Raw genomic sequence first — 115,343 nt, 5'->3', positions numbered from 1 at the left:
TGCTGAGGGCCAATATAGTTCAGCACGTGATATGGCTCTTATTGGGCAAGCGCTAGTACGTGATGTGCCTGAAGAATACGCAATTTATAAAGAGAAAGAGTTTACCTTTAACAACATCCGTCAAACAAACCGCAATGGGCTGTTGTGGGATAAGAGCTTAGCTGTTGATGGCATCAAAACAGGCCATACTAATGCCGCGGGCTATAACCTTGTCGCATCAGCAACTGAAGGTGACATGCGCCTGATCTCCGTTGTTATGGGGGGGAAAAGTAGCAAAGGCCGTGATGCCGAAAGTAAAAAATTACTCACTTACGGTTTCCGCTTTTATGAAACCGTTAAACCATTACAAGCCAATGTGGATTTTGCCAGTGTGCCAGTCTGGTTTGGTGATGAAAATGAAGTAAAATTAGGTGTGACCGAAGATTTATACCTCACTATCCCACGAGGCCGCTTAAAAGATTTAAAAGCCAGCTATGAATTAACGACAACTGAACTAGAAGCACCATTAACCAAAGGCCAACAAGTAGGGACAATTAGCTTCCAACTTGATGGTAAAATCATCGAACAGCACCCTTTAGCAGTGTTAAAAGATGTTGAAGAAGGTGGTTTTTTCAGTCGGTTAATTGACTACATAAAATTACTCTTTCATCGCTGGTTTGGTTAAGACTTGAAACTAAAATAAGTCGTCCCCATATAGTAAATATCGAAATAGATAAGTACCGAAATGTTTGTTGGATGAATACATCTCATTGGCTGGTTTAATACCAGCCAATCTTTTTCAGCCAGCAGCCCAATTTAAAAATTAGGAGTGCCCATGAAAACGAAATTAGGTGAACTGCTTGAGTTCCCATGCCCATTAACCTACAAAGTGATGGGCTTGGCACAGCCTGAACTGGTTGATCAAGTGATTGAAGTGGTACAGCGTCATGCGCCAGGTGACTATAGCCCAGACGTAAAACCAAGTAGCAAAGGCAATTATCACTCAGTTTCTATTACTATCAATGCAACTCATATTGAACAAGTTGAAACCTTGTATACTGAGTTAGGTGCATTAGAGTTAGTGAAAGTTGTACTTTAAACAACAAGTTATCAAAGGCCGAATAGTCTACTGCTATTCGGCCTTTTTCATTTTTATGCCCTACGTTAAAATGCAATATATTCACTCCTAAATAACATTTGTTTCCAATCTAAATCACATTTTATGCAAGCATCCAGTCGTATGTTAACTTGAAGTATGGCAAACATAGGCGTTATACTGCCCGCAACGATAAAGACAACGTGGACACCTAAATTTTGTCAGATAGATGTATAACCATACGCCAACTTGGCCTTGCTCCTTATCAAACTGTTTCTGATGCGATGCACCAATTCACAGAACACCGTACGCCAGAAACCCATGATGAAATTTGGCTAGTTGAACATCCTCGCGTATTTACCCAAGGCCAAGCCGGAAAAGCGGAGCACGTTCTTGCCCCTGGTGATATCCCTGTTATCCAAAGTGATAGAGGCGGCCAAGTTACCTATCATGGGCCAGGGCAACAAGTGATGTATGTTATGCTCGATCTAAAACGCAATAAAATTGGTGTTCGTGAGCTAGTTACCGCATTAGAAAATACCGTCGTAAATACCCTTGCCCATTTTAATATTGCAGCGTATCCTCGCCCTGATGCTCCCGGTGTCTATGTTAATGGCGACAAAATTTGCTCCCTCGGATTACGCATAAGGAAAGGCTGTTCTTTTCATGGCCTCGCATTGAATATTGATATGGATCTTGAACCCTTTAATCGTATTAATCCTTGTGGTTACAGTGAATTAAAGATGACTCAAATGAGTAATCTTGCTCCCAAAGTATCAGTTTCCGATGTTCAGCCTGTGCTAATTCGCCAATTCTGTGACACACTAGGATTTCATATTGTTCAATAATAATGCTATAATTTTTTAACATTTTTAAAAAATATTTTAATGAATGGATAACAGTCTCCATTCGGTTTTATTTAGAATTATCACTTATCCATCAGCATAAAAGATAACTGGAACCGTCATATTATGAGTAAACCAATTCAGATAGAACGCGGAATTAAATATCGTGACGCCGACAAAATGGCGCTGATCCCTGTCAAAAACGTTGTGACTGAACGAGAAGAAATTCTACGTAAACCTGACTGGATGAAAATTAGGCTTCCTGCTGATTCCACTCGTATTCAAGGCATTAAAGCAGCCATGCGCAAAAATGGCTTACACTCTGTATGTGAAGAGGCATCATGTCCTAACCTTTCTGAGTGTTTTAACCATGGTACCGCGACCTTTATGATTTTGGGCGCTATTTGTACCCGCCGCTGCCCATTCTGTGATGTTGCCCATGGTCGCCCAAATGCACCAGATGCCAACGAGCCCGAAAAATTAGCGCAAACTATTAAAGATATGGCGCTACGCTATGTCGTCATTACGTCTGTTGACCGTGATGACCTACGTGATGGTGGAGCACAGCATTTTGCTGATTGCATTAGTGCTATTCGTGAAAAAAGCCCATCAATTAAAATAGAAACGCTGGTTCCTGACTTCCGCGGCCGTATGGATCGCGCATTAGAGATTTTAACTGCAACACCACCTGATGTGTTTAACCATAATCTTGAAAATGTGCCACGTGTTTACCGCCAAGTTCGCCCTGGCGCTAACTATGAATGGTCTTTAAAATTACTCGAAAAATTTAAAGAAGCACATCCAAATATCCCAACTAAATCGGGGTTAATGGTCGGTCTTGGTGAAACCAATGAAGAAATTATTGAGGTTATGCGCGACTTACGTCGTCATGGTGTAACGATGCTTACACTAGGCCAATACTTACAACCAAGTCGCCATCACTTACCCGTCAAACGCTACGTCAGCCCTGCTGAGTTCGATGAAATGAAAGAAGAAGCCATGGCAATGGGCTTCACTCACGCAGCCTGTGGCCCATTCGTTCGCTCTTCTTATCATGCCGATTTACAAGCTAAAGGCGAAGAAGTTAAATAATCTCAACTGTTTAATTTATAGATAATTTATAGATGAAAAGGTCTGGTTTATATCAGGCCTTTTTTATTTTTATAGATAAAAAAACTCGCCCTAGATAGCTAGGGCGAGTTTTCAGCTGTTCGTTTTAATCTTAATTATAAAAATTACAGAGGAATAACGTTAGCAGCAGATGGGCCTTTAGCACCTTCAGTAATTTCAAATTCCACTTTTTGGCCTTCAGCTAAGGTTTTAAAACCATCGCCCATAATCGCAGAAAAGTGAACAAATACATCTTTGCTACCATCTTCTGGAGTGATAAAACCAAAACCTTTAGATTCGTTGAACCACTTAACGTTACCTTTAACTTTAGACATCAAATATTACCTTTAAAATAAAATAGACACACCATCTGTATCAAGCTCAGTACATCAGATTTCTCAGTTACTTGTCTACAACCTAGATCACGAAAATGGACTAAAAAGATAAAAAAATATTATTTATCGATAGAATAGGTTCTGATTTCGACAATAATTCTTATCAATAGTAATTATTACAACTAATAGTATTGCCTATAACTAATTATTCAGTGTTTACTTCTCATGCAAAAGTAACCAATCTTTAATATCTAAGCCTCCTGTATACCCCACTAATTTTCCATCATGCCCAAGTACGCGATGACAAGGAACAATTAATGAGATTGGATTACGTGAGTTTGCCATACCGACCGCACGACAATAATTTACGGAGCCTAACTTTAACGCCAAATCTTTATAGCTCCATCGCTCCCCGTAAGGGATCCCACAAAGATGTTTCCACACTTTTTTCTGAAATTCTGTTCCTTGTGGATTTAATGCAACCGTAAAAACGGTTCTTTTATGATTAAAATATTCCTTTAATTCTTTCACACAAAGCTTGGAGTGCTCATTCTTCGTTTCTTTTTCTGTTTTTTCATCCACAAAATAGAGGCTCGTTATTCCGTCATCATCAGCCGTAATATGTATCCACGGTTTAGGAAATTTATCCGGTGTTGCTAAATATTGATGGTACATAGTATCTCCTCAAAAGGACTCAATTACCTGATTGTATATACAGTTATAGAGTAAATTATTTCCACTTTGCAATGATCTTTTTTCTTAGAGAGTCTATCTGAATCATCCAATACCATACTTTTTTATTTTCAATGTTAATAACCACCTAGCTAATAATTAGAATAATTATCATTCAATATTTTCTATTCACTACATATTGTGTGGTTGATAAGTTAAAAATCTATATATAGTATTTGTATCTCACGCACCTTATTTTTACTGCTATTAAACATTCAAAAGGTAAATAACATGGCTGAGATTACCATTTATAGTAAACCTAACTGCGTTCAGTGTAATGCAACTTATCAAGCCTTAGATCGCAAATCTATTTCCTACCAAATCATTGACCTTACTGAAGACAGCCAAGCTCTTGAATTAGTCAGAAAATTAGGCTACCAGCAAGTTCCCGTTGTTATTGCGGGAGACAAACATTGGGCAGGTTTTCGACCAGACATGATTAGCTTATTAGCCGCTTAGGTGGTGTTATGAAAACGGAATCACTCATCTATTTTTCAAGTCGCTCAGGAAATTGCCATCGCTTTATTGAAAAGCTAGGTGTCCCAGCAACGCGGTTGCCTATTGGAAGCCACGAAAATAGTCTAATTGCGACAAAACCTTATGTTTTATTACTGCCGACCTACGGTGGTGGTGGTAGCAAAGGTGCTGTCCCAAAAGAGGTGATCCAATTTCTTAATATTGAAGTCAACCGCACACTTATCCGCGGTGTTATTGCTGCGGGTAATACCAATTTTGGTGATGCCTATGCGATAGCTGGAAATATCATTGCGCAAAAATGCCATGTCCCCTACCTATATCGTTTTGAACTTCTTGGTACTGATAAAGATGTTCAGTCCGTTCAACAAGGCCTAAAAACGTTTTGGCAACGTACAAACAACTAGAGTTATTCCAAATGGATAAAATGCAAAATATATCAGATGTGGATTATCATGCGCTCAATGCGATGTTGAATTTATATGATAATGAAGGCCGTATTCAATTTGATAAAGACAAAGAAGCGGCTCACCACTATTTTCGACAGCATGTGAACCAAAACACCGTATTTTTCCATGATTTAAAAGAAAAATTAGACTTTTTAGCACAAGAAAATTATTACGAAAACAGTGTATTAGAACAATATGACTTTGAATTTATCAAAGCACTATTTAAACAGGCATACGCTCATAAATTCCGTTTTCAAACGTTTCTCGGTGCCTTTAAATATTACACGAGCTATACGCTGAAAACTTTTGATGGCAAACGCTATCTCGAACGCTATGAAGATCGCGTTTGTATGGTTGCTTTAACGCTTGCGCAAGGGAGTGAATCTCTTGCTAAATTGTATGTCGATGAAATTATTACAGGTCGTTTCCAACCTGCAACTCCCACCTTCCTTAACTGCGGTAAAAAACAACGCGGTGAGCTAATCTCTTGTTTTCTTTTAAGAATCGAAGACAACATGGAATCTATTGGCCGCTCTGTGAATTCGGCTTTGCAGCTATCCAAACGAGGTGGCGGAGTCGCCTTTCTAATGACCAATTTGCGGGAACAAGGCGCCCCAATAAAACTGATTGAAAACCAGTCTTCTGGTGTTGTTCCTGTCATGAAAATGTTAGAAGATGCATTTTCTTATGCCAACCAATTAGGTGCAAGGCAAGGCGCCGGTGCCGTCTATTTGCATGCTCATCACCCTGATATTATGCGTTTTCTTGATACTAAGCGTGAAAATGCAGATGAAAAAATACGGATTAAAACACTTTCTTTAGGGGTCGTTATCCCCGATATTACTTTCCAGCTAGCGAAAGATAACCAGGACATGTATTTGTTCTCTCCTTATGATATTGAGCGCATCTATGGGGTTCCTATGTCTGAAATTAGCGTTACAGACAAATACCATGAGATGGTCAATAACAAAGCGATAAAAAAATACAAAATTAATGCTCGGGAATTTTTCCAAACTTTAGCGGAGATCCAGTTTGAATCTGGATATCCGTATATTTTATTTGAAGATACTGCCAACCGAGCTAACCCTATCGCAGGGCGCATAAATATGAGCAATCTGTGCTCAGAAATACTGCAAGTTAATCGCCCTAGCGTTTATGAAGACGATTTGAGCTATCAACAAATTGGTAAAGATATTAGCTGTAATTTAGGCTCCATGAATATTGCTAAAACAATGGATTCACCGGATTTCGCCCAATCAATAGCTGCAGCTGTTAGAGCATTGAGCGCAGTTTCCGATATGAGCGATATTCGCTCTGTCCCTTCCATTGCTGAAGGTAACCGACAATCGCATGCGATTGGGTTAGGTCAAATGAATTTACATGGCTACTTGGCAAGGGAGCATATTTATTACGGCTCAGAAGAAGCGCTCGATTTCACCAATATCTATTTTTATGCGGTCACCTATTACGCATTAAAAACTTCAAACCAATTAGCCATCGAAAGAAAAACTGCATTTGTTGGTTTTGAACATTCAACCTATGCCTCTGGTGATTATTTTGATAAATATATCAACAATATTTGGCTACCAAAAACACAAACCGTTCAGGAATTATTCCGACGTTCGGGTATCGAAATTCCAACTCGTGAAGATTGGCAAGCTTTAAAGCAGTCTGTCATTACCTATGGGATTTATAACCAAAACTTGCAAGCAATACCTCCTACTGGGTCCATTTCTTATATCAATAATTCAACATCAAGCATTCACCCGATTGTTTCACGAATTGAAATTCGTAAAGAAGGTAAAATTGGTCGTGTCTACTACCCTGCTCCTTTCATGACGAATGAAAACTTAGAATATTACCAAGATGCTTACCAAATCGGCCCTGAAAAAATTATTGATACTTATGCCATGGCAACTCAGCACGTTGACCAAGGTTTATCTTTGACTCTATTTTTTAAAGATGATGCCACCACACGAGATATTAACCGAGCGCAAATATATGCCTGGCGAAAAGGAATCAAGACATTGTATTACATCCGATTACGCCAAACTGCCCTCGAAGGAACTGAAGTCGAAGGCTGCGTATCTTGCACTTTGTAATAGGAAAATATTATGACCACCAGCGCATCTAACACACCAGTAAAAGCCATTAACTGGAACCGTATTCAGGATGATAAAGACTTAGAAGTATGGAACCGATTAACAAGCAATTTTTGGCTTCCAGAAAAAGTGCCATTATCTAATGATATTCCGTCTTGGAATACCCTAACTGCTGCAGAAAAACAGTTGACGATACGTGTATTTACTGGTCTTACCCTGCTAGATACGATTCAAAATACGGTCGGTGCACCTTGCTTAATGCCAGATGCTCAAACCCCCCATGAAGAAGCGGTTTTGTCGAATATTAGCTTTATGGAAGCAGTACATGCCCGCTCTTATAGTTCAATATTTTCAACACTCTGCTCAACGGTTGATGTCGATGATGCATACCGCTGGAGTGAAGAAAACAATGCATTACAAAATAAAGCTAAGATCATCCTATCTTATTATTGTGATTCACATCCTTTAAAGAAAAAAATAGCAAGTGTCTTTTTAGAATCATTTCTATTTTATTCAGGTTTTTATTTACCAATGTATTGGTCAAGTAGAGGCAAATTAACCAATACCGCAGATCTTATACGCTTAATTATTCGTGATGAGGCCATACATGGCTATTATATTGGCTATAAATTTCAAAAATCATTAGCACAATATGATGAGAATACTCAGAAAGAAATTAAGGATTTTTCTTTTTCATTATTATTCGATTTATATGAAAATGAAGTAAAATATACACAAGAGCTTTATGACACAGTTGGTTGGTCAGAAGATGTCAAAAAATTCCTTCATTATAATGCGAATAAAGCATTAATGAATTTAGGTTATGAAGCCTTATTTCCTGATACGGTCACCGATGTCAGTGCTGCGATATTATCTGCTTTATCTCCTGATGCAAATGAAAATCATGATTTCTTTTCGGGCTCTGGTTCATCTTATATTATTGGTAAAGCAGTCAGTACCGAAGATGATGACTGGGACTTTTAACCAAAGCTTTAATTTAGCTTATTGATAAACATCATTCACAACAAAAACCATACCATGATGAATTATAATGATTTTATTCATCATGGTATTTTTTGGTTCAAAAAATAGACTGATTTATTCGTTTTTTATATGTATATCTGTTTAATTACTCATTTTTAATGAGTTAATCTGGCCATTAATTTCAATTCAATCAAGTTTCACTTCATTTTTCATTAATTTGATTAATCAATAGGCTATTAAATTCAATTTTTTCATCCATCAGTTCAACATCTATCCACCTAAAAATTAAATAAAATCAGTAGTCCCCATATTAATAAAAGCAAAGTGTATTATTTTTGAATAAATTCAACCTCACCAGTAAGTTAACTTTGATATGGAAATCATAAAAATTATCATCCTATAGCTCAATGACACTTTTATTTATATTAATAAAATCATTTTTCACCTCTAACTTTTTTGATTAATTATACTTAACCTAGGGTTGCCAGCTGATTTTATTATGCTAGGGTTTATTGCTTGCAAATTTTACTAATAACTCAAACGGAGGAATTTGAATTTAATCCATAATTAGCTAATCAATTAAACTAAATACAGGAATCTATGCCCTAATAATTTTCAAAGGATAATCATAGTTAGGAAACATAGTGTTAACTATCACTATAGAATTCATCACTCTCAATACAGGTAATTCATTTTCCTTATTGATTGAAAATTGGGTAAATAATATATGGCAATAAAATTACAAGTTAAAAACTTATATAAAATATTTGGGGACAATCCTGATCAAGCATTTAAGCTATTAGAATCAGGTATGAATAAAGATGATATCTTTGAAAAAACAGGCCTAACCGTAGGTGTTCAAGATGTTAATCTGACGATTGAAGAAGGCGAAATCTTTGTTGTCATGGGACTTTCTGGTTCAGGAAAATCTACCTTGGTGCGCCTCCTCAATCGCCTGATAGAACCTACTAGCGGGCAAGTCATGATAGATGGAGAGGATATTTCCAATATCTCTGACAAAGCATTGCGCGAAGTTAGGCGAACAAAAATTAGTATGGTGTTTCAATCCTTTGCATTGATGCCACATATGAACGTCATTGATAACACCGCTTTTGGTATGGAACTTTCTGGTATTCCAAAAGAAGAGCGCCATAAGAAAGCCATGAATGCACTTGAGCAAGTTAATCTTGAAAAATGGGCGAATTCATACCCAGATGAGCTCTCGGGTGGGATGCGTCAGCGTATCGGGTTAGCCAGAGCGCTAGCCAATGACCCTGATATTTTATTAATGGACGAAGCGTTCTCAGCCCTTGACCCATTAATTCGTACTGAAATGCAAGATGAACTGCTATCCTTACAAGGAGATAAACAACGCACTATTGTCTTTATTTCTCATGATCTTGATGAAGCCATGAGAATTGGTGACCGCATTGCCATTATGCAAGGAGGCGTTGTCGTTCAAGTTGGTACGCCTGATGAAATTCTCAATAATCCAGCGAATGATTATGTTAAGACCTTTTTCCGCGGTGTGGATATCAGCCAAGTATTCAGCGCTAAGGACATCGCGCGTAGGCGGCCAAATGCCCTATTACACATCGCACCGGGTTTTGGTCCCCGTTCCGCGCTAAAAGTCCTTAATGATGAAGATCGCTATCACGGTTATTTAATTTCCCGAGGACATACCTTTGCCGGAGTAGTTTCTGTTGAATCCTTAGAAAAAGCGCTTCACGAAAAAGCAGGTATAGAAGCCGCAATTTTAACTGATATCGAACCAATTCAAGGTGATACATCCTTAAATGAAGTTATTTCTACAGTAGCACAAGCCCCTTGCGCCGTTCCGGTTATTAACGAAAAAAACCGGTATTTAGGCGTGATTTCAAAAGGAATGCTGTTACAAGCGCTGGATAAGGAGACACCAAATGAGTAAGCAAAATCAAGAAACAACGACGAACCAGCAAGATCCATGGGCTGATACTGAAGTCACTGAGACACCAACACAAGGTACTGAAAATACACCAGCTGATGACCCATGGGCAGCGACAAGCTCTAGCGAGACAAATACCTCTGCGGATGATCCTTGGGGCAATGCATCAGACACAACAACACCTGCTGATACCAGTTCGAGTGATTGGCTTGATGCCGCACCGACTGATAGCATCGTGCCCGATCAGTTTAATATTATGGACCCCTTCCAACACACACTGATCCCCCTTGATTCATGGGTTACGCATGCTATCGATTGGGTTGTTCTCAACTTTCGTCCTGTATTCCAAGGAATACGCGCCCCCATTGATTTCATTCTGAGCGGGTTTGAACAATTTCTTACATCACTACCAGCTCCTGTTGCCATTATTATTTTCGCATTACTCACTTGGCAATTAGCCGGACGCGCAATGGGTGTGGCCACATTTATTTCGATGATAGCCATCGGGGCGATTGGTGCTTGGTCAGAAGCGATGGTGACACTATCTCTAGTGCTCACATCTTTACTGTTTTGTATTGTGATAGGACTACCACTGGGTATTTGGTTGGCACGTAGTGATAGAGCCGCTAAGATTATTCGCCCATTACTTGATGCGATGCAAACCACACCTGCATTCGTCTATTTAGTCCCGATTGTTATGTTATTTGGTATCGGTAATGTGCCTGGTGTCGTCGTCACCATTATATTTGCTTTACCGCCAATCATTCGTTTGACCATTTTAGGGATCAAACAAGTCCCAGCTGACTTAATTGAAGCCGCTGAATCATTCGGTGCAAGCCCTCGCCAAATGCTGTTTAAAGTGCAATTGCCATTGGCAATGCCAACCATTATGGCCGGGGTGAACCAAACCTTGATGTTAGCACTGTCGATGGTCGTTATCGCCTCAATGATTGCAGTCGGAGGCTTAGGCCAGATGGTCTTACGGGGTATTGGCCGCCTTGATATGGGTCTCGCGTCTGTCGGAGGGGTCGGTATTGTTATTCTGGCTATCATCTTAGACCGTTTTACCCAATCTTTAGGGCAAGATACTCGCGGCAAAACATCATGTCGTTGGTATCAAAAAGGCCCTATTGGGCTAGTCATGCGCCCATTTTGTAAAAAAAACCATTAATCAGAACATCCTCCATTCACCTAAGTGCCACTCACGTGGCACCTAACTTGGCTCTTAACTTTAAAGCCAAGCTCGCTGCGAAAAAACAGAGGGAACAATATAATGAAACATAAAATCATTCTTGCATCTGCACTAACAGCCATGTTTACCGTCCCATTTGCAGGTGCTAACAACCTGCCAGGTAAAGGGGTAAAAATTAACCCTGTGCAAAGTACGATCAGTGAGGAGACATTCCAAACACTGATTGTTGCGAAAGCCCTTGAAGAGCTCGGCTATGATGTCCAACCGATCAAAGAAGTCGACTATAATGTCGCTTACGCATCAATTGCGAACGGTGATGCGACTTACTTAGCCACCAGCTGGGTTCCTTTACATAATGCGCAATATGACGCCGCTGGTGGTGATAATGTGTTCTATCGTCAAGGTAATTATGTTGTCAATGCGGCTCAAGGCTACCTCATCGACAAAAAAACCGCTGAAAAATACAAGATTACCAATGTTGAACAACTCAAAGACCCTAAAATTGCCAAACTCTTTGATTCAAATGGTAATGGTAAAGCTGATTTAACGGGATGTAACCCCGGTTGGGGCTGTGAAGCAGCCATCAATAACCATTTAAAAGCCTATGACTTAGAAAAAACGGTTGACCATAACCAAGGGAACTACGCGGCAATGATGGCAGATACCATTACCCGATATAAAGAAGGTAAGCCTATTTTATATTATACGTGGACGCCTTATTGGATAAGTGATGTCCTCAAGCCGGGCCGTGATGTAGTTTGGTTAGAAGTGCCATTCTCATCAATGCCAAACGGTGAAAAAACAGACACCACATTACCTAACGGAAAAAACTATGGTTTCCCACCAAATACCATGCATATTGTCGCCAATAAAAAATGGGCTGCAGATAACCCTGCTGCAGCAAAATTATTTGAAGTAATGAAACTACCTATTGCCGATATTAACGCGCAAAACTTAAGAATGCATAATGGTGAAGCGTCTCAATCGGATATTCAGCGCCACACAAATGCTTGGATCAAAGCCCATCAATCCACTTTTGATAGCTGGGTAAAAGAAGCACAAGAAGCCGCTAAGTAAGTATAAACAGCTCGATTAAGTCACTTTAGCCACCCTAGCCGGTGGCTTTTTTACATCAATGACAAAAAGAAATAAACCAAGGTAATAAATTTTGTTTATAGTAGACGCCTAGCTAATAATAGGTAATCCTCATGAAACAGACCCAAACTGCAGAGCTAACAACGGGCCTCACTATTTTAATGGCCATTGCCACAGGTCTTGTCGTTGCCAGTAATTACTATGCTCAACCGCTTTTAGACACCATTGCGGGGCAGTTTAATTTAACCACTAATATGGCTGGGTTTATTGTCACCGCAGCCCAACTGGGTTATGCGGCAGGTTTACTTTTTTTAGTCCCGTTGGGAGATTTGTTTGAACGCAAGCGTTTAATTTTAACGATGACCTTTCTTTCGGCATTAGGGCTATTAATTACAGCGCTTTCAAATAATATTTGGCAAATCCTTTTAGGTACCGCCCTTACTGGACTATTTTCAGTTGTTGCACAAGTCCTGATCCCACTAGCAGCATCTATTGCTAAGCCTCATAAACGTGGTAAAGCGGTAGGAATGATTATGAGTGGGTTATTGCTGGGCATTTTACTTGCAAGAACGGTTTCAGGTGCTGTTGCTATGGTCGGTGGCTGGAGAGCGATCTATTGGGTGGCCTTTGCATTATTGATGCTGTTAATGATTGTTCTAGCCATTAAACTCCCCCGTTACCATCAAAAAGCTAACTTAAACTACTTCCAGCTCATTGGTTCTATTGGCCGGTTATTTTTCGGCACTCCAGTGCTTGCGGTACGCGCTTCTCTCGGTGCATTATCATTTGCCAATTTTGGTTTACTGTGGACCGCAATGGCTTTCTTATTAGCCAGTCCGCCATTCAATTATTCCGAAGGGACTATAGGTTTATTTGGCTTAGTCGGTGCCGCAGGTGCCATTATGGCCTCCCAAGCAGGGCATCTTGTCGATAAAGGCAAAGGAAAGCTCATTACAACTATTGGGTTGGTGTTATTACTATTATCCTGGATACCCATCGGTTTAGCGAAATATTCCCTGGTCGCATTTATCATTGGTATTTTGGTGCTAGACCTTGCAGTACAAGCCGTCCATGTCACCAGTCAGAGTACGTTATATCGAATATTACCTGAAGCTCGTAACCGCCTAACGGCAGGCTATATGACCAGCTATTTCATTGGGGGCGCACTAGGATCTCTACTTTCAGGCTATGCCTATGAACACGCGGGTTGGGAGGGAGTTGCGATTGCAGGTGCAATCTTAACCACTCTAAGTTTAATTATTTGGGCTATCGGTATTCGCTATGATCCCATCATCACCACAACTGATGACTAAACATAACTGATATCTGTATCAATACATTTTATGATGAAAATTTTCGAGATCACATAAACATATAAAATCTCATAATACATTAAACTTATGTGACTCAATTTTACCCATCAAATCTGTTGAATATTGAATAAATAAACAGTTCATCATAAGGCCAATAATTATCAACCGTAATAGTAAACAAAGTAAATATTAGGGAATGACACAGTTAAACAAATACAATGACTCTATGAAAAGGTAGTATAACTGTTAATAAATCAAATTATTGCTATATCAGATAATGTTTAAATTATACAAAAATAAGTAATTACACCTATCCATTAAAAATATCTATCTAAGTTGTAATTATTGGGTAACAAAAAAAATGGTATTGAGTTAATGTCGTGTGATTATATATTGTTTTGTATGATTGAAATTAACCTTTAATTAAGCATTGGCTTGGTTGTTTTATAACCAAAAATGACACTATCAGTGTAAAAAGGTCAGCCTGCTATACAAAAATAGGTAAATTACATTCATAAAATTTATGAATCATGTATTATTATCAAAATAAAATCGGCGATATTAATTAAGTATAATTGCTAATTCTATCTTTTAATATACCATTTAGGTGGTTGATGACAGTTGTAATCTTACCAACTGAAACTAATAAGGTATCCCAATAATGGAAAGTTCATTTACACCAACTGAAGAGCTACTCAATGCTCGTGTAGAACAACAAGATTCACATGAAAGTCCTATTCCGTATCAAGAAATCCTACTGACACGCCTATGCATGCATGTTCATGGGAAGTTACTTGAAACACGAAATAATATGTTAAGGTCTCAAGGTATTAATGAAACCCTGTTTATGGCACTTATGATCCTTGATACAAAAGACTCCCGCAGTATTCAGCCATCTGAACTCAGTGCGGCTCTTGGTTCCTCACGAACCAATGCAACACGAATTGCAGATGAACTGGAAAAAAATGGTTGGATTGAGCGCAAAGAAAGTCACAACGATAGACGTTGCCTTCATCTACACCTCACAGAAAAAGGGACGGAGTTTTTAAATGGCCTATTACCACCTCAACACAGCGCATTAATTGATATTTGGTCTGTTTTAGATGCTGATGAGAAACAACAGCTTAACACGCTGATGCGTAAATTACTGACAAAACTGGATACTATAAAAGATTGACCATAACATTTGTAAGGTTAATGTATTTGAGCCATTCTTAAGCTCAAAGGTGAAAAAAAACTTTTCAGCCCATAATATTTCATTATCCTTTCACCCTTATGCTTTACGATATCCCATCAAACAGCAAAATCATTTGTAGTCTCAGTTTCCAGTGGTTATTACCTAACTACTGGAAACAACCGTGATCCTTATCCAGAGAAGTGGAGAAATACGAGTATGAGTTCCCCTGAGGAAATGCAACAAACGCAAACTCCCCAACGAAATAAAAAAAGGCAACGTAAAAGTGCGCTTATCTTGTTGACTCTATTATTTATTATTATAGGCGTTGGCTGGGGGGCCTACTGGTATCTCGTTCTTCGTCACTATGAATCAACGGATAATGCTTATGTCGCGGGAAACCAAGTACAAATACAATCCCAAGTTTCCGGCAGCGTGATGACTGTCAATGTGGACAACACAGATTTCGTGACAAGTGGAACTGTTTTGGTTGAACTGGACCCACGTGATGCTGAATTAGCTCTCGATAAAGCAAAAACAGAATTAGCCAACAGTGTGCGTCAAACCCGCCAGCACATGGTTAACAGCCGCCAGCTACAAGCCAATATTGAGGTCAAACGTTCTGAATTAAACCGGTTGCAAAATGATTTAAAACGTCGAGAAGTTTTAGGTAGTAGCCATGTCATTGGTAAAGAAGAACTACAACACGCAAGAGAAGCTGTCGTCAGTGCTAAAGCGGCATTAGACATGGCAATAGAACAATATAATGCTAATCAAGCCATAGTGTTAAATAGCTCAATTGAAAAACAACCCGCAGTAGAGCAAGCAGCAACACAAGTTCGAAACGCTTGGCTCACCTTGCAACGGACGAAAATCGTCAGCCCTGTTGATGGCTATGTTTCACGCCGCAGTGTACAAGTGGGTTCACAAATCACCCCTTCAACCCCATTAATGGCCATCGTTCCTTCCAATGGTATGTGGATTGATGCGAACTTTAAAGAAACACAACTTGCGGATATGCGTATCGGCCAACCAGCGAAGGTCATTACTGATTTTTACGGTAAAGATATCGTATTTAACGGTACTGTTGTGGGACTTGATATGGGAACAGGTAGCGCGTTCTCTTTATTACCTGCACAAAATGCCAGTGGTAACTGGATCAAAGTAGTCCAACGCCTACCCGTACGTATAGCCTTAGATGAAAACCAACTTGAAGAATATCCATTACGTATCGGTTTATCCACCGAAGTTACGGTTGATACATTAGATAAAAATGGCAAAGTGCTTTCTAAAGGGATGCGTGATACCCCTGCTTACCATACTGCTGCATTAGCTGTAGATATGTCTCCTGCGGACAAAATAGTTACTGAGATAATTAATAATAACCTAGGAAATAAATAGTGGGGGTGCAATCGTGACGACAGCACCTTTAACGGGATCAAAACTCGCATGGATGACAATTGCTCTTTCATTGGCAACATTTATGCAAGTTCTTGATTCCACCATTGCTAACGTAGCTATTCCAACCATTGCGGGAAACTTGGGGGCATCCAACTCGCAAGGAACTTGGGTAATAACCTCTTTCGGCGTTGCCAATGCGATCTCCATCCCCATCACTGGTTGGCTAGCCCGTAGGATAGGTGAAGTCAGGCTATTTTTATGGTCTACAGGCTTATTCGCTTTAACTTCATGGCTGTGCGGTATTTCTGGCAGCTTAGAGATGCTGATCTTATTCCGAGTTTTACAAGGTTTAGTCGCAGGACCACTCATTCCTTTATCTCAAAGCCTACTGCTTAACAATTATCCTCCAGCCAAACGCAATATGGCCCTCGCCCTTTGGTCAATGACTATCGTTATTGCTCCGATTTGCGGACCGATTCTTGGTGGTTATATTAGTGATAACTACCATTGGGGCTGGATATTTTTTATCAATGTACCATTTAGTATTGCGATCATTTTTGCCATCATGCGCACCTTAAAAGGCCGTGAAACTAAAATATCTATTCAGCGCATTGATACTATTGGTTTAGTGCTATTGGTTGTTGGTATTGGTGCTTTACAGATTATGCTTGACCAAGGCAAAGAGCTGGATTGGTTTAACTCGACTGAAATTATCGTCCTGACCGTTATTGCCGTTGTCGCTATTGCCTTTTTAATTGTATGGGAACTCACCGATGACCATCCTGTCATCGACTTATCCCTATTTAAAGAACGCAATTTTACGATTGGCTGTTTGTCCTTAAGCCTTGCTTACATGCTCTATTTTGGAACGATTGTACTACTGCCGCAATTGCTACAAGAAGTTTATGGCTATACCGCAACATGGGCTGGGTTAGCCTCTGCACCTGTAGGATTATTACCGCTATTGATTACACCAATTATAGGGCGTTTTGGTAACCGAATTGATATGCGTTATTTAGTTACATTCAGCTTTATTATCTATGCTGTTTGCTACTATTGGCGTGCTTATACTTTCGAACCTGGGATGAGTTTTGCCGAAGCTGCTTGGCCGCAATTTGTGCAAGGTTTAGCCATCGCTTGTTTCTTTATGCCTTTGACAACCATTACATTATCTGGCCTGCCGCCAGAAAAAATGGCCTCTGCATCGAGTTTATCTAACTTTACTCGTACCCTAGCTGGAGCCATTGGGACATCAATCACCACAACAATGTGGACCCAAAGAGAGTCAATGCATCATGAAAACCTCGCTGAATTTGTTAACCCATATAACCCAAATGCCCAACAGATGTACAGTGAACTGGCGAAAATAGGCATGAATGAGCAGCAAAGTGCGGCCTATCTTGCTAAAACGATTACTGACCAAGGACTGATTATGTCAGCAAATGAGATATTCTGGCTCTCAGCTGGAATTTTTATCCTACTGATGGTCATTGTCTGGTTCGCTAAGCCACCATTTGGGGCAGGTTCAAAAGGCGGTGGTGGTGCTCATTAATTAGCCCAATCCAGTGAATAACTTGGTGATAGATATAAAAAAACCATACATAGCGGGAATACATCCTTTTATGTATGGTCTTATTTTTCTGATAAAGCGTAGGTGGTTATTTAACTTGGTTTTGTTGCCACCACTGGGCTAACATAATTCCTGTTGCAACAGAGACATTCAAGCTTTCCACTTTACCTGTTCCACCGATATAGAGACTCATATCGCCTTGATCCCACGTACTATCACTTAAACCATCACTCTCTTGGCCTAAAACTAAGACCATTTTGGCCGGTAACTTCGCTTTTGCGAGATCTTGACTGCCTTTATGGCTAGAAGTCGTCACAATGGTATAACCCGCTTTGCGGAATTTATCCAAAGTATCTGTTAATCCATCTGCATCAATCGCTTTAATGTGTTCAGCACCACCTTCTGCAGTGCGAATTGCCGCCCCAGACTCTAGCATGCCTGCATCCTGCAAAATCACACCTTTGATACCGAAATGCGCACAGCTACGCATAATTCCTCCCAGATTATGTGGATTTCCCACATCTTCCAGTGCTAATACGCAGTCATTACCTGCCGCTTGCTGCAAGTAAGCATCAGCACTCATTCCACCGCGTTTTTTAATGATAAAACAGACACCACCATGATGTTCAGTTCCGGATGCTTTCGATAACTCTTCGTCATCAACAACGTGGTAAGCTTTGCGATTTGCCGCCATCCATTTTAACGCATCACGAAAACGCGGTGTGACAGATTGCAAGAACCATGCGCGAACAATCGCATCAGGGCGGTTTTTAAACATGGCTTGGCAGGCATTCTCACCGTAGATACGAGTTTCTTCTTGGCGCTGCTTACGCAATTGTTCAGGGTCAATCTGGCTCTTACCAACAATTCCGCCATGGTCATTCGTTAACTCTTCGCTATCTGGCTTAGAAACAGTGCGCCATGGCGAACGCTCGCGAGGTGCTTCATTACGGTTATCAGAGCGACGACCTTCACGCCCACCTTCAGGGCGGCTTGAGCGACCACCACGATCTTGACGGGCACCATCTCGTCTATCACCACCACGCTTGTCATTACCGCGCCTATCATCACGGCCACCGCCTCGGCGTTTATCATTACCTTTATTGTTGTCCTGCTCTTCACTGCGGACATACATCACTTTTACTTTGCCGTTTTTACCACTAAAATCATTCGAGTCGTTCATCACTATCCCCTACACTAAGCTATGGCGCGAAGATTACATGATGTTGCATGGCTACGCTACCGATTCGCACTATTATCTCATCTAAAAGTTATTGAATATACTTCTATCGTATAGAAATCGTTTTGCGTACAATATGCGCCTTAATTTTAGGCCTAAAAAATATAATTCAACATGACTTCGAATGCCGTTTATCACCTGCGTCAACAGCGCCTCGCATTATCGACTAAACCGTTTAGGGCACGAGGCTGCCGAGTAAAACGTTGCCAATATTGTTTGTTACCTAACCCACAATGCCTATGCCAAGACACCATATCATCACAAGCAAAAAGCCAATTTTGCTTGATTATGTTTGATGGTGAGGTATTTAAGCCAAGTAATACAGGAAAGTTGATTGCGGATGTTTTGCCCGACACTTTGGCCTTTCAATGGTCAAGAACAGAGCCTGATGCGCAGCTATTGGCGGCACTGCAAGACACCACAAGGCAGCCTTACCTTATTTTTCCAGAAAGCTACGCTCAAAATGAACGCATCGTGGTCAATGAACCGACTTTGTCGGATAAACCCGCTTTATTTATTTTACTCGATGGGACTTGGCCTGAAGCACGCAAAATGTTTCGAAAAAGCCCTTATCTTAATGATATTCCAATGCTTTCAATTAATACCAAAGCAAGAACTGACTACTTACTCCGTACGCCATCAAGGGAAGAACAACATTGTACCGCCGAAGTTGCAGCTACCGTTTTAGAATTAGCGGGAGATTTAGACGCTTCACAACAACTCTTTAGCCACTTCAATCTTTTCCGTCAAAAATACCTTGAAGGGAAACCGCATCACCCTATTGCACAGAAGCTACTTACCGAATCCCACCTCTAACTATTTATTGGTACTGTTTTTCTCTTTCTTTTCGAGCCCAGTACCATTAAATGACAACTTTTAGATCGTCGTGCTGATAAAACGTGAACGTGCTTGTATAAATTAATTAAACTCACCAGATAAACTAGCGCAATCTCAAAGATAAGGCATAGTATTCATAAGTATCACTCAGCCACTTTTTATCTATTGAACGCTTATCTCGTTCAGCAAAGCAAAGGGTTATCAACCATGGGTTTAGTCAGTCAGTTAGAATCTTTATTCCGGCCAAAGTCTATCGTTGTCGTGGGAGCATCTGAAAACCCGAGCCGTGCAGGTTCGGTGATGATGAAAAACCTACTTACCAGCGGTTTTAAAGGTCCTATTTTACCTGTTAATCCAAACCGAAACTCTGTCCTCGGCGTACTTGCTTATCCTTCTATAGATAAATTACCGCTCAAACCTGATCTTGCCGTTATCTGTACCCATTACTCACGTAATATCTCCTGTTTACAGCAATTAGGGGAAGCTGGCTGTAAAGTGGTTATTATTTTGTCATCCCCTTCAATTCAGTTTAATGAATTGAAAAAAGTCGCCCAGCAATATCAAATTCGCCTATTAGGCCCGAATAGCCTAGGTTTTCTCGCACCATGGCAAGGTTTGAATGCGAGTTTTTCTCCAATACCAATCTTAAAAGGAAAACTCGCTTTTATCTCTCAATCTGCTGCTGTATCGAATACCGTTCTGGATTGGGCAAGGCACCGAGACATCGGTTTTTCTTATTTTATTGCCCTTGGTGATAGCATCGACATAGATATTGACGATTTACTCGATTACTTAGCGCGTGACAGCAAAACCAGCGCTATTTTGTTGTACCTTGAGAGCATTAGTGATGCACGACGTTTCTTATCATCATCTCGCAGTGCCTCACGCAATAAACCTATATTAGTGATAAAAAGTGGTCGAACCCGCAAAGCACAAAAACTACTGGGCGATAAGCCTAGCCTAGATGCCGCTTACGATGCCGCTATCCAGCGTGCAGGTCTTCTTCGCGTGCAAGATACTCACGAAATGTTTTCTGCGGTTGAGACATTAAGTTACATGACTCCATTACGCGGTGAGCGTCTTTCAATCATGAGTAATGGTTCTGCCCCAGCCGCGATGGCATTAGACGAACTTCTCTTACGTAATGGTAAACTTGCAACGCTAAGTGTTGAAACAGAAAATGAATTAAGCTCACTATTACCTCTTGATTTATCAACACAAAATCCGATTGACTTAGGAGATGATTCCACAGTTGAGCGCTATATCAATGTACTAAACAAAATGCTCGATAGCCATGACCATGACGCTTTGTTACTTATCCACACTCCCAGTGCGATAACTGAAAGTAAAACCATGGCAGAAAAAATTATTAAAACTATTAAGCAACACCCACGCGGAAAATGGCTAACCATTTTAACCAACTGGTGTGGAGAATATTCCTCTCAAGAATCTCGTCGCCTATTTAGTGAAGCTGGGATCCCTACCTACCGCACTCCAGAAGGGGCAATCACGGCGTATATGCATATGGTGGAATATCGCCGTAACCAAAAACAATTAAAAGAAACGCCAGCCCTCCCAGTAGGTATCACCGCTAATACGCAACAGGCTCATGAATATATTCAGCAAGCATTAGAAAATAATAAGCTCCACTTGGATACTCATGAAGTTCAGCCAATTTTAAAAGCCTACGGGTTAAATAGCTTACCCACCTGGATTGCACATTCGAGCAATGAAGCCATTGAAATCGCAGAGAAAATTGGTTACCCCGTTGCTTTAAAACTACGTTCTCCCGATATTGTACACAAGTCAGAAGTACAAGGGGTCATGCTCTATTTACGCAATGCTAAAGAGGTAGAAGATGCAGCTAAAGCGATTATGGAACGTGTTTCAACAAATTTCCCTAATGCACGAATTGAAGGGCTACTAGTACAAAGTATGGCTAATCGAGCAGGTGCTCAAGAGCTCAGGATCGCTGTTGAACTAGACCCTGTCTTTGGCCCTCTTATCATGTTAGGAGAAGGTGGTATTGAGTGGCAACAAGAGATCCAAGCTGCTGTAGCTCTTCCTCCGCTAAATATGGCTTTAGCTCGCTACCTAGTTATTAATGCTATTAAAGGTTATAAAATAAAATCCCGAAGTGCTTTAGAACCATTAAACATCATAGGGTTATCTGCTTTATTAGTACGAGTTTCAAATTTAATTATTGATTGCCCAAATATTACAAGGTTAGATATTCATCCATTGCTCGCCTCAGGGGATGAATTTACTTTACTTGATGTCTCCATGGCATTAAGCCCAACAGATGATGCGACAACATCAAGGCTGGCAATTCGCCCTTATCCTAGTGAGCTAGAAGAAACAATTCATTTAAAAGAAGATCTTACCTGCTTACTACGACCGATCCTCCCTGAAGATGAACCTTTGCTAAAATCCTTTATAGAGCAAGTGACTAAAGAGGATCTTTATTATCGCTACTTTAGCGAGATCAGCGAATTTACCCATGACGACCTCGCCAATATGACACAGATTGATTATGACCGTGAAATGGCTTTCGTTGCGGTAAAAAACCCCAATACTACGCCTGAAATTATTGGCGTCACGCGAGCAATGGCTGATCCTGATAACCAAGAGGCTGAATTTGCAGTACTGGTTCGCTCTGATATGAAAGGGCAAACGCTCGGTTATCAACTTATGCAAAAGTTACTTAACTATACGCGAAGCCACGGCATTAAAAAGCTAACAGCCATAACTATGCCTGAAAACCGCAATATGATAAGCCTAGCTAAAAAACTTGGTTTTGAGATTGACGTTCAATTTGAAGATGGAGTCGTTAATCTGACACTTCACTTATAGAAATATCTAAGGACACGGCTTAACTTGTATAGTAATTAAACAAGTCGTCAATTTATACTAAATGGTTTAGCTAAATATGCTATCATCCATAGATCATTCGCTTAAAAATGTGCGCAAAGCGAGTTGCTATTAGACTAATAAGAGAAAATTTACACTGTGATGTTGTCAAAATTAAAACAAGCAAAACATCAACAATATTTGTTAAGTTTACCAAAACTCTCTCAAGAAATTGCTGATGTAAAAACGCTATATAAGACAGAAGATTTTCGTGATGAACTGCTTAAACAAATTTCTCAGGCTCAAAATACTATCTACATAACGGCTTTGTATTTAGAGAAAGACGATGCAGGTAAAGACGTACTTCATGCTTTATACGCTGCAAAACAAGCTAATACATCATTGGATATCAAAATTCTCGTAGACTGGCACCGTGCTCAGCGAGGTCGCATCGGGGTTGCAGCAAACGCCACTAATGCCGATTGGTATTATGATGTTGCAAAACATTACCCTGAAATTGAAATCCCTATCTACGGCATCCCTGTAAATACACGGGAAGCTCTGGGTGTTTTGCATCTAAAAGGCTTTTTATTTGATGATACTCTACTCTATAGCGGGGCAAGTATTAATGACGTCTATTTACAACGTCATAGTAAATACCGTTACGACCGCTATCACCTGATCAAAAATAGCCAACTTACCGCATCAATGAAAAAATTTATTGATGACGCATTACTACAAGCTGATGCCATTCATTTATTAAATACGCCAACTCGACCAAAAACAGCTGAGTTTAAGCATTTAATTAAACAATTTCGTTTGGGCTTACGGGGAGCGTCCTATCAATTTTCAGGGAATGCAACTAATGATGAGCTGTCCGTCACTCCCTTTGTTGGTCTCGGTAAGAAAAACGATTTAAACCGTGTTATCACGCATTTAATGGGTGCAACAAACAATAAACTAACAATCTGTACGCCTTATTTTAATTTGCCTGCGGTGTTAGTTAGGGTTATTAGTCGGTTACTGCGTGATGGCAAACAAGTAGAAATTATCATTGGTGACAAAACTGCCAACGACTTCTATATCCCACCTGAAGAGCCATTTAAAATTATTGGTGCATTGCCATACCTTTATGAGATCAACTTGCGCCGTTTTGTTAGTCGCTTGCAACGCTTTATTGATAACCAGCAGTTAACAGTAAGGCTCTGGAAAGACGCAGACAATACCTATCACCTAAAGGGGATGTGGGTTGATAATCACTGGCAATTGATCACGGGTAACAACTTAAACCCACGCGCTTGGGGGTTAGATCTTGAAAACGCAGTATTAATTCACGATCCAAAACAACAGCTGCAAGAGCAACGCAATCACGAGCTAGAGTGCATTCGAACTCATACTAAGGTTGTTAGCCATTTTCGCGAACTAGATAGCATCCAAACCTATCCTGTTAAAGTGAAAAAATTAATCCGACGACTACGTCGAATACGAGTCGACCGGTTAATTAGCCGCATCCTTTAGAATTTAAACAAAGCGTCACTTCGGTGGCGCTTTTACTTTGCTACTTTAATTTTTTAGGTATCTTACCAAAAATGTTTAAATCACTGATCATTAGCTTACTTATATTCATTTCAACAGGATGTACTGGTTTTCATTGGGCTAATGATAATTGGCAAGGTAAAGATAAAGCGCAGCATTTTGCATTTTCAGCCGCGATGGCTGCGGCTGGTAATGCTTATGCAGATAAACAAAACATGCAACACCGCGATGCTGCCATATTTGGTATTCTATTTTCAGTTTCTCTTGGCACAGCAAAAGAGCTTTATGACAGCAGGCCTAATGGTACTGGGTGGAGTTGGCATGATTTTGCCTATGATGTTGCAGGGTCAATAGCAGGTTATAGTTTATATCAGTCCTTAAAGTAACCCACGCCCTTCTTTCCCATTTTTTACATTCCTCTCCTATTTTTAATATTTCGCTCACCATCGAAGTATCTATAAATTAAACCGTTATAGTTGAGCTTCTACATTAAGGAGAGTTTTATGATTGCCGTAATTTTTGAAGCCATCCCAATACCAGTGCAAAAAGAGCGTTATTTTGAATTGGCAGCCAAACTTAAATCTGAACTTATGCACATTGACGGGTTTATTGCTGTCGAACGCTTTCAATCTATTACAACAGAAGGAAAAATTCTCTCACTTTCATGGTGGGAAACAGAAGAAGCAGTAAAACAATGGAAAAACCATTTCATGCATATCGATGCACAAGTTGAAGGACAACAAACCATTTTTTCCCATTATCGAATTCGAGTTGCCCATACCTTAAAGGATTACTCATTCAATAACGAGGATAGCTTTGATGTATGATATTCATGTGATTATTGAAAACCAAGTAGGTGCTTTAGCACTATTGGCGACAACATTAGGGAAACATGGTATTGGCCTTGAAGGTGGTGGCGTTTTTTCTATCGAAGAAAAAAGTCATGCTCACTTTCTTGTTACCCAGCCAGAAAAAGCACGAGATGCCTTAACTACTGAGGGTTTACAGGTTGAAAGTATCATACAACCAGTGATCCGCAAATTAAAACAAGAACGTCCTGGCGAACTTGGAGAAATTGTTTCTCAACTCGCACTTCACCAAATTAATATCCTTGTTCAATACAGCGACCACAATAACAGGTTAATATTAATAACAGACAACAATATATTAGCCGCTGAAGTAACAAAGAAGTGGGAAAGCCAACCATGATACCAAGCAAAGATAGTATTCCCATTGAAGAAAAAGAGCCATTAGAACAATCTATCGCAAAAGTTGCCTCTGCGATTGCTGACCCTTCAAGGGTCAGTATTTTGTGTGCATTAATGGATGGCAGGGCTTGGACAGCAACAGAATTAAGCGTAGCTGCAAATATAGCCCCATCAACAACGAGTGCACACTTAACTAAACTTTTAAACAGCCACTTAATTAGTTGTCTATCTCAAGGAAGACACCGTTATTATAGGCTTGCAGGCACAGACATTGCCGAATTATTAGAAACATTAATGGGGGTATCCATGAAATTGGAGTACACCCCACCTATAACAACACCTATTCATCTGCGAAAGGCACGTACTTGCTATGATCACTTAGCCGGAGAAATTGCCGTTCAGATCTACGAATTTATGGATAAAAATGGCTGGTTTACAGCTAGAGAAAATAAATTATCAATGATTGGTGCCAATCAATTTAAAAAATTAGGTATCGACATTGATCCTAATACAAAACGAAAAATAGCATGTGCTTGTTTGGATTGGAGTGAAAGACGTATGCACCTAGGGGGACTAGCAGGAACCTTACTATTGAAATTTTTTGCAGAAAAAGAATGGATAGAGAAAACAAAAGGTTATCGAGAAATTACTTTTACTACCTACGGTAAGAAAGCTTTAAAGCGTATTTTTAATATTAATATAGCTTAACCCCCCAACAAAATAACGAACACCCCTAGAACGATTTGATAATATACTTACCAAGCTAATTACTAATTAAAAGCAGACGTAAAACTGTATTTCTCCAAACAATGCCCCAAGTCACCTACAATAGGTTATTATCCATAAAATCCAGTATGTTAGTAATACAATAAATATCCTCCGGCATAGCCGGAGGTTTTTAATATGCGCCTATAAGGCTTTGTTACCAGCCGCGCCCTAACAGGCGCATAACGGCCCTGACATTTGCATCTATGGATTACTTACGGCCCGTAAACGGGCTGCCCGGATAGGGGATCGACATTGCTCTCCCAATTTATCCTGTTCTAACTGATGTTTTATATATTCTTGTATTCGTTTCGTATTCTTTCCTACCGTATCAACATAGTACCCTCTGCACCAAAACTCTCTATTTCGATATTTAAACTTTAAATCCCCAAATTGCTCATAAAGCATTAGGCTACTTTTTCCTTTTAAATACCCCATAAAGCTCAAAACACTCATCTTGGGTGGGATTTCTAGAAGCATGTGTATGTGGTCAACACAACATTCTGCCTCCACTATCCTGACATTTTTCCACTCACACAATTTCCTTAAAATACTACCTATCGCCCTACGTTTTTCACCGTAGAAAACTTGCCTTCTATACTTTGGGGCAAAAACAATGTGATATTTACAATTCCATCGTGTATGCGCTAAGCTCTTTTCGTCCCCCATTGGGACCCCCTTTTGATTTTTTGTTTGACTCTTGCAGTTGCCAGACCGCAAGGTGTTTTAACAAATCAAAAGGGGTTTTAATATCTTATTCAAAGCTGAAAGCTTTACGGAACCCCCAGCCTAGCTGGGGGTTTTCTATGCACAAAAAAGCCTCGTGATTTTTATCACGAGGCTTTGATAAGTGGCGGAACGGACGGGACTCGAACCCGCGACCCCCTGCGTGACAGGCAGGTATTCTAACCAACTGAACTACCGCTCCACTTATTCTTTTGCCTTTCGGCTGTTTACTGCTTATTGGGCAATAAACCTTTAATTAATGTCTGGCAGTTCCCTACTCTCACATGGGGAGACCCCACACTACCATCGGCGCTACGGCGTTTCACTGCTGAGTTCGGCATGGGGTCAGGTGGGACCACCGCGCTATTGCCGCCAGACAAATTCTATTTTGTTCCCGTTTGCGCTTATTACTCTTCGCAAACCAGAACCTCAATCTCAAACAAGCTGCGTGTCCTTCACCTTTCGGCTTCTCACTCTCGTTGAAAACAACTCAATCTCTCTAAAACACCTTCGGTGTTGTCAGGTTAAGCCTCACGGTTCATTAGTATTGGTTAGCTCAACGTATCGCTACGCTTACACACCCAACCTATCAACGTCTTAGTCTTAAACGTTCCTTTAGGACTCTTAAAGAGTCAGGGAAGACTCATCTCAAGGCAAGTTTCCCGCTTAGATGCTTTCAGCGGTTATCTCTTCTGCACTTAGCTACCGGGCAATGCCATTGGCATGACAACCCGAACACCAGTGGTGCGTCCACTCCGGTCCTCTCGTACTAGGAGCAGCCCCTTTCAATCTTCCAACGCCCACGGCAGATAGGGACCGAACTGTCTCACGACGTTCTAAACCCAGCTCGCGTACCACTTTAAACGGCGAACAGCCGTACCCTTGGGACCTACTTCAGCCCCAGGATGTGATGAGCCGACATCGAGGTGCCAAACACCGCCGTCGATATGAACTCTTGGGCGGTATCAGCCTGTTATCCCCGGAGTACCTTTTATCCGTTGAGCGATGGCCCTTCCATTCAGAACCACCGGATCACTAAGACCTACTTTCGTACCTGCTCGAGCCGTCACTCTCGCAGTCAAGCTGGCTTATGCCTTTGCACTAACCGCATGATGTCCGACCATGCTTAGCCAACCTTCGTGCTCCTCCGTTACTCTTTGGGAGGAGACCGCCCCAGTCAAACTACCCACCAGACACTGTCCGCACCCCAGATAATGGGGCAACGTTAGAACATCAAACATTAAAGGGTGGTATTTCAAGGTTGGCTCCACGCAGACTGGCGTCCACGCTTCAAAGCCTCCCACCTATCCTACACATCAAGGCTCAATGTTCAGTGTCAAGCTATAGTAAAGGTTCACGGGGTCTTTCCGTCTTGCCGCGGGTACACTGCATCTTCACAGCGAGTTCAATTTCACTGAGTCTCGGGTGGAGACAGCCTGGCCATCATTACGCCATTCGTGCAGGTCGGAACTTACCCGACAAGGAATTTCGCTACCTTAGGACCGTTATAGTTACGGCCGCCGTTTACTGGGGCTTCGATCAAGAGCTTCTCCTTACGGATAACCCCATCAATTAACCTTCCAGCACCGGGCAGGCGTCACACCGTATACGTCCACTTTCGTGTTTGCACAGTGCTGTGTTTTTAATAAACAGTTGCAGCCAGCTGGTATCTGCGACTGGCTTCAGCTCCATGAGTAAATCACTTCACCTAATGCCAGCGTGCCTTCTCCCGAAGTTACGGCACCATTTTGCCTAGTTCCTTCACCCGAGTTCTCTCAAGCGCCTGAGTATTCTCTACCTGACCACCTGTGTCGGTTTGGGGTACGATTAATGATAATCTAGAGCTTAGAGGCTTTTCCTGGAAGCGGGGCATGAGCTACTTCATCACCGTAGTGACTCGTCGTCGGACCTCAGCATGTAGTGAACCGGATTTGCCTAATTCACCTGCCTACATCCTTAAACCGGGACAACCGTCGCCCGGATAGCCTAGCCTTCTCCGTCCCCCCATCGCAATTATCACCAGTACGGGAATATTAACCCGTTTCCCATCGACTACGCATTTCTGCCTCGCCTTAGGGGTCGACTCACCCTGCCCCGATTAACGTTGGACAGGAACCCTTGGTCTTCCGGCGTGCGGGTTTTTCACCCGCATTATCGTTACTTATGTCAGCATTCGCACTTCTGATACCTCCAGCATGCCTCACAGCACACCTTCACAAGCTTACAGAACGCTCCCCTACCCAACAATATTTACATATCGCTGCCGCAGCTTCGGTGCATAGTTTAGCCCCGTTACATCTTCCGCGCAGGCCGACTCGACCAGTGAGCTATTACGCTTTCTTTAAATGATGGCTGCTTCTAAGCCAACATCCTGGCTGTCTGAGCCTTCCCACTTCGTTTCCCACTTAACTATGACTTTGGGACCTTAGCTGGCGGTCTGGGTTGTTTCCCTCTTCACGACGAACGTTAGCACCCGCCGTGTGTCTCCCGTGATAACATTCTTCGGTATTCGTAGTTTGCATCGAGTTGGTAAGTCGGGATGACCCCCTAGTCGAAACAGTGCTCTACCCCCGAAGATGAGTTCACGAGGCGCTACCTAAATAGCTTTCGGGGAGAACCAGCTATCTCCCGGTTTGATTGGCCTTTCACCCCCAGCCACAAGTCATCCGCTAATTTTTCAACATTAGTCGGTTCGGTCCTCCAGTTAGTGTTACCCAACCTTCAACCTGCCCATGGCTAGATCACCGGGTTTCGGGTCTATACCCTGCAACTTATTCGCCCAGTTAAGACTCGGTTTCCCTACGGCTCCCCTATTCGGTTAACCTTGCTACAGAATATAAGTCGCTGACCCATTATACAAAAGGTACGCAGTCACCCTGATAAATCAAGGCTCCCACTGCTTGTACGTACACGGTTTCAGGTTCTATTTCACTCCCCTCGCCGGGGTTCTTTTCGCCTTTCCCTCACGGTACTGGTTCACTATCGGTCAATCAGGAGTATTTAGCCTTGGAGGATGGTCCCCCCATATTCAGACAGGATAACACGTGTCCCGCCCTACTCGTCGAGTTCACAACACTAACATCTTCGGATACGGGGCTATCACCCTTTACTGCCGGACTTTCCAGACCGTTCTCCTGATGCTAATGCTGATTAAGACTCTGGGCTGCTCCCCGTTCGCTCGCCGCTACTAGGGGAATCTCGGTTGATTTCTTTTCCTCGGGGTACTGAGATGTTTCAGTTCCCCCGGTTCGCTTCGTTTGACTATGTATTCATCAAACGATAGTGCAACGAATTGCACTAGGTTTCCCCATTCGGAAATCGTCGGTTGTAACGGTTCATATCACCTTACCGACGCTTATCGCAGATTAGCACGTCCTTCATCGCCTCTGATTGCCTAGGCATCCACCGTGTACGCTTAGTCGCTTAACCTCACAACCCGAAATTGTTTCAACGTTCACCTTACTGTCATGGCTGTGCGTGCATTCCTTCTTTGTTGGGCAGTGCTCGCAATGCTCACATACTTATGTATGCTGCGCTTGCTGTGCGCTGGCCGCCGCGAAGGACTAACTGCTCGCTCATGCCACTCGCTAAAGTGACCGAAAATTTCAGGTCTGAAATTTTGAGAGACTCTCACATTGTTTAAGCGATAAACAATGTGCGTTGTTTTCAATTTTCAGCTTGTTCCAGATTGTTAAAGAGCATAATTATTCGCAATAGACTATTACTAATCTATTCTGAATAATCAGAAAAATTATGGTGGAGCTAAGCGGGATCGAACCGCTGACCTCCTGCGTGCAAGGCAGGCGCTCTCCCAGCTGAGCTATAGCCCCATAAAGGTATTTTCGGTATCAATTAATCTCTTAATAAGATGTTCTTATTCGGAGGTCTTTTTTCTTAGGCAAGGCGTGGGTTAGCGAAGTTTACTTTTGGGTAAATGAGCTGAGCCATAACGCAGCATAAGAGAAAAGTGGTAGGCCTGAGTGGACTTGAACCACCGACCTCACCCTTATCAGGGGTGCGCTCTAACCACCTGAGCTACAAGCCTATCGATACCGCTACTCTATTTCATCAGACAATCTGTGTGAGCACTTCACAAAACACTTCAATGGTAAGGAGGTGATCCAACCGCAGGTTCCCCTACGGTTACCTTGTTACGACTTCACCCCAGTCATGAATCACAAAGTGGTAAGCGCCCTCCCGAAGGTTAAGCTACCTACTTCTTTTGCAACCCACTCCCATGGTGTGACGGGCGGTGTGTACAAGGCCCGGGAACGTATTCACCGTAGCATTCTGATCTACGATTACTAGCGATTCCGACTTCATGGAGTCGAGTTGCAGACTCCAATCCGGACTACGACGTACTTTATGAGTTCCGCTTGCTCTCGCGAGGTCGCTTCTCTTTGTATACGCCATTGTAGCACGTGTGTAGCCCTACTCGTAAGGGCCATGATGACTTGACGTCATCCCCACCTTCCTCCGGTTTATCACCGGCAGTCTCCTTTGAGTTCCCGACCGAATCGCTGGCAACAAAGGATAAGGGTTGCGCTCGTTGCGGGACTTAACCCAACATTTCACAACACGAGCTGACGACAGCCATGCAGCACCTGTCTCAGAGTTCCCGAAGGCACTAAAGCATCTCTGCTAAATTCTCTGGATGTCAAGAGTAGGTAAGGTTCTTCGCGTTGCATCGAATTAAACCACATGCTCCACCGCTTGTGCGGGCCCCCGTCAATTCATTTGAGTTTTAACCTTGCGGCCGTACTCCCCAGGCGGTCGATTTAACGCGTTAGCTCCGAAAGCCACTCCTCTAGGGAACAACCTTCAAATCGACATCGTTTACAGCGTGGACTACCAGGGTATCTAATCCTGTTTGCTCCCCACGCTTTCGCACCTGAGCGTCAGTCTTTGTCCAGGGGGCCGCCTTCGCCACCGGTATTCCTCCACATCTCTACGCATTTCACCGCTACACATGGAATTCTACCCCCCTCTACAAGACTCTAGCTGACCAGTCTTAGATGCCATTCCCAGGTTAAGCCCGGGGATTTCACATCTAACTTAATCAACCGCCTGCGTGCGCTTTACGCCCAGTAATTCCGATTAACGCTTGCACCCTCCGTATTACCGCGGCTGCTGGCACGGAGTTAGCCGGTGCTTCTTCTGTCGGTAACGTCAATCGTTGTTGATATTAGCAACAACGCCTTCCTCCCGACTGAAAGTACTTTACAACCCTAGGGCCTTCTTCATACACGCGGCATGGCTGCATCAGGCTTGCGCCCATTGTGCAATATTCCCCACTGCTGCCTCCCGTAGGAGTCTGGGCCGTGTCTCAGTCCCAGTGTGGCTGATCATCCTCTCAGACCAGCTAGGGATCGTCGCCTAGGTGAGCCATTACCTCACCTACTAGCTAATCCCATATGGGTTCATCCGATAGCGCAAGGACCGAAGTTCCCCTGCTTTGCTCCTGAGAGATTATGCGGTATTAGCTACCGTTTCCAGTAGTTATCCCCCTCTATCGGGCAGATCCCCATACATTACTCACCCGTCCGCCGCTCGTCAGCGAGAAGCAAGCTTCCCCTGTTACCGCTCGACTTGCATGTGTTAGGCCTGCCGCCAGCGTTCAATCTGAGCCATGATCAAACTCTTCAATTAAAAAGCTTGATGCTCAAAGAATGTCTTACTGACCGTAACGTTCTTTTGTTCGGCTAACTTTGTCGGCTTCGCATCGCTTCCCCTCGCCGTACCTAAGTACTGTCTCGGGTTATCTCTGCTTGCCTTCGCGTTATCCTTCCAAAATAAGCGTTACTACCTTATTTCATATATATGAATTAACGTGTTAGTCACTCTTCAAGACTTAAAATCAAATATTTTTTTGATAGTGTCCTGTGAGTGCCCACACAGATTGTCTGATAAATTGTTAAAGAGCGTTGCAGCTTTTCTTTATGAAAACCAACCGTTCGGTCGTTGCTGCGAGGAGGCGTATATTACGTTTTCCTCCGTGAGAGTCAAGCAATTTTTTGCTTTTTCTTTTCAGAATCTCTCGCTGCCGTTTCAGTGTTCATCGCGCTTTGCGTTGTCTTGTTCCCGGTCAGTGGTGGCGCATTATAGGGAGTCAGAAAAATCTGGCAAGTGTTTTTTTACATTTTTTTTCTAACTGCCTATTTACCACCCAAAAAGGCTACTTTTTGATTCTTTTTAGCGTTTCTGGCAACTCTGCGATACTGTTAATAACAATATCTGCATTATTGATTGCTTCATCGGTGACTGGCTCACCACTTTTCACTAATATAGTTGTACCGACTTTAGCGGCTTTGCCTGCCAACATATCAGCAAGTTTATCACCCACCATAATAGATGATGCCATATCTATTTTTAAAAAAGCCTGCGCGTCTAGTAGCATTCCTGGCTTTGGTTTACGGCAATTACAGTCTTGGCGATATTCTTCTACTGTAGCCTCAGTATGATGAGGGCAAAAATAAATACCGTCTAAGTCGATACCGCGATCTGCTAATGACCAATCCATCCATTCTGTGAGTTGCATAAACTGGTCTTCTGTATAAATTCCCCGACCAATACCTGACTGGTTAGTTACAATAACTAATGCATAACCCATCTTTTTTAATTCGAGCATCGCTTCAATTGACCCTTCAATAAATTCGAAATCATCAATTTTATGTACATAACCATGATCGATATTAATTGTTCCATCTCTATCTAAAAAGACTGCTGGGATCCCGTTACTCACCTGTTTACTCCTAAAATTTAGTATCTTTTTAGTATCTCATGAAAAGAAATAAAAGGAGAATAGAATAAATAGAACAATCTTTATTGACTTAGACGTCTAGACGCCTTAACATCCAACCTTATTAGATACACTATCTAAAAACAATTCAGATAAAGTTAGAAACTATAAATGATAAAGCTCTCAAATATTAATAAAGTTTTCCAGCAAGGAAGCCGTAACATTCAAGCGCTTACTGATATTAGCTTGCATGTGCCTGCTGGTCAGATCTATGGCGTTATTGGTGCTTCAGGTGCGGGTAAAAGTACGCTTATTCGTTGCGTGAATATGCTTGAACGCCCAACTTCAGGCCAAGTTATTGTTGATGGACAAGATTTAACATCAATGACTGAAAAAACGTTGACGAGAGCACGTCGCGGCATTGGCATGATTTTCCAGCATTTTAACCTGTTATCTTCACGTACCGTCTTTGATAACGTTGCTCTCCCCTTGGAACTTGATAATACGCCTAAAGAAAAAATTATAGAGCGTGTAAGTGAATTACTCGATTTAGTTGGGTTAACTGAAAAGAAAGATGCATACCCAGCAAACCTTTCGGGCGGACAAAAGCAACGTGTTGCTATAGCTCGCGCATTAGCTAATTCACCAAAAGTATTACTATGTGATGAAGCGACAAGTGCATTAGACCCCGCGACAACCCGTTCAATTTTAGAATTATTAAAAGATATTAACCGTCGATTAGGCTTAACTATCTTATTAATTACCCACGAAATGGATGTTGTAAAACGTATTTGTGATCAAGTAGCTGTAATAAGTGGCGGTCAATTAATTGAGCAAGACAAAGTGAGTGAAGTATTCTCTCACCCAAAAACACCTGTCGCTCAAGCGTTTATTCAATCAACATTAGTTATTGATATTCCAGATGATTATAAAGAACGATTAAAAACGGAGCCAGGTAAGGACTTATCACCATTACTCAAGCTCGAATTTACAGGGCAGTCTGTTGATGCACCTTTAATTTCAATGGCTGTACGCAAATTTGATATTGATATTAATATTTTAAGTTCACAAATTGACTACGCCGGCGGCGTGAAATTTGGTGTGATGCTCGCAGAGCTACATGGCATCAATGGTGGGGTTGAATCCACAATTGCATTTTTAAAAGAGCATCATGTGAAAGTAGAGGTTTTGGGTTATGTCTGAGAGAATGATTTACCTGCTGATTAACGGCACAATTGACACTATCACAATGACCTTTGTTTCCGGCTTTTTGGGTTTTGTTTTAGGTTTACCATTAGGTGTATTGCTCTATATTACACGCAAAGACCAAGTAATGGAGAATGTAGGGCTATATCGTGCTCTTGCAGTTGTAGTAAACATTTTCCGCTCAGTGCCATTTATTATTTTACTGGTGTGGATTATTCCATTAACTTCGTTTCTTGTTGGAACGACTATTGGTTTAAAAGCGGCAATCGTTCCTTTAACAATTGGCGCTGCGCCGTTTATTGCTCGCATGGTTGAAAATGCGTTATTAGAAATTCCAAGTGGTTTAATTGAATCAGCCCGTGCGATGGGAGCGACTCCGCTTCAGATTATTCGTAAGATTTTGATCCCTGAAGCATTGCCAAGTTTAATTAATGCAGCCACTATCACGTTAATTATGTTAGTCGGATATTCTGCAATGGGTGGTGCAGTTGGTGCCGGTGGTTTAGGTCAAATCGCACTACAATATGGTTATCAAACTTATAACCCTGTTGTGATGAATACTGTTATTGTTCTCCTCGTCATTTTAGTAAACCTAATTCAGTTTGGTGGCGAGTATTTAATGAAAAAAGTTTCACATCGATAGTTAGTAAAATAGCTGCGCCGTTAAGGTGCTTATAAAGTCCGTTTTAAAGGGGTAAACCAATGTCTATTAAATTAAAATCTATCGCAGTTGTCGGCGCGCTATTAGGCACACTCGTTCTCACTGGTTGTGGTGAAAAAGAGAAAGATGCCAACAGCATCAAAGTTGGTGTGATCATGGGCAAAGAATTAGAAGTTGCTGAAGTCGCACAGAAAGTTGCTAAAGAAAAGTACGGTTTAAATGTTGAGCTCGTTTCATTTAATGACTTCGTTTTACCTAATGAAGCATTAAGTAAAGGCGATATCGATGCGAACGCATTCCAACACAAGCCTTATCTTGATCAACAAATTAAAGATCGTAACTACAAATTAGTTCCTGTTGGAAATACCTTTATTTATCCAATTGCGGCTTACTCTAAAAAAATTAAGTCGGTAGATGAACTCGCTGATGGCTCTCAAATTGCGTTACCAAATGACCCAACTAACTTAGGCCGTTCATTGCTGTTATTACAACAACAAGGTTTAATTAAATTAAAAGATGGTACTGGCTTAATGCCAACTGTTTTAGATGTGGTTGAAAACCCGAAAGACCTGAAATTTGTTGAGTTAGAAGCGCCTCAATTACCTCGTGCTTTAGATGACCAAAAAATTGCATTAGCGATTATCAATACGACTTGGGCAAGTAGTGCTACACCTAAATTAACACCTGCAAAAGATGGTTTATTTGTTGAAGATAAAGATTCTCCGTACGTAAATATTATTGTTGCTCGTGAAGATAATAAAGATAGTGAGAACGTGAAAAAATTTATTCAGGCATATCAATCAGATGAAGTAGCAAACAAAGCTAATGAAGTCTTCGATGGTGGTGCAGTTAAAGGTTGGTAATCTTTTTTATTATTTAAAAAACGATTAAAATACTAGACGGCTTAACGCCGTCTAGTATTTTTTGTAATTTATAGACTATAAAAACAACGCAGCATTATTTTGAATCAGATAAGAAAGGTATAACTTATGAGACTGTTATTGCTCACTTTGGTAACATTTGTGTTAGCCGGGTGTGGAATTAACCAATACACGAGTCCAGGGCAAAATAAAGGTTTCACTAGTATGAAATTGTCTAAACCTGTACCGAAAGTAACAGAGCCAGACACAGCAAACGTTAAATTAATGAATAGCCCAGAAGAATTATTAGGGATGCCTTTCAAAGATTTAGGTGTTGTTTCTGGGGAATCTTGTCGAGAAAGCGTTCAAAGCCCTCCGGCAAATTTGAATACCGCAAAAAACAGTATGTTAACACAAGCTGCCTATATTGCGGCTGATGCCGTACTTTTACACCAGTGCCAAACCATGACCTCTCCAGGTTGTTATCAGGCAACTATCTGTGAAGGCAGTGCATTACAAATTGTTGAATAAATATCTTATGCAATCTTTTCAGTTTAATGTTATTGGGCACATTGAATCACCTTATAAAGAAAAGTTTGCAATCCCTCGCCAACCTGGACTTGTTCAGGGGGGTGCGGGACGCTTACATCTGCATTCTCCATTCAACGACCCAAATGCGGTGCGAGGACTCAGTCAATTTAGCCATGTTTGGGTTCTATTCGTTTTTCATCAAACAATGAAAAATGGCTGGAAACCGCTAGTGCGCCCTCCAAGACTAGGTGGCAATGATAAAATGGGTGTTTTCGCAACCCGTTCAACATTTAGACCAAACCCAATAGGCATGTCTCTTGTTGAATTACATGGAATAACAATAGAAAACAGTCAAGTGATCCTTGAGCTTGGTAGCCTTGATTTAGTAGATGGCACCCCTGTTATCGATATAAAACCTTACTTACCCTTTGCTGAGGCAATACCAACCGCAACTGCAGGGTACGCACAGGACATACCTTCAGATGATATGCAGGTTATATTTACCCCAGAAATAGAAACTGAATTAGATGATTATCAAAATCACTACCCAGGTATTAAACAATTTATTTCACAAGTTTTAATGCAAGACCCTCGCCCCGCATATAAGAAACAATCTACTGAAACACGTGACTATGCAGTCCATTTATTAGATTTTAATATTCGCTGGCGGGTAATTGATGGTGTGACTGAAGTATTCGCTATCGAACCATACGAAAAATCACGTTAACCCCTTTTGGCAAGCCTCCGTCACTGGTAGACTAGCTCACTATATACCTTGGCAAATAAGTCGTTTGCCATAACTTGTTGTTCTAATGGAACCTATACAATGCGTACTAGCAAATATCTGCTCTCAACTCTAAAAGAGACCCCTGCGGATGCAGAAGTTATCAGCCATCAGCTGATGCTGCGTGCAGGAATGATCCGTAAACTTGCTTCCGGTCTGTATGACTGGTTACCCACTGGTGTTCGTGTTCTGCGTAAAGTAGAAACCATCGTCCGTGAAGAAATGGAAAATGCAGGCGCTATCGAGGTATCTTTACCCGTCGTTCAGCCTGCAGATTTATGGCAAGAAAGTGGACGTTGGGAACAGTATGGTCCTGAATTGCTGCGTTTTGTTGACCGTGGTGAGCGCCCGTTTGTTCTCGGCCCGACCCATGAAGAAGTGATCACAGATTTAGTCCGTAACGAAATCACCTCTTACAAGCAATTGCCATTGAATTTATTCCAAATTCAAACCAAATTCCGTGATGAAGTTCGCCCACGTTTTGGCGTGATGCGCTCGCGTGAATTTATTATGAAAGATGCATACTCTTTCCACACTAGCCAAGAATCATTGCAAGAAACCTATGATGCGATGTACGAAGCCTACAGCAAAATTTTCACGCGTATTGGCTTTGATTTTCGTGCCGTTCAAGCTGACACTGGCTCTATCGGCGGTAGCGCATCCCACGAATTCCAAGTATTAGCAAAAAATGGTGAAGATGACGTTATTTTCTCTACCGAATCTGATTATGCCGCTAACATTGAATTCGCAGAAGCATTAGCACCAACAACGCCACGTTGCGCTCCAACAGAAGAGATGCGTCTTGTTGATACGCCTAATGCAAAAACAATCGCAGAGCTCGTTGAGCAATTCAATTTACCTGTTGAAAAAACTGTTAAGACATTGATTGTTCATGCGAAAAAAGATTCAGGTCACACGCTCGTCGCTTTATTAATTCGTGGCGACCATGAGTTAAATGAAATCAAAGCAGAAAAACACCCATTAGTGGCTAGCCCATTAGAATTCGCCACGGAAGCTGAAATCAGAAATGCAGTGAATGCTGGCCCGGGCTCTTTAGGCCCAGTCAATATGCCACTTCCGATTGTTATCGACCGTAGCGTTGCAGTAATGAGCGACTTTGGTGCAGGCGCAAATATTGATGGTAAACACTATTTTGGCATCAACTGGGAACGTGATTTGGCGTTACCAGAAGCTTTTGATTTACGCAACGTTGTTGAAGGAGACCCAAGCCCAGATGGTAAAGGTGTACTGCAAATTAAACGTGGTATCGAAGTTGGCCATATTTTCCAATTAGGGACTAAGTACTCAGAAGCAATGAAAGCTTCAGTCCAAAATGAAGATGGACATAACCAAATCGTCACCATGGGCTGTTATGGCATTGGTGTAACGCGTATTGTTGCCGCTGCTATTGAACAAAGCCATGATGACCGCGGAATTATTTGGCCGGATGCAATTGCTCCGTTCCAAGTGGCTATTTTACCAATGAATATGCACAAATCTTATCGTGTTAAAGAAGTTGCAGAAAAACTTTACGCTGACTTAAAAGCAAATGGTATTGATGTGATTTTCGATGACCGTAAAGAGCGCCCAGGCGTGATGTTTGCCGATATGGAGCTGATTGGTGTTCCATACACTATCGTTATTGGTGACCGTAACTTAGACAACAACCAAATTGAATATAAATCACGCCGTAGTGATGATAAAGAATTGGTTGGCTTAGAAAATGTTATTAGCTTCCTAAAAGGAAAGCTCGGTAAATAAAATAAGTTAAAAGCTAGAAAATAAAGCCCAAATTTCGGTTATTTGAATTTGGGCTTCTTTTTTTAGATGTCTCGGTACGAACCAATCTTAAAACCATCCGCCAAAATCTGTGATTTTAAATTTTCAGATGTTAATACTTCCAATTCATTTAAACGTGGATAAGCATAGTTACTTTTTAATAGCGCATTATCAATAAAAGCAGGATGGCTCATAACTTCAATAGAATTATTACCTTGTGCTTTAGCTTCATTAATAATCTTCAAAAATAACGCTTCTGAGATTTGATCACCATAAAACTCACTACTAAAACAGTCAGTGCTTGGCACTTGATATGATAATGGCGGCCAATTTTTCTCTAATTGGCGATCAACACGTAATGCAATACCCTTTTCTTGGGCGAAAGCAACTACAATTGGAAAAATACCCTCAATCATATGAACATGATGATGGCTATCGATATGGCTCGGTTTTTGACCAAAAATTTCGATAAATTTTTGATATTGCAAATTTAGTTCTTGTTCAATCTCAATCAATGGTAAATCATTAATATCAATATTCCAAAGCCATTTACCCAACAGCCCATCACGGCTGAGAGTAGGCATTGATGAGAAAGGCTTCCCAGCCGTTAAAACAAAATGCATCCCCACTGCCAGATTCGGATTCTCTTGGCTTAATTTAGCCGCATGGGATATTGCAGGCATATTCATCATCGCGCTTGTTGAATGAACAACTCCATTACGATGAGATTCAATGATGCCGTAATTAACGGCCTCGCAGAGTCCAAAATCATCGGCATTTACAATAAGTAATACAGCCATATGCTCTCCCTTGACACTATAAGCTATTTGGCTAATTAACCTTCTTGCTCAAGCTGTTGTATTGCTTTAGCGAAGTTCGGTAGGTGTTTTTTATGGGCGATAAGTAATTCCTTAGAAATTAAACGCGCATCGTTATCAGAATGAATTAATGGGTTTAGATTCATCGCCAATAAAACATCATTAAACTGACCATTTACTGCAGCTTGGCTAGTGGTAATTTCAAAAGTTTTTAAGGTATAAATTAAACCAAGTACTTTATCATCAAAATGCTTTACTCGTGGGTGCGGTTTTGCGCCATCACGACCTAATAAGCATGTCATTTCGACTGTCCAGTCTTCAGGAATATTATCAATATGCCCATGATGTGGAATATTAACATAGTGCTCCGTTTGTTTGTCATTGTATATTGCATTGATGACTTCACAAGCGGCATCTGAATAATAAGCTCCACCTCTTAATTCAAGCTCTTTAGGTTTTACATCTAATGTTGGATTTTTATATAGTTCAAAGAGTTGATGCTCAACTTTTTGCACGACTTGAGCCCTAGCCCCCCCTTTATAATACTCGCCAAGCTCAATCGCTAGCATTTCCTTAGGTTTAAAATAGTACAATAAATAAGAGCATGGGATCAGATTTAATCCACGAATTAATCCTTCATCAAAAGCAAGGTCTGTAATATTTTTAACTGAATTTGCGCTTAATGTTCCAGAAGCAATCCCTTCTAATAACTCATTAAACCGTGATGAACCATTTACAATAACGTCTTTGATAAAAACCATATGATTTAAACCAAATAAGTCGATAGATAATTCATCGCTATCGGATAGTTTCAAAACATCGGTAATAAACATTTTCATACCGATAGGTATATTACAAACACCAATAAAACGTTTGAAGTTAGTGTGGCGATAAACAGCTTCAGTTACCATACCTGCGGGGTTGGTGAAATTAATTACCCAAGCATTCGGGCAAATTTCTTCGACATCTTTAATAATATCAAAAATCACAGGTATTGTTCGCAGCCCTTTGAATAAGCCACCAGCACCATTAGTTTCTTGCCCCAAATAACCATGTTTTAAGGGGATTGATTCATCTAACGCACGTGCTTTTAATTGCCCAACTCTTAATTGAGTCGTCACGAAATCAGCGTCTTTTAATGCTTCTCGCCTATCAAGCGTTTTAAATATCTTGAGTGGTATATTGGCATGTTTAACCATGCGCTCGCATAAATTATAGATAATATCTAATTTTTCTTTACCTTCATCAACATCCACTAACCATAATTCAGTAATAGGTAACTCATGGTAACGTTTAATAAAACCTTCTAGTAATTCAGGAGTGTAGCTACTCCCACCCCCAATGGTGACAACTTTTAATTTCTGATTCTGAGTCATATTAACCTCATTGTACCTTTATAATAGACATAGAAAAGCACACCATCTTTATAGAAAAAGATGGATATGCTTGAGACGCTTAGAAATGGGAAGATTATTTAGGTAATCACTTGGTGTTAATGAAGTTAGCTCTTTAAATTTTTTAACAAATAAACTTGGACTGCTATAACCGGATTCAAAAGCAATATCCGTAATTGAATAATTAGTTATTTCGAGTTGCTTTTTAGCAAAATTAATTCTGATATCATTAATAATCTGCATTGGCGTTTTGCCATAATAGCGTTTTGTTGCCCGAGTTAAGTACTCTTGTGATTTTCCCGTTATCGAAATCATATTTTGTAGGGCACTTTCACTAAACATAGCGATATCATGCATTTCTTCCAATGTATTTTTTAGCCATTGAGGGGCATCATCTCGCATACTTTTTTCACGATAATGGCGTAATCGATTTACGACATTAAATGTAACCAACTCAATAAATTCATTAAATTCACTATCACGAAAATTTAATGATGCAATCACGGACTCTATATAAGCCATAAATTCATTTTTTAATTGATAGCCTTGCGATGCAACAAAATAACTTGGTAATAGTGGTAAATAATGTTTATCAAAAAATGATTTACTAATTCCAACATTGAGTATCCGTGTAGGCCCAAAATCATAAGAGCTTTCATGATGCGACCCTATTGGGAGAAAAATAAAATCTCCCCGCTCTAATAAAACTTTTTTCCCATTAATTATTTGATAACAACGCCCCGTTAGAACAATCATATATTCATAATAATCATGTTGATGCAGTCCACTTGCACTCTCAACTTTATTATAAATAAAGACATGAAAGGTTTTATTATTAAAAAGTTCACTTTCTTGAACGAGTTTAATTTCAGCATTAGTGTCGGTTCTATTCATCAGTGCCTGCATCATGGCTCCCTCTCTAATGGTTTAATTTTTCATGTAACTCAATTAACTCTGTAATTAATTCACGGGCTAACATGGCATTCATTAAATGATCTTGTGCATGAACCAGAACTAAGCTAACTTTGATTCGTCCTTCACCCATATCACTTTCAATCAATTGAGTTTGCACTTTATGCGCCTCATTCAGCGAAGAGTGCGATTGTGCCATTAAACTTTTTGCCGTCACAAAATCACCTTCTTTCGCCTTTTTTAATGCGGTATAAGCCAAGCTTCTTGCTTGCCCTGCATTAATAATCAGCCCCATGACAACTTCTTCAAGTTCATCCATAGTCGCATTTTCTTGGATATCATTAAGTTCAAACATACTTTTATCTCTATTTTGATGGGAGGAGCAAACTCCCCCTATTTTAAAACTTAAGTGCGTTAGCAATATCTTCTTCACTCTCTTCTTCATCGATTGTGTTTTGTGCTTTATTAGAAATCACAACGAACGGAAGATAAACGAGTACAGCCACACCAAGGTTAAATAATGCAAGTAGTAAGGCAGCGATACTACCATTAGTATTGAAGAATGCAGCCAGACCCGTCGGCATTGTCCATGGTGCGATATTCGTCACTGGTGGGATAATCCCTAAATAATAAGCCGCGACCATTATTCCTGCCAATAAAGGCTGAATAAGAATAAATGGAATAAACATAACCGGGTTCATAATGATCGGTAGACCAAAAATAATCGGCTCATTAATTTGGAAAATACCTGCCGGTAATGCTAATTTTGCAACCTGACGATGGTCGGCACGACGTGATGCGATAAAAATAGCGATAATTAATCCTAATGTAGCGCCCGTTCCACCTAAGAATACATAGGAGTCAAGCATCGGTTTTGCCCACATATGGAAGGATTTGCCCGCAGCAATCGCAGCATCAACTGAACCATACTCTGCATATAAAGACACGTTTTCTAATGCCCACGGTGTCATTATACCGCTGTCTAATGCGGTTAATGCGAGAGAACCATGGATACCAAAGAACCATAATAGAGAGGTAAATACAACATATGCCCAGCCAACAACATTCCCCATAGAAGCAAGTGGTGTGGATACTGTGTCCATAATGATTTGATGGAAATTACTACTAATACCGCTTAGCGCCCACGACACAATTCCCATAATTGATAAGATGATAAAACCAGGAATAAGTGCAGAGAATGAACGAGATACGGATGGTGGTACGCTATCTGGTAATCTAATCACCCAATTACGGCGAACAATAAAAGTGAACATTTCAGCAACGACTAACCCTAGAATGATCCCTGAAATGATATTAGCCCCACCGAGCCAATTAGCACCAACGGCATAAGCACCATTGACGTCATATGGTGTGACTGTCATAAAAGAAGCAACAGCTAACAAACCAGCAGCAAGTGGATCAACCTTACGTTCTTCCGCCAGTGCCATCGCAATAAAAAAAGGTGCCATTAAGGACATAATTCCCAATGTCCCGTTATAAACGTTTCCACCAATGGCTTTAAAACCATTTAGTGTTTCTATCGTTGAAGGCTCTAGTCTAACCCCCAAAGAATAGAAAAATGACCCTGTATCAAAACTCAGAAAAACATTATTAATTAACACAAACATTGCCCCAACTAAGGTCAGAGGCATAATTCGAATAAAACCATTCTTTATTGCATTAACATGAGGTTGCTTTCCCAATCTAACAGCGAATGGAAGGAGTACCTTTTCAAGCGAAGTGATAAAAAGACTCATAAAAATACCCTCAATTTTTTGAGTATGCTCCATTCTTAACTAATTACGTTATGTTAATAACGTTAATGTTGATGGAGTTATTATGTTGTAGAGGTTGTAAATAGCTTTTTGGTATTAGCTTGCAGTTTGTTTTTTTATAATTGCAACGGCAGCTTTTAGTACACCGAGCCCATCCACTTTTCCGTACAAAAGTGAATCAATAACTTCAACTGGCTTGTTAGGTAATAATTTTTGGATATCCGATAACATCCAAGCAATTTGCGGGCCGAGTAATATCACATCCGCATCTACACCTTTTTCTGAAGCTAAGCTTTCAGGGAAGGCCTCTATATTGACAGGTACATCGTATTTTTCTGCTTGCTGTCTCATTTTGTTAACTAGCAGTGAGGTAGACATTCCTGCAGAACAAAATAGATAAATATTTTTCTTATTCATTCCTTATCCTTTGATTCGTTCTATTTTTTATTACCGCTATAACTTATAAGTTTTCTTATAGACTTATCATCTAACCCAACCCTACACACTAAAGCAATTAATTATCTCTAGTTGAATTGAGTATACTGCCTTCCCAGCATTTTCGATAATTCAAACTAACCAACAATTGTCTCCCATTGACCAACAGCCATGACAATCCTCACATTTATATAAATATTTTGCGTCAATAAAAAAGTTATATTGATATCAAATAATGATAAGAAAAAAATTAAAGATGGGTAATACGGCGTTTTAATTGGTAATTTATAGCCCAAAAAGAAAAAGACCCACTTCAGTTGAAGTGGGTCTTCTTAAGAAAGAAAAAAGTACGAATTAGTTGCAAGAAGCAGATTTGTCGAACTTAATTGCACCTGTTGGGACTAATGCGGAATCAAACTGGCCATCTTCCATTGAAGGACGAATGGTATAATAACCTTCAATTTCAGCATAGACAGGTGTACCACCATCTACCCCAGTTTCTCCATACGCTTTTTCTAATTCAACACCAGAAACAGCGTATTGGCGACCACTATCGCACTCTTTGAAAACAGCTGCATCAGCCATATAGCGGTACTGCCCCACTTTTTTACTTGGCTTAACTTGGTCTAACGTATAATTCATCTGTGTTTCAATCGGGTTACCGTCTAAATCCAGCAAGGTCACTGATTGACCATCTGCTGATTGGGCAAAATAAGTACTTTCACCTTTAGGATTAGTTGCTCGTAGTTTATTATTTTCTATATCCCATTTACCAGTATCATGGAAAGCTGTATCACCATCTTTCGTTCCTAAGTAAACGAGCTGTTCAACATAACTACCATCTTGGTTAACTAACAATGTCGCCTCAATACCAGAGCAATCCGCGCAAGGTAAAACCCCTGTATAGACTTTATCGACTGGTGCTGCATCAATATTTTTTGTCGCACTCTGGCAGCCAGCTAACGTAATACTTCCAACCGCCATTAAGACTAACATTAGTGATTTTTTCATTATAATTCCCTTAAAACCATGTGTTTTAACTTGTTAACCAATATAAACATCATAGCATTTCATCTAATAAAAATATGTCAAACATAAGAAAATTCGGACATTACTGATAAAATACGTTGTGTATTGATTTAGTGAATAAGAATTGTCTTTTTCCCTGCGCTGTGATTATAGTTATTAAAGTTACTGTGCTATTATCGTACTAAGCACATTTTTGCTTAGTACAACATGTTCAAGGCGGCAATAACCGCCACTAACACAGTGGTGAGGGAATATGTCTACAGATACTGAATATCAACCTATCAATTGTGATGATTACGAATATCTAGAAATCGCATGCCAACGTCAGCTAAAGTTGCAAATAATACTTAATGACGGCGTGAATATTGAGGGGAAGGCCAGTGATTTACTCCTACGAAAAAAAGTTGAGTACCTGATTGTTGAGACACATGATGGAACCAAGGAGTTAAGATTGGATTGCATAATTTCCTTCAGTCATCCTGAAATCGGCACAATTGTTGTCGACCACTCTCACTAATACTCACGATTTTGAGTCCTTCTATAGCCCCTTATGGTAATCACAGTCATAAGGGGCTTCTCATTAATTTAATACCTTAAATTCACCCTCTTTTTGCCAATCGATGGCAATGCCCAGAGACGCTTCATCAACCAACCCCTCAGGGGTAATAAAGCACCCTACTGCGGTAATTAGCTGGTCGTTATAATAAATTAATGGCACTCTTTCTCTCATCCATGGAGCTACGCCTAATTCTTGCCAGATCTTCTTACTGCTTCTGGAACGATGGCGTCCTACTATTTTCAATGTGCCTTGCAGCCCAAAACGGATTGTCACATTTTCATGCGAAAGTGGTGGCCGTATTTGCCCCTCTCCTTCCATAACTTGTAATACTCCTAAGGATTCAGGTAACTCAAAAACCTCAGGAAAAGCCCATTCAAACTGTTTATTTAATAGACTATTAATGCGCTTAACAACCCACAATGCGCCTTGATAACGACGAATTTCAAATTGCCCTAAGCGGCAAATAGGGTCTGCATCATGCCGAGCTAACGCGACTTCTTGCCAAATACGTTCCAATTGGTTAAATGGCGGCATTGGCAATTGGTGCAAACCAACCCAACGACGAATTAACGCATTACGTTTGGAAGATGAACACCCTTGCAAATCATCTATAAATAGGCCCCCTCGGTAATCCATCATACCTTCAAGGGTATCTTTTAATAACTCATCGAGTAATGATTCTTGCTCAGCACATAGCGCTGCACTGCGCGCGACAGCATGAGAAAAATGTGGCCAGCGCTCAGCCAAAGTTGGCATAATATGAAGACGTAAAAAATTTCTATCGTAACGGTCATCTTGGTTACTATCGTCCTCAACCCACGACAATTGTTGCTCTTGCATATAAGCTTCTAGCGCTATACGGGGTGTTGAAAGTAATGGGCGTAATAGCCATGTTGAACCGCAACACGCTGAAAAACTCAATAATTCAGGCATTGAAGACAACCCTGCTGGCCCACTACCACGCTTTAACGCTAACATGAAAGTTTCTGCTTGGTCATCAAGATGTTGAGCCGTAACTAATACCTCGCCTTCTTGTAATTCTTCTCGGTAAGCCTGATAACGAGCTTCTCGTGCTGCTGCTTCAATACCTTTTTGGCTTGAATCAACCACGACATGTCGGCAAATAAAAGGAATGTCCCATTGTGAACATAATTGAGCACAATGCTGCTCCCATTCGTTTGCTTTTCTATTCAAGCCATGATGAATATGAATAGCACGAATTTCTAGTGAAGGAAGCCGTTGTTGCCGAATAAGATAAAGTGCATGTAATAAAACCGTAGAGTCAATACCACCACTGAATCCCACTAGAATTTTTTGAATACCACTTATTTTATTAAGAACTTGTTCAACAATTACTTGCGAATGCTGCGCCATTTATTCGCCCTTCTTACGACTTCTGGCTTTGGCTTTTTGCGCCAACACACAGAACACCAGAAATAATTACCAGTAATACCCCAATTGCATACGCAATTTAAAAAACATCATTTAAGATTAACACTAACCAGAGTACCGATAATACGGGAGATAAAAATACCACAGAAGCTATTTTCGCTGAATGACCTGTATTCATCGCCTTAAACCACAAAATATAAGACACCCCATTGATTAAAATGCCATTAACCAATGTTGGCCAAAAAGCTGCTTTTGAAGGTAACTGCATTTCACTAAATAGTATCAGTAAGGCAAAAGAAGTTAGCGTTGAAAAAATAAATAACCACACAGTACTAATATAGAGGTCTATCGAATATTGGCGAGAAAAAACTGACATTAGTGCAAAGCAAAATGCACCACTAAAAACCAGTAATAACGCTGTTGGGTTTTCAACATGTAGCTGTGTAATTTGCCCTTTAGTAAAAGTAATAACCACCGCAATAAAACCAACTATGATGCCAATTATTTGTCTTCCAGCTAATTTATCTTTTAGCAATACTACTGATAACAAGATAATAACTAATGGCCAGCTATATTGAATGACCAATACGGCGATACCATTTTCAATGGAATATCCGTAATACAGTAACAAGTAGAATAAACAATCAAGAAAACCAAGAACAAAGACTTTGATTAGTACATCTCTTGGCAAGATAAACAGTTTTGTCAGCCGATACCCAGAAGCAAGTGCAACAATAATTACAGATATCGCTGAAATTAAGTTTGACCAAAAAAGGAATTGGAAGCTATCCATACCTTCTTGCCCAAAACGAGAGACAATAGGAATAAAGCTCCATATCAATACGCAAGTAAAAGCATATAGCAAATAATTATATTGTCGCACCCTAGTTCCTATCTATTATTATTTTCAGCAGATGAATAATTTAAATCAAAACACTCTGTTATCATTAAAAATGACTAGCTTAAAAATAAAAAAACGGGAGCTGGCAAAAAGCAAACTCCCGTTTTTATTAACGATTAGCGGTTAATAATTAGCAATAACCATAGTCCATCAGACGCTGATAGCGGCGGTTTTTCAACGCTTCGGCATCTAATGCATCTAATTCGTTTAAGTCCTCATTCAGGCGTGCTTTTAGCTGTTCCGCAATTTCATCATAATTACGATGTGCACCGCCTAATGGCTCAGGAATAACATTATCAATTAATTTCAGTTCTTTAAGACGTGGAGCAGTAATCCCCATCGCCTCTGCTGCTAGTGGTGCTTTATCTGCACTTTTCCATAGAATGGAAGCGCAGCCTTCTGGTGAAATAACAGAATAAGTACTGTATTGCAGCATATTGACTTTATCACCAACACCGATGGCAAGAGCACCACCAGAGCCACCTTCACCAATAACAGTACAAATGACTGGGACAGATAAACGTGACATTTCACGTAAATTACGTGCGATAGCCTCTGACTGACCACGCTCTTCAGCACCAACGCCCGGATAAGCCCCAGGAGTATCAATAAAGGTAATAATAGGCAAGTTAAAACGCTCAGCCAGTTCCATCAGACGCAATGCCTTACGGTAACCTTCTGGGGCTGGCATACCAAAATTACGACGGATTTTTTCTTTTGTCTCACGCCCTTTCTGATGCCCAATAATCATAACTGGGCGACCATCTAAACGCGCCATTCCACCCACAATGGCTTTATCATCTGCATAAGCACGATCACCTGCTAATTCTTGGAAATCAGTAAAAATGCGAGAAATATAATCCAATGTATATGGACGACGTGGATGACGAGCGAGTTTAGCGATTTGCCAAGCTCCTAGATCAGAGAAAATTTTACGTGTCAGTTCAACACTTTTTTCACGTAAACGAGCAACCTCTTCATCTAGGTTGACTTCTAAGTTGTTATCTTGACGGCTAACCGCTGTTAGAGAATCAATTTTCGCCTCTAATTCCGCGATTGGCTGTTCAAAATCAAGAAAATCCAGACTCATAATATTCCTATTTTAGTCAAATTCTAATTCTACCTGCTCACTACCCAGCAGAGTTCGAAGATCGTTCAGAAGGGGATCCACTGGCGTCACACGCCAAACAACACCAAATTTAAGCTTGGCTCTGGCATCATCCTTCTGGTAATACAGATGAACCGGGATCGTTCCTGAACGATGAGGTTCAAGAGTACTGCGAAGCCGGTTCAGCAATTGATCGTTAATTTGTTTATCTGACAGTGAAATTGCAAGTCCTCGTGCATATTTCTCCCTTGCTTCACTAATATCCATTAACTCACGCACTGTCATTTTATTACCACCATTGAAATCATCAAAGCTGACCTGACCGGTGGCTATCAGGATATTGTCTTTTTCCAACATATGTTGGTATTTATCGAGTGCATCTGAAAATAACATAATATCCAGACGACCGGAACGATCATCAAGCGTACAAATACCTATTCTATTTCCACGCTTGGTTGTAATGACTTTAGCTGAAAGTACTAAACCTACCACAGTTGTCACTTGACCACGAGGGGTGGGGTTCACATCTTTTAATCTAAGCCCATTAGTATAGCGCTCTATTTCGCTCAAGTATCGCGTTATTGGATGCCCTGTTAAATATAAACCAAGCGTTTCGCGTTCACCATCCAATACCACCTGCTCTGGCCATTTAGGCACACTGGCGTATGAACTTTCAACTTGTTCAGGTGCTTCCGCTAATACACCAAACATATCTGCTTGGCCTATTGCCTCTGCTTTAGCGTGTTGGTCAGCCGCTTTTAATGCATCTTCAAGGGAAGACATCAATGCCGCACGGTGAGGGCCTAATCGGTCAAATGCCCCTGCCATGATAAGCTTTTCCATCACACGACGATTAATTTTTTTAATATCGACTCGCGCACAAAGGTCAAAAATCTCTTTAAATATCCCGCCTTGTTGACGCGCTTCAACAATCGCCTCAATCGGGCCTTCACCGACCCCTTTAATTGCACCAATACCGTAAACTATCTCACCTTCATCATTCACATGGAAGTGATAAAGCCCACTATTGATATCTGGTGGCAATACTTTTAAGCCCATTCGCCAACATTCATCAACTAAACCGACCACTTTTTCCGTGTTGTCCATATCAGCGGTCATTACAGCAGCCATAAATTCAGCGGGATAGTGAGCTTTTAACCATAATGTTTGATAAGAAACTAAAGCATAAGCTGCTGAGTGCGATTTATTAAACCCATAACCGGCAAATTTCTCTACCAAGTCAAAGATTCTCATTGATAACTCGCCGTCTACCCCGTTTTTGATTGCTCCTTCTTCAAAAACAGAACGCTGCTTCGCCATTTCTTCAGGTTTCTTTTTCCCCATCGCACGACGCAGCATATCTGCACCGCCAAGCGTGTAACCGGCTAAAACCTGAGCAATTTGCATAACCTGTTCTTGGTATAAAATAATACCATATGTGGGCTCTAGAACAGGTTTTAATGATTCATGTTGCCATTGTACATCTGGATACGAAATTTCTTCACCACCATGCTTACGGTCAATAAAGTTATCTACCATGCCTGATTGTAATGGCCCGGGGCGGAATAATGCTACCAGAGCGATCATATCCTCAAAGCAGTCGGGACGTAATCGCTTAATTAAGTCCTTCATTCCACGGGATTCCAACTGGAATACTGCCGTGGTTTCTGAGCGCTGCAGCATATCAAAGCTTTTTTGATCGTGCAGCGGAATCGCCGCAATATCAACCGGCTCTAAGTTTTTCTTAGCACGGCGCGCGTTGATCATTTCCAACGCCCAGTTAATGATCGTCAACGTCCGTAAGCCGAGGAAGTCAAACTTCACTAGCCCTGCATATTCGACATCGTTTTTATCGAATTGCGTGACGGGGTTATTACCTTCCGCATCACAATACAGTGGCGCAAAGTCAGTAATTTTAGTTGGAGCGATAACCACCCCACCCGCATGTTTACCGGCATTTCGAGTGACCCCTTCGAGTTTACGCGCCATATCGATAAGCGCTTTAACCTCTTCATCAGCTTCATAAATTTCAGGGAGCTGTGGCTCTGCTTCGAATGCTTTTTCTAGTGTCATACCGGGATCTGGCGGCACTAATTTAGAAATTCTATCAACAAAACCATATGGGTGCCCAAGTACACGCCCCACGTCGCGGATAACCGCTTTTGCCGCCATCGTACCAAAGGTAATGATTTGTGAAACGGCATCACGCCCATACATTTGGGCTACGTGATCAATGACTTGGTCGCGTTTTTCCATGCAGAAATCGACGTCAAAGTCAGGCATCGAAACACGCTCAGGGTTCAAGAAACGCTCAAATAGTAAATCGAACTCCAACGGGTCAAGGTCAGTAATTTTGAGTGCGTAGGCAACAAGGGAACCTGCCCCCGAACCTCGTCCAGGCCCAACGGGTACGCCGTTATCCTTCGACCATTGGATAAACTCCATAACTATCAAGAAGTAGCCAGGGAAACCCATTTGGTTGATTACGTTGAGTTCGATATCTAAACGTTCATCATACTCAGGACGTCTTTCTGCCCTGATTTTTTCATCAGGAAACAGAAATTCTAAACGCTCTTCGAGCCCTTCTTTAGAGCGCATAACTAAAAAGTCTTCTGTTTTCATATCCCCTGTTGGGAATTGAGGTAAGAAGTATTCACCTAAACGGATCGTCACATTACAACGCTTAGCAATCTCTACACTGTTTTCTAGCGCTTCAGGGATGTCAGCAAACAGCTCACACATCTCTTCTTCGGAACGTAAATATTGCTGAGGGCTATAATTTTTAGGCCTTTTTGGATCTGCTAATGTAAAACCATCATGGATAGCAACACGTATTTCATGAGCGTCAAAATCACTACTTTCAATGAAACAAACATCATTCGTTGCAACGACAGGTAGGCCTTTTTTAGTCGCTAACTCGACAGCCGCATGTAGATAACTTTCTTCATCAGGCCGGCCTGTTCTGACTAACTCTAAATAGTAGCTATCTGGGAAATGAGTTTCATAGAATGCAAGGCACTCATCCACTAAGGATTGGTTTCCCCTTAATAGAAATTGCCCGACATCCCCTTTACGGCCACCGGACAGTAGAATCAAGCCGTCTTTGTGCTTGGCCAACCATTCACGTTTTATCGTTGGCCCAACCGCACCATAGCCCTTTTGGTATGCTTCAGAAATTAGTAAGGTAAGGTTTTGATAGCCTTCATTATTACGTGCTAAAACAGTTAGGTGAGATATTTCATCACCTAATAATTCACTTTCCACATAAAAATCAGCGCCAATAATGGGTTTGATCCCTGCACCATGCGCTGCACCATAAAACCGGACTAACCCGCAAAGGTTAGTAAAATCGGTGATCGCGAATGCAGGCATACCCATTGAAGCCACTTTTTTAACCAGTGGCCCTGTTTTGGCTAGCCCATCAATCATGGAATAGTCACTGTGAACACGTAAATGAATAAAACGAGGTGATGCCATCGACCTAATACCTACTTATTGCTGTCTAAAGCTCTTCTCACAGGAGCAAAGCTTTTACGATGGAATTCGGTTGCACCATACTGCGCCAATTTTTCTAAATGATACGCGGTTGGGTAGCCTTTATGCTTCGCAAAACCATATTCAGGAAAAGCTTTGTCCAACTCAACCATTTCCCTATCCCTAATCACTTTAGCTAAAATGGATGCTGCGCTAATTTCTTGTACTAGGCTGTCGCCCTTAATTACTGCTTGTGAAGGCATTGGCAATTCAGGACAACGGTTACCATCAATTAAAACATACTCAGGAATAATGGATAAACCGGCAACAGCGCGCTGCATAGCTAACATAGTTGCATGTAATATATTTATATTATCAATTTCTTCTGGTTCTGCGCGACCAATACACCAACACAATGCTTTTTCTTGAATTTCATCAAATAATTTCTCACGTTTTTTTTCGGTGAGTTTTTTTGAGTCTGCCAACCCTATAATAGGGTTATTGGGATCAAGAATCACCGCTGCTGTCACTACAGCTCCGACTAATGGGCCTCGACCCACTTCGTCAACACCCGCGATTAAATTTGCTTTTGGATAGATAAATTCCATTAATTTTTGACCATATCTAATACAGCTTCAGCAGCTTGTTTATCTGCGTCACAACGAATAAGCTGATGTAATTGTAAAAAAGTTTCTTTCAGGTTTTCAACCGGCTCGCCACCCTCTAGGAGTGGAAGCAACTGCTGTGCGAGTTTATCAGGCTGGCAATCCTCTTGTAGTAACTCTTTGACAATCTCTTTTCCTGCTAACAAATTAGGCAAAGAAACATACGGCGTTTTCACTAACCGTTTTGCCAACCAGAAGGTGAAAGGTTTCATACGATACCCCACCACCATTGGGCATTTTGTTAGCATACATTCAAGTGCTGCCGTTCCTGATGCTAATAAAGTCGCATCTGCTGCAATCATTGCATCACGAGCTTGGCCATCTAAAGTATGAATTTGCAGTTCAGGCGTAGTATTTTGCTTTATCTCATCAAACTGCTGGCGGCGTTTTTCATTCACCAACGGCACCACAATATGTAAATCCGGGATATTACGCTGTAATATTTTCGCTGTATTGAGAAAATCTGCGCTTAGCATTTCGACTTCTGAATGACGACTTCCTGGCAGTAAGGCTAAACATTTAACATGCTCAGGAATATTCAGCCGATGTCGAGCGGCTTGTTTATCAGGGTGTAATGGAATGGCATCCGCCATTGTGTGCCCGATAAAACGGCAAGGAACATTAAAACGATCATAAAAGGCTTTTTCAAAAGGTAAGAAAGCTAATACTAAATTCGTTGAACGACCGATTTTAAATACCCGTTTTTGACGCCATGCCCAAACTGATGGGCTAACATAATGAATGGTTTTAATCCCTTTCGATTTTAAGCGCCCCTCAAGGGTAATATTAAAATCAGGGGCATCAATTCCAACAAAAACATCTGGCTGTAATTCGGTAAAACGCTGGGTTAGATCCTTACGGATGGATAATAACCGAGGTAGGCGGCCGAGGACTTCAACGATACCCATGACGGCAAGCTCTTCCATTTCATACCAAGCTTCACAACCTTCGGCTTGCATTAAAGGACCAGCAACACCAACAAAGCGAGCATCTGGTATTTGCTCTTTAAGTGCACGGATAAGCCCTGCACCGAGAATATCACCAGATGTTTCTCCGGCAACAAGGCCAATAGTAAGTGGGCGGCTATTATTCACCGAAATTCGCTCCTTATTAAAGGCCTCGATTCATTAATACTAGATTAACGAATAATACCACGTTTAGACTGCGCTGAATCCTCTAAGAAATCACTAAACACTTTAACGTGCTCATTCGCTTTTGCCGCTTCTGCGATTTCTTCACGAGCTTCTTCTAACGATTTACCTGAACGATATAACACCTTGTATGCATTACGAATAGCATGTAGTGATTCTTTTTCAAAACCACGGCGTTTTAGACCTTCAAGATTTAAACCAAATGGTGTCGCGTGGTTACCTTGTGCAATGACATAAGGCGGCACATCTTGTGCAACACCAGAGCAGCCACCAACCATAACATGAGCACCAATTTTACAAAACTGGTGAACTGCGGTCATCCCACCAATAATGGCATAATCACCAAGTGTTACATGACCACCTAGAGTACCGTTATTTGCAATAATACAACGGTTTCCAATGATACAATCATGAGCAATATGCACATTCACCATCAGTAAGTTATCATTGCCCACTTTTGTCAGGCCAACATCTTGAACAGTACCACGGTGAATGGTTACGCTTTCACGAATACGGTTTCTGTCCCCGATTTCAACTCGCGTTGGTTCGCCTTGGTATTTAAGATCTTGATTAATCTCACCAATGGAAGCGAACTGGAAAATCACATTGTCACGACCAATTTTTGTATGGCCATTAACGACAACATGAGATTTCAGTTCAGTGCCTTCACCAATTTCAACATTCGCGCCAATATAACAAAAAGGGCCAATATGAACATTGGCACCGATGATAGCTCCATCTTCTACGATAGAGGATGGATGAATATAGGCTGTTTTATCAATCATATCAGACCTCACGACGACGGGCGCACATCATTTCTGCTTCGCAGGCCACTTCTCCATCAACTTTAGCAACACCTTTAAAACGTGCAACTCCGCGACGTTCTTTGATAAATTCTACTTCTAAGACCATTTGGTCTCCTGGTAGAACGGGACGTTTAAAACGCGCATTGTCTATCGCTGCAAAATAGTACAACTCACCCGGCTCTAATTTTCCAACGCTTTTAAACGCAAGAATTCCTGTCGCTTGCGCCATGGCTTCTAAAATCAATACACCAGGGAAAATAGGTTTACTAGGGAAGTGTCCTTGGAAAAATGGCTCGTTAAATGACACATTTTTCACTGCACGTAATGATTTGCCTTTTTCAAAATCCAATACACGGTCAACCAGAAGGAATGGGTAACGGTGCGGAAGCAGTTCTAAGATTTCTTCTATATTCAGAGTATGATTATCACTCATCGAAATACTCTTCCTGTCTATTAATACGGTTTAATTAATGAATCGGCCTGCTTTAACCTTAAATTAGGTTAACTGGCAGGCCGGAAAACGTAACTCAGATAACTATTTTAGCCTGAATTACAAAATGATTACTGTTTTTTTTGATTTTGGCTATCTAATTCACGCTCAACATGTTTCAGTCGCTTATTTATCTCATTGATATTTAAGACTAAAGCAGCTGTTTTACGCCAAGTTTTATTAGGCTGTAAAGGAATCCCTGAAGAATATACTCCTGGTTCAGTGATAGGTCTCATGACCATCCCCATTCCTGTTACTGTGACCTTATCGCAAATTTCCATATGGCCATTGATGACACTGGCACCACCAATCATACAGTAACGGCCGATTTTTAAACTACCAGCCATGATAACACCACCAGCAACTGCGGTATTATCACCAATTATGACATTGTGTGCAATTTGGCACTGGTTATCGATAATAACCCCATTGCCAATTACTGTGTTATCTAAAGCACCTCGGTCAATGGTTGTACTCGCACCGATCTCAACACGATCGCCGATGATCACTGTGCCTAATTGAGGAATTTTGATCCAATTACCACGATCATTCGCATAGCCGAAACCATCAGAGCCAATGACTGTGCCAGATTGAACTAAACAGTGTTCGCCAATCTCAACATTGTGGTATACGCTGACATTCGCCCACAAACGGGTTCCTGTACCAATACGCGTATTTTTGCCCACAAAACAACCTGCGCCAATCACCACATTATCGCCAAGCTCAACACCACTTTCGATAACGGCATTTGCGCCAATTGCGACATTCTTACCAAGTTTTGCATCATCAGCAATTACCGCTGATGCATGGATATCTTCAGCTGGGCTTGGCGTTGTATCCATAATTTGAGCCATGCGTGCATAAGCAAGGTATGGGTTATCCACTACCAGAGCAGCCACTTTGCATGCTTCAAGATCTTTTGCTGTGAGAACCACCGCTGCAGCTTGGCAATCTGCCAATTTGTCACTATAACGGCTGTCAGATAGAAAAGTAATCTGTTGATTATTCGCTGAATGCATTGGAGCAATACCGGTGATGGTAATATCACCATCACCGTGTAATTGCGCATTCAACTGCTGAGCAAGGTCAGCCAATCGAATTGAAGACATCTATTATTTAACCTGTTTTTGAACCTGACTTGTAATGTCAACGCTATCTTTTGCATAAGCAACTGCATTTGCATCGATAACGACATCATAGCCTTCTTTAGCTGCAACAACCTTAATAGAGTTCTGAATACGAGTTAAAATTTTAGTACGCTCTTCGCCTTGGCGACGGCGGTTGTCTTCTTCAAATTTTTGAGCTTTTTCAGCGAATTGATCACGTTTAGTCATGAGTTCAGATTCAAGCTTTTCGCGCTCACTTTGTTTCATTGTTGCACCATCACGACGCAATTTTTCAACACGAGTTTGCAAATCTTTTTCTAGATTTTGTAACTCAGTCGCACGACTTTTGAATTCACTTTCAAGCTGTTTAGCAACGGCTTCACGCGCTGGCATATTTTGGAAAATTTCACCAACATTGACGATAGCGATTTTCTCAGCATAAGCCCCCGCAGACATTGCTAAAGCAATACTCACACCCGCTGCACACAACAATTTTTTCACACTAAACTCCTTAACCCATACGTATGGCTGGAAATTTTGGTTGCTCCCACAAAAACATGGGAGCCTTCATAGATAGAAACTGGAATAGATTACCACGTTCTACCAATATTAAATTGGAACTGTTCTGATTTATCCCCTTCGTAGTCCTTAATCGGCTGCGCATAAGAGAAGACCAGTGGTCCAAGTGGAGACATCCATTGTAAAGCCACACCCGCAGAAGCTCGGATATTGCTTGCCTTACCATAGTCAGGCATACCTTCGCGCCAAGCCGCAGGAATACTGTTCCAATTAGTGTCCCATACCGTACCTGCATCAACAAAGAGAGAGGTACGAACGGAGTTCGAATACTTCTCGTCAATAAATGGAGTCGGAGTGATTAACTCAAATGATGCCGCGTACATCGCATTACCACCGACCGCATCACTTGATGGGCTTCCAGGCTCTGGGCCATCTTTTCCATTAATTTTCTTCAAATAAACCGCTTTTGGACCGATATTATTCGAACGGAAACCACGAATAGTGCTTGAACCACCCGCATAGAAGTTTTCATAGAATGGCATTTGCTTACTGCCAATACCATCACCATAACCTGCTTGTGCACGCCCCAGAACTACCCAAGTTTCGTCTTCGTCCAGTGGATAATACTGCGCTGTATCAAAGCGTAGTTTATAGTATTCGTTATCAGAACCAGGAATTGTCACTTTACCCGATACGTTCGTTTTATTACCCGATGTCGGGAAGAAACCACGATTTAACGAGTTATAAGTCCAACCTAAGTTAAGTGTGAAGTCATCCGCATCAAAGCTTTCTTTATTACGTCCGTTCTCTGTAACTGGTGGATTTTTACCCATAGAATCAAGGTAATCCCACATAGCAGCTTGAGCACGCATATCCGAAAGTCGGTTATGAACATAACCCGCACCGACGCGGAAAGAGTTATTTTCATTAAATGGGAAGCTTAAGAAACTGTCTAGGCCATACGTTTTGTTGTTATAGCCTGATAGATCCGCATCTTTCGCACTAAAGTCGTTATAGAAAATACGACCGCCTAAGCTCACACCATTAACGGTGAAGTACGGGTCAGTAAATGAGAATTCAACGTTAGTTGAGTAGTCATTTTTACTTGCGTTAATACCAACTGCGTTACCTGTACCTAACCAGTTATCTTGTGTAACCCCAACTTGGAAGCTCACACCACTTTCAGTACCAAAACCGATACCAAAGTTCATTGAACCAGTATTACGCTCTTTAACCTTGTAGATAACATCTACTTGGTCGGGGCTACCAGGTACACGTTGAGTCTCTACATCAACAGTTTCGAAATAACCTGTACGATTCAGACGTTCTTTACCTAGTTCAACTAAATCATTTCCGAGCCATGCACCTTCCATTTGGCGCATTTCACGACGTAAAACAGTATCTTTACTGGTGTCATTGCCTTGGAAACGAATCTCACGCACATAGAAACGGTTACCTGCATCAATGTTTAAGTGCAATTTAACTGTTTTATCTGCATCGTTGATTTCAGGTTGTGTCATTACTCGAGGATATGCATAACCATAGCGGCCAAACATATCTTTGATTTTGTTTTCCATACTTGTCACTTGAGCACCGTTATATAATTCTCCCGGTGTAATAGTGATAAGCTCTTGAATTTCAGTTAAATGATCAGCCGTATTACCATTAACTTCGACACCCGATATTTTATATTGGTCGCCTTCAGTAATGTTAATAGTAATATAAATACCTTTTTTGTCTGGGGTCAGACTGACTTGCGTGGAGTCTATATTAAAACGCGCATAACCACGATCAAGATAAAAACTGCGCAGAGTTTCTAAGTCACCCGCCAGTTTTTGCTTCTGATATTTCTGGTCAGCAGCGAGGTTCCACCAAGGAACATCATCACGCAATTGCAGCTTATTAACTAATTCTGCTGTAGTGTAATTTTTATTACCTACAATATTAATTTGCTGAATTTGAGCTGAAACACCTTCAGAGAAAACAAATTTTAAATCCACACGGTTACGTGGCAAAGGCGTTACAACAGCTTTTACTGTTGCATTATATTTACCAACGCTATAGTAAAAGTCTTCTAAACCTTTTTCGATATTTGCAATTGTCGTGCGGTCGAGTGCCTCACCAACGCGGATATTTGAAGCTTCCAAGTTCTGCTTGAGCATATCATCTTTAACAGACTTATTGCCTGTAAAGGTGATACTTGCAATCGTTGGCCGCTCTTTAACTTGAACGATCAGCGTGTTTCCATCACGCAGGACCCTAACATCTTCGAAGTTACCGGTTGAAAATAGGGAACGAATCGAACGGCTGATATCATCGTTATCAACTGAATCGCCAACCCTAACTGGCATGTTCAATAATGCTGCACCAACGGCGACGCGTTGTAGACCTTCGAAACGAATGTCTTTAACTACGAATCCGTCTGAACCGTATGCAGTGGCGCTGCCGAAAAGCAGCGACGCTATGAGCAACTTTTTCATCGCCATCGTTGTTATGCGTATTCCTTACTGGTCCCCAGCTTACAAAAATTAGAAGCGAGAGAAATCATTAAAAAGTGCAAGTCCCATTAACAGAATCAATGCCATTGCACCTATCCGAAAACTAAAGTCTTGTACTCGCTCAGACACCGGACTTCCTTTAATTTTTTCAATTAATAAGAAGAGCAAGTGCCCCCCATCTAAAACAGGCAATGGAAACAGATTGATGATACCTAAATTGACGCTAATAAGCGCAATAAACATCAAATAATATACCAAGCCTGACTCGGCGGATACCCCCGCACCTTTAGCGATAGATATCGGACCGCTTAAGTTATTGAGTTTGACATCCCCAACAACCAGTTTACCCATCATATTGACCGTCAACTTCATTAACTGCCACGTCTTATCACTGGCTTGGTAAAACGCAGAAAATGGCCCATATTGTTGCACCATCTTATATTCATCTGCTAACGGTAACACTGAAAGTTCTACGCCTGCAAACCCAATTTTCTCCCCACGCGGCCCATCTTGGCTATCAGGGGTCAACGTGAGTGAAATCAATTGCTGCGACCGTTGCACTTCAAGTTTTAACGAGACGCCCGGGTTATTACGAATAATTCGTGTAACGGGATCCCACAGGCCCAGAACTTCCCCGTTAACACTCACTATTCTGTCGCCTTTCTGCAAACCTGCTCGTTCACCAGCTAACCCTTGCGTTACTTTTTGGATAACAGGGTCAATTCTTGCAGAGACAGGCATTATACCTACCGACAAAATTGGATCTTGTTTCTCTGGATCAAACTGCCAAGTGGTTAAATCAACCGTTTTAGTAATCGGTTCATTATAACCACTGGGTAATACTTGCGCTGTCAGTTCACGGTCACCGATTTTACCGACCAATGCTAAACGAACTGAATTCCAATCAGGAGTTTCGATGCCATCAATAGATTTTAGTTCCATTTTTGGTTCAAAATTTGCAATTGCCGCAATAGAGCCTGGCTTTACGTCTTCAATGACAGGTTTCACAGAAGGAACACCAATCATAAAGACTATCCAATAGACAACAATTGCTAATAAAAAGTTCGCGATTGGCCCTGCACCAATAATGGCAGCTCGTTGACCGACAGTTTTATTGTTAAACGCTTGATGGCGACGTTCAGGAGAAACACTACCAACTCGCTCATCAAGCATTTTGACATAACCCCCTAACGGGATTATCGCCAAAACAAATTCGGTACCATTCTTATCGACTTTGCGCCATAAGGTTTTGCCGAACCCTATAGAAAAGCGCTCAACATAAACACCACAGCGGCGAGCAACCCAGTAATGGCCGAACTCGTGTACTGTAATTAGCACACCTATTGCGATAATAAAGGCAACTAAACTCCAAATAAATCCCATGTATCTTCCTAAAGACCAAAACCGTTAAAAATTAACAAATTTAGCCCAGCAAAAACTGGGATTGCTGCTGTTAGGCTATCAATACGATCCAAGATACCGCCATGCCCTGGAATTAAGTGGCTACTATCTTTAATACCTGATTGGCGCTTAAACATACTCTCAGTTAAATCACCAAACACAGATACTACAACAACAATAATTGAAGTCACTAGCAAATAATCAGGCATCACGGGGATTGGCGCAAAGGCGCTAAATAACCATGAAATAATCCCAGCAGTTATAAGGCCACCCACCAAGCCTTCCCATGTTTTACCAGGAGATACCTTCGGTGCCATTTTGTTGCGCCCGATAGTACGACCAAATGCATAGGCACCTGAATCAGCCCCCCAAACTAGCAACATGACATACAATAACCACCAAGCTCCAAAGAATGTATCACTTTGATAACCAACGGTTCTTAAAACCATCATTCCACAATAAAATGGGATAATCGTTAACACGCCAAATAATAAGCGAATAACAACTGATTTGCCCCAAGAAGCGGAGGCGGGATAGGTAACAACTAAAATAATCGCTATCCCCCACCAAATAAGGCCAGCCCATAAACCATACAAAATCATAGGCTCAGAGGAGAACTGATTTATATCGGAAATAGAAAATTGCATTGCAAGTAATATTGCAGCAAAAACAACCGCTAAGCCTATGCGCTTAGCTTGAGAGTGCCAGCCGACAAATTGTGCCCATTCCCAAGCACCTAAAGCACAAACCGCAATCACGATAAGCCCAAAATTCGCTGGGGAAAGTAAAAACAGCGCCGCAATAACAATCGGTATTAAAATTATCGCAGTAAGCAAACGATATTTCAGCACATCTTTCCCCTATTCTTTGCCCAGTTCATCATCTGATTCAGCTCCACCATAACGGCGCTCACGCTTACTAAAAGCATCAACTGCACTCTGAAACACCATTTCATCAAAATCTGGCCACAAAACGTTGGTGAAATAAAATTCCGCATATGCGACTTGCCATAATAGGAAGTTGCTTATGCGATGCTCCCCCCCAGTTCTTATGACTAAATCGACATTTTCTTGGTCATGCATACAAATATGGTTATCGATACTTTCTTCATTGATGTCATCAATAGAAAGCTCACCACTTTGTACCTTTGCAAATACTTGTTTTACACTGTTACTAATATCCCAGCGGCCACCATAGTTCGCTGCAATATTCAGTTTTAGCCCAGTGTTGTTTTGCGTTAATGCTTCTGCCTTATCAATTCTTTTTCTGAGGCGTTCACTAAAACGGCTAATATCACCAATGACTTTTAGTTTTACATTGTTTTTATGTAGGTTCTTAACTTCATTATCAAGAGCAAAAACAAATAGCTCCATGAGAGAACTGACTTCTTTCTCTGGCCTTCTCCAGTTTTCACTGCTAAAAGCATACAATGTGAGCGAACTAATCTTATTTTTTACCGCAAAGCGCACAGAATTACGGACAGATTCAACGCCTGCCTTATGACCTGTAATTCTGAGCTTCCCTCTTTGTTTAGCCCATCGGCCATTACCATCCATAATGATAGCAACATGCTTAGGCATCATTGAATCAGAGAGATTTTCACCACTAGAGTTCATTAAATATTAATCCTTGTGAGTACCACTTTGAGTATACAGACCAATAATAACTACTATTATTGAATTTGCTGATAAGACACATCCTTAAATCTCTAAGAGGTACTATGTTATTTTTCTTTTTTTAAACACATCACATATTAAAGAGTTATTATGGCTATCAGCAACTAAATAAAACACATACCAGCGTTAAATTGTCTGAGCGATTATTTTTTCTGCATTTTTACGCGCTCGTTCGTCGATTTCTAAGACCTCTTCAATCGAAACAGGTTCAGAAAAAACTTGGCTATCTAATACATTGCGATTAATTTTTGCTATATCCGTAAAGCGTATTTTGCCTTCGAGAAAAGCAGCAACTGTCATTTCATTCGCACCATTAAGTGCCGTCGTAGCGGCTTGCCCTTGGTGGCAGGCATCGATTGCGAGCTTCAAGCAAGGATAGCGTTGATAGTCAGGCTGAACAAATGTTAATGATGAAAGTGTTGCAAAATCAAGAGGTTTCGCACCAGACATGATACGCTTAGGATAAGCCATACTGTATGAAATTGGAGTGCGCATATCAGGTGTGCCCAGTTGTGCTATCACGCTGCCATCTTTATACCGAACCATGGAATGAATAACAGATTGAGGATGGATAATCACTTCCATTTGCTCGGCGCTCGCATTAAAAAAATAGCAAGCCTCGATATATTCTAGCCCCTTATTCATCATTGTCGCTGAATCGACTGATATTTTTCGCCCCATCGACCAATTTGGGTGGTTACATGCTTCATCAGGGGTCACATTATCAAGATGCGATAACGGTGTATCCCTAAATGGCCCACCTGATCCGGTTAAAACAATACTTGAGATACCGGAAGCTGATAAATCGGCAAAACCTAAATTCAGTTGAATAATTTCAGGTAAACTCTGGAAGATAGCATTGTGCTCGCTATCAATAGGAAATACTGTTGCATTGTGCTTACGAATCTCATTAAAGAATAAACGGCCACTAGTAATTAAAGACTCTTTATTCGCTAATAATATTCTTTTACCTTTGCGTATTGCCGCTAAAGTAGGAAGTAAACCGGCAACCCCAGTAATGGCTGACATAACTTGGTCAGCATCATCCAGACCAGCAAGGTCAATTGCAGCTTGTTTTCCTGACAAAACTTCAGTTTTACAATTATTCTCAGTTAAAATAGTTTTTAGCGCTTTTGCTGACGATTCATCCGCCATTGAGGCATATTTCGGATTAAACTCAAGGCACTGTTTCGCCATTTCAGTGACATTCTTTCCTGCTACTAGAGCAACGATTTGAAATTTTTCGGGATTTTGGCGAACAACAGAAAGTGTATTTGTACCAATTGAGCCTGTAGAACCTAGGATTGTCAGACATTTCATAGTGATTGAGTACTCTGTATTAATTCAATACTGAGATTATATCAGCTTAGAGGTTAGAAAGGATTTTTTAATAAGCTTGAAAAATAATAAAGCCACGCTAACGCACACTTTTACAGTTTGCATTGGTGGCTTTATTATTATGATGGATTAAAATTCCATCAACTCTGCTTCTTTTTGCGCTAATGCTTCATCAACTTTTTTGATGTAGCTATCAGTCAGCTTTTGGATATCATCTTGTGAACGACGCTCGTCATCTTCACTGATTTCTTTATCTTTCAGTAATGCTTTCACTTTGTCGTTAGCATCACGGCGAACGTTACGGACTGCGATACGGCCTTGCTCTGCATCACCACGAACCACTTTAATTAAGTCTTTACGACGCTCTTCCGTTAATGGAGGAAGTGGAACACGGATAACAGTACCCGCTGATGATGGGTTTAAGCCTAAATCAGATGCCATGATTGCTTTTTCAATCGCAGGTGACATGCTACGGTCAAAAACAGAAATAGCTAATGTGCGTGAATCTTCAACAGTGACGTTAGCTAATTGGCGCAAAGGTGTCGCTGAACCATAGTATTCAACAGTGATACCGTCTAATAGGCTTGGAGATGCACGGCCTGTGCGAACTTTACTAATTTGGCTTTTGAATGCTTCAAGGCTCTTTTCCATACGGTCTTGAGCATCTTTTTGGATTTCGTTAATCACGTTTTCAACCCTTAAGAACTGGTTATTAAAGGCCGCATGCGACCTCGCTTAAATTGTCTGAATTTATATTAGATAATACATTTAAACTCAGGTCATGTCTCTGAGTATTAATTGTGAGAAATCAGAGTTCCTTCATTTTCGCCCATAACAACGCGACGTAAAGCGCCCGGTTTATTCATATTGAATACGCGAATCGGTAAGTTATGGTCACGTGCTAATGTGAATGCCGCTAAATCCATCACTTTAAGTTCACGTTCCAAAACCTCTTGGTAACTCAGATTTTCATAAAGGACTGCGTCTGGGTCTTTAGCAGGGTCTGCTGAATACACACCATCAACTTTTGTCGCTTTTAACACGACATCCGCTTCAATTTCAATACCACGTAGGCATGCAGCGGAGTCTGTTGTAAAGAATGGGTTGCCTGTTCCTGCAGAAAAAATAACAACACGGCCGTGACGTAACAAGCTAATGGCCTCTGCCCAGCTATAGTTATCACAGACACCGTTAAGTGGGATCGCAGACATCAGTCTTGCATTCACATAGGCGCGATGTAATGCATCACGCATTGCGAGTCCGTTCATCACAGTTGCTAGCATCCCCATGTGGTCTCCGACAACACGGTTCATTCCAGCTTGTGCCAAACCAGCACCACGAAACAGGTTACCACCGCCAATAACCACACCGACCTGTATACCCAGTTCTATGAGTTCTTTAATTTCCTGAGCCATACGATCTAAAACGCTAGCATCGATACCAAAACCTTCTGCCCCTTGCAAGGCTTCGCCACTTAATTTAAGCAGAATACGCTGATAAACGGGTTTTGCATTGGTTGCCATGGTGTTCTGTCCTAACAGATATTTATTGGGGTAACACACGTAGAATTACAGTGTTCTACGTACCTAAATTTTGAATTAGTTTAAATATAATTTTTTTATACACAAGAATTCTAGCGCAATGCCTATGACGCTAACATCGCAGGGAATATACGTATATAAAACAGAGCCGCCAATTGGCGGCCCTTAGTTGATTACTTGCTCATTGCAGCAACTTCTGCTGCAAAGTCAGTTTCAACTTTCTCGATACCTTCACCTACTTCGAAACGAAGGAAACCAGAAACAGTAGCACCTTTCTCTTTCAGTAAGTCACCAACAGATTTGCTTGGGTCCATTACGAAAGGCTGGCCAGTCAGAGAGATTTCGCCAGTGAATTTGTTCATGCGACCGATAACCATTTTTTCAGCGATTTCGCGTGGTTTGCCAGATTGCATTGCGATGTCTAACTGGATTTGGTGCTCATGAGCAACAACATCAGCAGGAACATCATCTGGAGTCACATATTCAGGTTTGCTTGCAGCGATATGCATAGCGATGTGTTTCAGTAATTCTTCGTCAGCGCCTTCAGCCGCAACTAAAACACCAATACGAGCACCGTGCAGGTAGCTACCTACTTGTGCGCCTTCCAGGATAGCAACACGACGAATATTGATGTTTTCACCAATTTTCGCAACTAATGTTGTACGAGCTTCTTCGAATTTTGCTTTCAGCGCATCGATGTCAGCATTTTTGTCAGCAACAACAGAAGCCAAAACTTCTTTACCGAATGCTAAGAAGCCTGCGTCTTTAGCAACGAAGTCAGTTTCACAGTTCAGCTCAACCAGAGCACCTGTTTTACCACCGTTGAAAACTTCAGTCAGGATAACACCTTCAGCTGCAACGCGACCTGCTTTTTTAGCCGCTTTTGCTTGACCTGATTTACGCATGTTATCAATCGCTAATTCGATGTCGCCATTAGCTTCAACGAGTGCTTTTTTACATTCCATCATACCTGCGCCAGTACGTTCGCGCAGTTCTTTTACCAATGCAGCGGTAATTCCAGACATGTGATTTATTCCTCGATATTCCCCGTGGGAGTCTTCCCCACGTGGATAGTTCTGATTCATATATAAAAGGGGCCTAAATCAGGCCCCTTCTAACATATAGCAGTACCTGTATAGCAATACCTAAATAAGGGTTTGGGCCTTATTACTCAGCTTCTACTAAGCTTTCTTCTGCTTGAACAGCCAGATCTTGTGAACGACCTTCACGAACGGTGCTTGCTACAGCGCCCAGATACAGTTTGATTGCACGGATTGCATCATCGTTACCAGGGATAACGAAGTCGATACCGTCTGGATCAGAGTTAGTATCAACGATAGCAAATACTGGGATACCCAGGTTGTTTGCTTCTTTAATAGCAATGTGTTCGTGGTCTGCATCGATAACGAACAGAGCGTCAGGTAAACCGCCCATATCTTTGATACCGCCTAAGCTGTTTTCTAACTTACCAAGTTCACGAGTACGCATCAGCGCTTCTTTCTTAGTCAGTTTGTCGAAAGTACCGTCTTGTGATTGAACTTCTAAATCTTTCAGACGTTTGATTGACTGACGAACGGTTTTCCAGTTAGTCAACATTCCGCCTAACCAGCGGTGGTTAACGAAATACTGATCACAGCTGTTAGCAGCTTCTTGAACGGCTTCGCTTGCAGCACGTTTAGTACCGACAAACAGAATTTTGCCTTTACGAGAAGCAATTTTAGTCAACTCAGCCAGAGCTTCGTTGAACATTGGAACAGTTTTTTCCAGGTTGATGATATGAACTTTGTTACGCGCACCGAAAATGAAAGGTTTCATTTTTGGGTTCCAGTAACGAGTCTGGTGACCAAAGTGTACGCCTGCTTGTAACATATCGCGCATGGAAACAGTTGCCATTTAATACCTCTGTATTTAAGTAATTGGGGTTATGCCTCCACAAATCCCATGCTACCGACTCCAAAGCTGCGTTAAAACGCATAAGAGCACCCCGGTGCACGTGTCGATTTGTGTGTGTTATTACACAATTGAGTTTTAAGTTTCGCACATCCAATATTTTATCAACGACTTTATCTTGATGCCATAAAATGACATTTCGATGATGGTGATAAGAAATAAATGGATTGCCGGCGCGCTTTATACCATAAAACCAACCTAGAAGCCAACTTTTGTTGCTTTTTTCGCTCACAAAAATGCCTAAAAGTGGTTTTGATTTAAAGCCATTGACCTGAGCAATATTTAACCATTGCTCAGGTCAATTATAGACGCTATTTGGCAAGATAAAAAAACCTTATTTTTGCAATATCGTCTAGATGGCCTTCGTTACTATTTTTTTGCATTTTGTGCTGTTAAAAGCTCAAAATGAACAAGCTCCACTCCTTTCCTTATCTACTATAAAGTGACTTCGACTTTCGAGTCCGCTCGATAGCTAGTTGGCAGAAAATGCGGTGGCTGTTACCATATATCTCATCGATGTAAAATGGGCTACCTATTTTCCCCCTCTTTTTTAACATGCCATCAAATTCAATGTTGGCATGAATGGACTAAATTCATGGCTATTATTATCAAAACTGAAGAAGATATTCAGAAAATGCGTGTTGCTGGCCGCTTAGCAGCAGAAGTGTTAGAAATGATTGCTCCGCACGTTGTGCCGGGTGTTAGTACGGGTGAATTGGATCGCCTATGTCATCAACATATTGTTGACGTACAGCAAGCTATCCCTGCGTGCCTGAATTATCACGGTTTTCCTAAATCTGTTTGTATTTCTGTCAATGATGTCATCTGCCACGGCATTCCTAGTGATGATAAAATCTTAAAAGATGGCGATATTGTTAATATTGACGTCACCGTTATTAAAGATGGTTTCCATGGCGATACCTCCAAAATGTTTATTGTTGGTAAACCAACTATTCAAGGTGAGCGCCTTTGCCAAGTCACACTAGACAGCTTATATTTAGCAATCCGGATGGTTAAACCGGGTATTCGCTTACGTACTTTGGGTAAAGCCATTCAAGAATTTGTCGAAAAACAAGATTTCTCAGTTGTGCGTGAATATTGCGGCCACGGCATTGGCCAAGGTTTCCATGAAGAACCACAAGTTCTGCACTATGATGCTGACGACAGTGGCGTGGTTCTACAAAAAGGGATGACTTTTACCATTGAGCCTATGGTCAATACAGGCGATCACCGTATTCGCACCATGAAAGATGGCTGGACAGTTAAAACCAAAGACCGCGGTTGGTCTGCACAATATGAACACACGTTAGTTGTGACGGATAACGGCTGTGAAATCCTCACTCTACGTAAAGAAGAAGAGCCGTTTATCTCTGCAGTATTAGTTAACGAATAATCTTCTCCATTGAGCCTTCCTAACCGAAGGCTCTTCCTCTGTTCATTTTTATCAAAAAACCGTAAGCTGGTAGCTACCCCCCTATTGCTATCAATACGGAAAGATAAAGATGACTGTAAATTCAGCTTCCTACCTCCCCCCTAATCAATTTAGTACTCATGACCTTGAACTTAATTTATTAAGACAACATGTCGATGATTTCGATCAGTGGCTGGAAGAGGCTTTCAACCAAGGTAAAGATGTTGTCGACCTTATTCACTTGCGAAGTGATTACCTTGATGCGTTACTCACTCGATTATGGCAATCCTTTCAATTTGATAAGCAGCCTGATATGTCACTAATCGCCGTTGGGGGTTACGGGCGCCATGAACTACATCCACTTTCTGACATTGATATTTTAGTTTTAAGTAAAAAACCGCTTCCAGAACACATCGCTAACGAAATTGGGCAATTTATCACTCTATTATGGGATTTGCGGTTTGATATCGGCCACAGCGTCCGTTCCCTCGCTGAATGCATTGAAGCCGGAAATGCAGACCTAACCACCGCAACTAATCTCATTGAATCACGGTTAATTTGTGGTGATGTCGCCCTGTTTTTACAATTACAAAAAACTATTTTTAGCGATGATTTTTGGCCTTCCGCGGTCTTTTTTGCTGCAAAAATTGAAGAACAACAAGAACGCCATCAACGCTACCATAGCACTAGCTATAATTTAGAACCCGATATTAAAAGTAGCCCTGGGGGATTACGGGATATCCATACCTTACTATGGGTCGGGCGGCGTCATTTTGGTGCAACCACCGTCGATGAAATGGTAGGTTTTGGTTTTCTCACTGAAGAAGAGCGCCAAGAACTCAAAGAGTGCCTAATATTTTTATGGAAAATTCGCTTTGCGCTCCATTTAGTGGTGAAACGTCATGATAATCGCCTGCTATTTGACCGCCAGTTTAGTGTGGCTCGGTTACTGGGTTATGAAGGCGAAAAAAACCAACCCGTTGAACGAATGATGAAAGATTTTTATCGCGTCACTCGCCGTGTTCGGGAACTCAATCAAATGCTATTGCAGTTATTTGATGAAGCTATTTTAACGCTTAACCCCAACGAAAAGCCCCGTCCTATTGATTCTCTATTCCAATTACGCGGATCATTGATTGACGTTATTGATGAAGAGTTATTTATCAAGCAGCCAGCCGCTATTTTAAAAATGTTTTACCAAATGGCTCGCTACCCAAATATTACAGGGATCTATTCCACTACTTTACGGCAACTACGTTATGCGCGGCGCAACCTTTCAGTGCCATTATGTGAAATCCCTGAAGCCCGAAAACTGTTTATCAAAATTCTACGCCACCCTCGCGCCATCAAAGGTGCATTTGTCCCAATGCACCTTCATAGTGTACTGAGCGCTTATACCCCACTCTGGAGCAATATCGTTGGTCAAATGCAGTTCGACCTATTTCATGCATATACCGTTGATGAACACACTATTCGCGTACTGCAAAAAATTGATAGCTTTACGTTAGAAGAAAATCGTCGTGATCATCCACTGTGTGTCAGTGTTTATCCCAAATTATTGCAACCTGAACTTTTACGATTAGCTGCCATTTTTCACGATATAGCTAAAGGCCGATCAGGAGATCATTCCGACCTTGGCTCTGATTTTGTTTATGATTTTGCCTTACTGCATGATTTTTCTGTCAAAGAAGCTGAATTAGCTTCATGGTTGGTTAAAAACCACTTATTGATGTCGGTGACAGCTCAACGGCGTGATATTCAAGACCCCGATGTCATTAAACAATTTGCAGGGGAAGTTAAAACTGTTTCACGGCTTAACTACTTGATGTGTTTAACGGTTGCAGACATTTGCGCGACAAATAGCACACTGTGGAATAGCTGGAAACAAAGTTTAATTCGTGAACTTTTTTTATCTACAGAGCATCAATTAAATCAAGGCATGCAGAGCACCCCTGACTTACGCGAACGCATTCGTCATCATCGTTATCAAGCTTTATCATTACTACGCCAATCATCAATTGATGAAGAAAAACTGCAGGGGTTATGGTCCCGCTGCCATGCCGATTATTTTTTACGTCATACGCCATCCCAATTAGCATGGCATGCTAAGCACTTACTAGCCCACGACTTGAGCCAGCCTTTGGTATTAATCAGCACACAACCTAAACATGGCGGAACAGAAATTTTTATTTGGTGCCATGATAAACCCCATTTATTTGCCGCTGTCGCCAGCGAATTGGATCGGCGAAATTTAAGCATTCACAGTGCTCAAATTTTTACTAACAAAGACAATATGGCCATGGATACCTTCGTCGTTCTTGAGCCTAACGGTAGTCCTCTGTCCAAAGACAGATACGACCACATCCGAAAAATGTTGTTATTAGCCGTTCAGCAACCAGAAATATCACTGCCTAAGCCACGTACTCTGCCGTCAAAATTACGTCACTTTACCGTGCCAACAAAAGTCAATTTTCTACATTCCACCAACGACCGTCGCACCTATATGGAACTGTTCGCCTTAGATCAACCAGGTTTATTGGCTCGCATCGGTCATATTTTTGCTCAAATGGAAATTTCTCTATATGGCGCACGCATCACGACAATTGGCGAAAAAGTGGAAGATTTCTTTGTTTTAGCTGATAAGGAACACAAAGCGTTGACTAAAAATATGCAACAAGAGTTATCAGAAAGGTTGACAGAGGCCCTAAAATCGAAGGATAAAATATAGCGTCCATCACATTTTTATGGTGAACGTTCACTTTTTATAACATTCAAGAGGAAAATACAATCAATGCAGCATTTACAAGCGATCATTGAACAAGCGTTCGAAGAGCGAGCCAGTATCACACCAAATACGGTATCAAACTCAGTAAAACAAGCCGTGTTAGATACCATTGCATTACTCGATAGCGGAGAACTACGTGTAGCTGAGAAAATTGCCGGTGTTTGGGTTACCCATCAATGGCTGAAAAAAGCTGTTTTGTTATCATTTCGCATTCAAGATAACCAAGTGATTGACGGTGCAGAAAGCCGTTATTTCGATAAAGTTCCAATGAAATTTGCGGATTATGACCAAGCTCGCTTCGAAAAAGAAGGCTTCCGAGTTGTTCCTCCTGCCGCTGTTCGTAAAGGCGCTTATATCGCTAAAAATAGCGTATTAATGCCGTCATATGTCAATATTGGTGCTTACGTCGATGAAGGCACAATGGTAGATACATGGGCAACCGTTGGTTCATGTGCACAGATTGGTAAAAACGTGCATTTATCTGGTGGTGTAGGGATCGGTGGCGTATTAGAGCCATTGCAAGCTAGCCCAACAATTATTGAAGACAACTGCTTTATTGGTGCTCGTTCTGAAGTGGTCGAAGGGGTGATTGTTGAAGAGGGTTCCGTTATTTCAATGGGGGTTTATCTGGGGCAAAGCACCAAAATCTATGACCGTGAAACAGGTGAAATTCATTACGGCCGAGTCCCTGCTGGCTCCGTAGTTGTTTCAGGTAATTTGCCATCTAAAGATGGTCGCTACAGCCTGTATTGCGCCGTCATTGTAAAAAAAGTTGATGAGAAAACTCGCGGTAAAGTGGGTATTAATGAATTATTAAGAACGATTGATGAGTAATTAAACGCCTAAAATCTCACGCCAAACCTGTTACTGGTTTTTATAATAAACTTTTATAGTGAGCCACTGTAATTAGGTTAAAAAACTAAAGCTATCCCGAATCGCATACCCCCGTATGCAACTCGGGTGGCCATATCAGTGTTACCTTTTAATATTAGCGCATTAATTGCAAAGAGAAGTTTGTCAATTTCTACAAATCGCGCATAATATGTCCGTGGCTTTTGCCGTTTACCTCTAATAAAACTGTATTATTTTATTTTTCATTATAATGATGCTGTTTGTGTAATAACATCATTATATCTATCACCCAAACGAATGGGATAGATAGCTTATTAACGAGAAATAGACCGATATTGTTACGGCCTGCTCACACTATCACTTTGTTCACCGACTCTGTCTCTACAGTAAAGCGAGCTAACATGTACGATAATTTGAAAAGTTTAGGCATCAGTAACCCTCAAGATATTGACCGCTACACCTTACGCCAAGAAGCGAATAATGACATTTTAAAAATTTATTTTCGCAAAGATAAAGGGGAGTTTTTCGCTAAAAGCGTAAAATTTAAATACCCACGCCAGCGTAAAACTATTGCGGATGGTAATAATAATTTCAAAGAAATTAATGAAATTAACACTAACCTACGTTACGCCATTGAAGAACTAGATCAAATTTGCCAAACAGATCAAACTGACATTGATTTAAAACACAAAATTCTCGATGACTTACGCCATCTTGAACATGTGGTTTCAAATAAGATCGCAGAAATTGAAGCAGATCTAGAAAAATTGACCCGTAAATAATTTACAGGTGAAATGATTAATTTACTGCGCCGTAGCACTGCCAATATTTATCATTAATATAGGTAATACTACGGTGCAGACATTTAAAGCAGCTCCGCCCATGCTTCAACCCAAGGCTTAGCAAACTCCTCAGGAACATCCACCTCAATTGCATCAATAAATAAAATATCGCCAATACGGGTCGCTGATTGTTCAGCTAACAGTTCATCGAAACGAATACCTGCGCCACAAAAACTTTCATAACTGCTATCACCTAAAGCAATTATTCCGTAACGTAAATCAGGTTGATAACCGACAACATCTTTGATTTCACTATATAACGGAGCGATGGTGTCAGGTATATCCCCTTGCCCTGTAGACGAAGTCACAATAAGTGCAATTTCATTACCTGAATTATAAAGTTGCCAATCGCTCAAGGTGGGCTCATCAAAAACAACCACTTCATGCCCTTGCTGCTCTAAAATTTCTTGTGCCGTTTCCGCAACAGCTAAAGAGTTACCATAGACAGTTCCAACAAAAATGCCTATTTTTGACATAACATTCCCTCTATTTCATAGTTAACTTGATGAGTTAATAACGTTTATCCCTAATTTTGCAACTGTATCTGACCATCCAAATTGCTCAATTAATGATAACCATTGTGTATCCCACGTAGCCACTAACGATATATTTTCTTTTGTTATTGGGTGATTTAAATTTAATAAGCTGGCATGTAACATCAGGCGAGACACTGAAAAATGCGTATTCACCCCTCGGTTTTGGCGTAAGTCTCCATGCTTGCTATCACCAATAATAGGGTGACGAAGATGAGACATATGCCTTCTCAATTGATGTTTACGGCCAGTTTCAGGTTTTAACTCAACTAAACTAAATCTTGATGTTTCATATCGCCCAATCGCAATAGCGCATTCAACTGTCGCTATCGGTTTACAGTGGGTAACGCATTCCTGTAAAACAGGTTCACGTGATGCATGTTTATCCGCAATTTTATCTAACTCTTCTAATAGCGGGTAATCGATGGTTTGCTCTTCGGTTAAATAACCGCGAACGACAGCGTGATACACTTTTTCTAACTGATGGTTTTCAAATTGAGCCGATAACAGCCTTGCGACGTCGCTCGATAACGCAAATAGTAATATACCTGATGTCGGCCTATCGAGGCGATGAATGGGGTAAACATACTGGCCAATTTGGTCACGTAGTGTCTGCATCACAAATACGGTTTCTTTACTGTCCAGCCAACTGCGATGCACTAACATACCAGCAGGCTTATTAACCGCTACCATATATTCATCGTGATAAATAATTTCCAGCATCAATAAATTACCCGCAGGTCTTGGTGGAGAAAAAACCATCTAACTCACGCAAATAATTGATAAGTAGAGTATATTGTTCTTCTTCATCATGCTTATACGCTTCTTCAAAATAAGGAGCGACCGCAAAATTAGTTGGCAGCGTAGCCCCTTGTTCAATTAACATTTGTAGACGAGGTATTAAAATCCACTGCAGCCACTCTATAGCCTCCATCGTATCAATACAAAAAGGCTCTACGCTGTTAAAAGCCTCGGGGGAAGGTGGCTGTTCATTCCAAAGAGATTTTAATTTCATTTCCTCTTCTAAGTGACGAAGTTTCTCAATAATACGTTGTTCAATATTCATACTTAAACTCATTTAGTGATGGCTGCAGCAAATATACGGTATTTTCTATCATAATTCTGTCGGATACATGGGGTTAAGCCTTAGCAAATACAAGTTTATTTATTTTGCATATTGATAATAATTATTATCGTAGCTATTAATCGAACAACTCATTTAATAAGATTCGTTTATGTTTTGTTGCAGATAGCACATGTAAGATTAAATGTTTTATCAATTTAGTACTTACAGAATAATTAACAACAAAATGGTTTATCTATGGGACGACTAAAACAGTGGCGTAAGGAAAATAAAGTCTGGAAAGCTTTAAACTCTAACTATATTGAATTAAAAAGAAAAATACGTATTTCAAAGCTACCTTCGTCACAATATCAGCATTATCAAGTTATGTGCCAAAACTACCGTAGTGCGCAATTTTCTTCAGTCATTGAAGGCGTTCCTCATTTTATCGAACGCCCTATAAATAAGTATCTACATAAAAGCTGGAGCGGAAAACAAAAACTATCAACCGCCAGCTACACGCTCAATTTAATTGAAAGTACATTCAAGCCCGAAGCTATTGAAGCTATGTTTTCTGCTAAGCGAGAAGGGCTTCTCGTGGCAAACATTGAATTAAAATCAGGAGAGCTTGCTCAATTAACATTGATTTACTCTCAATACCCTCGAGAAGGCGACCTCACTTTACACTTGAGAAATGAGACCGGTGACGATATTTATTTAATGAGTTTTTCCTTCGGCCCAGAAGGACAATTGTACGTGTGCTCTTTGCAAGGCCCTTCCACTGAACAAAGTGTCGATCAAGTTAGGTTGATAACTAAGCAAATGCACGGTATGAGGCCCAAAAATTTATTAATGTCAGCGGTTTATGCAGTAGCAGCCTTCTTTGATGTAAAATCAATATTAGGAATTTCAAACCAGTGTCATATTAAGAGCCAGCATTTGAAATCAAGCTATGATACGTTTTGGCAAGAATGCGGTGCCACGAAAACACCTGATGGTTGGTTCCAATTACCTATTCAAGAACCTGTACGAGATATAGAGTCAGTGAAAAGCCAGCGTCGTGCTGAATTTCGCCGCCGAGAAGCGCTACGCGATTCCATGACCCAAGGTATTATTGCTTCGCTAACTAAAAATTCAATTAGATTAGAACATTGATTTAAATAAATTAAAGTACCTTTAATTTTTTTAAATCACCCCGCTACAATAGGTATTAACTAAAAAAGCCAGTCAACCGAAGCTGACTGGCTCATACTTTAAAATTTACGCATCCTGCAAATGACTTCCCGTCATTCAACATCCTGTTGATTAAAACAAATTTATAGATTTATCACCTAATCGCGTTCCATCGCCTTGTTTTAAAAAATTTTTACACCTCACATGAAGGTATAAAAAGCTAAACGAGTTTACCCTGTCCAGTGCGATAAGAATGCATTAAATCTATTAATGAAACAACCTAGCAAAATAAACAATAACACGGTAAAAATACGCAAAAAGTACAAACCAGATAGTAACGCCATGAAATTAAAAGTTAAATAATTATCATTACAATATAAAGAACATTTTTTAAGAAATTACTTAGCTTAATTGTAGGCATTTACTTACACAAACCCGCTTAAAAACACTTACCCCTGAGGCTCAACAACAACCACTAGCTCATCGAGAAAACTTGTTAAATTCGAAGAAAGTACACGCCTTTCCTGACTACCAAATTTTTCTAATATAATTTCCCCCGTGAGATTACACATTGATATCATTTCAATCTCTGATTCCAACGTTGCAATGAATAGCGTGGGTGATAGTTTTAAACGCTTTTGAGTCACTAAATGACCAATTAAATTTTCTTGCAAACGGATGAAATCATCTTCATTCCACACCTGTACTAAACTCAACGTAATATCACGAAATGTGGCTTTCATATCGCCAGCAAGCTGTGCAGTATAAAAAGCATGGATATCACCTTGTAAATTAATCTCCAATGCTGTCGCAACTTTATCTAAGCTCGCATCCTTTATTGGAAATGGTTGAGGTTCCCAGTAAACCCAGTTTTCACCTGTGCGGACAATACATGGCGATGGAATACCATATAAGTCTGTTGAGGCGGGAGGTAACCCCGTTTGTTGGTGCCATTGTGAAATATATTTCTGAGTAAAATTATGTAGTGCGGCAGAATGTGAAGTATTCATAATTATGTGTTTTTTGTCGTCAATTTAAAGAGAAAGGCGTCAATGTTGTCGATAAATGGTATTATGACAGAAGTTCACAGACGAAGAAAATATCCCAATTTTACCTATTAGCCTCATTTTCAGTTTATGAAGTATAAGGACCTATATGTCACACTACCAGAATAATCCCGCACTTAATAATTTAACTCTTGGAAAGAAAACGGATTATCATGATCAGTATGATGCCACATTATTACAAGCTGTCCCTCGTAGCTTAAATCGTGACCCTTTAGCCATTCACGCTAAAGCACTTCCATTTCACGGTGCTGACATTTGGACAATGTATGAGCTTTCATGGCTAAATCAGCGCGGTGTTCCCCAAGTAGCAATCGGCTCGATTAGTGTTGATGCAAATAGCGAAAACTTAATTGAATCTAAGAGCTTTAAGCTTTACCTAAATAGTTTTAACCAAACACGTTTTGAAACTTGGGAAAATGTGCGAAGCGCTTTGCAAAATGATTTAAGCCGCTGTGCTAATGGCCAAGTAAGCGTTACACTTCATAAATTAGAGCACTTTGCTCATCAACCTATCCAGCCATTACTTGGCGAATGTATTGATGAACAAGAGATTGATATTGATAATTATGAGTTTAATCGAGATTATTTGGCGAATAGCACCCAACAACAAGTTGTTGACGAAACGTTAGTGAGCCATTTATTAAAATCAAACTGTTTAATTACCAACCAACCTGACTGGGGCTCTGTGCAGATCCACTATTGTGGACCCAAAATTGATCGTGAAGCCTTATTACGCTACTTGGTCTCATTTCGCCATCATAATGAGTTTCACGAACAATGCGTTGAACGCATTTTCACTGATATTATGCAATTGTGTAAACCTGAAAAATTAAGTGTTTATGCACGCTATACTCGCCGTGGAGGGCTTGATATAAACCCATGGCGTAGTAATGAAGAATTTACGCCAGAACTAGGTCGTTTATCACGACAATAAGTATATATAGTTGAAAAGTAAGTGTAATTAATACATTTGCAGTACAATTCACATATCAAGAACCCATGGGGTAAAGGAGTACTACTTGATTACTCATATCAGTCCATTAGGATCTATGGATCTACTCTCTCAACTTGAAGTTGATATGCTAAAACGCACGGCCAGTAGCGATTTGTACCAATTATTTCGAAATTGTTCTTTAGCCGTTTTGCATTCAGGCAGCTTAACTGATAGCAGTAAAGAGCTATTAGAAAAAAGTAAAGATTTTGATATCAATGTATTACGCCGTGAGCGTGGCGTTAAGCTTGAACTTATCGACCCACCAGAAAAAGCTTTTGTTGATGGTAAAATTATTCGCACCTTACAAGCAAACCTATTTGCCGTATTGCGTGACATTCTATTCGTCCATGCGCAAATTACCCATGCCAAAGAACAATTTAATTTAGACCTCGAAAATGGCACACATATTACCAATATGATTTTCTCTATCTTGCGTAATGCCCGTGCCCTGCATATCGATGAAGACCCGAGTATGATTGTTTGCTGGGGCGGCCACTCAATTAATGAAATTGAGTACCAATATGGCCGTAAGGTAGGTAATGAGCTTGGGTTGCGTGAGCTAAATATCTGTACAGGCTGTGGCCCGGGTGCCATGGAAGCACCGATGAAAGGTGCAGCAGTTGGCCATGCACAACAACAATACAAAAATAGCCGTTTTATCGGCTTAACTGAGCCTTCAATTATCGCCGCTGAGCCACCAAACCCATTAGTGAACGAACTCATCATTATGCCTGATATCGAAAAACGTTTAGAGGCATTCGTTCGATTAGGTCATGGGATTATTATTTTCCCAGGAGGTGTCGGTACCGCCGAAGAGTTACTGTATTTATTGGGTATTTTAATGGACCCAGCCAACAGTGAACAAGTTCTACCACTGATTTTAACGGGCCCAAAAGAAAGTGCGGAATACTTTGAAGTATTAGACGACTTTATTCGACACACTTTAGGTGATGAAGCCAGTAAGCATTACCAAATTATTATTGATGATGCTCAAGAAGTCGCTCGTGTAATGAAACGCAGCATGCCACAAGTTAAAGAAAATCGCCGTAGCACAGGTGATGCCTATAGCTTCAACTGGTCAATTAAAATTGCTCACGATTTACAACATCCATTCGAACCAACGCATGAAAATATGGCATCACTGAACCTCCACCCAGGGCAAGCACCTGAGAAACTGGCTTCAGATTTACGCCGCGCTTTCTCCGGTATTGTGGCTGGTAACGTGAAGGAATTTGGTATGAAAGCCATCGAAAAACATGGGCCATTCAAAATTCACGGCGATAGTGAGCTAATGAAGCGTATGGATGTGTTATTACAAGGCTTCGTTGAGCAACATCGTATGAAATTACCGGGTGGTACGGCATACGAACCTTGCTATGAAATCGTGAAATAAGTAAATGTTGGCGTATTTATGATCCACTTATTAATTATTGATGCATTAAACTTAATACGCCGTATCCACGCGGTGCAAGGAAGCCCGTGTGGAGAAACTTGTTTATCTGCAATATCGCAGTTGATCGCCCATACTGATGCCACGCACATTGTTGCAGTGTTTGATGAAGAAGGACGTCACCAAAGCTGGCGCCATGAAAAACTCCCCGATTATAAAGCGGGGCGACAACCTATGCCTGAAGATCTGCATGCTGAACTCCCCACCCTAATAGCCTTATTTAAAGAAAAAGGGGTTCACTGCTGGCAGTCTGAAGGGGATGAAGCCGATGATTTAGCCGCTACCTTAGCAACACGCATTGCGGGATCGGGGCACACAGTTACCATCGTATCCACAGACAAAGGTTACTGCCAACTACTTTCCCCTAACTTAAGAATTCGCGATTATTTTCAAAAGCGCTGGCTAGATATCCCTTTTATCGAAAAGGAATTTGGCGTTTCTCCTAATCAACTTCCTGATTATTGGGGGCTTGCAGGGATCAGTAGTAGTAAAGTTCCCGGTGTTGCAGGGATTGGTCCTAAAAGTGCCACGACACTATTGCAACAATATCACTCTATTGAAAATATATTTGCCAATTTAGATAACCTTGAAGAGAAATGGCAGAAAAAGCTCATCAATCAGCAGGAAATTGCATTGATTTGCCGAGATATTGCGACTTTAAGAACCGATATCCCGATACGAGGGAATCTGAATCAGTTGCGTTATGCACCCAACTAATAGAAAACAGAAAAGCCACTTAATGATGAAGTGGCTTTTTTATTAACTGATTCTATAAATTAATAATACTCACGTGCCATTGGATTTGCCGACCATATCCTCATCACATGTACAGTTACTTCTTCGCGGTCATGATAAAGCTGTTTCGCTTGAATCAACACATTAACGCCTTGCTCTTTAAGCTGTGCTTTCATCTTTTCTAAGATATGTGAAACTTCTTCATAGCGCTTTTTCATCGGCAATTTTAAGTTAAAAATGGCCTCTCGGCACCAACCTTGAGCAAGCCAATCAGTCATTAGCGCAGCAACTTTAGCTGGTTTTTCAACCATATCGCAGACTAACCAAGTAATATTATGGGAAGTAGGCTTAAATTTAAAACCATCTTCACGGTGATGCTTAACTTGCCCTGTATCCATAAGGCTTTCCGCCATTGGACCGTTATCTACAGCATCCACCATCATACTGCGTTTCACTAATTGATAAGTCCATCCCCCTGGGCATGCTCCAAGATCGACAGCTTTCATCCCACTAGCTAGACGTTCTTCCCATTCTTCATAAGGAATGAAGACGTGGAAAGCTTCCTCAAGTTTTAAGGTTGAACGGCTCGGTGCATCTGATGGGAATTTTAACCTTGGGATCCCCATATAGAAATTTGAACTATTATTGGTATACGAATACCCGGTATAGCAGCAACCAGGGGCAATAAAGAACACATGAATAACGGGTCGCTTAAAGTTTTCGATTGGCAATAAGATTTTTTCTTTACGTAATGCATTACGTAAAGGTACCGTAAACTTGCGGCAAAACTTCAAGAGTTCTTTCGATTCATTGGTATCAGCAACTTCAACACGGAGATCTCCTGCCCGCACAACTTGCTGACTCAATGCATTTACAATCGGGGTAATACGGTCTTCAGGCGGTAAATCCTTAAGTAAATCCCCTATTACAATCATTTGACGAGCAAAAATTAATTCTCGAAAAGGCAACGTTCGTGCGAGTTTGTCCGCATCTTCTGCTTGGTAGCACTCAAAAATAACATAACCACTGTTTTCTTTTACGCGGGCAAAACCATAAATTTCTTTTTGCCCTGCTTTATCTGTAATTTCTGCTGCACATTCTTTTTCAAAGCCTGGACGGCAATATAGTGCAATTTTATTACTCATTGCGTGACGCCGATTTCCTTAGACGCATAGCGCCAATAACCACTAACAGCCAACCAATTAGGAAACATACACCACCTATTGGCGTAAAATAAGAGAAGTATTTTACCTGCAATAGTGCCATACAATAAAGGCTACCGCTAAAAAGAAGTATCCCAACAGAGAAAAACACACCTGACCAATAGAACCACAGAATTATTTTACGTAATAAAATTGCCCCTAGCACCATTAGTGCAACAGTATGCAACATTTGATAACGTAGCCCTATTTCAATCCAGTCCATTTGATGGACACTCATAATTGACGATAACGCATGTGAACCAATAGCTCCAAAAGCAACAGTAAAGAAGCCACTAATTCCTGCAAAAATTAACATCAAACGACTATTCACAGTAACACCTTTTATTTAAATACTTGATTACTGAATAAGCGCCACATCTTGGTCACCCGTAATAAAACCTAATTTCTCTTGTTCACTTGCCGCCTGCCCAAGAATCCATTGGCGAAATGCAGCTATTTTGCCTAAATCTGCCTGATTTTCTTGGCAAACTAAGTAGAATGCATTTTTACTAACTAACACCTCACTAAAGGGACAAACTAAGCGCCCTGCGTCAATTTCATTTTTAGCCATAACATTATTCGTCAGTGCAACTCCCTGACCATGAACAGCAGCTTGAATAACCATCGCACTATGACTAAAAATGGGACCTTGCTGTACATTAACGACATTTTGTAACTCTAGTTGCTTAACATATGCTTGCCAGTCTCTTCGTGAAGAATCGTGAAGTAACGTATGTTTTGCTAAATCTTCAGGAATTTTTAGTTGGCTATCTCCAGTTAATAAAGATGGTGAACATACCGGCATTAAATATTCAGCATAAAGCCTATCTGTTCTTAGCCCTGGCCAATTACCTTTACCGTAGAAAATAGCGACATCAACGTCATCTGCCAATTTATCTTCTTCTCTATCTACAGCTTGGATCCGCACATCAATTCCTGGATAGGCCTGGTTAAAGCCTGAAAGCCTTGGCACCAGCCACTGAATCGCAAAACTTGGGGATAAACTAACCGTTAATGCTCCTTTTGCACTTCTGGCTTGTAACTTACGCGTTGCCTCGTTTAAAGAAGAGAAAATCTCTTTAATATCAAGGTAATAACTTTGACCTTCTTCTGTCAATAACAATGATCGGTTGCGCCGACGGAATAATTTCAGCCCAAGGAAATCTTCCAAACTTTTCATTTGGTGGCTAACGGCCGCTTGAGTTACAAATAATTCTTCTGCTGCCTTAGTAAAACTTAAATGACGAGCAGCAGCATCAAAGACTCTCAGTGCATTTAGGGGCGGTAATCTTTTAGACATAATCACTTCTACTTGGCATCTTGTTATGCATTAGTTTTTTTCATCCGAAGCATTATAATTTGTCCCTTGAGGATACGCTAGTAAATACCTATAGTATGCACACTTCCTAAGCCGGAACGAAAAGTTACAGAGTTTAGTTACTTTGAAACTTTTGGCTTTGTGGTTGTGATGTTGTGTTTGCAAGTTGTCTGGTTGAACCAGACCTTTGTAGCTTTAGCTACTGTTTTTTCACTTCCTGTACATTTACCCTGTCTGTCCATAGTGATTTTATATAGTGCACCGCCAACGCGCGGTGCTTTTTTTACTCTTTTTTTAATGCTATTTCGGTATTTACTTAAGCAATTTAACTTAATAAATACAAATAACTATAGATAATTGTAAGTGTACCGAAAAAACTTTCAGTAAGATATTTAAGATAAATCTTGAAAATTAGTTACTAAGTACTTAAAAAAATAAATTTATAAACAAAAGGCATTGCATTGCAACGCAAAACACTGAATCATCTTGAAACCACATCTAGAAGAATTGCTAACAATTAATACCAAACGTAACAAAATATTTCAATGGTTAGATTAAAAAATGATAAGTTTAAATTAATCAGAAAATAACTATAAATGTACTAATAAATGTACAATCAACTAACACTGCACTCAGTAAAATCAAATACATTGAAATTTTGACTAAAAAGAAAATACTCATGGATCATTTTAGCGCCACCACATTTCGCCTCGCCTTCCCAGCGATAGACTCATCAACACTATTTTTTGATAGTGCGGCAACAGCATTAAAGCCTATCGCCATGATCAATGCATCTAATGACTATTATCGCTTGTCTGGCAGTTCGGTATATCGAGGGCAGTCATCTGAATCATTGAAATTAACACGTGATTATGAGCAGGGGCGAATCCGTGCTGCAAAATATATTCATGCTTCCAGTGAAAAAAATATTATTTGGACACGCGGAACAACTGAGTCAATTAATTTAATTACACAAGGTTATTTTCGCTCAACATTAAAACCTGACGATGAAATTATTGTCAGTGAAATAGAACATCATTCAAATTTATTACCTTGGATTATGCTTTCACAGCAAACTGGCGCAAAAATTATAAAATGGCCGGTTGAAAAGAACCTGACATTGAGTCTTGATGTACTCCAATCTAAATTATCTGAAAAAACGAAAGTCATCGCTATCACTCAAATGTCCAATGTAACTGGCTATCAACCCGATATACAAACGGTGACTCAGCTCGCTCACCAAGTAGGAGCTTTAGTCGTTGTTGATGGCGCACAAGGTGTCGTTCATAGCCCGATTAATGTCAGTGAGCTGAATATTGATTTCTATGCATTTTCAGCACATAAGTTATATGGGCCAACTGGGCTTGGAGTTTGCTACGCCAAAACAGAACTTTTAGAGCAAATGACCCCTTGGCATGGTGGAGGGAAAATGTTGACCCACGTCACATTTGACGATTTCACTCTTGCACCTATTCCACAACGATTCGAAGCCGGAACACCGAATATTGCAGGGGTAATTGCCTTTTCTGCTACCCTAGAGTGGCTGGAAGGAATAAATTTAACACTAGCAGAAACATATACTTGCTCACTAATCGAATATGCCACTAAAAAACTATCGGCACTTCCCGGCTTTATTCGCTATAGTGTGCCTGATTCTCCTTTGCTATCATTTAACTTCAAAGATATTCACCATAGTGATCTAGGTGCCCTCTTGACCGAACAAAATATTGCATTACGCTATGGTCAACATTGCACCCAACCATTAATGGATGCATTAAATATCAGTGGCTGCTTGCGTATCTCAATGATGCCGTACAACAACCGGGAAGACGTCGATAAATTTATCGATGCAGTCACCGTTTCACTTTCTATACTCAATGAATAAATCAATAAAGGAAGCCTAATGACTTCGACTAACCATGAACTTGCTCCGCACCCATTCGGTACAGAGATTAAAATTCAAGAAATAGTTGAACAGTTTTCCACACATAAAGCATGGGAAGATAAATACCGTTTATTAATTCAATTTGCGAGAAAATTGCCGGCGCTGTCTGATGATGAAAAGCTGCAAACTCAAGAGGTTAAAGGCTGTGAAAACCGAGTTTGGATTGGAGCACTTCTCAATGATGATGAAACATTTCATTTTTATGGGGATAGTGAAGGCCGAGTGGTGAAAGGGTTATTTACCATTTTGTTAGCGGCAATAGAGCAAAAAACAGCGAAAGAAATCATGGAAATTGATTTTAATAGCTTATTAGCTCAAACCGGCTTACCTAGCCAGCTCAGCGAATCCCGCCAAAATGGTATTCAATCACTCATTACGGCAATTCAAAATATTGCCAATGAAATGACACCTGCGTAATTCATTGAATGAGGCTATCTATCGCAATAGCCTCATTCACTTTACTGCTGTTCCATTTCCCGTTGTGATTTTGCTATCATCTTTTTAAGTGCATGTGAGACAGCAATAAACCCAAAACTGGCTGTAACCATAGTCACCGCACCAAAGCCTGAAGCGCAGTCCATACGCTTAGAGCCATCCGCAGTGCTTTTTGCCGCACACACAGTGCCATCACTTTGCGGATAAACAAGCTGTTCAGTAGAAAAAACACAGTCAATCCCGAGCTTTCCTTTGCCATTTTTAACAACGTTAAAATCGGATTTTAAGCGTTCGCGCAACTTAGCGGCTAAAGGGTCTTGAACCGTTTTAGCTAGGTCTGTCACTTGAATCTGTGTTGGGTCGATTTGTCCACCAGCCCCACCTGTGGTGATAATGGGTATTTTAAAGCGTCTACAATACGCTAACAACGCTGCTTTAGGCCTTACACTATCAATGGCATCAATGACATAATCAAACCCCGTGCTAAGGTAGTGAGCGACATTATCAACAGTAATAAAATCATCAATAACATCCACTACACATTCGGGGTTAATTTCTAAAATACGATTTTTCATCACATCAACTTTTGGTTGCCCAACTGTCGACTTGATGGCATGTAATTGGCGATTGGTATTAGTCACACAAATATCATCCATATCAATTAATGTGATATGCCCAATACCTGAACGAGCAAGCGCCTCCGCGGCCCACACGCCTACCCCACCAACGCCAATGACACAAATGTGGGAACGTGCAAAAAGATGAAGAGCATGTTGCCCATATAAACGCCCGATCCCAGCAAAACGCTGCATCCAAGCATCAGAAAGCTTAGCTTGCATAATAACGAACAACCTCAGTTAAAACTGTAACTACATTGAACCAAATAGCGGCTGGCTTTTTTTCAGCACCCAAACTCGCCCGTAATGGTTATAAAAACCGGCCATTTTTCCGGCTTCATGGCCTATACCGTGGTAAATATCAAAATGATGCCCTTTAATCGCACCACCAACATCCAAGGCTATCATCATACGCATTTCGTACTGACCCGTAAATTTCCCATTATTATCTAACACAGGGATCTCCGCGAGTAAGGCTGTTCCCGGTGGAATGAGGGTTTTATCTGATGCAACAGATGCTTTAGCAATTAAAGGAACCGCACTTGCGCCTCTAACGGGGACAAATGATTGCGGTTTAAAAAATACAAATGACGGATTTTCTTCTAATAGCAGGCGAACTTCTTGCTCGCTATGCTGATTCGTCCAATCATGGATAGCTTGTAATGACATTTGGCTCAAAGGAACTTCACCGCGGTCTACCAGCACTTTTCCGATACTTTTATAGGCGTGACCATTTTTACCTGCATAACCAAAGAAATTCAGTGGACTGCCATCCCCAAAATCAACATAACCACTTCCCTGAACTTCCATCATAAAATTTTCAACCGGCGAATTACTATAAGCTAAAATTAAATGATCACTCAGGGCACCATTATAAATTGCCGCTCGGCTAGGTAAGCGTGTTTTTCCTTTTGGCGGCATACCGTACAACGGATAACGAAATTCACCTTGAGCCATACGGCGCGCCTCGATCACAGGTGTGTAATACCCTGTAAATTGTACGTTTCCATAATTATCAGCGCCTTCCATTTGGAAAGCGGTTAAATTGAAATTTGCCAATTGAGCCGGGTTCCCCCCCGCCATCAACCAGTTTTCTATAGCATGATAGGTATCGTTGTTATTTTTAAACAATCGCGGTGATGCATTTTTAATTTCATTAACTTGTTGATTAAAATCTGGCGCATTTATTGGTCGCCCCTGTACATTCACTTGATTTACTTTCTGTAAATCTTGCACTAAGCGACCATCTTTATATTGTTGGCCTTTATCCGTTGGATGGGTTTGGCATCCAGCTAATAAGGAAAGAAATACGCTGGTTACTAACCATTTTTTTACTATTTGTTTATTGACGATTTTTGTTAGCCCTATATTCATGCTCTACCACCCAAATAAATCCAACAATCCAATATGAAGCGCACAATAGCAAACCCAATTAGGGAATGAAACGTGTAAATATATTTAGTTAGGTTATTTTCCTCTCTCTACTCACTAAAGAGCAAAAAACAGCCAGACAGAACAGATTTTGTTCTGTAAATGCTAAATTTTGAAAAAAAAACACGAAAAAACTTGCATCAGATCTCATCCCGAGTATAGTGCCCGCATCGGACGCGGGGTGGAGCAGCTTGGTAGCTCGTCGGGCTCATAACCCGAAGGTCGTTGGTTCAAATCCAGCCCCCGCAACCAATTACTGATTAAATCAGTAAAGTAACAAAAAATCTGCAGTATAAAGTCGTAAAAATTCAGTCGCGGGATGGAGCAGCTTGGTAGCTCGTCGGGCTCATAACCCGAAGGTCGTTGGTTCAAATCCAGCTCCCGCAACCAATTTTTTACCTCTTCAGTCGCGGGGTGGAGCAGCATGGTAGCTCGTCGGGCTCATAACCCGAAGGTCGTTGGTTCAAATCCAGCCCCCGCAACCAATTCTTTCAAATGCCCTTTCTAATTCAATTACCTTTTTAGTACCACTATAATAAATTCTATTTTTACCCATCGATAAAAACAAAAAAAGGCGACTCACACACGTTTATCACCTTTCTTTATTTTAATCTGATTTAAATTAATTAGTTGCGAATTGCTAATGCACCGCCATTACGGAAATAAGCTTTTACCCCTTCAAAAATGGATTCTGCCATTTGTTGTTGGAATTTAGCTGTTTTCAATTTCCGCTCTTCTTCTAAATTACTAATAAAAGCCGTTTCAACGAGAATTGATGGGATCTCTGGAGCCTTCAACACCGCGAACCCGGCTTGGTCAACTCTATTTTTATGCAACTTGTTAACTTTTCCCATCCGTTTTAGTACTTCATCACCAAATTTCAAACTGTCGTTAATCGTCGCTGTTTGCACGAGATCAAACATCGTATGGTCGAGATACACATCTCCACTTTTACTCACACCGCCCACTAAGTCCGCTTCGTTTTGTGTTTGTGCTAGGTAGCGAGCCGTATTACTGGTCGCACCTTTCGTTGATAGCGCAAAAACAGAAGAACCGCGGGCTGAACGGTTAGTAAATGCATCTGCATGAATTGAAACGAATAAATCAGCCTGCATTTTACGTGCTTTCGCCACTCGGACTTTTAACGGAATAAAGACATCTTCATTACGAGTCATATAGGAACGCATTTTAGGGTCTTTATCTATCAAAGCTTTTAAGCGCCGTGCGATCTGTAAAACCACATCTTTTTCACGTGTCTTATATTTGCCTATCGCACCAGGGTCTTCACCACCATGCCCTGGGTCGATCATAATAATAATGGGGCGATCCGTTCCTGCTTTTCCAGGCTTCTTCGCTTGAGCAGGCATGCTTTCCTCAAGATCACCTTTATTATAATCCTCAAGTAATGCCAATAGAGGATCATCATTGGTGTCAACACCTTTACCTGGATAAAAATCAAGAACTAAGCGGTGCTTAAATTCCGCAACAGGGGCCATCGAGAAGAATTGAGGACTAACTTTATTTTTAACTTCAAACACCAAGCGAACCGTTTTCGGATCAAATTGCCCAACTCTAACCAGTTTAAGGTAAGGATCACGTGTTTGAATTTGGGTTCCCATATCCTTTAATACATTATTTAACTGCACCCCTTCAAGATCGACCACAATACGCTCAGGGTTATTAAGCACAAACTGGCGGTACTTCAATGGAGTACTAGATTCCAATGTTACCCGGGTATAGCTGGATGCAGGCCAAATGCGCACAGCCACCACGCTGCTACTCGCAGAAAAACCGAATGGGCTAATGCTCAGTAACATAACTGCAGCTGCGCCCTGAATAAAACGACGCTTCGATGGGTTGTGATCTTGGTGACTCATCAATAATTCCGAACCTAGAACTGAAAAATAAAGTGATTTTAGGATAATTGCTAATAATTAGACTTGAAATACGCACTCTAACTAATCATTTGCACTCTGTCATTAAGAATATATCAAAGCATCTATAGAGTTACATTAATGAGTATAACCTAATCATACCGAGAGAAAATATTTGTGAGTGACTTTCTGTGTCAATTTTATGCAATTTAATTTTCGTAGAGTATATCTAGTTAAATTTAGAGATATGTAAACGATAAAAATAAAAATGTTACTTTTTTTATCCCATCTTTTACTTGATATTTCCCAACAAAAAGAATAAAAATACATTATTAACGAATAAAAATTCAATTAAGAGGGTTGTTATGAAAGAGCGCAGCACCGAGTTGGTTGATGAGTTTCGCCATTCGGTCCCTTATATAAACGCCCACCGCGGCAAAACATTCATTATTATGCTTGGTGGTGAAGCGATTGCGCATGAAAATTTTCCTAGTATTGTCAATGATATAGGATTATTGCATAGTTTAGGCATCCGAATTATTGTCGTTTATGGTGCTAGGCCTCAAATTGAGGATATCTTAGCTGAACACAAATATGATGCGGTTTATCATAAACATACTCGCGTAACAGATGCGAATACACTTGAATATGTAAAACAAGCTTCTGGAGCTTTACAATTAGATATCACGGCTCGGTTATCTATGAGCTTAGGTAATACCCCGCTTCAAGGCGCACATATTAATGTGGTTAGTGGTAATTTCGTTATTGCTCAACCTCTAGGGGTTGATGATGGCATTGATTATTGCCACAGCGGAAGAATCCGCCGTATTAATGAAGAAGCCATTAATAATCAGTTAGATAATGGTTCCATTGTGTTGATTGGGCCGGTTGCAGTCTCTGTCACAGGAGAAAGTTTTAATCTGACCTCTGAAGAAATTGCAACTCAATTAGCAGTAAAAATGAAAGCGGAAAAACTGATCGGTTTTTGCTCCTCACAAGGTGTAGTAGATAAAGAAGGCAATATTTTGTCTGAATTATTCCCAAATGAAGCAGAAAACCGTATTCAAGAGCTGGAATCTGAGGGCGATTACTACTCAGGAACCGTGCGTTTTCTACGTGGAGCCGCAAAAGCTTGTCGCCGGGGTGTCCGCCGTAGCCACCTATTGAGCTACCAAGAAAATGGTTCTTTAATTCAAGAATTATTCTCTCGCGATGGTATTGGTACCCAAATAGTCATGGAAAGCGCGGAACAAATCCGCCGTGCAAACATTAATGATATTGGTGGAATATTAGAACTTATTCGCCCATTAGAGCAGCAAGGGATTTTAGTTAGACGTTCACGTGAGCAATTAGAAATGGAAATTGATAAATTTACCATTATTGAACGTGATAACTTAGTCATCGCTTGTGCAGCGCTTTACCCTTACCCAGAAGAAAAATTAGGTGAAATGGCATGTGTCGCCGTTCATCCTGATTACCGTAGTTCATCTAGGGGAGAGGAGTTACTGCACCGTATTGCCGTACAAGCAAAACAATTTGGTTTAGACAAGCTATTTGTACTAACAACTCGTAGCATCCATTGGTTTCAAGAGCGTGGTTTTACCCCTGCGGAGATTGAGATGTTACCAATGAAAAAACAGGCTTTATACAACTACCAGCGACGCTCTAAAATATTGATTTTAGATTTAAAAAACCAAGCTGATAAGTAAATATTAGAGTATTCAAAATGATTACTATTTAGCCAATTACTTTAACCCCAAACTATACAAGGATGCATAGTTTGGGCTATGGCTTTAACACAAATGAATAGCCACTAAGCTATCTGAATAACCCTTGCTTTTTCACACAAAGGAATGGAGTCTAAATGCGGCTGTATTGCAGCTTTCATCTCAGCGAAAGAAGTACCATAAAAATAAAATGCCGTTTCTGTCGGGCCATCCCAGACCCCGTGAATACTCCCAATATCTTCCACTGCTTCATCTAGAGTATCGAATACTTCATTGATATCCCCATTTTCATAAACGTCATCAGCGAGCTCTGTCCCGTTGAAATAAATAGCCATGCCTTCATCTGAGCCAAAATCGATTCGAACATCTTCGCCATGAATGAATAAACGAGAGCCCTTTGGAGCTAACATTGAAGAAAAAAGTTGAATAATTAAACTGATATTTTCGTCACTAGCTTCTTCAAGTGCTATTTCTATATCGCATTCTTGCGCTTCGCCATTATCACTTAATAATGTTCCACCACCTGTAACATGGATATTTTTACCCATGCTTTTCATGACTTCATTAAATGCATCTTCTAAATCACCACGCCTAATCGGTTCAAGTCTTGCATTTAATGTTACTGTAATTGCCGTCATTGCTTGCTGGTTATCCATCTCATTACCTTTACTTTTGGGTTAAATATTCACGTAACTTACATATGAACTAGTCACATTAATTGGGTCGCTAAACCACTTCGCCGCTTGGTTGGTGTTTCAACTGCTCGACGTAATACCTTTGGGCTGCCATAAAGAGATAGCTCTTTTTTAGCTCGAGTTATCGCCGTATACACCAGCTCACGAGTCATTACGGGAGAATATACATTTGGTAAAACTAATGCGGTATGAGCAAACTCCGAACCTTGTGATTTATGAACGGTCATTGCATAAGCTGTTTCATGTTGTGGAAGTCGGTTAGGTTGTACCCCACGAATAGTCCCATCTGGAAATTGAAAATAGGCTCTCAGTGCATTTTCTTCATCCGGTAAAATGATACCTATATCCCCATTAAAGAGTCCTAATGGGCTGTCATTACGGCTAATCATAATTGGCCGGCCTGCATAGTGTTTATTCAATAAATTATATGGACGGTTTATTATCCCTTGCCTATGAAATAATTTTTCCAATTTATCGTTAAGGCCAATGACGCCAAAAGGGCCTTCTCGCAGAGCTGTTAGTACCCGATATTGGTTAAATTTTTTCAAAACTTGCTCAGGATCTTCTTTATTTTTAACCGCTAGTAGATATTCCTTATAATTTTCAGCGGCATCTAATAAAATTTTCGCGTAATCATCTGCGGTTTCTTGAATATAACTATGTACATCTGGCCGCTGCTGATTTAGTAACTGTTGAACTCTAGAAACATTACCTTCATTTACAGCAAAAGCGAGTTGGCCAATCCCTGAATCTGCCGAAAAACGGTAGCTTTTACGCAGTAAACATAGGCTATCACGAATAACTGGGCCGTTTGGTGATGCATAAGATTCAACTGAATGCCCTGTTAACTCCGAAAGTTGGGACGCTCTTTCTGCACTATAACCGTTATCAGCAAACTGACAGATATCCCCTAATACTGCCCCTGCCTCGACTGAGGCTAATTGGTCTTTATCACCTAGAAATATTAACTTTGCATTTTCAGGTAATGACTCAAGTAATTTGCTCATCATGGGTAAATCTACCATTGAGGCTTCATCAACAATCAGTACATCAAGAGATAAACGATTATCTCGGTTATAGCGAAACTGCTGGCTCTCAGGTTGAGCCCCTAGTAAACGGTGCAATGTTTTTGCATGATTAGGCAAAACAGCGCGTTCTTCATCGGTTAAAGGCATTTTTTTCATCGCCTCTCCGAGGGACTCCGTCAACCTAGCTGCCGCCTTACCGGTTGGAGCTGCCAACTCTATTCTAATTTTATGGTGATACTTAGTTTCAAGTTTAATTAATGCAGCAAGGATACGTGCAACTGTTGTGGTTTTTCCTGTTCCTGGCCCCCCTGATATAATTGACACCTTACTCGTTACAGCAACTGCTGCTGCAACTTTTTGCCAATCTATATCATCAGTAATGGGAAATAAGCTGTCTAGTACATTCTTAATTTGAACATTATTTTGCTTATCTATTAATGTATTAGAGAAAAATTTCGCAACATACTGCTCATATTGCCACATCCGTTGAAAATATAAATATTCCCCTGAAAGCACCAAAGGAGAGATTTTGTTTTCTGTTGATAATGACACTGCATTTGCTTGTCTGAGCGTTTGATAGAGCTCTTGCTCACTCGGCTCTCCCATTTTTTGCCAAAACGCAGTTGCTAACTCTGGATGCCTTCCCGCAAACAATTTTTCGGGGTCAACATCCGCCAGTGCTAGGCAAACGTGCCCAGCCATAGTTTCTGCGCTAAGGAGTGCGGCAATCATAAGTACTATAGGACACTTATCATCAGAAATGCTGTAAGCAAATTGTACATCTAGAGGTGTAAAGATATTCTTCTCAATAGCCTGATTAAATAGGGATTTCATTAAGTTGCTTCCCCTTGCTGAACATTTTTAAATAAGCTATCTAACGCTTCAATAAAAGGCTCTATAGGGCGATAAAAGAAAATGCCGTTACTTGAGTGAATATTATCTATGCCTCGTAAAAATAAATAATAAACGCCACCAAAATGAGTTTCATAATCATAATTAGGCATTCTTTGCTTGAGGTAACGATGTAACGCTAACGAATATAGTTGATATTGCAAATCATAGCGGTGGTCTATCATCGCTTCAGCCATGGCTTCTTGGGTATAAAAACTGGCATCTTTCCCTAAATAATTTGATTTATAATCAAGAAGATAAAATTTGCCTTTCCAGTAAAAGGTGAGGTCAATAAACCCCTTTAAAATACCCTGAACTCTCTCAAAATTTAGCGGAGGACAACGTTGTGATAATGGGTCATATTGGTGCGTTATCTTATCTAAATGACTGGCACTCAATAGGGAATCAATAGGGAGATAAAACTGCATTTCATCCAATTGGTCTTGAGCCTGTAATGCAGATAAACATAAGCCGTCTTCTGATAGTGGTGCCTGTACAATTGCATTCAGCCATTCTTGCAGCATCGGCGCCCACTGTATGTCAAACCCTGAAGATTCAAGTTTTTCAGACAACCATTCTTGAGAAACATGCCCACTAAAATCAATCTCCTCCATCAAACTATGCAAAAATGTTCCCGGTGATGCACCTTTAGGGAATTGATGAGGAGTTAGGATAAGAGACTCGTTTTCCTGTTGCTCCACATCAACACTAGCCTCAATATCCATATTAGGGGCTAATGAATTAGCAAATTGCAATGCTGAAACTGATTCTTCTGATTCAGTATGGCTTGAACCGTAACTTAACCCCGAATAGCTGGTAACACGCCAGTGGTCATTAAAATGACGAGTCACTGCTCTTGCCGATAAGTTTACGCTATCATTTTGTTCTAATAGCACGCGTTCCGACTTAGGTTGATTAATCACTGCAACATCAATAACGTCATTGCTAATTTCAGCTAGCATGTCGTTCAATAGTAGGCTATCTCCTGCTTGCCCTTTTTGGATGACGTAACCCAGCGCAGATAAGTGTAAATCGGTTTCACCACTTTTTTTTCTGTTACCTTTAATTAATGGTGCAATACCGACACTACAGTGATAGATAGCCCTTGTGAGTGCTACATATAATAAGCGTAGGTCTTCTGCTAGACGCTCTTCATCAGCTAGAGCAACATTTTCTTCACTATCGTTTAAATCTAGCCGTACTGCATAATCCGTTCTATCGTGATATAAACCTTTAGATTGGGGTAGAAAATTGCTCGCAAAAGGCAACCAAACAATCTTATATTCAAGGCCCTTAGATTTATGTATGGTACTGATCTGCACCAAATGTTTATCACTTTCAAGACGCATTTGTTGTGCGTCAGATTGATGATCAGGATGGGCAATTTGTTGCGCCAGCCAACGTGTTAGTGTGTGCTCACCTTCAAGCTGTAATGACATTTCTTGTAACAGCTCACCAATATGCATCACATCCATCAAACGGCGCTCTCCATCGGCACCTGATAATAACGTTTCTGCAATTTTCCTCTGCGCCATGACCATTCTAAGCATGGGGAGCACGCCTCGTTTTTGCCACACCATGGCATAACGAGCAAATTCATCTACAATTTTTTCCCACGATTTTTCATCATGGTTTAGGTCATCAATTTGTTTAGCGGTTAAACCCAATATTCCTGTCGCCAATGCACTGCGCAAAACACGTTCTTTTTCCGGTGTTAAAACTGCCTGTAGTAACCACAGTAAATCTCTCGCTTCCGGTGTTGAAAATACACTTTCCCGATTAGATTGAAACACAGAAGGGATATTTAACCGATTTAAAGCATCACGAATCAATGCAGCTTCACGTCGGCTACGAACCAACACAGTAATATCAGAAGCTTCTACAGGAGTATGTGCTCCTTTATTGTCAAAATAGCTACTACCCTGAAACCCGCCTTGTAAATATTGTGCGATTTGCGCTGCACATTGTGAAGCTGTTGCTTGTTCATATTCAGCAACTGAGACACCTTCTGCTTCCACTTGCCAAAATGTAAGTGCTTTGACCACTTCGCCATCATGAATAAGTTTTTTACCGCTATTTTGCTTAGCGAAATTAACGGGTTGAAAAGGAATTTGCTCAAAAATAAATGGTGACTGACAGCGGCCAAATAAGTGATTAATAGCTTCAACCATATTTTGCGATGAACGATAGTTAGTCTCTAATGTGTAGTGAGCACTAACTTCATTTTTTGCTTCGATATAGGTGAAAATATCTGCGCCCCGAAAAGCATATATAGCTTGTTTAGGGTCGCCGATGAAAAGTAATGCGCTGTCATTAACTTCCCGATAAATTCTTTGAAAAATACGGTATTGCTGTGCATCTGTATCTTGAAACTCATCTATCATCGCAACAGGAAAGCGTTGACTAATAGCTTGAGCTAAAAATTTCCCACTTTCTTGAGCAAGAGCACCGTCTAAACGGGTCAATAAATCATCAAACCCCATTTCACCACGATTATGTTTTTCATTAGTAATCGCTTCCCTCACCTCTGAAATGGCCAGTGGAATAACCAGATCTTTTAGAGTTAATGATTGAGAAAGTAGCTCATCTATACTTTGGAAAACAATATGTTCTGGCCCTAAGCCACTTTTTGATTTTTTATGTAATACCGTTTGTGAGAAACGTTCAAGATCTTTAGGAAGCTGATAATCTTCTGTTTTTTCTTGAGCCCATTCGCCTATTTTTATCAGCCATGTAGGTAGAAAACGAGTACTATAACTTCGTTTATCCACATCTGAATCAGCGATAAGCTTCTCAAAATCCGCTGAGTTTTCTAACCAGGCCGTTTTAACTGACTCAATTAACAAGATTAGCCGCTGATGCCGTTCTTCTAGAGTTTCTACTTGTTTCGGTTGGTTAATAATTAAAGGAATGTCACCCTGCAAGAAAGGTTTAATCTCCGAAAGTAATGCTTCAGGACTAGTCCACAGTGACTGAATGACTTTCGTCATGGAGTAATTCAGAGGATAAAAATGGCGGCGCCAAAAGTCTGCACAAGCTTGTTTTTGAATCGGAAATTCATCTTGAATCATTGTTTGTTCGAACAATACTCCCGACTCAAATGCATTATGAACTAGCATTCTTTGGCAAAAACCATGGATAGTATATATCGCGGCTTCATCCATTTGCCTTTCCGCTGCCTGCAACCATTGCGCAGCGAATTTTCTTTGGGATTCCCCCGAAAGCTCAGCTAATAATTCAAGATACTCAGGCTGCGACTCGAAACCAACGCCATTTCTTAAGCAAACTAAGCGCATATCATGAATACGTTGACGAATACGTCCCCGTAACTCATTCGTCGCAGCCTCAGTAAATGTTACAACTAAAATTTCTTCAACACTTAACGGCCTAGGAAACGCATTAACGCCTCCCAGACCTAATAAAAGCCGCAGATAAAGTATACCAATTGTATATGTTTTACCCGTTCCTGCAGATGCTTCAATTAACCGCTGCCCACGCAGAGGTAAGGAAAAAACATTCAGTAATTGGGACTCTACCTGCACTTTATTCACTCAGCATCTTCCTTTATTGGTAAAATCTTTTGCAACTGAGAAGCTGTTGGGTAAAGCACCCAATCTTTCAGATGAGCATACCCCACTTTAGTATCAACTCCTTGGCCTATAACTTGGGAGCTTACTGCTAACCCCTTGTGCTTTATAACTGCATTTTCATAATACTCAATGACTTGTTCTTTCGTTGCTGTCCCTAAAGTTGCAATAACTTTTTCACGAGTATCAAAACTGAAAATATTTCTAGAAAAATCAGATGAATAACGGCCTACCTCCTCATAGAATGTTTGAGGTGGTTGATTCATCTCCGTGATAATGGATTGTTTATATTGATTAAATTCATCTATCGGCAGCTTTTTCAGTTTCTCTAATGCTTGAAGATAGAATTGTTGATAACGAGTATTCAAGTAACTCGGTGTTTTGGCATTACTTTGAATTAAAAAGCCCATTCCCCACTGATCCCCCAGCCCTGCTTTAAAAGCAAATACTGCGTAACCCAGTTGCTCATTGGTTCTTAATTGGTCATAAAACCAAGGCTGAATTACCTTAGAAAGAATACCTGATAATACTGCGCCATCAATGCGGCTATAACCGTCTGGAATAAAGATTTCAGCAAGTGCATTATCTGAGCTATTCCCCTGTTTATGGAAATCTGCTAGGTAATTTTTGTCGATAACTACAATATCACCACGCCACCAGTTGGTACCTTCGCTCTTTAATAATTGCTGTGCATCTTTAATAGTTTTCATGCTTTGCGACTCAGTCATATTACCAAAGACCAGCGCTTGTAATGCTGCACTTTTAACTATCATTCCACGGTAGTTAGTGATGTCTTGCAATGAAATTTTATCTAGCTCGGCTAAACGCTGTTCTTGCTCAAAATAAGGTACACTATTAATACGCTGAAGCGGTTGCATGGCTAGCTCATAAGCTTTCGCATTATTAGCAACTTCAATTTGCTCTTTATACCAAGATTTTGCTTGAGCTAATTCTTGTTCCGTTGGCTCAAAATTCAGGTATAGCTTTATCATGGATAAAAAGAGTTCAGGTAAATGTTGGGTGTAACCACTGGCATTTAATTGCAGACCGATTCCCTGAGAAACAGAGACAGACATGCCAGCTACAGATGCCTGATATTGCAGTTCATCCATTTTCAATGAAGCGATATATTGTAATAAAGAGCCTGTTACTTGTTGCTTAGCATCTTTATCACCTTGGTTAGAACGTAATGATAAAGTGATACTCGCCTTTGGCTCATCTGCAAAATATTGACTTGGCATATATAACACTCGTGTATTGCCATCTTGATAGATGAATTCGGGGTGTTTATAAACCTTATCAGCTTTAATTAGTGATAAATTATCAGCAATATACGGGTTTAAAGCAGGTAATTTAAAATTCATTTTAGATTCTAAACTTGCCCAGGTTTTAAATTGTTTTGCTGTGATTTTATTGACCTGATACGGTGCATCGACAAAATAGGCTTTTTTGTTATTCGGTTCATTTGGACTAATAAACCAAATCCTCGCCTCTTGCGCAGTGAGCTCTGATAAACGCTGTTTAATCGCTTCAGGGTCATACTTATCTGCAATGTAATCTGAATCAAGAACATGATTAACAGGAACATCAATCATTTGGTCTGATAACCATTCAATGTAGTTCATATCCCTGACAATTGAACCATAACGGAATGATAAATTAAGAACTTTTGCTATTTCATCAAAGTAACTTTTATTGACCCCATCATTTTTAATTAACTCAAGATAAGAAAAGATAGCTGCAATAATTTCGTCTCTTTCTTGTAACCCTTTATCAGTCAATGTCACATAAATAGAGAATGAACCATAGTTTCTATCTAAATTTGGAGTGGCAGAGGCACTGATACCTTCAGCAAGCCCTTGCGATATTAACCAATCAGCCAATGTTCCGGGGCTTCTATTACCAATTAAGTAACTAATATAGTTGTCACTTTTACTGCGAAAATCTACCATATTATTTTTAATACTGAATTCAATTTGTATGGCTTTTTGCGGTTGCGCTGGCACATAATGAATAATAATGCCTTTTTCATTATCCGTTACTGCTGGGATATTAACAGCGGGAACACTTGCGTTAAAATTAGGTATACGCCCAAATGTTTCCTGTGCAATATTCGCTAATGATTCGATAGATTCGTCGCCGTAAAGCACTGCATTCATTAGGTTTGCAGAATAATACTGCTTATAAAAACCCACAAGCTCATCTTGTAGTTTGCTATTAGGTTTATCTTTCAGAGTCTCTAAATTTCCCCCCGAAAAACGTGAGTTCGGGTGTAATGGGTTCAATGTTTCAGAACGTACTTGCCATATACGCATCCCGTCACGAGAACGTGCCATTGTAAGTTCTGCATTAACTGCATTACGTTCTCTGTCTGCATTAATCGGGTCTAAAAGTGGCTCAGCTAATGCATCTGCAAGCCTATCCGTCGCTTCTTTTAATGCACCATTTTCAACTTCAAAGTAATAAGCAGTACGATGAGAAGCGGTACTTGCATTATGGCTACCACCGTGTTTTTGCAAAAATTCAGAGAAACTACTTGGCTCTGGGTACTTTTTGGAACCCATTAAAACCATATGCTCTAAATAATGAGCCAGCCCTAATTGGCTATTTGGGTTTTCAATACTACCAACAGGTATCGATACCGCAGCCAATGATTTTGTTGCTTTGGCATCTGATACCAATAAAACCGTCATATCATTACTAAGTTTGATGGCTTTATATTCCCTAGGGTCTCTTTCACTTTTATTTACTGTTTCAGGCAAAACTTGCCAAAGTGGTTGCGCTGCTATTGCTTGACCACCGAAAAAAATTATCAGTAATAAAAATAGATGAGCGATATTTTTGGATAAATATTGCATCCTTTGTTGCTCTCCTGTCATTTCAAGTATTTTGTCATCGGTAATAAAAACCGTTGAGTGTTTGATAACAAAGATTTAATCATCGCATCATCAATGCTTCTACAAGTTCTTGACACATAATCGTCTTCCATCTCACCTTTTTGCATCTGACTTCCTTGTAAGCTTTGGAGCAAAGCAGATAATGCTTTTTGTTGAATTTCTTCACTCGAAAAATCGTACTGTTTTGTCTTTTTATCAAAGCAAGCTTTAACCCAACTCCAACCACTTTGAGAAAGAAGAATTAACGGGGAATTAAACCCTTCACAGTAGCCTACGACTAAATCTTGTAGATAAGCCAATGCATCTTCTTTGCTAATAGCAGCAAACTGCCAAATACTATTATCTCTTCCTAGTGCAAGGCTTTCCCCTTCACCAATTTGCGAGTTAAATAGCAAATGTTCCACCCATAGCTGTACCCCATCATTAGCAGTTAAGTAAGCCGGGCGATATCGTACCATTCCTGTTTCATGAATATTTTTCAATAAACCAGTAATTTTTATCCCATTTAACTGAAAATCTAATGGATAATCAAATAGCTGCATATCATATTCTTTAACTTTTTCAGCTAATGGCGATATCTCGTTCAACTGCTGTTCCCAAAAAAGTTGACCAAATTGCCTAGCAGGCAGCTGACCCGATGCTTTTAAAGCAGAATAAAAAGGCTCAATGTTCTTATCTTTGACAAGTAAATCTAAAATTTGATCATTAATTTTATATCGTTGTAATCTACCTAAGTTAAATGGCTCTTCTTCTGGCAGTTCGGTTTCTTCAATAGAAAAATGGACTTTCAAACGCTGTTGAAAAAATGCCCTGATAGGGTGACGATAAAATCGTAATAATTGTTCTAAAGAAATTTCAGTAATGGGCTCTCGAGTTTCAAGTATTGAACAAAATGGTTCATCAACTTTATTTGTTGTTTTTGCGGCAGGTAACCACTCACTCGCAAAACTCTGATAAGGCGTTTCAGGCAAGAAATTTTCTTTTGCGAATGGGACTCTATTATGCTGGATGACCAGATGCTCACTTAATCGTTTAGCGCTTTCATCAATAGTCAAAGTTTCATCACCAACTAAACAAAAGCTTTGGCAAATATAATCAATTAATTCAGTAACTAATACCGATGGATTACAAGGCTGATTATCACGAATAGAAAGCCCAATATAACTAACATAAAGTTGTTTAGATGCTGAATTTAATGCTTCTAAAAATAGGTATCTATCATCGTCCCGGCGTTTTCGGTCTCCACGAACAGGTTTTTCCGCCATCAAGTCAAATCCTAATGGTGGTATATTTCGCGGATAAGCACCATCATTCATACCCAGTAAGCAGACAACTTTAAATGGTACTGAACGCATTGGCATCAAAGTGCAAAAATTAACGGCTCCAGCCAAGAAACGTTGACTAATTTTTTCATCATCAAAGCGAACTGAAAGTTCATCACGAATTAAACGCAATGGAACTTGTTCTTCATATCCTGAAATTATCGCATTATCAATGATTTGATGCCACTGTTCTGTTAATAGTGCGAGAACAAGTTCAGTTTCCCCATCAACCATAAAGTAGCTATCAAGTAGTTGCTGACAAAGTTCTTTCCACTCTTCAAGTAGGCGTTCTTGTGCTAATAAAGAGCGCCATTCTCTTAGTGTATTAATTAATAGCGCTAATTTCCCGGCAAGCTGGGCGGCTAAGCCACTGCACTCATCATAAGGTAAAATACCATTCCACGGGCCATTTCTGCTATCCATTGCATAGCCAAGCAACATTCTACTTAAGCCAAATTCCCATGTGTTTTGCCCTATCACTGGTAAAGCAAAAGAACGTACATTATCGTCATCAAGCCCCCAGCGGATCCCTGATTCATTAACCCAGCGGCGTAATAAACTTAACTCGCTTTCATCAATACCAAAACGTTGAGAAAAAGCAGAAACTTCAAGTAGGCTAAGAACTTGCTCCGTTGAAAAACGACTCTGAGGTAAGTCGAGTAGCATAATAAATGCTTGTAAAATTGGGTGAGCTTGCAGTGCTTTTCTATCTGAAATTGAAAATGGGATATAACGAGTTGATGCCGTATTACCAAAAACAGCCTGAATATAGGGTGCATAGCTGTCAATATCGGCCACCATGACTATCACATCACGCGGTGTTAGCGATGAATCTTGCTCAAAGAGAGAAAGCAAATGATCTTGTAATACTTCAACTTCCCGCTGTGCACTATGACATAAATGGAATGTTATCGAATCATCTAGCTCATTGATTGGTCGTTTACCAATACTCGTTTCATAATTTTCTAATGTTGTCCCTAATTGAGCATGGTTTTCGAGATCTAAAATATCCTGCTGAACATTCTCTAATAAATTGGCTCGTTCAGTATCAACATAGGCCGAAATTTCATTCGCACTATCGATTTGAGAAATAAAGTATAGGTTGTCTCGACCTAGCCTTCCCCACGAGGCGAGTAGTGGATTAGCGATATCCTGTTCGCCATTTTCATTAAATAAATTAGGAATATGCTCTTCGAGTTTAAAACGTGAAATTTCATGTTTATCAAGATAATGGCGAAGTTTTCTTTGCTGTAACCTAGCTAAAAACGACGCGCTTTGAATGTCCCCCCAATAATAGCGACAAGGGTTAGTAAACATTAAATGAACATCTGTATGTTCTGCTATTGCATTGATAGCTTGTAGATAAACAGGTGGAAGAGATGAGATACCGCAAATAAAAATACGCTTTGGCAGCAATTTTCCTAAATCAGGGTTCAATGATAATGTATCAATAAAATGTTGATATAAATTAGCTCGATGCCAAGGTGGCTGTTTTAGTTCATTTGAATATTCAACAAGACACTGCCATAAACGTTTTTGCCATAGTTGATTTTCACTTAGCCCCTCTATTAGTTCATTTTTTTGCCATACTCCAACCCATTGTGGGCGATAAACCAAATATTGGTCAAATAAATCAGCAATCCTACCAGCAAGCTGATGAAGTTTACGTTTATCTGTATCTTCTTGAAGATAATGCTTTAAAGGTTCAAATTCTTCCTCATTAATGACAGTTGGCAATATTGTCATTAGTTTCCATGTCATAGCTTGCTTGGTATAAGCGCTTTCTTTTGGAATATCCGGTAAGACTCGCCTAAACATGTCCCAAATGAACGTTGCAGGTAAGGGATAGCTAATATTTGCAGCAATACCAAACTGCTTAGCAAGTTCGATTTGCAGCCATTGTGACATTCCAGGGCTTTGTACTAAAATTATTTCTTGCTCAAAAGGGTGAGAAAGTGGTTCATTTTTCATTAAATGAGTCATTAGATCTTTTAATAAATCTAATTGATTAGAATGATACACTTGGAACATAGTATTCTCCTGTTGAGCAATACCAACGGCTTAATGAAAATGGCTGTTTTTTTATCGTTAACGATACCATTAACTCAGTACAGTTATCGGCTCGCGGTAAGCGAGTTGTTTGTATTTTCCACTCAGGGTAACGCAAATTTGGATCTATGGAAGAATTTTTCTCCCCTGATATTGGTTCCCCTAACATTGAGCTTTTCTCTAATGTACTATGTAACACTCTAATGGCCGAAGAATTCATATACAATTTATTAAAATTCAATATGATATATTGCGAATAGTTTACCAAAGCTACCAGTGAAATAGCAAAAATAACCACGCCAATCATTGCCTCTACTAATGCAAATCCTTGCTGCTTTGTTTTCATTAGCAAAATCCTTTTTTTATCACTGGGCAATAATCTAACCACCCTTTTTTACGAGAGAAAAACTGTTGCTTATTTGCATCCCATACTACCCATCGATAAACTTTAATATCATTCCCTAAGAGATAATGACTTTGCCCCGACAGCACGAAATCCGCCCCTTTGTAATGTTTTAAGCAACTTTTCCATTGTTGATTTTCCTCTTTCTGGCAAACCCAACGCTTTAATCCTCTATATTGACTATCCCAATGTAATGTTCCCCCCCAAGCAAGAGCTGACTCTGCTTTATTAAAAGCATCGAAATATTTAATTTCCTTATGCAACTCATCCCGAGCTCGTTCTTGGAAAAAATGCACCGATTTAATCAATAATGTGCCTATTGTGATAAAAATAATAACCATAAGCAGAGAAACGTTTCCCTGTTGTTGCTCTATATTCTTCATAGATTTCTAACTAAGACCGCTATTCGGTAATTAAATGTTTGATTAGGTAATAACTCTGTTTTAAGGCTTATTTCCATTTCAAGTAATTGGGTATTTTCCCGCCAATCAAATGCTAATTTTTTAACTTTGATTAGCTTCTCATCAAATAATGATTGCCAACGAGTCCCATCACAATTTCGGACATTTCGATTGGACTCTAATTTTTCATTATTTAACCGATAACCAAAATAATCAGAATCTTTAGATTTGGATTTAATATCTTCCCACCTACCCGATAAATCTTGGTCATAAGCAAAAATAATGCACGAGTTATTCCCTTTGCTTAAAAATTTTGATGTGATTTTTAAAGGTTCTTCACCACAATTTAGGCTACTACAGTAACCTATCCTTCTAAAATCTTTTTCCATATTTATCAATGTTTGCCTTATATCCTTGTCTATTTGGTATTGAATGTAAGTTCGATAGGTTTGCTTAAATAATGTAGGAATAGCACTCATCGCTGATACACAAACAATGCTACTGATAGCCATTGCCATTAATATTTCAATGAGTGTAAATCCCTGCTGTTTTTTTAATTTATCGTTATTTAAGGGATTCAACATTTAGGTACCCCTGTCATTTTTTTATGACTACAGCTTCTAATACGGCCTAATGAAGAAATATAAATTGTGATTTGCTGATCCTGATTTTTTAGCTCTATGCTAAAAGCACGGATTGTTCCCTGCTTACCATATAGCTGAATTGAAGTACGGCTTGCTTTACTAAGTTCTATTCCTTGGTGCCTTTTTGCTGTTAACTTGCCAACCTCTTGCTTGCTGTTCGCATCTTTAACATCAAGCTGCCAATCATTTCTACCAGCCTTAACGGATAATATTTGATACCTATTTAAATAGACACCTTCTGTCATTTGGCTATAAATAAACTCAGATACTTGCCTAGCCGCATCGATTAACCGCTGCCTTTCTACTTGCTGTTGCCATTGATATAAACCAGAAAAAATAACAAAAGAACAAATAAATAAAACAATCATAATCTCAATTAAGGTGAAACCACGCTGCATTGTATTTAATTCAACTTTCATTTTGTTGTGACCCCACTTTTTATATGCAAGACAGAGATTGCCAAAAAAAATCTGTCTAGCGAGGTTTGTCATTACAAACTGCATAACGCTTCGCAACAAAATAAATAAATGCATAACAATACAAGTCAATTTGCGAGCTGCTTCGCAAAGAAATAGTTAATTCAAAATAAATGCAAGAAAGTAAATTAATTATGAACCAAGATAAAATTCATTAAGAAAGATGGGATAGATAAAGGAGGGAGGTTGATGAAATGTAAAAACACAATACTAAGATGGCTTTTCGATAAAACCATCTTAGTAAACAATTTATTCGCTAATCAAACAGTAAACGGATATTTGATAGCCTCATGGCACTGGTACCCTTCGAGAGTAAAATCATCCGAAGTCACCCATGTTTCGAGGTCTTCTAATGACTGAATTTTGGGGTTAATAAACAATGAAGGGGAAGCAAACGGCTCACGTTTTAGTTGGACATCACGCATTAAAGGCAGTTGGTTTTCATAAATATGTGCATTCACAATTTTATGGTAAGCCTTACCTGCTTTATGGCCTGAAATACGAGCCATAAGAGCGAGCAAAACAAAACATTGTACTTGGTTGAAATTTAAACCAAGCGGTACATCACAGCTACGTTGGTAAGATGTTAAATGTAGGGTATCACCTAGCAATGAAAAAGTATGAGTATGCATGCAGGGACGCAAGCAACCCATTTCAAATTCACCAGGGTTATAGAAAGTGATAATTTCTGCGCGGTCATCAATTCCATTTTTTAAGTTATTGACGACTTTTTTCAGCTGATCTAAATGTGTTCCATCTGGGCGTTGCCATGAGCGCCCTTGAACACCATATACGCGGCCCATATCATCCTCACCTTTGCGATAAGGGTTATTCAGCCATGCTTGGTTCTCATTTGCATTGGCATTCCATGTATTACAACCAATTTCACGAAATTGAGCCGCATTGTCGTAGCCACGTAGATAACCAAGAAGCTCAGCTATCGCCGCTTTATAAAAGCTTTTACGAGTCGTAATCAAGGGGAATTGATTATTGCCCACATCATATTCAAGGTCAGCGTTAATAACGGTTAAACAACGAACACCTGTTCGTTTATTCTCAACCCATTGCCCTTCATCAATAATACGTTGGCATAAATCAAGATACGGCTTCATAGTGACTCTCTTTTAAAAAAATAACTTAAGTGGCTAACCTTTGTCTTGCTGTACTTCATTGCTTTATTTACAAAATAGTTATATTCAACAGACTAAGTTAGCCCCAATAATTGTATTTATTAACTCTTTGTAGGCTCTTTTAGTGGCTTATGGGCTGGCACATTTTTGCCATATTTGTAAGCCCAAACAATCATCAGAACTCCAATAATAATCATCGGAATTGATAGAATTTGTCCCATACTAATACCACCAAATAAACCAAGCTGTGCGTCTGGTTGCCTAAAGAATTCAACTATGATCCTAAATGCACCATAACCAATCAAGAATAACCCAGAAACACTCCCCATTGGACGAGGTTTACGCACAAATAAGTTCAAAATAAGGAACAGAACAATTCCCTCTAAGAACATTTCATAAAGCTGTGATGGGTGTCTTGGTAGCACACCATACTGCTCTAATATGGGTAATAACGAAGGGTCCTGTGCGGCAAGTTGAATATCTTCACTGCGTGAATGTGGGAATAAAAATGCCCATGGCGTATCGAGTGTTACTCGTCCCCATAGCTCCCCATTAATAAAGTTCCCAATACGGCCCATGCCTAAGCCAAATGGGATCAATGGTGCAACAAAGTCAGATACTTGCAGGAAACGACGGCGAGTACGGTGAGCAAACCACATCATGGCACATATCACACCGATTAGGCCGCCATGGAAGGACATGCCACCATCCCAAACCTTAAATAGATATAAAGGATCGTCAAGAAAAACAGGGAGATTATAAAAGAAAACGTAACCTAACCGACCACCGACAAATACGCCAACAAAGCCAACATACAGCAAGTTTTCTACTTCGTTTTTTGTCCAGCCACTATTGGGTTTTGCAGCGCGACGCCCTGCTAGCCAAAGGGCAAAAACAAAGCCAACAAGGTACATAAAGCCATACCAGTGTAACGATACTGGCCCAATTGAGAACATAACAGGATCTATTTCCGGAAATGCTAAGTAGTTGTTACTCATTGTTCCCCACTTTTTAATCATTAAGCCAACTACTCGTCGACTATTACGTATTCAACAGGCTTCAATTTGTGAAGCCCCTGAAGCATACAACAAAAAGTATAGTCATTTATACTTGATATTTTTCAAACTAAACCAAATTAAATACTTACATCTTGTTGTAAGTTAAATCCCACCACGTACAAAACCGCCTAAATGGTGTTGCTCCATAAATTCACTCGCCTCTAGCCTGACACTATCACTCGTTTCCGCAGCCAATAACTTCGGTACTAACTGCGACATCAAGGTTGGGTCAAGCTGGCGGATTAAATATTTCATGCGAGGAACACTACGCCCACTCATACTTAAGGAGCGATATCCTAGAGCAATTAATACCATTGCGCTGAGTGGCTGCCCTGCCATTTCCCCACAAACACTTACAGGGAGTTGAAGGCGTTGGCACTCTTCACTTACTTTTGCTAAAAAGCGCACAATTGAGGGATGAAGATTATCATATAGCGCCGCTACATGGGTGTTATTACGGTCAACAGCAAGTAAATATTGTGTAAAGTCATTAGTCCCGATAGAGATAAAATCAACGCGTTTTTTTATTTCCGGTAATAGAAATAGCAAAGAAGGAACTTCAAGCATAATACCAATTTGGGGCATCTCAACTGGCATTTTTAATAAAAAACTCACTTCGTCCCTTGCTCTTTTTATCAGCAAAATTGCTTCGTCTATCTCATTAACACTGGTCACCATCGGTAATAAAATACGTAAATTACCTGAAAACATATTCGCCCGTAACATAGCCCTTAGCTGGATTAAAAAAATCTCGGGCTGGTCCAACATGATGCGAATACCGCGCCAGCCTAAGCTTGGGTTTTCTTCGCTAATTGGCATGTATGGCAACTGTTTGTCAGCCCCTATATCAAGGGTTCTTAACACTACAGGCTTGGTAGGGAAAAGTTGTAAAACTTCTTTATAGAGTTGTTTTTGCTCATCTTCCGAGGGAAAACCATTGTGCAACATAAAAGGCAGTTCAGTACGATACAGGCCAACGCCATCAACCCCTGTGTTAATCTGTTGCTCGTAGCGCGGACTTAAACCTGCATTAAGGTAAATATGAACTTGTTCGCCGCCTTTAAGTGTTGCATCTTGTTCAAGAGTTCCTTCCGCTAAGCGACTAATAACATTTTCTTCTTCAATGATTTGCTGGTATTCCTGAACAATTAAATTTTCAGGTTCAATAAAGAGCTCACCACGGTAACCATCCAATATTAAATGGCGGTTATGTAATAACGAAGGCTCAATATCCGCCCCCATAATCGCAGGAATTCCCATAGCTCTGATTAAGATAGCGGAATGAGAATGCGTTGCTCCGTCACGCACGACCACACCAGCAAGTTGCTCAATAGGTAACTCCGCCAATACACTAGCACTTAATTCATCAGCAACTAAAATAAAACGTTCTGGCCATTGCTCATTTGCGGTAAGTGAATCATCAAGATGAAATAATAAGCGTTGACCTAATGCTTTTAAATCGGCCCCTCTTTCCCTTAAATAAAGGTCACGCAGGCGAGAAAACTGCTCTACATAATTTTCAATAACTGTTTTAACTGCCCATTCAGCAGTTGCGTTATCATTGATGGCGGCAAACAGATGTTTTTTTAGCTGTGGGTCACTCAGTAAATGATTGTAGAGATCAAATATCGCCGCACTTTCTTTTGCTGAGCTCGCCATAAAACGTTTACTAATACGACGACATTCCGCTGTAGCACTTTCGAGGGCGGCGACAAGGCGTTGTTTTTCTTTGTCGATATCAATAGCGCTTGCTTGAAAAATACTATCTAAAGAAGGTTGGGAACTATCTTGCCATCCATAAGCCATTGCAATTCCTTGTGATACAGGAATCGCTTTAATTCTATTTTGCCGATATTGCCCAAAAATACCTTTTGCTTGTGCTTGCGACAAAATCACGGCGAGTTGCATCGACAACGTTACCATGAAAGATTCTTCGGTTTCATTAAACAGCCGTTTTTCCCGTTGCTGTACGACCAGCACGCCTAATAATTGGCGACGGTATACCACGGGAACACCTAAGAAAGCTTTTAATTGTTCTTCTTTAAGCTGAGGCAGGAATTTATATTGAGGATGTTCACGAATATCGGCTAGATTGAGCATCTCAGACTGGCGCCCTACGGCCCCTACGACACCTTCATCAAAACCTAGACGAATAGCAATCCCGCTAGGTTTTTTTAACCCGCGGGTTGCCATTAAGTAATAGCATTGGCGAGGGTGATCAGCTAAATAAATGGAACAAACGTCTGTTCTCATTGCTTTGCAGGTCTCATTCACCAACACTTCTAGCGCATCAGTCAAACTTGTCGCCATTGCAACTTTTTCGACAATTTCACGTAAACGCGTCAACATAGGCTACTTTGCTCCACGCCTACGGTTATTAAAAGAGGGCCGTTGTGGTAATTTTTGTTCCTGTAAAGGCATAACTACGGGAGCGAATTCTTTCATGACACGCCGATAAACTTCACGTTTAAAAGAAACCACCTGCCTAACAGGATACCAATAACTGACCCATCGCCAGCCATCAAATTCTGGCGATTTACTGCGCTGCACGTTTATATCGGCATCATTGCATTGAAGTTGAAGTAAAAACCAACGCTGTTTCTGCCCAATACAAACAGGTTTTGTATCCCAACGCACCAAACGCTTGGGTAATTTGTAACGTAACCAATTACGGGTAGATGCCAATAACCTGACATCTTTACGCTGTAGCCCGACTTCTTCGTATAGCTCACGATACATCGCCTGTTCCGGCGATTCCCCAGGATTGATGCCTCCTTGAGGAAACTGCCATGAGTGCTGACCATAGCGGCGGGCCCATAAAACTTGCCCTTGCCGATTACAAATTACAATTCCTACATTCGGGCGGTAGCCATCATCATCAATCACAGACTACCTCAATAACCAAATTTGAAAGATGCCTAATTGTTTCACACATACCTAAACTGGTAAACCTATATCAATACAGTTTGCAGATATGTCTGAAGTCACTACAATAGTGAACATCTCAACGGGGTGCCGAACTTATTTCGGCTGAGAAATAACCCGTAGAACCTGATCCGGTTAATACCGGCGTAGGGATTTGAGCCTCCGTCTGCATATCTGCACCGGTTTCTCCTCAAATCCTGTGTCACTATCTTTTAGCGCAGGAAAAAGCATGTTTAAAAACAAAATTATAGCATCGTTCTTTACCTTTGGTGCACTCAGTTTAAGTCAATTAGCATGGGCGGATAAACCAACGCTTACTGTTTATACCTACGATTCCTTTGCCGCAGAGTGGGGTCCAGGGCCACAAATTAAAAAAAATTTCGAAGCGCAGTGCGATTGTGAATTAAAAATAGTGGCGCTGGGGGATGGTGTAGCCCTGCTAAACAGACTCAGAATGGAAGGAAAAAAAAGCAAAGCAGATGTGATTTTAGGGTTAGATAATAATTTATTAGATTCTGCTGAAAAAACAGGCCTGTTTGCTTCTGCCGACATTAATACCAGTGCATTGAAGCTGCCTATTTCGTGGGATAGCTCAACCTTCATTCCTTATGACTATGGCTATTTCGCATTCATATATGACACTAATAAAATTAAACAACCACCAACAAGTATGGATGCATTATTAAATAGTGAAAATAATTGGAAAATTATTTACCAAGATCCTCGAACCAGTACGCCCGGACTTGGCTTAATGCTGTGGATTGAAAAACTGTATGGCGACAAGTCTGCGGATGCATGGCAAAAAATGGCAGGCAAAACACTCACCGTAACTAAAGGTTGGAGTGAAGCTTATGGCCTGTTCTTAAAAGGGGAAGGTGATTTTGTACTCAGTTATACCTCATCGCCGGGTTATCAAATGCTTAATGACCAAAAAGATAACTATGCTGCGGCATTATTTAATGAGGGTCACTATATGCAAGTTGAGGTGGCAGCAAGGCTGAAAAATAGCCCACAGCCGGAGCTTGCCAAGCAGTTCTTGCAGTTTGTCTTAACACCTGAATTCCAAAATACCCTGCCAACAACAAACTGGATGTATCCGGTCATTGATATTCCCTTACCTGAGGTATACAACCAGTTACCTCTACCTGAAAAAGCCTTACAATTTAGTTCTCAAGAAGTGGCCAAAGAACGCCAAAATTGGACTCGTTTATGGCAAACCGCCGTCAGTCGCTAATTAATTTGTCTCTACTACCGGGGGCATTGGCCTCCGGATTACTGATTACGGTTGCACTCATTAGTTTTGGTGCACTGTGGTTTTTTGCACCTGAAATTTCAATGGCTGACATTATTAGCGATAGCTATTTGTGGCATGTGATTGGGTTTACCTTTTGGCAGGCTTTTTTATCCGCTATTTTTTCTGTGATCCCTGCCATTTTTCTCGCAAGAGCATTACATCGCCGTCGTTTTTTTGGGCGAACTCTATTTTTACGCCTATGTGCAATGACATTGGTTCTTCCGGTATTAGTTGCCGTGTTTGGTATTTTATCAGTTTACGGGCAAACGGGTTGGCTGGCTAAACTTTGTCAATTACTGGGATTTAATTACACCTTTTCACCTTATGGCCTAAAAGGCATTTTGCTAGCACATGTTTTCTTTAATATGCCACTAGCGACTCGTATGCTATTACAGTCTTTAGAAAATATCGCTATTGAGCAGAGACAAATTGCAGCACAACTGAGGTTCAATGAGTGGCAGCAATTTACTATTTTAGAATGGCCTTATTTACGGCGGCAAATATTACCTACTGCTGCGTTAATTTTTATGCTGTGCTTTGCCAGCTTTGCGACTGTGCTCGCTCTGGGCGGAGGTCCTGCAGCAACCACTATCGAATTGGCTATTTACCAAGCTCTTAACTATGATTTTGATTTAGGGCGAGCCACTATTTTGGCATTAATTCAGCTGTTCTTCTGTGTCGGTTTAATGTTTATCTGCCATAGAGTAAATAGTGTATTTTCAGTGGGGTTTAGCCAACAAGCGCAATGGGTTGACCCCGCTGATAACGCATTTCGTCGTATTCGTGACCTGCTGCTCATTGTCGCTGCCATGTTATTGCTACTTCCCCCACTATTCGCGGTTATTTTCGATGGGTTAAATGGGCAACTTTGGGCGGTATTGCAGCAACCCGCCTTATGGCAAGCCACGGCAACCTCTGTGTTTATTGCACTGTGTGCTGGTACTGTCTGCGTGGTACTTACCTTAATGTTGTTATGGAGCAGCCGTGAATTGCGCTTACGCCAAGCGGCTCGTCTAGGGCAAGCCTTAGAACTTAGTGGGTTAATTATTTTAGCCATGCCCGGTATCGTGCTCGCGACAGGTTTTTTTATCTTTTTTAATGAAACGGTGGGCTTACCTGAATCCCCTTACCCATTAGTTATCATGACTAACGCTTTGTTAGCCATTCCCTATGCGTTAAAAGTATTAGAAAACCCCATGCGAGACAGCGCTGAGCGCTATAACCCATTGTGCCAATCACTTGGCATTTCTGGTTTTAATCGTTTCCAACTTATTGAACTTAAAGCATTACGCAAACCTATTTCCCAAGCTCTCGCATTTGCTTGTGTTATCTCAATTGGTGATTTTGGTGTTGTCGCGTTATTTGGCAATGATAACTTCCGCACACTCCCTTATTATCTTTATCAGCAAATAGGGGCTTACCGGTCAAACGATGGGGCTGTTACGGCCATGTTATTATTATTACTTTGCTTTTGCTTATTTAGCTTGATTGAACGTATCTCAGGAAAACACCATGATTAAATTGACTCAGCTAGATTACCAATACGACAACCTGACAATGTCATTTGATTTTTCTGTTCAGTCTGGTGAGTCTGTGGCAGTTATGGGGCCAAGTGGTGCTGGGAAAAGTACGCTATTAAGCCTGATTAGCGGCTTTCAATTTCCCCAAAGCGGAACGATTGTGCTCAATGGCGAAGACCATACTTTTAGCCCTCCAGCTAAGCGCCCTGTTTCTATGTTATTTCAAGAAAATAATTTATTTTCACACCTGACAATCCGGCAAAACATTGGTCTTGGACTGCAACCCAATTTACGCCTGAATAAAACGCAAATTCAGCGAGTTGAGCAAATGGCGAGCCGTGTCAGCCTGAGTGAATGTTTAGATAGGTTACCAGCACAACTGTCGGGGGGGCAACGTCAACGCGCGGCATTAGCACGCTGCATGATCCGCAATCAACCAATTTTATTACTTGATGAGCCTTTTTCAGCTCTCGACCCTGCATTACGCCGAGAAATGCTGCTATTACTCAGGGAAATTTGTGCAGAAAAATCAATCACATTGTTAATGGTTTCTCATAATGTTGATGATGCTTTACAAATTGCCCCGCGGACACTGGTTATTGCAGAAGGTAATATTGCCTACGATGGTGATACTCAATACCTATTACAGGGACAAAGCGCTGCGTCTGCTTTACTGAGTATCATAAGCGTTTCCAATAATTAGCACTGTATAAATTCACACTATTCGCGTATATTTATCGTAACTATTTTTTATGCGAGTAGCCTAATGACCCAACTTATCGCTCCAGCAGAAAGAGGCTTTATTCTTAGCCGTCACTGGAAAGACACCCGCCACGGTGTTGAGGTCTCTTATTGGCTACTCACTAATAACCAACCTCAAAAGGTCACTGTTCCCTATCAAAAAGCCATTGGTTTTTTAGCTGAATCTCAATTCCCTCAAGTAAAACATCTATTAGATGAACAACCCAATATTACCTACCGGCTCCTTGGATTAATTGATTTTAAACGCGAAAAAGTCTATGCGATTTATTGCCAGCAATATCGACAATTACAGAATCTTGAAAAAAGCTGCAACGAATTGGGTGTCGAATTATTAGAAACAGATATTCGCCCAAGTGAACGGTATCTAATGGA

General features: G+C 40.6%; 97 protein-coding genes, 6 tRNA genes, 3 rRNA genes, 1 pseudogene and 1 riboswitch (2 of these 108 running past the window's edge). Of the genes and pseudogenes, 47 read left to right on the top strand and 60 right to left on the bottom strand.

What is annotated here, in order from left to right; all coding sequences use genetic code 11:
- The 4 genes from dacA to lipA all read left to right on the top strand — a co-directional run.
- Positions 1-664, top strand: the 3' portion of a protein-coding gene (dacA, locus tag M1F25_RS06325; protein ID WP_094961795.1) for a D-alanyl-D-alanine carboxypeptidase DacA. Its footprint begins 548 nt before the window's first position; only the last 664 of its 1,212 coding nucleotides appear in the window; its start codon lies off the left edge, out of view; its stop codon occupies positions 662-664.
- Positions 665-814: 150 nt separating this feature from the next.
- Positions 815-1,078 (top strand): DUF493 family protein YbeD, encoded by a 264-nt coding sequence (ybeD, locus tag M1F25_RS06320; RefSeq protein ID WP_004257083.1) that lies wholly within the window; start codon positions 815-817, stop codon positions 1,076-1,078.
- Positions 1,079-1,308: 230 nt separating this feature from the next.
- Positions 1,309-1,923 (top strand): lipoyl(octanoyl) transferase LipB, encoded by a 615-nt coding sequence (gene lipB / locus M1F25_RS06315; RefSeq protein ID WP_071585879.1) that lies wholly within the window; start codon positions 1,309-1,311, stop codon positions 1,921-1,923.
- A 123-nt stretch (positions 1,924-2,046) separates the two neighbouring features.
- The gene (lipA, locus tag M1F25_RS06310; RefSeq protein WP_004257088.1) at positions 2,047-3,012 is read left to right on the top strand and encodes a lipoyl synthase; all 966 of its coding nucleotides are present in this window, start codon (positions 2,047-2,049) and stop codon (positions 3,010-3,012) included.
- A 143-nt stretch (positions 3,013-3,155) separates the two neighbouring features.
- Here lipA and cspE read toward each other — a convergent pair whose 3' ends face one another.
- Both cspE and M1F25_RS06300 read right to left on the bottom strand, forming a co-directional pair.
- Positions 3,156-3,365, bottom strand: coding sequence for a transcription antiterminator/RNA stability regulator CspE (cspE, locus tag M1F25_RS06305; protein WP_004257099.1), 210 nt, complete (start codon positions 3,363-3,365; stop codon positions 3,156-3,158).
- A 216-nt stretch (positions 3,366-3,581) separates the two neighbouring features.
- Positions 3,582-4,040, bottom strand: a complete 459-nt coding sequence (locus tag M1F25_RS06300) for a methylated-DNA--[protein]-cysteine S-methyltransferase (protein WP_004257101.1) — start codon at positions 4,038-4,040, stop codon at positions 3,582-3,584.
- A 288-nt stretch (positions 4,041-4,328) separates the two neighbouring features.
- Here M1F25_RS06300 and nrdH point away from each other — a divergent pair, with 288 nt between their 5' ends.
- The 11 genes from nrdH to emrB all read left to right on the top strand — a co-directional run bounded on the left by nrdH (position 4,329) and on the right by emrB (position 17,757).
- On the top strand, positions 4,329-4,556 hold the full coding sequence (gene nrdH / locus M1F25_RS06295; protein WP_036957963.1) for a glutaredoxin-like protein NrdH: 228 nt from the start codon (positions 4,329-4,331) through the stop codon (positions 4,554-4,556).
- An 8-nt stretch (positions 4,557-4,564) separates the two neighbouring features.
- A complete protein-coding gene (nrdI, locus tag M1F25_RS06290) occupies positions 4,565-4,978 on the top strand; it encodes a class Ib ribonucleoside-diphosphate reductase assembly flavoprotein NrdI (RefSeq protein ID WP_004257105.1) in 414 nt (137 codons plus the stop codon).
- A gap of 11 nt (positions 4,979-4,989) precedes the next feature.
- Positions 4,990-7,122 (top strand): class 1b ribonucleoside-diphosphate reductase subunit alpha, encoded by a 2,133-nt coding sequence (gene nrdE, locus M1F25_RS06285; RefSeq protein WP_181489474.1) that lies wholly within the window; start codon positions 4,990-4,992, stop codon positions 7,120-7,122.
- A gap of 12 nt (positions 7,123-7,134) precedes the next feature.
- Positions 7,135-8,106 carry a class 1b ribonucleoside-diphosphate reductase subunit beta gene (nrdF, locus tag M1F25_RS06280; protein WP_112307280.1) on the top strand — a complete coding sequence of 324 codons (972 nt, stop codon included), beginning with the start codon at positions 7,135-7,137 and terminating at the stop codon, positions 8,104-8,106.
- A 727-nt stretch (positions 8,107-8,833) separates the two neighbouring features.
- Positions 8,834-10,033, top strand: coding sequence for a glycine betaine/L-proline ABC transporter ATP-binding protein ProV (gene proV, locus M1F25_RS06275; RefSeq protein WP_004257111.1), 1,200 nt, complete (start codon positions 8,834-8,836; stop codon positions 10,031-10,033).
- Positions 10,026-11,201 (top strand): glycine betaine/L-proline ABC transporter permease ProW, encoded by a 1,176-nt coding sequence (gene proW, locus M1F25_RS06270; RefSeq protein ID WP_004257114.1) that lies wholly within the window; start codon positions 10,026-10,028, stop codon positions 11,199-11,201. The genes proV and proW overlap by 8 nt, the downstream gene beginning before the upstream one ends.
- Before the next feature lie 102 nt (positions 11,202-11,303).
- Positions 11,304-12,299, top strand: a complete 996-nt coding sequence (gene proX, locus M1F25_RS06265) for a glycine betaine/L-proline ABC transporter substrate-binding protein ProX (protein WP_112307281.1) — start codon at positions 11,304-11,306, stop codon at positions 12,297-12,299.
- A 131-nt stretch (positions 12,300-12,430) separates the two neighbouring features.
- Positions 12,431-13,630, top strand: coding sequence for an MFS transporter (locus M1F25_RS06260; protein WP_004257121.1), 1,200 nt, complete (start codon positions 12,431-12,433; stop codon positions 13,628-13,630).
- A 661-nt stretch (positions 13,631-14,291) separates the two neighbouring features.
- Complete coding sequence (gene mprA, locus M1F25_RS06255) at positions 14,292-14,807, top strand: transcriptional repressor MprA (protein WP_004257124.1); 516 nt, start codon at positions 14,292-14,294, stop codon at positions 14,805-14,807.
- A 216-nt stretch (positions 14,808-15,023) separates the two neighbouring features.
- A complete protein-coding gene (gene emrA / locus M1F25_RS06250; protein ID WP_153674166.1) occupies positions 15,024-16,205 on the top strand; it encodes a multidrug efflux MFS transporter periplasmic adaptor subunit EmrA in 1,182 nt (393 codons plus the stop codon).
- Positions 16,206-16,218: 13 nt separating this feature from the next.
- Entirely contained in the window at positions 16,219-17,757 is a 1,539-nt protein-coding gene (gene emrB, locus M1F25_RS06245) for a multidrug efflux MFS transporter permease subunit EmrB (protein WP_094961790.1), read from the top strand.
- Between the two features lie 106 nt (positions 17,758-17,863).
- Here the strand turns inward: emrB and M1F25_RS06240 are convergent, their stop codons facing one another.
- Positions 17,864-18,958 (bottom strand): tRNA/rRNA methyltransferase, encoded by a 1,095-nt coding sequence (locus M1F25_RS06240; RefSeq protein ID WP_004257138.1) that lies wholly within the window; start codon positions 18,956-18,958, stop codon positions 17,864-17,866.
- Between the two features lie 171 nt (positions 18,959-19,129).
- On the opposite strand from M1F25_RS06240, the gene M1F25_RS06235 reads away from it, so the two are divergent.
- From M1F25_RS06235 to M1F25_RS06205, 7 genes are all read left to right on the top strand, one after another.
- A complete protein-coding gene (locus tag M1F25_RS06235) occupies positions 19,130-19,831 on the top strand; it encodes a tRNA-uridine aminocarboxypropyltransferase (protein ID WP_096864974.1) in 702 nt (233 codons plus the stop codon).
- Between the two features lie 228 nt (positions 19,832-20,059).
- Positions 20,060-22,705, top strand: a complete 2,646-nt coding sequence (locus M1F25_RS06230) for a bifunctional acetate--CoA ligase family protein/GNAT family N-acetyltransferase (protein ID WP_181489473.1) — start codon at positions 20,060-20,062, stop codon at positions 22,703-22,705.
- A 159-nt stretch (positions 22,706-22,864) separates the two neighbouring features.
- Positions 22,865-24,220, top strand: a complete 1,356-nt coding sequence (pssA, locus tag M1F25_RS06225) for a CDP-diacylglycerol--serine O-phosphatidyltransferase (RefSeq protein ID WP_094961788.1) — start codon at positions 22,865-22,867, stop codon at positions 24,218-24,220.
- Positions 24,221-24,291: 71 nt separating this feature from the next.
- Positions 24,292-24,624: a YfiM family lipoprotein gene (locus tag M1F25_RS06220; protein WP_181489472.1), complete on the top strand. Its 333-nt coding sequence runs from the start codon at positions 24,292-24,294 to the stop codon at positions 24,622-24,624.
- Between the two features lie 117 nt (positions 24,625-24,741).
- Entirely contained in the window at positions 24,742-25,065 is a 324-nt protein-coding gene (locus tag M1F25_RS06215) for an antibiotic biosynthesis monooxygenase family protein (RefSeq protein ID WP_094961787.1), read from the top strand.
- On the top strand, positions 25,058-25,447 hold the full coding sequence (locus M1F25_RS06210) for a hypothetical protein (protein ID WP_004257151.1): 390 nt from the start codon (positions 25,058-25,060) through the stop codon (positions 25,445-25,447). Before M1F25_RS06215 ends, M1F25_RS06210 begins: the two co-directional genes overlap by 8 nt.
- Positions 25,444-26,154, top strand: coding sequence for an ArsR/SmtB family transcription factor (locus tag M1F25_RS06205; protein WP_112307282.1), 711 nt, complete (start codon positions 25,444-25,446; stop codon positions 26,152-26,154). Before M1F25_RS06210 ends, M1F25_RS06205 begins: the two co-directional genes overlap by 4 nt.
- Positions 26,155-26,422: 268 nt before the next feature.
- Here M1F25_RS06205 and tnpA read toward each other — a convergent pair.
- The 8 genes and pseudogenes from tnpA to gmhB all read right to left on the bottom strand — a co-directional run bounded on the left by tnpA (position 26,423) and on the right by gmhB (position 33,679).
- A pseudogene (gene tnpA, locus M1F25_RS06200) lies at positions 26,423-26,880 on the bottom strand (IS200/IS605 family transposase).
- 182 nt (positions 26,881-27,062) lie between these two features.
- A tRNA-Asp gene (locus M1F25_RS06195) sits at positions 27,063-27,139 on the bottom strand.
- Positions 27,140-27,198: 59 nt separating this feature from the next.
- Positions 27,199-27,314 (bottom strand): 5S ribosomal RNA (gene rrf / locus M1F25_RS06190).
- A 143-nt stretch (positions 27,315-27,457) separates the two neighbouring features.
- Positions 27,458-30,366: ribosomal RNA gene (locus tag M1F25_RS06185) — 23S ribosomal RNA — on the bottom strand.
- Positions 30,367-30,691: 325 nt separating this feature from the next.
- A tRNA-Ala gene (locus tag M1F25_RS06180) sits at positions 30,692-30,767 on the bottom strand.
- A gap of 138 nt (positions 30,768-30,905) precedes the next feature.
- Positions 30,906-30,982, bottom strand: a tRNA-Ile gene (locus M1F25_RS06175).
- A gap of 64 nt (positions 30,983-31,046) precedes the next feature.
- Positions 31,047-32,586: ribosomal RNA gene (locus tag M1F25_RS06170) — 16S ribosomal RNA — on the bottom strand.
- The 16S, 23S and 5S rRNA genes sit together here with 3 tRNA genes alongside, the layout of an rRNA operon.
- Before the next feature lie 526 nt (positions 32,587-33,112).
- Entirely contained in the window at positions 33,113-33,679 is a 567-nt protein-coding gene (gmhB, locus tag M1F25_RS06165) for a D-glycero-beta-D-manno-heptose 1,7-bisphosphate 7-phosphatase (RefSeq protein WP_110591297.1), read from the bottom strand.
- Between the two features lie 168 nt (positions 33,680-33,847).
- Between gmhB and metN the strand changes: the two genes are divergently transcribed.
- From metN to proS, 6 genes are all read left to right on the top strand, one after another.
- Entirely contained in the window at positions 33,848-34,879 is a 1,032-nt protein-coding gene (metN, locus tag M1F25_RS06160) for a methionine ABC transporter ATP-binding protein MetN (protein ID WP_112307284.1), read from the top strand.
- The gene (gene metI / locus M1F25_RS06155; RefSeq protein ID WP_004257375.1) at positions 34,872-35,525 is read left to right on the top strand and encodes a methionine ABC transporter permease MetI; all 654 of its coding nucleotides are present in this window, start codon (positions 34,872-34,874) and stop codon (positions 35,523-35,525) included. Before metN ends, metI begins: the two co-directional genes overlap by 8 nt.
- 59 nt (positions 35,526-35,584) lie before the next feature.
- Entirely contained in the window at positions 35,585-36,406 is an 822-nt protein-coding gene (locus M1F25_RS06150) for a MetQ/NlpA family lipoprotein (RefSeq protein ID WP_004257378.1), read from the top strand.
- Positions 36,407-36,532: 126 nt separating this feature from the next.
- Positions 36,533-36,934, top strand: coding sequence for an Rcs stress response system protein RcsF (gene rcsF / locus M1F25_RS06145; protein ID WP_004257380.1), 402 nt, complete (start codon positions 36,533-36,535; stop codon positions 36,932-36,934).
- A gap of 7 nt (positions 36,935-36,941) precedes the next feature.
- Positions 36,942-37,661, top strand: a complete 720-nt coding sequence (gene tsaA, locus M1F25_RS06140) for a tRNA (N6-threonylcarbamoyladenosine(37)-N6)-methyltransferase TrmO (protein ID WP_112307287.1) — start codon at positions 36,942-36,944, stop codon at positions 37,659-37,661.
- A gap of 99 nt (positions 37,662-37,760) precedes the next feature.
- Positions 37,761-39,479, top strand: coding sequence for a proline--tRNA ligase (gene proS, locus M1F25_RS06135; RefSeq protein ID WP_004257383.1), 1,719 nt, complete (start codon positions 37,761-37,763; stop codon positions 39,477-39,479).
- Positions 39,480-39,541: 62 nt separating this feature from the next.
- Here the strand turns inward: proS and chbG are convergent, their stop codons facing one another.
- From chbG to M1F25_RS06100, 7 genes are all read right to left on the bottom strand, one after another.
- A complete protein-coding gene (gene chbG, locus M1F25_RS06130; protein ID WP_094961149.1) occupies positions 39,542-40,297 on the bottom strand; it encodes a chitin disaccharide deacetylase in 756 nt (251 codons plus the stop codon).
- Positions 40,298-40,332: 35 nt separating this feature from the next.
- Positions 40,333-41,691 carry a 6-phospho-beta-glucosidase gene (locus M1F25_RS06125; RefSeq protein ID WP_004257387.1) on the bottom strand — a complete coding sequence of 453 codons (1,359 nt, stop codon included), beginning with the start codon at positions 41,689-41,691 and terminating at the stop codon, positions 40,333-40,335.
- A gap of 48 nt (positions 41,692-41,739) precedes the next feature.
- Positions 41,740-42,618 carry a transcriptional regulator ChbR gene (gene chbR / locus M1F25_RS06120; RefSeq protein ID WP_181489470.1) on the bottom strand — a complete coding sequence of 293 codons (879 nt, stop codon included), beginning with the start codon at positions 42,616-42,618 and terminating at the stop codon, positions 41,740-41,742.
- Between the two features lie 10 nt (positions 42,619-42,628).
- Complete coding sequence (gene chbA / locus M1F25_RS06115; protein WP_094961146.1) at positions 42,629-42,976, bottom strand: PTS N,N'-diacetylchitobiose transporter subunit IIA; 348 nt, start codon at positions 42,974-42,976, stop codon at positions 42,629-42,631.
- A 43-nt stretch (positions 42,977-43,019) separates the two neighbouring features.
- Positions 43,020-44,378, bottom strand: a complete 1,359-nt coding sequence (gene chbC / locus M1F25_RS06110) for a PTS N,N'-diacetylchitobiose transporter subunit IIC (RefSeq protein ID WP_036957985.1) — start codon at positions 44,376-44,378, stop codon at positions 43,020-43,022.
- 114 nt (positions 44,379-44,492) lie between these two features.
- On the bottom strand, positions 44,493-44,813 hold the full coding sequence (locus M1F25_RS06105; protein ID WP_094961145.1) for a PTS sugar transporter subunit IIB: 321 nt from the start codon (positions 44,811-44,813) through the stop codon (positions 44,493-44,495).
- A 372-nt stretch (positions 44,814-45,185) separates the two neighbouring features.
- Positions 45,186-45,842: a copper resistance protein NlpE N-terminal domain-containing protein gene (locus tag M1F25_RS06100; RefSeq protein ID WP_094961144.1), complete on the bottom strand. Its 657-nt coding sequence runs from the start codon at positions 45,840-45,842 to the stop codon at positions 45,186-45,188.
- Between the two features lie 271 nt (positions 45,843-46,113).
- Between M1F25_RS06100 and rof the strand changes: the two genes are divergently transcribed.
- Complete coding sequence (gene rof, locus M1F25_RS06095) at positions 46,114-46,377, top strand: Rho-binding antiterminator (RefSeq protein ID WP_004257417.1); 264 nt, start codon at positions 46,114-46,116, stop codon at positions 46,375-46,377.
- 63 nt (positions 46,378-46,440) lie between these two features.
- On the opposite strand, the gene tilS is transcribed toward rof, so the two are convergent.
- The 19 genes from tilS to rpsB form a co-directional block, all read right to left on the bottom strand.
- Complete coding sequence (gene tilS, locus M1F25_RS06090) at positions 46,441-47,793, bottom strand: tRNA lysidine(34) synthetase TilS (RefSeq protein ID WP_094961143.1); 1,353 nt, start codon at positions 47,791-47,793, stop codon at positions 46,441-46,443.
- Positions 47,794-47,890: 97 nt separating this feature from the next.
- Positions 47,891-48,694: a DMT family transporter gene (locus M1F25_RS06085; protein WP_232368725.1), complete on the bottom strand. Its 804-nt coding sequence runs from the start codon at positions 48,692-48,694 to the stop codon at positions 47,891-47,893.
- A gap of 148 nt (positions 48,695-48,842) precedes the next feature.
- The gene (gene accA / locus M1F25_RS06080; protein ID WP_004257429.1) at positions 48,843-49,802 is read right to left on the bottom strand and encodes an acetyl-CoA carboxylase carboxyl transferase subunit alpha; all 960 of its coding nucleotides are present in this window, start codon (positions 49,800-49,802) and stop codon (positions 48,843-48,845) included.
- Between the two features lie 12 nt (positions 49,803-49,814).
- Positions 49,815-53,297, bottom strand: a complete 3,483-nt coding sequence (gene dnaE, locus M1F25_RS06075) for a DNA polymerase III subunit alpha (RefSeq protein WP_181489469.1) — start codon at positions 53,295-53,297, stop codon at positions 49,815-49,817.
- 11 nt (positions 53,298-53,308) lie between these two features.
- Positions 53,309-53,902: a ribonuclease HII gene (rnhB, locus tag M1F25_RS06070; RefSeq protein WP_004257437.1), complete on the bottom strand. Its 594-nt coding sequence runs from the start codon at positions 53,900-53,902 to the stop codon at positions 53,309-53,311.
- The gene (lpxB, locus tag M1F25_RS06065; protein ID WP_181489468.1) at positions 53,902-55,053 is read right to left on the bottom strand and encodes a lipid-A-disaccharide synthase; all 1,152 of its coding nucleotides are present in this window, start codon (positions 55,051-55,053) and stop codon (positions 53,902-53,904) included. Before lpxB ends, rnhB begins: the two co-directional genes overlap by 1 nt.
- Before the next feature lie 44 nt (positions 55,054-55,097).
- On the bottom strand, positions 55,098-55,895 hold the full coding sequence (lpxA, locus tag M1F25_RS06060; RefSeq protein ID WP_004257444.1) for an acyl-ACP--UDP-N-acetylglucosamine O-acyltransferase: 798 nt from the start codon (positions 55,893-55,895) through the stop codon (positions 55,098-55,100).
- Between the two features lies 1 nt (position 55,896).
- The gene (fabZ, locus tag M1F25_RS06055; RefSeq protein WP_004257450.1) at positions 55,897-56,349 is read right to left on the bottom strand and encodes a 3-hydroxyacyl-ACP dehydratase FabZ; all 453 of its coding nucleotides are present in this window, start codon (positions 56,347-56,349) and stop codon (positions 55,897-55,899) included.
- A 128-nt stretch (positions 56,350-56,477) separates the two neighbouring features.
- Positions 56,478-57,515, bottom strand: coding sequence for a UDP-3-O-(3-hydroxymyristoyl)glucosamine N-acyltransferase (gene lpxD, locus M1F25_RS06050; protein WP_004257454.1), 1,038 nt, complete (start codon positions 57,513-57,515; stop codon positions 56,478-56,480).
- Between the two features lie 3 nt (positions 57,516-57,518).
- The gene (skp, locus tag M1F25_RS06045; RefSeq protein WP_181489467.1) at positions 57,519-58,013 is read right to left on the bottom strand and encodes a molecular chaperone Skp; all 495 of its coding nucleotides are present in this window, start codon (positions 58,011-58,013) and stop codon (positions 57,519-57,521) included.
- An 89-nt stretch (positions 58,014-58,102) separates the two neighbouring features.
- Positions 58,103-60,517, bottom strand: a complete 2,415-nt coding sequence (gene bamA, locus M1F25_RS06040) for an outer membrane protein assembly factor BamA (protein ID WP_004257462.1) — start codon at positions 60,515-60,517, stop codon at positions 58,103-58,105.
- Between the two features lie 42 nt (positions 60,518-60,559).
- A complete protein-coding gene (gene rseP / locus M1F25_RS06035) occupies positions 60,560-61,912 on the bottom strand; it encodes a sigma E protease regulator RseP (RefSeq protein ID WP_181489466.1) in 1,353 nt (450 codons plus the stop codon).
- A gap of 8 nt (positions 61,913-61,920) precedes the next feature.
- Positions 61,921-62,781: a phosphatidate cytidylyltransferase gene (cdsA, locus tag M1F25_RS06030; RefSeq protein ID WP_181489465.1), complete on the bottom strand. Its 861-nt coding sequence runs from the start codon at positions 62,779-62,781 to the stop codon at positions 61,921-61,923.
- Positions 62,782-62,790: 9 nt separating this feature from the next.
- On the bottom strand, positions 62,791-63,546 hold the full coding sequence (uppS, locus tag M1F25_RS06025) for a polyprenyl diphosphate synthase (protein ID WP_004257489.1): 756 nt from the start codon (positions 63,544-63,546) through the stop codon (positions 62,791-62,793).
- Positions 63,547-63,732: 186 nt separating this feature from the next.
- Entirely contained in the window at positions 63,733-64,926 is a 1,194-nt protein-coding gene (gene ispC, locus M1F25_RS06020; RefSeq protein ID WP_094961136.1) for a 1-deoxy-D-xylulose-5-phosphate reductoisomerase, read from the bottom strand.
- Positions 64,927-65,073: 147 nt separating this feature from the next.
- Positions 65,074-65,631, bottom strand: a complete 558-nt coding sequence (frr, locus tag M1F25_RS06015; protein WP_004257496.1) for a ribosome recycling factor — start codon at positions 65,629-65,631, stop codon at positions 65,074-65,076.
- Positions 65,632-65,738: 107 nt separating this feature from the next.
- The gene (gene pyrH, locus M1F25_RS06010) at positions 65,739-66,467 is read right to left on the bottom strand and encodes a UMP kinase (protein WP_004257499.1); all 729 of its coding nucleotides are present in this window, start codon (positions 66,465-66,467) and stop codon (positions 65,739-65,741) included.
- A gap of 191 nt (positions 66,468-66,658) precedes the next feature.
- Positions 66,659-67,510 (bottom strand): translation elongation factor Ts, encoded by an 852-nt coding sequence (gene tsf, locus M1F25_RS06005; RefSeq protein WP_004908761.1) that lies wholly within the window; start codon positions 67,508-67,510, stop codon positions 66,659-66,661.
- A 142-nt stretch (positions 67,511-67,652) separates the two neighbouring features.
- The gene (rpsB, locus tag M1F25_RS06000; RefSeq protein WP_004257504.1) at positions 67,653-68,378 is read right to left on the bottom strand and encodes a 30S ribosomal protein S2; all 726 of its coding nucleotides are present in this window, start codon (positions 68,376-68,378) and stop codon (positions 67,653-67,655) included.
- Positions 68,379-69,030: 652 nt separating this feature from the next.
- On the opposite strand from rpsB, the gene map reads away from it, so the two are divergent.
- The 4 genes from map to M1F25_RS05980 all read left to right on the top strand — a co-directional run bounded on the left by map (position 69,031) and on the right by M1F25_RS05980 (position 74,265).
- Positions 69,031-69,828, top strand: a complete 798-nt coding sequence (gene map / locus M1F25_RS05995; protein WP_036957992.1) for a type I methionyl aminopeptidase — start codon at positions 69,031-69,033, stop codon at positions 69,826-69,828.
- 109 nt (positions 69,829-69,937) lie between these two features.
- Positions 69,938-72,574, top strand: coding sequence for a bifunctional uridylyltransferase/uridylyl-removing protein GlnD (glnD, locus tag M1F25_RS05990; RefSeq protein ID WP_144141030.1), 2,637 nt, complete (start codon positions 69,938-69,940; stop codon positions 72,572-72,574).
- 63 nt (positions 72,575-72,637) lie between these two features.
- A complete protein-coding gene (gene dapD, locus M1F25_RS05985) occupies positions 72,638-73,465 on the top strand; it encodes a 2,3,4,5-tetrahydropyridine-2,6-dicarboxylate N-succinyltransferase (protein ID WP_094961134.1) in 828 nt (275 codons plus the stop codon).
- A 419-nt stretch (positions 73,466-73,884) separates the two neighbouring features.
- On the top strand, positions 73,885-74,265 hold the full coding sequence (locus M1F25_RS05980; RefSeq protein ID WP_004908747.1) for a DUF3461 family protein: 381 nt from the start codon (positions 73,885-73,887) through the stop codon (positions 74,263-74,265).
- Between the two features lie 83 nt (positions 74,266-74,348).
- On the opposite strand, the gene M1F25_RS05975 is transcribed toward M1F25_RS05980, so the two are convergent.
- Genes M1F25_RS05975 through M1F25_RS05965 form a run of 3 tightly spaced genes read right to left on the bottom strand, consistent with a single transcriptional unit; the run spans position 74,349 to position 75,924 of the window.
- Positions 74,349-74,801, bottom strand: a complete 453-nt coding sequence (locus M1F25_RS05975) for a flavodoxin (RefSeq protein WP_004257522.1) — start codon at positions 74,799-74,801, stop codon at positions 74,349-74,351.
- Positions 74,802-74,822: 21 nt separating this feature from the next.
- Positions 74,823-75,581 (bottom strand): tRNA pseudouridine(65) synthase TruC, encoded by a 759-nt coding sequence (truC, locus tag M1F25_RS05970; RefSeq protein ID WP_004257524.1) that lies wholly within the window; start codon positions 75,579-75,581, stop codon positions 74,823-74,825.
- A gap of 7 nt (positions 75,582-75,588) precedes the next feature.
- Positions 75,589-75,924 carry a YqcC family protein gene (locus M1F25_RS05965; RefSeq protein WP_004257526.1) on the bottom strand — a complete coding sequence of 112 codons (336 nt, stop codon included), beginning with the start codon at positions 75,922-75,924 and terminating at the stop codon, positions 75,589-75,591.
- Between the two features lie 255 nt (positions 75,925-76,179).
- Here M1F25_RS05965 and M1F25_RS05960 point away from each other — a divergent pair, with 255 nt between their 5' ends.
- Complete coding sequence (locus tag M1F25_RS05960; protein ID WP_181489463.1) at positions 76,180-77,076, top strand: DUF535 family protein; 897 nt, start codon at positions 76,180-76,182, stop codon at positions 77,074-77,076.
- Positions 77,077-77,543: 467 nt separating this feature from the next.
- Here the strand turns inward: M1F25_RS05960 and syd are convergent, their stop codons facing one another.
- Positions 77,544-78,104: a SecY-interacting protein gene (gene syd / locus M1F25_RS05955; protein ID WP_110591284.1), complete on the bottom strand. Its 561-nt coding sequence runs from the start codon at positions 78,102-78,104 to the stop codon at positions 77,544-77,546.
- 145 nt (positions 78,105-78,249) lie between these two features.
- Between syd and queF the strand changes: the two genes are divergently transcribed.
- From queF to xni, 3 genes are all read left to right on the top strand, one after another.
- Positions 78,250-79,095, top strand: a complete 846-nt coding sequence (gene queF, locus M1F25_RS05950) for an NADPH-dependent 7-cyano-7-deazaguanine reductase QueF (RefSeq protein WP_094961131.1) — start codon at positions 78,250-78,252, stop codon at positions 79,093-79,095.
- An 85-nt stretch (positions 79,096-79,180) separates the two neighbouring features.
- Positions 79,181-80,548, top strand: a complete 1,368-nt coding sequence (gene ppnN, locus M1F25_RS05945; protein WP_036957994.1) for a nucleotide 5'-monophosphate nucleosidase PpnN — start codon at positions 79,181-79,183, stop codon at positions 80,546-80,548.
- Positions 80,549-80,566: 18 nt separating this feature from the next.
- Positions 80,567-81,322, top strand: coding sequence for a flap endonuclease Xni (gene xni, locus M1F25_RS05940; protein ID WP_110591281.1), 756 nt, complete (start codon positions 80,567-80,569; stop codon positions 81,320-81,322).
- 59 nt (positions 81,323-81,381) lie between these two features.
- Here xni and rlmM read toward each other — a convergent pair whose 3' ends face one another.
- Genes rlmM through M1F25_RS05925 form a run of 3 tightly spaced genes read right to left on the bottom strand, consistent with a single transcriptional unit; the run spans position 81,382 to position 83,842 of the window.
- Positions 81,382-82,485 (bottom strand): 23S rRNA (cytidine(2498)-2'-O)-methyltransferase RlmM, encoded by a 1,104-nt coding sequence (gene rlmM, locus M1F25_RS05935; protein WP_094961128.1) that lies wholly within the window; start codon positions 82,483-82,485, stop codon positions 81,382-81,384.
- Positions 82,478-82,873, bottom strand: coding sequence for a DUF423 domain-containing protein (locus M1F25_RS05930; protein ID WP_004908716.1), 396 nt, complete (start codon positions 82,871-82,873; stop codon positions 82,478-82,480). The genes rlmM and M1F25_RS05930 overlap by 8 nt, the downstream gene beginning before the upstream one ends.
- A gap of 27 nt (positions 82,874-82,900) precedes the next feature.
- Complete coding sequence (locus M1F25_RS05925; RefSeq protein ID WP_004257564.1) at positions 82,901-83,842, bottom strand: transcriptional regulator GcvA; 942 nt, start codon at positions 83,840-83,842, stop codon at positions 82,901-82,903.
- Positions 83,843-84,539: 697 nt separating this feature from the next.
- Here M1F25_RS05925 and csdA point away from each other — a divergent pair.
- Together csdA and csdE are read left to right on the top strand one after the other, a co-directional pair.
- Complete coding sequence (csdA, locus tag M1F25_RS05920; protein ID WP_112307295.1) at positions 84,540-85,745, top strand: cysteine desulfurase CsdA; 1,206 nt, start codon at positions 84,540-84,542, stop codon at positions 85,743-85,745.
- A gap of 18 nt (positions 85,746-85,763) precedes the next feature.
- The gene (gene csdE / locus M1F25_RS05915; RefSeq protein ID WP_094961126.1) at positions 85,764-86,222 is read left to right on the top strand and encodes a cysteine desulfurase sulfur acceptor subunit CsdE; all 459 of its coding nucleotides are present in this window, start codon (positions 85,764-85,766) and stop codon (positions 86,220-86,222) included.
- A 41-nt stretch (positions 86,223-86,263) separates the two neighbouring features.
- Here csdE and tcdA read toward each other — a convergent pair whose 3' ends face one another.
- A complete protein-coding gene (tcdA, locus tag M1F25_RS05910; RefSeq protein WP_112307296.1) occupies positions 86,264-87,079 on the bottom strand; it encodes a tRNA cyclic N6-threonylcarbamoyladenosine(37) synthase TcdA in 816 nt (271 codons plus the stop codon).
- Between the two features lie 30 nt (positions 87,080-87,109).
- A complete protein-coding gene (gene mltA / locus M1F25_RS05905; protein WP_181489461.1) occupies positions 87,110-88,231 on the bottom strand; it encodes a murein transglycosylase A in 1,122 nt (373 codons plus the stop codon).
- A 232-nt stretch (positions 88,232-88,463) separates the two neighbouring features.
- Here mltA and M1F25_RS05900 point away from each other — a divergent pair.
- The 3 genes from M1F25_RS05900 to M1F25_RS05890 all read left to right on the top strand — a co-directional run bounded on the left by M1F25_RS05900 (position 88,464) and on the right by M1F25_RS05890 (position 88,773).
- A tRNA-Met gene (locus M1F25_RS05900) sits at positions 88,464-88,540 on the top strand.
- A gap of 61 nt (positions 88,541-88,601) precedes the next feature.
- Positions 88,602-88,678 (top strand) — tRNA-Met (locus tag M1F25_RS05895).
- Between the two features lie 18 nt (positions 88,679-88,696).
- Positions 88,697-88,773 (top strand) — tRNA-Met (locus M1F25_RS05890).
- Positions 88,774-88,914: 141 nt separating this feature from the next.
- On the opposite strand, the gene amiC is transcribed toward M1F25_RS05890, so the two are convergent.
- Positions 88,915-90,165 carry an N-acetylmuramoyl-L-alanine amidase AmiC gene (amiC, locus tag M1F25_RS05885; RefSeq protein ID WP_004257585.1) on the bottom strand — a complete coding sequence of 417 codons (1,251 nt, stop codon included), beginning with the start codon at positions 90,163-90,165 and terminating at the stop codon, positions 88,915-88,917.
- Between the two features lie 362 nt (positions 90,166-90,527).
- On the opposite strand from amiC, the gene argA reads away from it, so the two are divergent.
- Entirely contained in the window at positions 90,528-91,871 is a 1,344-nt protein-coding gene (gene argA, locus M1F25_RS05880) for an amino-acid N-acetyltransferase (protein WP_036957996.1), read from the top strand.
- Between the two features lie 104 nt (positions 91,872-91,975).
- Here the strand turns inward: argA and M1F25_RS05875 are convergent, their stop codons facing one another.
- The 13 genes from M1F25_RS05875 to rppH form a co-directional block, all read right to left on the bottom strand.
- Complete coding sequence (locus M1F25_RS05875) at positions 91,976-92,545, bottom strand: hypothetical protein (RefSeq protein ID WP_094961122.1); 570 nt, start codon at positions 92,543-92,545, stop codon at positions 91,976-91,978.
- Between the two features lie 53 nt (positions 92,546-92,598).
- Positions 92,599-94,446: an exodeoxyribonuclease V subunit alpha gene (gene recD / locus M1F25_RS05870; protein WP_181489459.1), complete on the bottom strand. Its 1,848-nt coding sequence runs from the start codon at positions 94,444-94,446 to the stop codon at positions 92,599-92,601.
- Positions 94,446-98,054: an exodeoxyribonuclease V subunit beta gene (gene recB, locus M1F25_RS05865; protein WP_181489457.1), complete on the bottom strand. Its 3,609-nt coding sequence runs from the start codon at positions 98,052-98,054 to the stop codon at positions 94,446-94,448. Before recB ends, recD begins: the two co-directional genes overlap by 1 nt.
- Positions 98,051-100,948, bottom strand: coding sequence for a pitrilysin (gene ptrA / locus M1F25_RS05860; protein WP_181489455.1), 2,898 nt, complete (start codon positions 100,946-100,948; stop codon positions 98,051-98,053). The genes recB and ptrA overlap by 4 nt, the downstream gene beginning before the upstream one ends.
- 17 nt (positions 100,949-100,965) lie before the next feature.
- Positions 100,966-104,340, bottom strand: coding sequence for an exodeoxyribonuclease V subunit gamma (gene recC / locus M1F25_RS05855; RefSeq protein ID WP_004257604.1), 3,375 nt, complete (start codon positions 104,338-104,340; stop codon positions 100,966-100,968).
- Complete coding sequence (locus M1F25_RS05850; RefSeq protein ID WP_110591275.1) at positions 104,318-104,704, bottom strand: prepilin-type N-terminal cleavage/methylation domain-containing protein; 387 nt, start codon at positions 104,702-104,704, stop codon at positions 104,318-104,320. The genes recC and M1F25_RS05850 overlap by 23 nt, the downstream gene beginning before the upstream one ends.
- On the bottom strand, positions 104,704-105,144 hold the full coding sequence (locus tag M1F25_RS05845; protein WP_004257609.1) for a DUF2509 family protein: 441 nt from the start codon (positions 105,142-105,144) through the stop codon (positions 104,704-104,706). The genes M1F25_RS05850 and M1F25_RS05845 overlap by 1 nt, the downstream gene beginning before the upstream one ends.
- The gene (locus M1F25_RS05840; protein ID WP_004257611.1) at positions 105,141-105,746 is read right to left on the bottom strand and encodes a prepilin peptidase-dependent protein; all 606 of its coding nucleotides are present in this window, start codon (positions 105,744-105,746) and stop codon (positions 105,141-105,143) included. The genes M1F25_RS05845 and M1F25_RS05840 overlap by 4 nt, the downstream gene beginning before the upstream one ends.
- Positions 105,740-106,225, bottom strand: coding sequence for a prepilin-type N-terminal cleavage/methylation domain-containing protein (locus tag M1F25_RS05835; protein WP_167732471.1), 486 nt, complete (start codon positions 106,223-106,225; stop codon positions 105,740-105,742). The genes M1F25_RS05840 and M1F25_RS05835 overlap by 7 nt, the downstream gene beginning before the upstream one ends.
- Before the next feature lie 317 nt (positions 106,226-106,542).
- Positions 106,543-107,394, bottom strand: coding sequence for a thymidylate synthase (locus M1F25_RS05830; RefSeq protein ID WP_096864078.1), 852 nt, complete (start codon positions 107,392-107,394; stop codon positions 106,543-106,545).
- A 119-nt stretch (positions 107,395-107,513) separates the two neighbouring features.
- The gene (gene lgt, locus M1F25_RS05825) at positions 107,514-108,410 is read right to left on the bottom strand and encodes a prolipoprotein diacylglyceryl transferase (RefSeq protein ID WP_094961113.1); all 897 of its coding nucleotides are present in this window, start codon (positions 108,408-108,410) and stop codon (positions 107,514-107,516) included.
- A gap of 162 nt (positions 108,411-108,572) precedes the next feature.
- Complete coding sequence (gene ptsP, locus M1F25_RS05820) at positions 108,573-110,819, bottom strand: phosphoenolpyruvate--protein phosphotransferase (protein ID WP_110591272.1); 2,247 nt, start codon at positions 110,817-110,819, stop codon at positions 108,573-108,575.
- A gap of 3 nt (positions 110,820-110,822) precedes the next feature.
- Positions 110,823-111,356, bottom strand: a complete 534-nt coding sequence (gene rppH, locus M1F25_RS05815; protein WP_004257639.1) for an RNA pyrophosphohydrolase — start codon at positions 111,354-111,356, stop codon at positions 110,823-110,825.
- A gap of 112 nt (positions 111,357-111,468) precedes the next feature.
- A riboswitch (TPP riboswitch) is annotated at positions 111,469-111,566 on the top strand.
- Positions 111,567-111,624: 58 nt separating this feature from the next.
- On the opposite strand from rppH, the gene thiB reads away from it, so the two are divergent.
- From thiB to M1F25_RS05795, 4 genes are all read left to right on the top strand, one after another.
- On the top strand, positions 111,625-112,629 hold the full coding sequence (gene thiB / locus M1F25_RS05810) for a thiamine ABC transporter substrate binding subunit (protein WP_136134320.1): 1,005 nt from the start codon (positions 111,625-111,627) through the stop codon (positions 112,627-112,629).
- Positions 112,605-114,209: a thiamine/thiamine pyrophosphate ABC transporter permease ThiP gene (gene thiP, locus M1F25_RS05805; protein WP_181489452.1), complete on the top strand. Its 1,605-nt coding sequence runs from the start codon at positions 112,605-112,607 to the stop codon at positions 114,207-114,209. Before thiB ends, thiP begins: the two co-directional genes overlap by 25 nt.
- On the top strand, positions 114,202-114,912 hold the full coding sequence (thiQ, locus tag M1F25_RS05800) for a thiamine ABC transporter ATP-binding protein ThiQ (protein WP_181489450.1): 711 nt from the start codon (positions 114,202-114,204) through the stop codon (positions 114,910-114,912). Before thiP ends, thiQ begins: the two co-directional genes overlap by 8 nt.
- 63 nt (positions 114,913-114,975) lie before the next feature.
- A protein-coding gene (locus M1F25_RS05795) for a DNA polymerase II (RefSeq protein ID WP_181489448.1) crosses the window boundary here: on the top strand, positions 114,976-115,343 show its beginning. Its footprint extends 1,984 nt past the window's final position; 368 of the gene's 2,352 nt are visible here — the first part of the coding sequence; its start codon is at positions 114,976-114,978; its stop codon lies beyond the right edge, outside the window.

This window comes from Providencia sp. PROV109 (genome assembly GCF_033681625.1).
GTDB classification, from domain to species: Bacteria; Pseudomonadota; Gammaproteobacteria; order Enterobacterales; family Enterobacteriaceae; genus Providencia; species Providencia hangzhouensis.
This window is presented reverse-complemented; position numbering and strand designations above follow the sequence as displayed.

Bases quoted from the DNA above. Each gene is read 5' to 3' on its own strand.
- ybeD (WP_004257083.1), top strand. From the start codon at position 815: ATGAAAACGAAATTAGGTGAACTGCTTGAGTTCCCATGCCCATTAACC.
- lipA (WP_004257088.1), top strand. From the start codon at position 2,047: ATGAGTAAACCAATTCAGATAGAACGCGGAATTAAATATCGTGACGCC.
- cspE (WP_004257099.1), bottom strand. From the start codon at position 3,365: ATGTCTAAAGTTAAAGGTAACGTTAAGTGGTTCAACGAATCTAAAGGT.
- M1F25_RS06300 (WP_004257101.1), bottom strand. From the start codon at position 4,040: ATGTACCATCAATATTTAGCAACACCGGATAAATTTCCTAAACCGTGG.
- nrdH (WP_036957963.1), top strand. From the start codon at position 4,329: ATGGCTGAGATTACCATTTATAGTAAACCTAACTGCGTTCAGTGTAAT.
- nrdI (WP_004257105.1), top strand. From the start codon at position 4,565: ATGAAAACGGAATCACTCATCTATTTTTCAAGTCGCTCAGGAAATTGC.
- nrdE (WP_181489474.1), top strand. From the start codon at position 4,990: ATGGATAAAATGCAAAATATATCAGATGTGGATTATCATGCGCTCAAT.
- nrdF (WP_112307280.1), top strand. From the start codon at position 7,135: ATGACCACCAGCGCATCTAACACACCAGTAAAAGCCATTAACTGGAAC.
- proV (WP_004257111.1), top strand. From the start codon at position 8,834: ATGGCAATAAAATTACAAGTTAAAAACTTATATAAAATATTTGGGGAC.
- proW (WP_004257114.1), top strand. From the start codon at position 10,026: ATGAGTAAGCAAAATCAAGAAACAACGACGAACCAGCAAGATCCATGG.
- proX (WP_112307281.1), top strand. From the start codon at position 11,304: ATGAAACATAAAATCATTCTTGCATCTGCACTAACAGCCATGTTTACC.
- M1F25_RS06260 (WP_004257121.1), top strand. From the start codon at position 12,431: ATGAAACAGACCCAAACTGCAGAGCTAACAACGGGCCTCACTATTTTA.
- mprA (WP_004257124.1), top strand. From the start codon at position 14,292: ATGGAAAGTTCATTTACACCAACTGAAGAGCTACTCAATGCTCGTGTA.
- emrA (WP_153674166.1), top strand. From the start codon at position 15,024: ATGAGTTCCCCTGAGGAAATGCAACAAACGCAAACTCCCCAACGAAAT.
- M1F25_RS06240 (WP_004257138.1), bottom strand. From the start codon at position 18,958: ATGAACGACTCGAATGATTTTAGTGGTAAAAACGGCAAAGTAAAAGTG.
- M1F25_RS06235 (WP_096864974.1), top strand. From the start codon at position 19,130: ATGACTTCGAATGCCGTTTATCACCTGCGTCAACAGCGCCTCGCATTA.
- M1F25_RS06230 (WP_181489473.1), top strand. From the start codon at position 20,060: ATGGGTTTAGTCAGTCAGTTAGAATCTTTATTCCGGCCAAAGTCTATC.
- pssA (WP_094961788.1), top strand. From the start codon at position 22,865: ATGTTGTCAAAATTAAAACAAGCAAAACATCAACAATATTTGTTAAGT.
- M1F25_RS06220 (WP_181489472.1), top strand. From the start codon at position 24,292: ATGTTTAAATCACTGATCATTAGCTTACTTATATTCATTTCAACAGGA.
- M1F25_RS06215 (WP_094961787.1), top strand. From the start codon at position 24,742: ATGATTGCCGTAATTTTTGAAGCCATCCCAATACCAGTGCAAAAAGAG.
- M1F25_RS06210 (WP_004257151.1), top strand. From the start codon at position 25,058: ATGTATGATATTCATGTGATTATTGAAAACCAAGTAGGTGCTTTAGCA.
- M1F25_RS06205 (WP_112307282.1), top strand. From the start codon at position 25,444: ATGATACCAAGCAAAGATAGTATTCCCATTGAAGAAAAAGAGCCATTA.
- metN (WP_112307284.1), top strand. From the start codon at position 33,848: ATGATAAAGCTCTCAAATATTAATAAAGTTTTCCAGCAAGGAAGCCGT.
- metI (WP_004257375.1), top strand. From the start codon at position 34,872: ATGTCTGAGAGAATGATTTACCTGCTGATTAACGGCACAATTGACACT.
- M1F25_RS06150 (WP_004257378.1), top strand. From the start codon at position 35,585: ATGTCTATTAAATTAAAATCTATCGCAGTTGTCGGCGCGCTATTAGGC.
- rcsF (WP_004257380.1), top strand. From the start codon at position 36,533: ATGAGACTGTTATTGCTCACTTTGGTAACATTTGTGTTAGCCGGGTGT.
- tsaA (WP_112307287.1), top strand. From the start codon at position 36,942: ATGCAATCTTTTCAGTTTAATGTTATTGGGCACATTGAATCACCTTAT.
- proS (WP_004257383.1), top strand. From the start codon at position 37,761: ATGCGTACTAGCAAATATCTGCTCTCAACTCTAAAAGAGACCCCTGCG.
- chbG (WP_094961149.1), bottom strand. From the start codon at position 40,297: ATGGCTGTATTACTTATTGTAAATGCCGATGATTTTGGACTCTGCGAG.
- M1F25_RS06125 (WP_004257387.1), bottom strand. From the start codon at position 41,691: ATGACTCAGAATCAGAAATTAAAAGTTGTCACCATTGGGGGTGGGAGT.
- chbR (WP_181489470.1), bottom strand. From the start codon at position 42,618: ATGATGCAGGCACTGATGAATAGAACCGACACTAATGCTGAAATTAAA.
- chbA (WP_094961146.1), bottom strand. From the start codon at position 42,976: ATGTTTGAACTTAATGATATCCAAGAAAATGCGACTATGGATGAACTT.
- chbC (WP_036957985.1), bottom strand. From the start codon at position 44,378: ATGAGTCTTTTTATCACTTCGCTTGAAAAGGTACTCCTTCCATTCGCT.
- M1F25_RS06105 (WP_094961145.1), bottom strand. From the start codon at position 44,813: ATGAATAAGAAAAATATTTATCTATTTTGTTCTGCAGGAATGTCTACC.
- M1F25_RS06100 (WP_094961144.1), bottom strand. From the start codon at position 45,842: ATGAAAAAATCACTAATGTTAGTCTTAATGGCGGTTGGAAGTATTACG.
- rof (WP_004257417.1), top strand. From the start codon at position 46,114: ATGTCTACAGATACTGAATATCAACCTATCAATTGTGATGATTACGAA.
- tilS (WP_094961143.1), bottom strand. From the start codon at position 47,793: ATGGCGCAGCATTCGCAAGTAATTGTTGAACAAGTTCTTAATAAAATA.
- accA (WP_004257429.1), bottom strand. From the start codon at position 49,802: ATGAGTCTGGATTTTCTTGATTTTGAACAGCCAATCGCGGAATTAGAG.
- dnaE (WP_181489469.1), bottom strand. From the start codon at position 53,297: ATGGCATCACCTCGTTTTATTCATTTACGTGTTCACAGTGACTATTCC.
- rnhB (WP_004257437.1), bottom strand. From the start codon at position 53,902: ATGGAATTTATCTATCCAAAAGCAAATTTAATCGCGGGTGTTGACGAA.
- lpxA (WP_004257444.1), bottom strand. From the start codon at position 55,895: ATGATTGATAAAACAGCCTATATTCATCCATCCTCTATCGTAGAAGAT.
- fabZ (WP_004257450.1), bottom strand. From the start codon at position 56,349: ATGAGTGATAATCATACTCTGAATATAGAAGAAATCTTAGAACTGCTT.
- lpxD (WP_004257454.1), bottom strand. From the start codon at position 57,515: ATGTCTTCAATTCGATTGGCTGACCTTGCTCAGCAGTTGAATGCGCAA.
- bamA (WP_004257462.1), bottom strand. From the start codon at position 60,517: ATGGCGATGAAAAAGTTGCTCATAGCGTCGCTGCTTTTCGGCAGCGCC.
- rseP (WP_181489466.1), bottom strand. From the start codon at position 61,912: ATGGGATTTATTTGGAGTTTAGTTGCCTTTATTATCGCAATAGGTGTG.
- uppS (WP_004257489.1), bottom strand. From the start codon at position 63,546: ATGAACTCTAGTGGTGAAAATCTCTCTGATTCAATGATGCCTAAGCAT.
- ispC (WP_094961136.1), bottom strand. From the start codon at position 64,926: ATGAAATGTCTGACAATCCTAGGTTCTACAGGCTCAATTGGTACAAAT.
- pyrH (WP_004257499.1), bottom strand. From the start codon at position 66,467: ATGGCAACCAATGCAAAACCCGTTTATCAGCGTATTCTGCTTAAATTA.
- tsf (WP_004908761.1), bottom strand. From the start codon at position 67,510: ATGTCTGGAATTACCGCTGCATTGGTAAAAGAACTGCGCGAACGTACT.
- rpsB (WP_004257504.1), bottom strand. From the start codon at position 68,378: ATGGCAACTGTTTCCATGCGCGATATGTTACAAGCAGGCGTACACTTT.
- map (WP_036957992.1), top strand. From the start codon at position 69,031: ATGGCTATTATTATCAAAACTGAAGAAGATATTCAGAAAATGCGTGTT.
- glnD (WP_144141030.1), top strand. From the start codon at position 69,938: ATGACTGTAAATTCAGCTTCCTACCTCCCCCCTAATCAATTTAGTACT.
- dapD (WP_094961134.1), top strand. From the start codon at position 72,638: ATGCAGCATTTACAAGCGATCATTGAACAAGCGTTCGAAGAGCGAGCC.
- M1F25_RS05980 (WP_004908747.1), top strand. From the start codon at position 73,885: ATGTACGATAATTTGAAAAGTTTAGGCATCAGTAACCCTCAAGATATT.
- M1F25_RS05975 (WP_004257522.1), bottom strand. From the start codon at position 74,801: ATGTCAAAAATAGGCATTTTTGTTGGAACTGTCTATGGTAACTCTTTA.
- truC (WP_004257524.1), bottom strand. From the start codon at position 75,581: ATGCTGGAAATTATTTATCACGATGAATATATGGTAGCGGTTAATAAG.
- M1F25_RS05965 (WP_004257526.1), bottom strand. From the start codon at position 75,924: ATGAATATTGAACAACGTATTATTGAGAAACTTCGTCACTTAGAAGAG.
- M1F25_RS05960 (WP_181489463.1), top strand. From the start codon at position 76,180: ATGGGACGACTAAAACAGTGGCGTAAGGAAAATAAAGTCTGGAAAGCT.
- syd (WP_110591284.1), bottom strand. From the start codon at position 78,104: ATGAATACTTCACATTCTGCCGCACTACATAATTTTACTCAGAAATAT.
- queF (WP_094961131.1), top strand. From the start codon at position 78,250: ATGTCACACTACCAGAATAATCCCGCACTTAATAATTTAACTCTTGGA.
- xni (WP_110591281.1), top strand. From the start codon at position 80,567: ATGATCCACTTATTAATTATTGATGCATTAAACTTAATACGCCGTATC.
- rlmM (WP_094961128.1), bottom strand. From the start codon at position 82,485: ATGAGTAATAAAATTGCACTATATTGCCGTCCAGGCTTTGAAAAAGAA.
- M1F25_RS05925 (WP_004257564.1), bottom strand. From the start codon at position 83,842: ATGTCTAAAAGATTACCGCCCCTAAATGCACTGAGAGTCTTTGATGCT.
- csdA (WP_112307295.1), top strand. From the start codon at position 84,540: ATGGATCATTTTAGCGCCACCACATTTCGCCTCGCCTTCCCAGCGATA.
- csdE (WP_094961126.1), top strand. From the start codon at position 85,764: ATGACTTCGACTAACCATGAACTTGCTCCGCACCCATTCGGTACAGAG.
- tcdA (WP_112307296.1), bottom strand. From the start codon at position 87,079: ATGCAAGCTAAGCTTTCTGATGCTTGGATGCAGCGTTTTGCTGGGATC.
- mltA (WP_181489461.1), bottom strand. From the start codon at position 88,231: ATGAATATAGGGCTAACAAAAATCGTCAATAAACAAATAGTAAAAAAA.
- amiC (WP_004257585.1), bottom strand. From the start codon at position 90,165: ATGAGTCACCAAGATCACAACCCATCGAAGCGTCGTTTTATTCAGGGC.
- argA (WP_036957996.1), top strand. From the start codon at position 90,528: ATGAAAGAGCGCAGCACCGAGTTGGTTGATGAGTTTCGCCATTCGGTC.
- M1F25_RS05875 (WP_094961122.1), bottom strand. From the start codon at position 92,545: ATGGATAACCAGCAAGCAATGACGGCAATTACAGTAACATTAAATGCA.
- recD (WP_181489459.1), bottom strand. From the start codon at position 94,446: ATGAAATCCCTATTTAATCAGGCTATTGAGAAGAATATCTTTACACCT.
- ptrA (WP_181489455.1), bottom strand. From the start codon at position 100,948: ATGCAATATTTATCCAAAAATATCGCTCATCTATTTTTATTACTGATA.
- recC (WP_004257604.1), bottom strand. From the start codon at position 104,340: ATGTTCCAAGTGTATCATTCTAATCAATTAGATTTATTAAAAGATCTA.
- M1F25_RS05850 (WP_110591275.1), bottom strand. From the start codon at position 104,704: ATGAAAACAAAGCAGCAAGGATTTGCATTAGTAGAGGCAATGATTGGC.
- M1F25_RS05845 (WP_004257609.1), bottom strand. From the start codon at position 105,144: ATGAAGAATATAGAGCAACAACAGGGAAACGTTTCTCTGCTTATGGTT.
- M1F25_RS05840 (WP_004257611.1), bottom strand. From the start codon at position 105,746: ATGTTGAATCCCTTAAATAACGATAAATTAAAAAAACAGCAGGGATTT.
- M1F25_RS05835 (WP_167732471.1), bottom strand. From the start codon at position 106,225: ATGAAAGTTGAATTAAATACAATGCAGCGTGGTTTCACCTTAATTGAG.
- M1F25_RS05830 (WP_096864078.1), bottom strand. From the start codon at position 107,394: ATGAAGCCGTATCTTGATTTATGCCAACGTATTATTGATGAAGGGCAA.
- lgt (WP_094961113.1), bottom strand. From the start codon at position 108,410: ATGAGTAACAACTACTTAGCATTTCCGGAAATAGATCCTGTTATGTTC.
- ptsP (WP_110591272.1), bottom strand. From the start codon at position 110,819: ATGTTGACGCGTTTACGTGAAATTGTCGAAAAAGTTGCAATGGCGACA.
- thiB (WP_136134320.1), top strand. From the start codon at position 111,625: ATGTTTAAAAACAAAATTATAGCATCGTTCTTTACCTTTGGTGCACTC.
- thiP (WP_181489452.1), top strand. From the start codon at position 112,605: ATGGCAAACCGCCGTCAGTCGCTAATTAATTTGTCTCTACTACCGGGG.
- thiQ (WP_181489450.1), top strand. From the start codon at position 114,202: ATGATTAAATTGACTCAGCTAGATTACCAATACGACAACCTGACAATG.